The organism is Jingyaoa shaoxingensis (assembly GCF_014385005.1).
Lineage (GTDB): Bacteria > Bacillota > Clostridia > Lachnospirales > Lachnospiraceae > Marvinbryantia > Marvinbryantia shaoxingensis.
Window position 1 is genome coordinate 57,672 of record NZ_JACRSZ010000004.1, and the last position, 114,332, is coordinate 172,003.

Below are 114,332 nucleotides of genomic sequence, written 5' to 3' on the forward strand. Positions count from 1 at the left end.
AATATTTCTCTGTTTTACAGAAGAAAAGGGCAGCGCACTTCTGCCCTTACCAAACAAGGTGAACTTTTTATTCCTATTGCGAAACAATGGCAGGAATTGTACAAAAATACAGAAGAAATTCAACACTATCCAAACCAGCTTCTTGATGTTGCAGCTATTTCAAGTGTCAGTGCCAGTGTTCTTGGAGATGTATATGAAACTGTAACATCTGATGCAATAAAAATGTGTCTTCATATACAAACTGCTTATTCCAATGTTATTTATAATCTTGTGGAAAAAAATAAAGTCGATATCGGTTTTGTCGCTGAACCAGAAAACAGAAGAAATGTCCTGACTATACCAGTGTTTTCTGAAAAATACTATGTTGTACGAAAAACCCGTTATCCAAAGGCAATGGGTACTGTATATCTGGAAGATCTCCAACCTGATAAAGAGATCTTTATGGACTGGAATAAAGAATATGAAAATTGGCATAAAGAAAAATGGGGGAACATTGCCAGTTATCATGTATGGGTTGATCATTTTCCTTTACTACAGCGCTTTTTGCGAGATGAACAGTTCTGGGCAATCATTCCAGGCAGTCTTCTACCAAGAATTTATGAAAATATGCAAACTGTTCAAGTGGACAATTTAGAGGGGGATATTCCTACTGACCGAACTATCTATATGATTAAAAATATCAATCCGAGGGAAAATAGACTGTCAACAATTGTAAATTTTGAGAAAACATTAAAAGACTGTCTCATCAGAATTCCAGATGTAAATGTATTATTATGAAAACAATTTCATAATTTTTTTAATAGGTCCTAACAAAATTCTAAATTTTATTAGGGCTTATTTTTATGCTATAGTTGAAACACAAAAGAGAAAGAGATTGGCCAGTCTGTAAGTCTTTGAGTAAGAAAAATATAGTAAGGAGGTTATTATGACATTCACCATTGAAGAAGGGTTATTTACAGTAAATTTAACAGCAATATCCACTGTAGCCCTTGCACTTTTAATGTTGCTTGTCGGACAGGCTATAAAGAATCGAAGTAATTTTTTAAAAAAATACTGTATTCCAGCGCCTGTTATTGGTGGCATTATTTTTTCATTGTTAAACCTTATTGTCCACGAATTTCATATTATGCAATTTACAATGGACACATCTTATCAATCAGATATGCAGAATCTGTTTTTCACCTGTGTAGGATTTGGCATCACATTTGGCTTAATGAAAAAAGGTGGATCCCGGCTGATTAAATACTTTATTATGGCTGCAATTCTTGCTGTATTACAAGGCGGTGTGGGGGTTCTTACTGCAACTGCTGTTGGTGCACAAAAATGGCTTGGACTTATGTGCGGACCAGCTGCACTCTCTGGTGGACATGGAAATGCTGCTGCATATGGCAGTATTCTTGACGGTATGGGATATAACGCATCTATTGTCGGGCTGGCAGCTGCTACCTTTGGTCTTGTAAGCGGAGGATTTTTTGGTGGTCCACTTGCTGAAAGACTGATCCGAAAAAAAGGTCTTGTTAAAAAACTGAATACTAACGAGGAATTACTTGCCGAAAAATATGGCAACGAAGCTTCTGGTACTTCTAATCATCCAGTTACTGCACACGAATTGTTTAAACATGTCACACTACTTGCTACATTACTGGCGCTTGGCATCTTTATTAAAAGTTTGTTTAAGGATTATTTAAATATCTCTATCCCTGCATATGCAGGTTCTGCACTACTTGCATGTATTGTAGCTAATGTGAATACTAAAACCGGATGGATTAAAACAGATGAACGTATTATGACAACTATCCAGGATTTTACATTAGGAATCTTTCTTTCCATTGCAATGATCTCTCTCCAGTTATGGCAGCTCGTTGATCTTGCAATTCCAATGATTATTATTCTTTGTGTAAATCTGATAGTCACTTTGCTGTACCTGTACTTTATTACTTTCCGTGTATGTGGAAAAGATTTCGATGCTGCAATTATGTGTGCCGGAATGGCAGGACACGGACTGGGGGCATCACCTACCGGTTTCGCAAATATGGACAGTGTAACCCAAAAATATGGAGAAAGTAAAATTTCTTATCTTTGCGTTACTGTTGTCGGTGGTATTTTAATGGATTGGGTTCTGTTAGTACTGAATACCTTTATGGTATCCATGTTTGGTTAGGGAGGTATACAACATGAATAAATATAAAATTGCCATACCAGAAATGCCCATCGAGAGATCAGAATTACCAGAACGTATTTTGGAAAAATGTGACGTAATAGAAGGGATCAAAGGGCAGCGAGGTGATAATGATGTTCTTCTATCCATGATCCCAGATGCAGATGCTATTATTTTCAACTCCAGTAATTCCATTACGGCTGAATTAATGCAACAGGGGAAAAAATTAAAAGTAGCTTTTAAATCCGGCGCATGGCCAGAAAATATTGATTTTGATTATGCGAAAAATCACAATATTGCAGTTGGATGGACACCTGCCGCCAATGCGCAGTCTGTTGCTGAATATACCGTATTAATGATACTGGTTTCGCAGAAAAAATACATACATGCCATAAATTCTATGACTAGCGGTGCCTGGAGAAATCAGTCTCATATTGGCAGAGATATATTTGGTCAAACTGTAGGTATTGTGGGTATTGGTGGAATTGGTCTCAGAGTTGCAAAAATATTACAGGCAATGGGGGCAGACATCATAGCTTTTGATCCATTTGCAAAAGAAGAGGTATTTCGTGATAATCACATTTCAAATGTATCTTTTGACAATCTGTTAATGCAGTCCGACATCATCAGCATTCATTGCCTTTTAACAGATGAAACTAAGAAAATGTTTAACGAACAAACATTTAAAAAAATGAAACCATCCGCAATACTGGTAAATAGTGCCCGAGGCGGAATGATTGATGAAGAAGCTTTATATCACGCTCTTACAACAGATGAATTACAAATGGCTGTCTTGGATGTCTATGGAGAAGAACCGCTTCCAATGAATCATCCATTAAGAACACTTGATAATGTTCTGCTCACCCCTCATGTAGCTGCCAGAACTAAAGAAGCTGCCTATCGAGAATGTGTCTGGGCCATTGAAGGATGTCTCGATTACTTAGAAGGAAATAAAATAAATAATGCAGTAATTGTATTACCAGAAAAAAACTGATTGGAGGAAATATCTATGTACTATCCTGAAGGAATTTTATCATCTATGGTAACTTGTTTTGATGAAAAAGGAAATGTAAATCTTGAACGTCTGGGAGAAACAATTGAATTTCAGAAAAAAGCCAGTGTAAAATCTCTTTGTGTTCTTGGTGGTACCGGTGAAGCAGCTTCCATGACTCCCGAAGAGCGTCATGCAGTTATGGAAGAAACCATGAAACATAGCAATGGACTTCATATTGTTTTTGGTGCTCTTGCAGGAAAAGTATCCGATGTAAAAGCCGATATAGAAAAAGCCAAGGAATTAGGTGCCGATGCTGCAATGGTTATGGCTATGCCGTTTGTAAGACCATCTGAATATGATGTGGAAGTTCTTGTAAAGGAATATGCATCTATTGGTTTACCAATTGTAGTATTCAACACACCTAGCAGATCTGCTTTCAGTATGTCCGCCTCACTCGTAAAGCGCCTTTCTGAAATACCAGGCGTCGTAGGCATTAAGGAATCTTCAGGCAACATGACTTTTGCACAGGATATTCGTGTAGCATGCCCTCATCCTTTTTCACTTTTAACCGGTAGCGATGATTTATATTTTGAAACACGCATTATTGGAGGTGATGGTGGCATTCTTGCAGCCGCAGCTGTTATACCAGAGGTTTGTATGGCTTTGGATACTGCTATTAAGCGCAACGACATTGAAACAGCCAGAAAATGCCATTATGCTGTAAAAATTATCAATGATGTCCTTTATACTGCTTCGCATCCGGTTCCATTAAAACTGGCTATGGAAGCACGCGGATTAAAAGTTGGAAAATGCAGACCTCCATTCAGTATCATCTCCAAAGAGCATGAAGAACAAGTTTATGCCGCATTAAAAGAAATCAGAGAAACCATGAATGGAATCGTTACTTTTGTTGAAGAATATCCTATGCCTTAAAAGGAGATGATTTGCATATGTTAAAAATTTATACCGAAAAAGCACCTGCTGCCATAGGTCCTTACTCTCAGGGGTATGCAGTAAATAACTTTATTTTCACTTCCGGTCAGATACCTGTAAATCCTGAAACTAACCAGATTCCAGATGATATTTCTGCACAAGCTGAAAACAGTTGTAAAAATGTAGGTGCCATTCTTGATGCCGCAGGAAGCTGTTTTGAAAAGGTAATAAAGACAACATGTTATCTTGCTGATATGAATGATTTTGCTGCTTTTAACAAAGTATATGAAACATATTTTGTTTCTAATCCTGCCAGGAGTTGTGTTGCAGTAAAAGAATTACCAAAAGGTGTATTGTGTGAAATCGAAGCGATTGCCATAAAATGATTGTACGATACTCACTTTCCTTTATTCGATAAAGTATCGTCATTGAGGATCCTGCCACGGCATTGGGCGTGGCATACAAGGCAAGTGTATTTCATGTAAATCATGGAATACAAATACTTTACAATGCGTGAATGTCTATGGTTTATGACAAGCAGATCTTTTGCAGTTTTGCGTTAAGCGAGCCTTGAGAAAATGCCCGCCCGCGAGCGTCTTGTCTGAGCGAAGCGAGTTAAAGCGAAGGGCGGTAACAGGCATTCGAAAGGCGAGTAGCAAAACAAATATGAGCTGCGGTCATAACCATAGACAGTACGCATGCAAAAAGGCAGCATTCCATGATTACATGAAACCACTGCCTTGGGGAGTAAATTAGAATGGATTATAGAACCTGCTTCCATTCCGGAAGGTGAGTATCAGTGCCCCCACACTGAATACCACCAGGAAGACCATGACTGCATAATCTGCAGCTTTCAACGGTCTTTCGGAATACCAGGTTCTTTTTTTGTGCAGTCCAAACCGTCTCAGTTCCATGGCATTGCTGATGGTATCGATTCGCTCCATACCGGTAAAAATCAACGGCAGCAAAATAGTTGCTGTATTTTTGATTCTGGAAAACAAGGATGCCTTACTGGACATCTCGATTCCTCTGGCTGCCTGTGCGTTCTTGATTCTGGTAAAATCTTCCTGCACATCCGGAATGTAGCGCAGTGCAATTGCCACAGAATATCCTACATGATACGGTATTCCAATCCTGTTTAATGAGGCTGCAAACTCACTTGGGTTCGTCGTACAGATAAACATCAGCACTGCAGGAGCCACTGTGAAATACTTGATCATGATATTGAATTCATAAAATAACTGTTCCTTTGTCATTGCGTAGCTGCCAAACAAATGGCAAATCTCCGTTCTTGTTCCATAGATCTTACTACCCTGATACGGTGAAAAAAAGAAGATCACAATCAGATTCAGGCACAAAAACAATAAAATGAATTTGAATACAGTTCCCACCTGTTTCCAGCTGATCTCTGACATCTTAAAAATCACAACGCTAAACAGCAGCATGACCAGAAGTACTCTGGTATCATACGTAATCATACTGACTATGGACCACAGCAGAAAGAACAGCAGCTTTGTGACACCTGTCAGTTCGTCAATCCAGGTGTTTTTCTGTTCATATTTCAGAATTCTGGACATGTTCTCTCTCCTTCCTGTCATACTGAATAAAACGCTCTACGAATCCTGACGCATCTGTTATTCCACATTTTACGGCAAGATCATACAGGGATGTTTTTTTCAGATTCGCCTGCTCTGCCAGATGCTCATCCGTCAGGATCGCAGCCGGAGTGTCATCTGTCAGAATCTGACCATCTGCCAGCACAATGGCACGGTCTGTGTACTCCAGCATCAGATGCATATCATGAGTAATCATCATAATCGTAATACCGGATTCCTGATTTAATTTTTTCAGGAATTCCATAATCTCTGTGTAATGACGGTAATCCTGTCCTGCCGTCGGCTCATCGAGAATGATCATCTCCGGTTCCATTACCAGAATGGAAGCTATGGTCACTCTCTTTTTTTGTCCGAAGCTTAAAGCAGACACCGGCCAGTTCCGCATCTCATACAGTCCACAGATCTTCAGTGCATGATGTACCCTTTCTTTTATCTCCTCTTCCGGTACCTGACGGATCACCAGTCCCAGAGCTACCTCATCAAAAATCATAGCTTTGGAAATCATCTGATTCGGACTCTGCATCACGAATCCGATCTTTTCGCCCCGTTCTTTGATGCTCCAGTTCTTCATATCGAAGCCTCGATAACAGATGCTGCCATCCGCCGTCTGCAGGAATCCGCAGATCAGACTGGACAGGGTAGATTTTCCTGCGCCGTTCTTTCCGACAATACTCAGCATTTCTCCCTTTTTTACCTTCAAACTGACATTTCGCAGTACTTGTTGTCCTTCGGTATACCCGAAAGATACATTTTTCACTTCCAGAAGTTCTTCTGTATCTGTCTGACGCGGTACCCATGCGGTCTTCTGATACCACTGCCGCGCCTTTTCTTCCATACCGGCAAGATCAAAGCTTTCCACATGCTGTGGTTTGCGCTCTTCTGTTACAGGTATTCCCATATATTTACATGCAGTCAAATACAACGGCTCCCGGATTCCTTCCTGTTCCAGCACAGAAGCTGCCAGAAGTGCATCCGGTGTCATATCTGCCACAATTTTTCCATCTCCAACTACTACAATCCGGTCTACATCCCGGTAGAGCACATCTTCCAGACGATGCTCAATGATAACGATTGTTGTATGATCATTTTTCTGAATACGGTCAATCAGACCTATCGTGCGTTTTCCACTGGCAGGATCCAGATTCGCCAGCGGCTCGTCAAATAACAGAATCTCCACCCGGTCAATCATCACTCCTGCCATGGAGACTCTCTGCTTCTGTCCTCCTGACAGTTCTCCCGGGGCATGATCCAGAAGCTTTTCCAGATCCAGTTCTCTTGCGGTCTCATTTACCCGCTGCACCATCTCTTTCTGATCTGTACACTCATTTTCCAGTGAGAACGCAATATCTTCTGCAACTGTCAGCCCAATAAACTGTCCATCTGTATCCTGTAATACCGTTCCCACCAGCTTGGACATTCCGAAAATGCCCTCTTCTTTCGGATCTTTTCCTTTAATCTTCAGTGATCCGCTGCTTTCTCCCGGATACGAAAAAGGCACCAGCCCATTGAGACAATGAGCCAGTGTCGATTTCCCGGAACCGGACGGACCTACAATGAGAACCTTTTCACCTGGATAGATCTTCAGATTGATTTCCTTTAAGGTAGGCTCCTTCTGAGCCCTGTATTTAAATGAATAATCGCAAAATTCTATAATCGGTTCCATATTTTATATTCCTAATCTTCTTTTGACAGGCTGGATGACTTGCCGCCAATCTTTGCATAACCCAATGCCAGCAGGGTTCCCAGAATTCCCACTACAATGATATTGCCGAGGAATGCGAAAAATCCCTGAACAAACACTTTCTTTGCCGGCTCTGCATAGATTAAAATATCCAGCAATGGTGCTACAACGATCCATGCAAGGGCATTGCCAATGATCTGAATGACATTAAAACGGATGGCTTCTTTCTTTGCAAATCCACCTTCTTTGATGGAGAAATAAGATGAAAATAAGCCCACAATGATGCCAAACAGTGCATCTGGGAATACCCAGCTCCACCATACGCTTCCATAAAACAAAGCATCACCAAGAGCATGTCCCAGGAGCCCCATGATGCCACCAACTACCGGTCCAAATACTGCCGCAAAAAATGCCAGAAGTGCGGCTCTTGGCTGCAGTGCAGTGTTCGGAATAAATCCCAGCGGAATCTGCACAGTGGTCAGTACCACAAACAACGCAGTTCCAATACCTGTTGCAACTACCTCTTTGATGCCAAACTTTGATTTCATAACAACGATCTCCTCCTTTTTATACTTTAAATCAATGCTACTATAGCAAATTTTTATTCAAAATACAACCTTACCTGTGGTATTCTTGAATTGACTTCTGCCTTTTTCCGGTAGTATACTGTTGAGGTAATTTCTCCTGTTTTAGCGGGATATTTTTTTAGAAAGTGTGATAAGATATGACTGAGACAAAAAATGATAATTATGTAAAAGGCATCCTGTTTATTCTGCTGGCTGCCCTTGGATTCGGATTTATGAGCTTTTTCGTCCGTCTCTCCGGTGATCTGCCTTCTGTGGAAAAGAGCTTTTTCCGGAATCTGGTTGCCGCCATCTTCGCTGCCGGAGTGCTGATCCGTGATAAAGTACCGCTTACTGTCAAAAAAGAATGCCGTTTTCCATTGTTTATCCGCTGTGCATGCGGAACAACCGGTATTCTGTGTAACTTTTATGCGATTGATCATCTGCTGCTTGCCAATGCAAATATCTTAAACAAACTGTCTCCGTTTTTTGCCATTATCTTTTCCTACTTTATTTTAAAAGAAAAGATTAAACCGATTCAGTTCTTCTGCCTGATCCTTGCCTTTTTCGGATGTCTGTGTATTGTAAAGCCGGGATTTCAGAATGTAGAACTGTTTCCTGCCCTGATGGGCGTCCTGGGTGGCTTAGGTGCCGGTATTGCCTATACTATGGTACGCAAAATGGGTATGTATGATATGAAGGGACCTGTGATTGTATTTTATTTTTCCGCCTTCTCCACCCTGATCGTCATTCCGTGGATCGCCACTCATTTTGTAATGCCTACACCGAAACAAATTTTGATCCTGATCGGGGCAGGACTGGGCGCTGCCTGTGGTCAGTTCTCCATTACTGCAGCATACAAATGTGCTCCGGCAAGGGAGATCTCCATCTACGACTACAGCCAGATCATCTTCACAGCAATCCTTGGATTTCTGTTCTTTGGAGAGATCCCGGATGTACTCAGTTTCCTGGGCTATGTTCTGATTATCGGAGCATCCCTGTTCATGTTCCTGTATAACAAACGGCATACCACACAAGAATAGACGTATATATCAACTTTTAAAAGCCTGCCGTTTTTCTGCCGACAGGCTTTTCTGTTATGCTTCTTTGATATCTTCCTGCATTTCCCGCATCAGTTTTCTGAAGCTTTTGTATTAAACATTCACCAGTATCACACTTGCAATTGCCATGACAAGTGCGATTACTGTATTTTTGTTTACCTCTTCCTTAAACATCACTTTTCCGATGACAGCCGCAAAAATCATATTTCCTGCTGCTGTGGTTGGTGCTACAATATTGGCGCTGACTGCCGTATAGCTTTTCAGCATAAACAGTGTAGTGAAAATATTCGATAATCCGATAAATATTCCCACAGAAAAATCATTTTTTCCGCATTTCCATGGTATTTTTCCTTTTGCCAGGAGCACCACTGCCGCCAATACTGCAGCCAGAAAGAAAACTGCCGTTAAGAACAATACTTCCGTTTCTCCTGAAAAATATTTTCCGTATACAATATTCAGTAAAGATACCATTCCACTGGTGAAAGTCAGACTAAACAGCATCCAGAGATTCTCACTCTTTACATGCTTCATGTCTTTTAACATAAACATCAGGCTTCCAACGAGAATCACCATTCCAATAATCTGCCATATATCCGGAAGATCTTTCCAGATTACTGCTGACAGCAGTATACACGGCAAAAAACCAATTCTGCCAAAGAATGTGGTACTGTTAATACCGTTCTTATCTGTGCTGGCATTATTTTCTGAAAGGTTGCTGAACATAAAAAGCATCAATGCTATGGCAAGCAGGATCATCGAACCATTTTTCAGGTCTGTTATTCTGCCTTTCTGACCAAGTAACCAGTATAACGCCATGCCCAGCAATGCGGTCAGGTAATTGAAAAACACAATATAATCCTGATCTGTCTTCTTGATGCTGGCCAGTTTAAAACCATAAGAAATTCCACAACTGCCAAGTAAAGTTAATAATAAATAGATCATCTGCTTAACATTTCTTTCATCATATCAAAGAATATTTCTTTATTTGCTTTCATGGCAAACCGTACGGGAAATTCTGCTTCTGCATTCATACGATCATCTATGATAAGCGCACCATCCCCGGCACCTCCGTTAATATCAATATCAAATGCTTTTGTTTCCCACGTTTCTATTACTTTATCATCCAGTAAACTTGCCACTGCCAATGCATCATGAATCGCATCTGAATATCCATTTCCTGCTTTCATTTTCTCTAAAGCATCAATTCTCTGACGTATCAGACTTGCTGCAAACACTGCCGCTGCTTTTCCAGTTGCTTCCAGCTCTGCAGCATCATCCAGTGATATTTCAGCTGAATGGGTCGCATTCAATGGTATTACATCACATGGTATTCCACTTTCCAACACAATTTTTGCAGCTTCCGGATCATGATAAAAATTGGCTTCTGCACAAGGTGTAATATTTCCTTTATGCACTCCTCCACCCATGATTACAATCTTTTCAATATGATCTTTCATTTCTGGACACATTCTCAGTGCCATTCCCAGATTCGTTAACGGTCCAACCGAAATCAGCGTTATTTTTTCTTTGCTCTCTTTTACTGTATTCACAAGAAATGAGCAGGCATGTTCATCCTGTTCTTTTTCCCGTGGTTCCGGTAATGGAAAACTGGATGGATGAACTGTATATTCTTCCCCATCCAGTGTAATGCTAATTCCATCTTTATCCAATGCTGCATTTCTCTGCCTGGTAAGATATCTCACCATCGCTTGAGGACATCCACGGTATACCGGAATTCTCTTTCCAAGAAGTTCCAATACTTTTAGTGTATTTTCTACACAATCCTCTACTGGTCTGTTTCCCCATGTTACGGTAATTCCAAGAATATCCAGTTTTCCGGATAATACAGCCATCATAATTGCTATGGCATCATCTGATCCGGTATCCACATCAAGAATTACTTTTTTCATACTTTTCTCCTTTCTGCTGTCACAATTCCTGCCTATACGGAATGGATGGTACCGCTCCCTGCCTGGTTACGGCAACTGCTGCCGCTCTTGTTGCCAGAGCCAGCGCTTCTTCCACCGTTTTTCCTTCGCTGACTGCTGCAATATAATATCCGGTAAAGGTATCACCTGCTGCTGTGGTATCCACTGTCTTTACTTTCTCTGCCGGACGGAATACCTGCTGATTCTGATCCGCATACAGTGCCCCTTTACTTCCCAGCGTCAAGACAATATGTGCCTGTGGAAATATTTCCTTCAGCGCATCCAGAATGGCCTCTTTTTTTCCGGTAATCTGTTCCCCTTCCACTTCATTTAACAGAAAGGTATCTACCAGCTCCAGAGGCAGGTTTTTGATCTTTTCATCACACGGAGAAGGATTCAGGAAAATACGAAGTCCTTTTTTTCCTGCCTGTTCCATAATATATGCTAACTCATTGATCTCATTTTGCAGCAGAATAATATCACCTTTTTCAAAATAGCTCAGTGTATCATCCACCTGCTCTCTGGTAATGCTCTGGTTGGCTCCTCCATATAAAATAATACAATTCTGACCATTTTCATCCACCTGAATGATAGCATGACCGGTTCCGACCTCTTCCCGAATCTGTAAACAGGTAACATCTGCGCCATCCTTTTCCAGCTGTTCTTTCAGTATCAGTCCATCCTGTCCGATGGCTCCCGCATGAGAAACACAGGCTCCGGCTCTTGCCAGGGCAATGGACTGATTCAGCCCCTTACCGCCGCAGAAATGCTGCAGGCTGCCAGAAGAGATCGTCTCTCCCGGCATTACAAAATGATTTACCTGATATACATGATCCATATTCAATGATCCAAAATTCAATACTCTTGTTCTCACAGTGCACTCTTCTTTCTTGCTTCACTGGTTGTTTTTCTCCACATGGCAAGTACCAATACGGTAATTGTGAAAATATAAGGAAGCATCAATATAAATTGTGAAGGGATACCATAAGACTGCAGTCTTGCTCCAATGGAGTCAATGCATCCGAAAATTAATGTTCCACCCCATACCAGAATCGGGTTCTGTGCTCCAAAGTTCATGGCTGCAATACCCATGAACCCGCGTCCATTCGTGATATTTTCCGCAAACATCTTGGAATATCCCAGCGTCAGGTGTGCGCCTGCCAGACCGCCCATCACACCAGAGATGATCATAACCTGATATTTTAATCTCCGAACATTAATACCTGCTGTCTCTGCAGCCATTGGGAATCTTCCAACGCATCTGACACGAAGTCCCCAGGCGGTGCGGAATAACAGGAACCACATTACAATAACCATGATAATTCCTAACACTTCCGTAATACACCAGTTATTGAATACCTCGTTTAAAAAGACATTGTTATCAAATGCCGCAACATGGATTCGTGGAATCCCCACAATATCCGGTCCGGAATAGGTACCGGATGTTCCAAGGAAACGCTTGATTCCAAATTTGGTAATCGCCAGTGCAAACATATTAATTGCCATACCGATTGCACAGATGTTAGCAGAATATTTAATATTCGCTACTGCCATAATCAAGGCCATCACTACACCGCTTACAATTGCCATAAGGATGGCGATCATCCAGCTTCCTGTCAGAACACTGGTCAGAACTGCTACAAAAGATGATGTCAGCATAATACCTTCGGTACCGATATTTAAGATATCTGCCTGCTGTGTAATGGTACAGCAAAGTGCTGCAAACAAAATCGGTGTTGCTGAACGAATGGTTGCATAAATCAGTGTCAAATCAAATATTTTACTCATATCGATTTTCCCCCTTCAGATTTGCTGTTTCCCTGTTTTTTCTGTTTCCATCCTGCAAATCTGCCTTTTGAAACCTGAAATAAGGTTTCCATTGTTGCAAAAATGATAAATACCGCCGTAATCGTATCTACGATAGATCTTGGCACTCCTGCAAAACGTTCCATAGAAAGTGCACCGGCCTTTAATGCTGCTACGAACAGTGACATAACCGGAACCAGTAAAATATCATTCCATACAATAAGAGATGCCAGCATACCATCATTGGCAATGTTCAGTGAGAAATTGTCCAGGAAATATCCATAAGCACCCATTACCTCGATTGCACCTGCAATTCCACCAAGCGCTCCCGAAACCATCATACCCTGAATCACTACTTTTTTCACATTAATTCCCAGATATTCTGCATTCTTCTTATTCAGTCCAACCATCTGAAACTTCATGCCAACCGCAGATTTGTAAATCATCCAACCAATGAAAAAGATAATCGCAATAGCAATAAACAATCCAAAATTCGCCTGGCTCGGTGCCAAAATCTTAGGAAGAACTGCATCATCAGTAATATTTGGTGTCTGTGGGATTCCACTTCCTGCTGTCAGCGGTCCGTTACATAACCAGGAACAGAAGTACTTTGCCACATAAGTGGAAAGAATACATACACAGATTTCATTGACATTCCATTTTACTTTTAAGATAGCAGGGATAGCAGCCCATAATGCTCCGACCACCATTGCCACCAGAAAACAAAACAGGATATGTAAAATTCCCGGTAAAAATGTGACATAATGTCCTGCCCAGGCTGCTGCCATGGCACCCAGGTACAATTCGCCCTCAATTCCGGCATTAAAGCAGTCTACCTTTGCTGCGACTGCAAATCCAAGACCTGTCAGGAGAATCGGCACAAATTTTTGAAGTGTGGTTCCCAGATTTACCTTTCCGATAAACGCACCTTTAAAAAGCTGTACATAAGCATCCAGTGGATGATATCCTACCAGCCACATAAAAATAGCTCCTACAACCATAGATAAAATTAGAGTTAATAATAACGTAACATAACGATTGGATTTTTCTTTTTCCATTTTATCTACGACTCCTTTCTGTCTTGCTCTGCCTGACCCAGCATATACAGACCGACTTCTTCTTTTGTCGCATCTTTCGCATTCAAAATTCCGGTAATTTTTCCCTCGTACATTACTACGATACGGTCTGACATATCCATGACTTCATCCAGATCTGCCGAGACCAGAAGTATAGCTTTTCCGTCTTTTTTTACATTTTCCAGTGTGGTCCGGATAGATTCAATGGCTCCAATATCCACACCTCTGGTTGGCTGTGCCGCAATCAGCAAGTCCCCACCGGCATCTACTTCCCTGGCAATAACAATTTTCTGTGCGTTTCCACCAGATAAGGACTGGGTAATGACATCCGCCTTCTTTGGTCGAATATCAAATTTCTCAATCAGATCCTCTGCGAACTTCCGTACCTCTTTTTTATTTCTGGTATAATGTTTTGTAAATGGCTCCAGATCAAACTTTAATGCCACCAGATTATCTTCAATAGACATAGAACGGTTCAGTCCGCGCACATTACGTTCTTCCGGAATGTGGCTTAACCCGGCTTCTCTTGCTTTTTTCGGAGCAAAATTTGTGATATCCTTACCACTTAATGTTACCGTTCCTTTTTCCACTTTCCGAAGTCCGGTAATAGCTTCAATCAGCTCACTTTGTCCATTTCCATCTACTCCGGCGATTCCAACGGTCTCTCCTGCACGTACCTCAAAGGATATACCTCGTATCTTGGAGATTTCCTTTTCTCCGGAGGTCCAGAGATTGTCTACTTTTAATACAACTTCTCCCGGTTTTACTGCATTTCCTGATTTTATATGCAGATTCACGTCTCTTCCCACCATCAGCTTGGCCAGATCTGTTGGATTCGTATCCTTTTTATCTACGGTAGTGATGTATTTTCCGGCTCTCATCACACTGACCCTGTCAGAGATCTCCATTACTTCGTTTAATTTATGCGAAATAAAAATAATCGATTTACCGTCTTTTCGCAATTCCTGAAGGATCTCAAAGAATTTTACACATTCCTGTGGCGTCAGTACCGCAGTCGGTTCATCCATGATGAGAACATTTGCTCCACGGTACAGCGTTTTGATAATCTCCACACGCTGTGCTTCTCCTACGGAGATCTGATTAATCCGTTTGTCCGGCTGGATTTCCATATGATAGTCATCTATGTAAGTCTGAATTTTTTTCCTTGCTTCATCAAAATCAATGGTGACACCCTTTTTTGGTTCAAATCCAAGAATTACATTTTCCAGAACCGTCAGTTCATTTACCAGCATAAACTCCTGATGTACCATTCCTATTCCTTTTTCAATTGCTTTTCCCGGTGTCAGATCACGCATTTCTTCCCCGTTAATCTTTATCACACCGGCATCTGGCTGATACAAACCATACAACATCTTCATCATGGTCGATTTTCCAGCCCCATTTTCACCGATTAGAGAATGAATTTCTCCCTTTTTCAAATTAAAAAAACTATGATCTACTGCTTTTACAGTTGCAAAGTTTTTTTCAATATCTACCATCTCTACAACATAATTTTCTGCACTCATGGTAATCCTGCCCTCTTTTCACTTTTTCCGGGAGATGTTGCTCTCCCGGAAAAAATGCTTTCAAACTGCTCATTTGTTTTACTGCTGCGGTTTTCCATATCCTTCATAAGAATCTACCACGATTTCACCACTGACAATTTTTTCTTTCAGTTCTTCCACTTTGTCTGCAATATCCTGCGGAAACTGATCTCCCAGGGATTCTTTGATCACAGCAAAGTCTGTCAGCCCAACACCATCATGTGCCAGATCCATATAGCTAGATGTGCCGCCTTCAAATGTTCCATCTATAACAGACTGAATAATCTGATAGGTACAGTTGTCTACCTTCTTGGTCATGGAAGTAAAGACGGATCCCGGATACAGATCATCCTGATTGGTATCTACCCCAATGGCATAGACGCCCTGTTCACTTGCCGCTTCCATTACTCCCATGCCGGTAATATTTGCTACATTCATAACCACATCAGCACCCTGATTAATCTGAGCTGTTGCCAGTTCTTTTCCTTTCAGTGCATCTGTAAATGTTCCTGCAAAGGACTGCAGAATTTCAATATCAGGATCGACATATTTTGCACCTTGTTCATATCCAACATAAAAATCATGCAATACCGGAATATCCATTCCGCCAACCCATCCGATAATCTTCTGATCATTAATTCCAGGGATATCTGTCTTGGTGGTCAGCATAGCTGCTGCTGCACCAGCCAGGAAGGAACCTTCATTCTGCGCAAACAGTGTAGAAACGACATTGTCGCCTGCATCACAAACGCCGTCAATCATGGCAAATTTGGTATCCGGATAATCTGGGCAGTGTTTTTTCATAATCTCAAGGAACTGTGTAGATACGCCAATAACAAGGTCATATCCTGCATCTGCCATTGCCACAAAGTTTGCTTCCCAGTCTGCTGCTTCTCCGGATTCCAGTTCCTGAAATTCAATACCAAAATCTTCTGCTGCCTTCTGTGCACCGTCATGTGCCAGGTCATTAAAAGATTTATCACCCAAGAATCCTGAATAAACCAATGCTACTTTTAATGGTTCTTTATCACTGGCCTGTGCCATCACGCCTGTTCCCATTACACCCATTGTCAGTGCCATCACTGCTGCCAATACTCTTCTCTTCATTTTGAATTTCCTCCCATACATTATAGATTTTATAAACTATCGTAACGTTTCAGGTTATCTTCTACGATATCCCAGAATTTTTCTACATCCAGCTTCATTGCAACTTTCGAATTCATCGGCTTGTCTGATAAATGAAATACATCACAGTTGGTACGTCCATGGCTGCATCCGCCGGAAATATCGATTTCCGTATACATTTCTTTTACTTCCATACAGGTTGGATCAATCAGATAAGCAATGGTTGTCGGATCATGAAGTGGTCCTCCTTCCCATCCAAAGGTACGTTTCTGGGTCATACAGAAGAACTTCATCAGATCTACGAATAACTTTCCACCGGTTGTCTTTACATGAGACATCCTTTCTACGATTTCCGGATAGCACAGTGCCTGTCTGGTCAAATCCAGTCCCATCATGACAACCGGTCTGCCACAGTGAAATACAACATAGGCAGCTTCTGCATCAGCCATAATATTAAATTCTGCTGCCGGAGTTACATTTCCATGCTGATAAGAGCCTCCCATCAAAACAATTTCATCAATTTTTTCCAAAATTCTCGGTTCTCTCTTAATTGCCATTGCAATATTACTCAAAGGACCTGTCGGTACCAGTGTTACGTTATCATCGGAATTCAGTACGGTTTCAATAATAAAATCCACCGCATGTCTCGAATCCAGTTCTTTAGTCAGTGGCGGAAATATCGGACCATCCAATCCTGAGTCTCCATGTACTCTCTCTTCTGTTGGAAGGGACGGGCGGACAATCGCGTCTGCCAGGCCTTTGCAGACTGGAACATCAATATTCAGATATTGGCAGATATTTAACGCATTTCTGGTTACTTTTTCCAGTGTCTGATTGCCTCTTACCGTTGTTATACCAAGAAGTTCCAGCTTTGGGTTTCTTGCTGCCAGCATAATAGCTACCGCATCATCGTGTCCTGGATCACAGTCAATAATAATTTTTCTTCTCTTATCCATCTTAGTTTCCTCTTACTTTCTATTCTATGCCAAACTTTTGATAAAACGTTTTATCTTTTTGTATTTTCACAATATCATTGATAAAATAAAAAGTCAAGCATTACCATGTTGTTTTTTGTTATTTTATCGCATATTACAAATTATTTTTCAATTTTTTGTTCACCTTGCACAATTGATCTTTCTATCATTTTTGATTTGCTTTTTGGTAAAATATGTGTTAAACTTTTGGTAAACATTATTTTATGAGGTAAATATATGAAAGTTACAATCAAAGATATTGCTGCTGCTGCCGGTGTTTCTCCGGCAACCGTCTCACTGGTTCTGAATAACCGCCCATCGAGAATAGCAGAAGAAACAAGGGAACGCATTAAAAAAACAGCAGAAGAACTGGGCTATACACCAAATTCTGCTGCTGTTCTGTTAAAAACAAACCGGAGTTATACACTTGGTTTACTGATTCCTGACATACGAAATGACTATTATGGAAAATATGCCAAAGGCATGGAAGATGCCTGTCAGGCAAAAGGATGGTCTGCCTTTTTTTGTACAACAAATAATAACCCGTTAAAAGAACGCCAATATATCGAAACTCTGCATGCGAAAAATGTGGACGGTATTTCCATTATCACTACTCCATCTAATCAATCTGCCCTTTTTCTCGAAAACCGTGATCTGATTCTGTCCTATGGCATCCCGATGGTGCAAATGGATATGACAGGGTATCGAAAACCTGCAAATGCCGTTATTTCTGATCATTTTAAAGGTGGGTACATGGCTGCCAGACATTTAATTTCTCTGGGACATACAGAAATTGCCTTTATTACAGGTCCAAAGTTTCTGGAAGGTTCTGCAAGCCGAATTCTTGGATGTAAAAAAGCATTTGAGGATGCCGGTCTTAACTGGAATCCGTCACTGGTTTTTGAAGGAAATTATAGCTATGAATCCGGATATGTTGCTATCGATAATTTGATCAGTCAAAAATTTACTGCTGTTTTTGCTTTTAACGATTTGATGGCTTATGGTGTGTATAACAGTCTGGATAAATATAATCTAAAAATCCCAGATGACATTTCTGTGGTTGGTTACGACGATAATTTCACTTCATCTATTATTAACCCACCACTCACCACCGTTTATCAGCCAATTTATGAAATGGGTCAAACCACTGCTGAAATCCTCATTCATGCAGCTGAACATCCCGACCATGAACCAGTGGTAAAAGAATTTGACCTGCAGTTAATCGTAAGAAAAAGTACCAGGGATATTCGTAATGATATTTGATAAAAACACCCTCTCCCAGCCAGAAAGAGAATGAAACTTCTAAAATATGATTGGGAAGCTATAAATTTTTTTATCAACTTCTAAAAGCCTGCCGTTTTTCTGCCGACAGGCTTTTCTGTTATTCTTCTTTGATATCCTCCTGCATTTCCCGCATCAGTTTCCTGCGGTATTCTGTATCACTGGCAATCCGTTTCAGATCATCGATGCGATCCTCATCCACCAATTTTTTTACCAGATTTGTCACCACCGCTTCGCCACGTTCTAATCCAATCTGCTCTCCCTTTTTTATCAGTCTGTCTGATTCCAGTTCCAGAACCTGTCCATCCATAATCTCACCCAGCTCCTTTCTGACATTTTCTCTTTTATGGTCTGAAAAACATCATCAAATATCGTACTGTTTGCCATGAGATCTCTCCTTCTTTATTTTTTTACTATCTCATGTCTGTCATGATACAGTACGCCATCCACGCGTCCATAGTTATCAAATATCTTCTGACAGGATTCAATCTTATAGTCTGCCATTTTCTGGATCTTCTCACCATCTGTCTTGAAATCAACTACTGAAAGATCTGGTCATTCTACCCTTCTTTCCAGTTGGGAAAGTCAGAAATAGTACGTGTTCCCGGCTTGGTAATCATACCTCCGACAGATTCCACCATACCCCAGTTGACACCCCACCAGTCATATCCATCTACTTCCGGTACCGGATGTTCTTCCATGGCGTCCAGCCAGACGATATTGCTCTCTATCATATAAACCGGCATCCACTACTGTGCAGATCCTGCAGGTTTTCTGACATGCTGCCAGCAGATTATCCATCGTATCCCTCACTGACTGACATATTTCTTCTTCTGTCACATCTGGTGCCAGCAGTCTGTCACGTGCATCCCATCCTCCTGTAATTACAAGACTATTGCCAAATTTAGCCTGCTATACGCATCGGAACACCGTGCTGTACCGTATTCGAAAGATTCAGGATATGCTTGATCACGATTTATCTGATCCCTATACACGGGAATACGCGTTACTGTCTATCAAGGTTTTGTATCTGTATCACTGGAAAAAGAAACAAACATTATCGTAAAACACAAAAAATCAGGCATGAACAATAACTTAAAATATGTTATAATAATCACACAGATCATCACATCTGGTATATGTATCTGTGAGGGTACTGAACAGCTACGATCTGTAACAAAAAACGCAGTATTGGAGGGATGTATATGGCAAACAGAATCATCACGATCAGTCGTCAGTTTGGAAGCGGCGGAAGAACCATCGGAAGAAATGTAGCAGATAAACTTGGTATTAAATGCTATGATCAGGAACTGATTATTAAGATGGCAGAGCAAAGCGGATTCTGCCATGATTATATTAAAGAAGGCAGTGAATATGCGGTGCCTGGAGGCTGGCTTGCCAATGCCTTTGTTGCCCGTTATGCTAATGGAATGAGCAATCAGGACAGGCTGTGGATCATTCAGACTAATATTATCCGGGAGATTGCACAAAAAGAAAGCTGTGTTATCGTAGGTCGCTGTGCCGATGCAATTCTGGAAAAAGAAGAATATGCCGACAGTCTAAAAGTCTTCATTCATGCAAACTTTGAAAAACGTGCTGAACGTATCGTAAAAGTATACGGAGAAACCGACGTTCCTTCAGAAAAACGTCTGAAAGATAAAGACAAACGAAGAGCCGCTTACTATCAGTTTTACACAGACCGCAAATGGGGTGATGCAGCACATTACGATGTATGTTTGGACAGCGGCACACTGGGAATTGATAAATGCGTGGATATTATTTCTCAGCTGTATTAATAGTAGGGAAACAGAATTTTTAAACCTAGATATATCGAGGGGGAGCATAAATGCTCCCCCTCAAAATTATTACATATAATCTTTAATTACATTGTGATCTCTTAAAACTTTTTCTATTACTGTTCCTTTCACTGCTTTCAGCAATGGTTTTTTCACTAAATTCAATGGACCCGGCAATGGGATTTCAAGTGGTGACACTCCATCCATCAGTTTCACACTGGCATCTAATAGTTCTCTGACATCGTATACGCTGCCCCATACTTCCGGCACGCCTCGGTCTACACCCAGCAGTCCATATACGGCTTCCATTGCGGTACGTACAGAATATTCTGTAGTGAAGATGGTATCTCTCGGTGTCTCAGCGAACTGTCCCAGGAATGCAAAGTTCACACATCCATCCGGAATCACGTCAGGTCTGTCACCTTTTGCTCTTGGCATGAAGAATGCTGTAATGTATGGCATCATGGTTGGTACACAAACTGCACTGTGTTCTGCCAGTTCTTCGATCTGATCAGTCGGAACTCCCAGATGATACAGCCATTCTTCTGTGATTTCTTTACCGGTACAGTCCTTCATCGGTTTCTTGATATAATCACCTGGCACATCGGTAAACAGACTGTATACCCATACGCATACTTTATCTTTATCCTGATCCTTGAACTGTCCCTGACGGTTAATGGTCCAGCTCAGCAGCCATCTGGAATCCTGGCAGCTGACAATACCGCCGGTCACTACCTTTCCGCTCTTCGGATCGCGTTTACAGATATTGGTAATATATGGAATAATCTTATCATCCAGCGTGGTAATGGTTGCAGATTCCCAGTTTGTCTTCTGAATATCGGAACAGAATTTCTCAGGATGTCCGAAGGAAGGATCCTGCTTCGCAATGTTTTTCCACAGGCTCCAGCATCCACTGGTACGTACCTCTGCATCTCCGTTTGGTGCATGGTTCTGATCACCGTAAATGGTACCTTCGGTACAGCTTCCGTTGGTGACAAATACCAGATCGTTCTCTGTCAGCATGATTCTTTCTTCCTGACCTTTCACCTTGCACTCAATCTCAGTTGCCACCTTTTTGTCATTCCTGATATCAAACAGTACATTCGTTACTTCCGTATTGAAACGGAATTCCACGCCGGCATCTTCCAGATAGTTCTTCATCGGAAGAATCAGGGATTCATACTGGTTGTATTTTGTAAACTTCAGTGCACTGAAATCCGGAAGTCCACCGATATGATGGATGAAGCGCTGGATATACAGCTTCATCTCCAGAGCACTGTGCCAGTTCTCAAAAGCAAACATGGTACGCCAGTATAACCAGAATGTGGAATTCAGCACTTCTTCATCAAATACATCTTCAATCGTCTTGTCGTACAGGTCTTCATCTTTGGTGAAGAATAACTTCATGATTTCCATGCAGCCCTTCTGACTTAAGTTAAACTTTCCATCGGTATGTGCATCCTGTCCCTGTTTTACGGTGGCACGGCACAGAGAGTAGTTCGGATCATGCTTATTCAGCCAGTAATATTCATCCAGTACGGATGCACCTGGTTTTTCCAGAGACGGAATACTGTGGAACAGATCCCACAGACATTCAAAATGGTTCTCCATCTCACGGCCGCCTCTCATAATGTAACCTCTGGTCGGATCAAAAATACCGTCACAGGCACCGCCTGCGATATCCATTGCTTCCAGAATGTGAATATGATCACCCGGCATCTGTGCATCCCTTACCAGGAAACAGGCTGCTGCCAGAGAAGCCAGTCCACTTCCTACCAGATAAGCATGCTTGTCATCCACGCCTTCCGGCTTTTCCGGACGGGCAAATGCCTCATAATTTCCGTTTGTATAATAAATACCCTTGCTGTTTTTCTCCTGTTTACCACGTTCTGTATTGCGGTAATTCGGATCCACATGAGACTTTACAGTTTCTTTTTCCTTACGATTCTTCGATGCAAGAACGGCTGCACCTGCTGCCGCTGCTACTGCTACGCCTAATGCAGAATGTTTTTTCTTTACCATAATATTGTCCACCTTTCCTGTGAATCGTATCTGTTCAGTACCTTCACTTCGCGGGACAGCAGGTTCTGAACAGTTACTTCATTTCTACTATTCCCGATTTATGTCTATATCTTACCTGCTATTTTTTCTTTTCACAATGCACAAAACCGGAAGGATGTTCGATTTTCGAACACACTCCCGGTTTTGTCTGAAAAATTACATTCTATACGCCCTATTGTAGAATTACGCACTGACCTCCACGCTCGGCAAAGATCTTTTCAAACTGATCCCTGCTGACAGTGATGCGGTTGTAGATAGGATCTGCTACTGTTACCGTATCTTCATCATATCCGATCAGCACAGCTCCATGATCATTGGTACTCCATTCCATGTAGGTACCATCTTCCCGGTACCATCCGTCTGTCTCTGCACGGTCTTCCATATTAATCGTGCACCAGATCACCACCGGCGCTCCCTGATCAATCAGATCATAGAGTTTTTCCGGCTGCGCATTTTTCATGGCAGCTGCTGTCAGATCACTTCCCACATCTGCCAGATACCTGTTGGCTGCTGTGACAATTGCCCCGGTTCCGCAGATACATCCCGTCTCTTCCGTTGGATCTCCCACGAAAAAGTTCTCCAGATCCGGTCCCATCAGCCGGCCATCCTCACTGCGGTAAAATTCTGCCTGCACTTTTGGCATATAGTCCAGCGCCATAGTTACTTTATTCACCTGATATCCGTAATAATTCAGTACCATGGTCATAGCTGTGATCTCACATCCGGTAGGCAGCTCCGGATATTGTTCGATAATATCAAAATCCGTCAACTGGGTTCCACTGTCGCTTTTCTTCACTTCTGCGAAAATCTGCGCGCTCTCCAATCCCACAGCCACCGTTTCCGACTGTGTTTCTGTTTCCATATCATCCTGCACCAAAGTTTCTTCCGAATCCTCCGTTTCCGTTTCTTTCTGACTGACCGTTTCTGCCTTACAAATTGAACGATATATATTTCCGGCACCAAATCCACCGATAAACACCACCACTGCTAAAGTAATTGCTGTAATCTTCTTCATTCCCACTCCTCATATTGTTTCCGTTCAAACTGATACCCTGTTATGCTACCATGCCACCCTAAAAACAGCCTAAATCAAATCTGAAGATTTTGTGAAAGTTCCCTTTTTGCTTTATTCCCACTTTTATTCCATGTTATACTGTAGCCGATAAATTTTATTTGGCGGATACGCCACACCGACGAAATGCGCAGCATTTTGGAGGTTGGCTCTGAACCGTTACGAAACAGATACGAAGAGGAGATTTTTATGCGACTGTTAATTGCAGAAGATGATAATGATATTCGCAGAGCTCTGGTGGCTTTGCTTCAGAAGAATAATTATACCTTAGATGAGACGGATAATGGCACGGATGCTTATACCTTTGCGTCCAGAGGTCAGTACGATGGCATCATTCTGGATATTATGATGCCGGGAATGGACGGACTGGAAGTCCTTGGCAAACTGCGTTCAGAAAAAAACAATATTCCGATCCTGCTTCTGACCGCCAAGTCTGAAGTGGAAGACCGTGTAAAAGGACTGGATGCAGGTGCCGATGATTACCTGCCAAAACCTTTTTCCGTCAGTGAACTACTGGCCCGTGTCCGCGCTATACTGCGAAGACGAGAGCAATATCAGGCAGAAGTGCTTTCTTATGGAGATCTTTCCCTGAACAGCGCTTCTTTTGAACTGGTATGCAAGGATCAGAAGCTGCCTCTGTCCAGCCGGGAATATCAGATCATGGAAATGCTCATGCGTACCCCGACAGCCATCGTCACATCCGATACTCTGATGGAACAGGTATGGGGCTGGGACAGTGAAGTATCTGTCAATAATATCTGGGTCTACATCTCTAATCTGCGCAAAAAGCTGCAGCAGCTGAATACTTCCGTCTCCATCCGTGCTGTCCGCGGTGTGGGATACTGCATGGAAGAATCCAGATAGAGGGAATATTGCTATGATCAAAAAATTACAGAGAAATTTTATTCGTATTGCAGCACTGGCACTTCTGTCCGTCATTCTGATTGTGATTGCTTCGATTAACGGTGTCTTTCTTTACCAGTGCAATCAGCTCCTGGATAACAAACTGGAAGACATGCTGATTCGTCATACCGGCAAGCAGGATGATACTAAGAATAAACCGAAACATGAGAATGCTCCTGCCGCAAAAGATCCTGGAAAAAAACGTACCACCTCACCTTTTGACATTTTCCCGCTGCTGCACCAGAATATGCAGAGTTCTTCTGCCTGCTGTGTCGTAATTCTGGACAGTGACTATACCATTCAGACTGTGCGTCAGAATATCGAGGATTCCTTTTCTGATGAAGATCTGGAAAACTATATTTCTGTCATCCGGCAAAGAAAAAAAGACCATGGATGGAATCAGTTTATAAAGTATCGTGTCATCACTAATAAAGATACCGATGGAAATGAACAGATTTGTATTGCATTTATCAATGCATCACCGGATGACCTATGGAAACAGTGAATGGTTTGACGGCATCGACCGACAGGTACAGCGTATGAACAAGCTGGTACGGGAACTGATTGCACTGGCAAAAATGGATGAACAGCAGAAGATTGATTTTGAACCTTTTAGCCTCTCTGATGCACTGTATGATGTGATGCTGCCTTTCGAACAGGTACTGACCCGCCAGAAGAAACAGCTAACTTACAACATCACATTAAAGGGAAATGAATCCTCTATCCGGGAACTGATCTCAATTCTGATCGATAATGCTGCCAAGTATTGTGAAGAATCGGGTACAGTCCATGTGGAATTGCATACTGTAAACAGCAAGATTCGTCTGGCCATCACGAACGATTTCCCGGATGCAGAAAACTGCGACTTTTCTTCTATCTTCGACTGCTTCTACCTGGCTGACAAATCACGGAAATCCGATGGCAGCTATGGTCTGGGACTGTCCATTGCCAAAAATATCGTAGAAATACATCATGGCACCATCACAGCCAAAGCCGCAGGTGCCACGAAGGTAGTATTTGAAGTGATTTTTAAAAATTAATATTCCTTACCCAGTAGAAAGTCTGCCACGAATCCAGATGGACGTCCTAATGCCAGTCCGTCTGCACGAGTCAGTCCTGACAGACCTATTGTGTACGGTACATAAGATATGCCGAAGTGATGAATTGCGTTCGCAATATAATCTTTATTTTTTTCGATATTCAGTCGGTGTAAGATGATAATGCTTTTTAAATAATTTGCAAAAATAATCAACATTATTAAACCCGGTTTCATTTGAAACTGTAATAATTTTCTTTTCTGTTTTCCTGAGCAGTACTGCTGCCTCATTTAGTCGATAGTTTATCAAATAATTTATCGGCGTCGTATGTAAATATTTCCGAAAATAATTCAGGACTGTACTTTTGCTCAACATTGCATAATCTGCAATATTATCTAATGAAATATTACTACGATAATTTTGTTGAATATACTGCATCATCAATTGTAATCTTGCCTGCGAAGAAGCCGACGCGTATGAATAATTATCCTCATTTTTGATATTTACATGTTTGCATAAATTCAGCCATATTTCTTGCATCAGAGCCGATGTTGCCAGTTCACGAACATTCTTCTCATCTTGAACAGAAATAATTTTTTTTATAATTTCCAATATCTCTGCCTGCCAGACAATTTCTTTATAAAAAACTTGAAAAGTGAGTGAAGACGAAATAACCGGTTGGATATATTTGGAATAAATCAGACTGTCTTCAGGAGAAATGAAACAAGGCATGCATAAAAAATTGGGAATAATTGCCCCATCAGGAGAATGAAATCGATGCAAAATTTTCGAGTTAATGAACACTCCATTTCCTTCTGAAAGGACAAAGTGTTTCTCTCCACTCCAAAAAGTTACAGTTCCAGATTCAACATATACAAACTCCAATTCTGTGTGCCAGTGCCATTCAATACAATTAAAATCAAATAATGCCAGATCATCATAGAAAAAATCAAATGGATATCTGTTTGTGCCGTGAGTAATCGATTCCATCAGATTTTCATCTGTCAGGATCTTGTTATAGGCTTGCTCTATTGTTTCCATTCTTGACTCCTTTGTATGTAATTTACGATATTATACAATAAAAATCAGATATAAAGCAATGAAAATACATTATTTATACTTTATAATTCAATAAAAGTTACAGATCATCATCTTTTTGTATGATGACAAAAATGTAATAACGATCTGTTACAAATCCCAGGAAAGGACTTTTGAATCATCATGACAACGCCAAACTATCAAAAAACAAAAATTGCATGTTATCTTGGGTTTATCACTCAGGCTATTGCAGCTAATTTTGCCCCCCCTGTTATTTTTAAAATTTCATCATGATTATCAGATTTCGCTGGGAAATATTGCGTGGATATCTACCTGTTTCTTTTTTACCCAGCTTCTGATCGATCTGTTCTGTGCTAAATTTGTTGACAAAATCGGATACCGTGTCTGTGTTGTAGCTTCTGAAGTGTGTTCTGCTGCAGGATTAATCGGACTGGCATTTTTGCCGGAGATTCTCCCGAATCCTTTTGCAGGAATCCTGTGCAGCGTTATTTTATATGCAATGGGGAGCGGATTGATTGAAGTGCTTTGCAGTCCTATTATAGAAGCATGCCCATTTGATAACAAAGAAGCAACCATGAGCCTTCTTCATTCTTTTTATTGCTGGGGAGCTGTAGGAACCATATTGATCTCAACCATATTTTTCCTAATATTGGGAATCGAAAATTGGAAATGGCTCGCTGTATTATGGGCACTTATTCCAATTGTCAATATCTATAATTTTGCGACCTGTCCTATTGAATATCTGGTAGATGAAGAAAATGGAATGAAAGTAACTGAACTATTTAAAAAACCTTTATTCTGGCTTGCTATTTGCCTGATGATCTGTTCCGGTGCATCAGAACTCGCAATGGCACAATGGGCTTCTGCCTATGCCGAAGCAGCACTTGGATTATCAAAAACAATAGGTGATCTGGCTGGTCCATGCATGTTTGCTATTGCAATGGGCATAAGTCGTGTAATTTTCGGGAAATATGGAGAACAAATAGATTTAATGAAATTTATGGCAAGTTCCGGAATCTTATGTGTAATCTGTTACTTGCTTACTGCATTATCATTGAATCCAATACTTGGTTTGATTGGTTGTATTGTATGTGGGTTTTCTGTAGGAATTATGTGGCCTGGAACAATAAGCATCTCATCTAAAGAATTTCCTATGGGAGGAACAGCAATGTTTGCATTGCTTGCTATGGCTGGAGATTTGGGCGGTAGTATTGGACCAGGTATTGTAGGTCATATCACTCAGAGTGCTGGTAATAATATTCAGGTCGGAATGGGAATTGGTCTTATTTTTCCAGCTATTTTATTAATTATGTTATTCATTTTACATACAAAGAAAAAATATTAGGAAGACTATTTTTATTTTAAAGGAAACTGTGAATACAACATTCAGGATGCAGAGTCACAGGCTCTGCATCCGATTGAAAATTCATTTGGGAATCCCAAAGCACTGCGGGCTTTCCTCAGTACCAATGTATCCTTATCAACTTTATGAAACACGTAACATCGTTTTTTGTAATTTTTCAAATTTGCTCATTTATAGTTACCTGACTGAGTTTACTTACACATAATACATTCCTGTGCATTATGTTTTATTTCATTGTCTTCACTGACCAGTTTGTTATAGTCTGGTCTGGAGAAGCGGTGATAAGTAATACCGAAATCATCCTGCTCTATGCAGTATACATATGGATCTGTTTCTTCGGATGTGTAGTAAAATACCAGTCCCAGGCCTTCGCTTTCATGGTCTTCTTCTACACAGGTTCCCTGATGTTCTGTGGCATAGTCTTCAAAGACCCTGCGTACCTGATCCATATTGTTCTCCCGCCTGTTCAGAACGACCAGAAGATTCTTTAATAACTCAGAATCCGGCACTTTTTCTGAAATGTACTTACAGCCCTCTGCCGGGACATTCAGACAGTAGCGTTCTCCCACATTGGAGATCTCTATCTGGCCGAGTCGTTCACTGACGATCTCTGCAAAAACAGCCAGATTCTTTTTCAGTTCTTTTTCGGTTGTACCATCCGGCAGCTCCAGCATTCCGATCAGGGATACATCCGGATAATACAGACGCATGTTCTCTTCCTGATATCCTATCTTCATCTGCCATTCTTTGATGGTATCAATGATATGACGTTCCAGTTGTTCTATATGCATAAAAATTAACCTCACTTTCCGTCGTGTTAGTTTTTGCTAACTATTATACCATTTTCTATCTACAGGTCAACGCATCCTTATAGAAGGATGTCATCTGTTTTTCTGTGGGAAATGTTGCAATATATACACGATTTCCCATAGCTCCGGAAAGTGCATCTGGCATACGGTCTTCCATACAGATCTGTTTGGCATATTTTCCGCTGAGCGCTGCATCAGCCATTACGTAATCTTTTCCATCACGGCGTCCCACAAAAGCACAGAACGCACTGGTACCTGTCGGCATCGTTGTCTCATCAAAAGCAATCATGTCTGCCCAGATTTTGTATACATCAGTGCTGTGAGCAAAGTTAATCATATCCGGGGTGAAGCCTCCACTTGGACGCATATTGACTTCCAGTGCTACCAGATCACCTGTTTTTCCAAGACCTTCCTGATCTCTCTGGAGACGGAAAAACTCAAAATGAACAAAACGGCTCTTTACACCAAAGGCCTTCACCACAGCCCGTCCTGCTTTCCTGGTATCTGCCGGCAGTTTTTTTAGAATATAGAATAATGAACTCTGCTGCTCGTTCACAATATCCATAATGGAAACCGGGGAAACATTGCCGGTTTCAAACATCGGCTTTCCATTAGAATCGATGATAGCATCGTAAGAATTTACCTCGCCCCAGATATATTCTTCCATAATGTATATCGTATCTGGCTGTTTTTCTTCAAAGAAGGTCTTCATCTCTTCATCAGACGTGATCTTACAGGTATTGGAAGCTCCAACCCCATTATCTGGCTTGGCAACTACCGGATAACCCACTTCTTTTGCAAAATTCAGACAATTTTCTTCCGTGTCTACCATGTGGAAACGGGCGGTCGGAATACCTGCTTTTTTATAGTAATCTTTCATTTTCGATTTGAACTTAATACGCGAAATATCACTTTCCTGAAATCCGCTGGTAATGTGGAATTCCGTACGCAGTCTGGCATCTCTCTCCAACCAGTATTCATTGTTAGACTCCAGCCAGTCAATGCGACCATGTTTAAAAATCAAAAATGCTACTGCGCGGTACACTTCCTCATAATTCTCCAGAGTGCTGACCTTATAATACTCATTCAGGTTCTCTTTCACATTATAATCCAGTTCATCATAAGGCTGGTCCCCGATTCCAAGGACATTCAGCCCGTTTTTCTTCAGTTCCCGGCAAAACATCCAATAATTTGTCGGGAAGTTTGGTGAGATAAAAATAAAGTTTTTCATAATATCATTCTCCTCTTAAACATTTAACAGATATGGTACAAAGTAGGTAACCTGTTTGTACCACCATGGCCAGTCGTGGGAGCAGTCGTATCCCCAGTAATCTACCCAGACGTTGATGCCTTTTGCATGTAGGATACGATCAAGCTGTCTGGTATATTCCGGTTGTTCCCATGGTCCCTGTCCGGTACAGATAATAGCTTTTTTCTTATTGTAAAGCTGTATATACGGATGGTCGTATGGCATGTTAGACAGGTAATGTACTGGTGAATTCTGGTACACCAGATCGTTCATGAAGGTTCCAAACCCGTATTCTGCGCTGTATACACCACTCAATGCCAGCAGTCCGTCAAACAGATCCGGTCTGCGGAAATACAGATTTGCCGCATGGGCTGCACCCAAGCTGCATCCGAATGCAATGATGTCCGGATAACCTGTCCAGCCGTTCATCTCATTAACCATCTTACGTATAAACGGTACCATCTCATCTGTAATATAGCGGATCCAGTTTTCATACAACTGACTGCGGTACTCTGCATTGCCCCAGGTATCGGACCAGGTTTCACGATCAATAGTATCAATGGAAAATACACATACCTGACCCGCATCAATCCACGGTGCCCATACATCCGTCATATGAAAATCCTCAAAGTCAAAAAATCTGCCATCCTGACATGGAATATACAACACCGGTCGACCGCCGTGCCCATAGACCTTCCATTCCATCTCCCGTCCAAGGGCGGGACTATATTCTTTAAAATACTGTGTTCTCATACTTATATTCTTCTTTCTGTTATCTGGTCTCAGGATAAAACAGGGCATCCATAAAATATGGAATCTGCTTTTCCCAGCAGGCTTCGCAGTGATCCCCATTTGGCACAATCCGGCTGGTGAGCAGAACGTCTCTGGAAAGTAACAGATCTGTTACCTTGCGGAACTGTTTTCGCATCACTGCATGAAAATTGATCTCATTAGCGCCATAATCCATATAGACCGTTGTATCCGGTACAATTTCTGCTTCCCGAATCAGCTTATTAATCTGAGTCATGTTCGTCCAGATAGACGGTGACAGCGCTGCTGCCTTCGAAAAAACGTCATTATAAGCAAGCACTGCGTAGAGACTCATCAGTCCTCCCATGGAGCTTCCTGCAATAAATGTATGCTCCCGATCTGGAAGTGTACGGTAATCTCGGTCGATCTGTGCTTTCAGTGTATGAATCATCCATTCCATGGTCTGCTTGCCCCATGCCGGGATTTTTCCAATATTCGGTGCAGTAAACGGGAACGGAGAATACTCCTTCAGACGCCCATTATCCGGATCATGACTGCATTCCACAGCAACAATGATTAACTGTCTGCCGGTACGATCCATATACTCCTTCATGCCCCAGCATTTTCCGTAGGTTGCATCTGAATCAAAAAATACATTATGTCCATCAAACATATATAATACCGGATATCGTTTTTCCTGTTCGTATGAATAAGACTCCGGAAGATAAAGATAGACGTTGCGTTTTTCTTCACCGGACAGCTCCGGAATCGTAATCTGCCATTTATTTATCATAATATCAGTCTCCTTTTCAACAGGTTTATTATAAAACCTGAATTTTAAATTGTAAATTGAAAAAGACTGCAGTTCAAAATAAGCTGCAGCCTCTTTCTCAATACGATTCATTTTTTACATTTGTTAAAGTTTCTTCTTATCTTCCACCTGCAATTCTTGGCGGTGAAGATTGAATATGAAAATAATCTGATGCCATATATCCCCAGTCACCATTTTTTATATCCTTAACATAAGACCAATAATACCCATTATTATATGCAATGTTCATCCCACTAACATTCATCCACAGTCTGTGTCCCGTGTATAATGTCCGAATAATATTATTGCTTAATAAGTACGGAGATGATCTGAAATTTACAGCATCACCAGATACATAACAATTATACCCCGTTTCACCTCTGGTTGCGACCAATGGTCCCATCTCTATCTTATTCGCCTCAATTTTTTCAAGTTCTGCCGCATTAACAGTAACCGTAAATATTGCTGTCAAAATAAAACAAAAACATAACATTGCCGTAATTTTTTTCTTCATCCTTTTCCCCTTTCTTTTGTACGGTACCTACTCCTTCCTATTACTGGCTCAATGGAATCACCTCGCCTTCTTCCTTTTATGAATAACTGTATTCAAAATGACCTTTAGAATTCTTCTGATTGTCAAAAATGTCTTCTCTAATAACTTGATTTTTATCATTATAATGATATTCCGTTACTTCAATGTCATCCTCAGCATAACAAATACTTTTTATTAATCTGTTTTTCTGATCATAAATATTCTCTGTTTTTTCGTCCAAGAACACATTCTCTCCCTCAGAAAATTTTCGATATATTACATTTCCCTGGTCATCGTATTCATATAGCATAATCTGTTTTGCATCACCCGTATCAGTAATAATTTTTGTCAAATTATCATTATCATCATATTCATATGTCATTATCACGCCCAATGGCGTTCCATTTTCCTGATAAGCTATCCCCTCCGTCACTCTTCCATATTCATCCGTTTCATATTCTATGTATTCTCCCTCTGGAATTCCCTCTTCAGAGTATACATGTTCTGTCAGAATTTTACCCTCTTCATCATATGTTCTGTCTATACCAGAAATTGCATTTCCTAAAGTATCATAATATACTTTCTTAATCCATGCATTTGTATATACATCACTTGCCTTTACCTGCGATAGCATAACTACTAATTCAGCTAATATTAAAAACGTAATTTTCTTTCCCATCATATATTCACCCCCAATATTTTATATTTTTATTAAATCTTATTTGTTTTGTTTTGTCAATACAATTCTATATATTTTAGAATTTTAAATATTTTAGTTTTTTATTGACTCATATTTGTTTTTACATTATTATGAATATATAAACTCAAACTGCAAAGGACTATTGATTATGCACTCATATTATGGATTAACTGAAACAGAATACGAATTAATGACTCTTTTTTGGAAAAAACAGAAACCTTTAACACTTGCTGAAATTGTTCATTATTGTAATGAAGAATTTCATCATGACTGGGCTACCACCACTGTATGCACTTACCTCAGCCATCTTGTTATGAAAGGATTCTTAACTACTAATCAAAAACGTTACCGTAAGTCTTACACTGCTCTCGTAAGCCAAAAGGATCTTTCGCAATCCTACGCACATCAACTCTTACAGGATTCCTTTGATGGCTCACTCAAAAATTTTCTTGTTTCATTTACAGATGGTGTTTCTTTATCATCTGAAGAAGTGAACGAATTAATTGATATCCTTCATTCCAGCATATCGGATAATGAATCATAACCTATCGCATAATGAGGTATTTATACTATGAAGCTCTTTTTTATTACTTTGCTTTTGACTATGACTCTATCTGGCTCCCTGGCTTTTATCCTATATCTGCTTATAATGTTTATCCTACATGAAAAAGTACCTGCCAGTTTTCGTTATACAATTTTAAAATTTTGTTTTTTTCTCTTTATTGTTCCTGTACCATTAGTCAAACATATATTTGTTATTTGGTTTTTATCTCCCCCAAAACATGCGATTATTTCCGATTTTATTATCAATACAGCACAGACTTTTAATTTAACTGACAGGGGAATTCTATTTCCTTCTTTTACGCATTTTGAAAAATTATTTTGTATCATATGGTTTTTTGTTTTTATTGTTATTTTTTGTTCACAATGTATTCGTTTTATCCACTTTCGGAAATACCTTATTAAAAACCTTGTACCTGTCCTCGATTATTCTGAAAATCTTGAACAGCTAAAACTTGAGTTTCATATCAAACGTTCTATAAAAGTTTTATATAGTCAGGAGTATATTTCTCCGTTTACATTCGGGATTTTAAACCCTATTATTGTTTTAACTGCTTCTGCAACAGATACCTCTAATCTATACATATTACGACATGAATTACAACACATAAAAACACACGATTTCTTTTATCGTTTACTGGCCATGCTTATACTCTTACTACATTGTTTTAATCCACTTTCCTATTTATTATTTAAAGAACTAAAGGAGGTCCAAGAAATGAATTGCGATGAAAAAGTTATTAAGTCATTATCGAAGCAGGATTCTTATGCTTATGGTGCTTCTATTATTCACACTGCTTCTATCTCCAGACCACTGATTGCACCAGCTATTTTCTTTTCCAAAAGTGATAAAGAGTTTTTAAAAAAGAGAGTAAAAGCTATCTCTACACCATATTCCATCAAATTTTCTACAATGCTTCTTTGCTTTTTTATTATATGTACACTATCTTGTATTCCAGTATTTGCTTATTCACCTTCTACCTATGACTGGCGTGGTGAATCTTCGGAAATTCAAGATTTTGACAATGTTACCTGGTGTGAAATGTCTTTTTCAAATGATAGCAATGATGCCTTAGAAATTCCAAAAGATGAACACTATTTTAACATTTACAACAATATTTTCGTGTTTTCAGACGGCACAATTATGCCTGTTGATAATGGTTCTATTTCGTTTTATTCTTCATGTAACCATGTATTCAAATCTGGCACATTTAAAAAACATTATTTGAACGGAAAGAATTGTACTATAAAGATTTATAGCGCTAAGATATGTACAAAATGCAGCCACATTTCAAATGCTGTTTTAACCAATACTGTAACCTATTCTCCGTGTCCACATAAATAAATTTAAAACCAGCAGGGACAAAGCTTCATAACATTAAACTCTGTTCCTGCTGGTTTTCTCATATACCGGAAGTTTTATGGTGATCCGGCTTCCCACGCCTTTAAAACTGACCACATCAATCACTGCATGATGACGGTCTGCGATCCATTTGGCAATGGACAGTCCCAGTCCGCTTCCCTGTGTGGTTCCCCGAACTGCATCTCCACGGAAAAAACGTTCAAACATATGGGCTGCCTCTTCTGCCTTCAGTCCGATTCCTTCATCCTGTACACCAAGACCTGCCCTGCCATCCTCACATAACTCCAGGCGCAGGGTGATTTTTCCTCCTTCCGGAGTATATTTGGCTGCATTGTCCACCAGTATCCGGATTGCCTGTTTGATCATTGCCACATCTGCCTGAATGTATCCGTCCCATTTCTGTACCAATATATACTGATGTCGGTGATCGATCATCTCTGATTCCTCACAGATCTCCTTCATCAGCTCTTCTGCCTGAATCGGCTCCGGATGGAACTGCTGCCGTCCTCCGTCTCCTCTCGCCAGGAAAAGAAGTTGATCCACCAGTTCTTTCATATGAGCAGATTCTTCGCTGATAGCATGTACCGCTTCTTCCAGTGTGGCACGGTCATCCATTCCCCAGCGTTCCAGCATAGATGCATACCCTTGAATCACTGCAATCGGAGTACGCAGTTCATGGCTGGCATCATCCACAAAACGGGTCTGCTCCCGGTAACTTGCCTGAAGACGTTTTAATAGGTTGTTGATTGCATTCTCGATGCCCTTTAGGTCTGAATCCCCTGTACTGATATTATTTTCTGATGCAGTTAATTGGTCAATGGCTTCTTCCAGATTCTGAATTCGTTCCTCATCAATGCCCTGCACCGACAATTTTTCCGCCGTCATTGCCAGTTCATCGATAGGACGCATATATTCTCTCAGTCGGTGGTTCTGGGAGGACCAGTCTATCAGCCAGCTTAAAAACTGTACACAAAATACCACACCAATCACTGCACAGGCGACCACTGCCATCTGGCCGATTTCCACCGTAACATCCTGGTTTTTGATCTTGCACACATACTGCCAGCTTGCCAGTCTCTGCCAGAATGGAAGATATCCTTTCCATGTGGCGCTGCGCTCTCTTGCCAGCTCCAGTGCACCATACCTGCTCTCTGCTACTGCACATGCACTCAGAATGGCTCCGATTCCAAACAGTATGTCCCATAAAATATAGGTTTTCAGTCTTTTCCACTGAATGGAACGGTTGATTTTCCAGATTACCGATGATGTCTTTGGTTTCTGTTCCATACCGTTCCTCCGTTAGTCTTCCTTGATCACATAGCCGATTCCTCTGACTGTACTGATCAAATGAATCTGAAACCGGTCATCAATCTTATGACGCAAATACCGGATATACACATCTACAATATTGGTTTCCACATAATAATCATAGCCCCATACCTGATCAATCAGCGTATCTCTGGATAATACAATATTCTTGTGCTCCAACAATGTCTGCAGTAAAGTAAACTCCCGGATAGTCAGTTCTACTTTTTCTCCGCACACCGTCACTTCATGGGCATCAGGGCGCAGTTCCACACCCTTACAGGAAAGCACAGTTTCCGCTGCTCTGTCCTTCTGTTTTGCTGATTTTCTCAGGGCAACACGGATTCTTGCCAATAGTTCTTCTATGGCAAACGGCTTCGTCATATAGTCATCCGCTCCCATTTCCAGACCACTTACTTTATCCATCACGGCATCTCTGGCAGTCAGCAGGATCACCGGCATGTCTGATGTTTTCCGGAGACGCCGCAGCACTTCCAGCCCGTTAATGCCCGGAAGCATAATATCCAGAATCATCAGATCATACTTTCCGCTTTCCGCAAGAGAAAGGCCACTGAGCCCGTCAGTTGCCTTCCCTGTTTCATATCCTTCATGCTGTAGTTCCAATTCCACAAAACGTGCAATTTTCTCTTCATCTTCTACAATTAAAATTGCAGCCATATCTTCTCCCCGCTGTTTCTTATTGTTGCGTCAAGCTATTCGACCGATACAACCATTGCTTTTTATTCTTTGATCTCATCCACAATATTCTGTGCAAAATCACTTGCCTTTTCCATTGTATCATTAATGGTGTCTTTTCCAAGCTCTTTTCCTTCAAAAGAATATTTCAGTCCGAAAATCAATCCTACAAATAACACAATTGCTGTGATCCAGAAGGATGCTACCGCACATGCAATCGGTATAATCACCGGCACCCGAATCAGTACTTCCTCATTTCGCTTTACTACGAAACTGTTATCAATGCTCATGCGAAAGATCTGTTTCAGCGTACGTTTGATTTTACCTCTGTTCTTTTTCTCCGCTGTACTTCCCTCTGCTTCCTCTTCAAATGCCTGTCCGGTTACAGTCGGGCTGACTGTCTCATATGCTGCACTGTTCTGATTTTCTGTAGACATCTTCACTCCATCTGTGATTTTTCCCTGACGCTCCAGTTCAATCAGCGCATCCAGCATATCCCAGTTATTCTTTTCCAGAACTGCTTTTGCTTCCTCAATACTGATATTCGCTTTTTCTCTTAATTTTTCAACCATTTCCATATGTTCCATCATCTTATCTCCTCTGTCTTTCCCGTTATTACGGATGATTTCGGATTCACAGTTTTCTCTCTTTTTTGTCCTGTTCTCCGTTTCGATGATGTCAGTATATTCTGTCAATATGAAAGCTTCCGTGGAGAAAGATTAAAATTCCATGAGAAAAAAGTAAAAATAACCGGTGACCGGAGTCCTAAACTCCCTCCCCGACTGGCTGGCGTGCCCGGCTGACAAACGCTCTGATCTTCTCAGGATCTTTTCCGGTACGATCCTTTCCATACTCTACACCAGATGAAACATCCACTCCATCCGGATGTATACAGGAAATCGCTTCTGCCACATTTCCCAGATTCAGGCCGCCTGCAAGGAAAAACAGCTTGTCGTCCTGCGGAATCTCTTTTATCAGATTCCAGTCAAATACTTGACCACTTCCCGGTTCTGCAGCATCAAATACATAGCCTGCTACAGCCGGATTTGCCGAATATTGTGGGAAGTCTCTCATATCCCGGATATTAAATGCTTTTAATACAGGCAAATGACAGCTTTCTGAATATCCGGATGGAATCTCACCATGGATCTGAATATAATCAAATCCCGCCTGCTCGATACTCTGCACCTGCCCCAGTGTCGGTGTCACCACAACAGCCACTTTCTGAATATCTGGATCCAGACATTTCATAATCTCTCTTGCCCGATCCAGCGTGATATTCCGCTTACTCTTCGGGAAAAATAATACCATTCCAATAAAGTCCACCCGCTGCTCATTGACATATCCTGCTTCTTTGGGGTCTGTCAGCCCGCAAATCTTAATCTTCATATTTCATACTCCTCTGCCGTGAACCGTTTGGGACGGAGTTTTATGACACCGAAGTGCCATTAAACTCCGTCCCCATTGGTCTTCCGCTACCTCTTCTTCTTTCCATAGACCAGAAACATCGATGTCGGATTGTAAAATTCATCTTTTTCTTTATATAACCGATTGCTCAGCTCTGTATCCGCCTGCACATCTTCCATATCAAAATATTTCAGTGCCTGTACATCCCACGCAGGTCTCCGGCATTCGCTGATCGGCATCAGCTGCTTGATCGTCTCACACTCTTCCATCAGTTCGTTTCCAACCATATTGTGTACATGGCTCTTTGGAAGGGAAGAAGTGTCCGCAAAATTGTCTGCACCATAGTCCGCATCTGCATTGATCAGACAGCCACCCTTTTTCAGCACACGGATCCATTGCTCATAAGCACGGTCTGCATGTGGCAGTGTCCAGGTCAGATTCCTGGAAATCACCACATCAAAGCTTTCATCTGCAAATTCCGGATTCTCCGCATCCATGACCATAAAACGACAGCTTCCCTCTGCGATATCCTCACTGATTCCTTCTTCCAGTGCCAGGAACCTTGCTCTCTCTACCATGTCCGGAGTCAAATCCATACCTGTTACCTGATGACCTTCTTTTGCTAGCAGAATGCTGAAAAATCCGGCGCCACATCCGACATCCAGAATTTTCAGTGATTTGCCCGCCGGCAGAAACTTATGAATCTCATTCATCCACCGTTCTGCCTGCACACTGTGCAGTTCTGCACGTTTATGTTTCATAAAGTCATCACTTCGCCTGCTCCAGTAACTGGTCACCCGTTTTTTGGTCTCTATTTCCGGCTTCACTGCTTCGATCATAAACATCGGCGTAGAACCATAATTCAGTTTTTCTTCTTCGCTCCACACAGTTTTCCAGATTTCCTGATCAATGGCAATATCCACAAATCCGATACTGCGCAGCACCTTGGCATCCCATACCGGTCGGTGGATGGCCGACAGCGGCATCTGCAGGGCAATCTGCTCCATGCGGTCAATATCCGTACAGGTATAATGATCATCCAGAGCTGCATTTTCCACATTTTTACGATCAGCCTCGTAAGCCTCTCTCTTATCATCATCATACAGATAACCATACCAGTTGGCATCAAAATTCAGGATCTTTCCGCCCGGCTTTAACACTCTCATCCACTCTGCATAAGCTCTTGCAGGTTCTTCCAGATTCCAGGTCAGGTTTCTGGATATAATAACATCAAAAGTCTCATTTTCAAAATCCAGATTCTGCGCATCCTCTCTCCAAAAACGGACACGATCCGCATATTTTCCCACATTTTCTTTTGCTTTCTCCAGCATGCCAGGGGTATAATCCGCCGCATCAATTTCATACCCTGCTTCAGACAGAATCGTCGGGAAGAATCCCGGACCTGTACCAATATCCAGAATCCGTAAGTCTTTCTTCTCTTTTTTCGGGAAATGTTCTGTCAACACCTCCAGCCATGCTGCCTTCTGCATTCCCGCAAGCTCCTTCTGGTTTACCTCAGAATATCCGTCTGTCCGAGTGGTCCAGTAGGACTCTATTTCCTGTAATAACTCCATATCATACCTCTTTCGTATCTGTTCAGTACCTTCACAGTTACTCTCTTTCATTTTATTCCGCACCAGCCCAGACTTTTCGCTTCTGCACTGAGCCAACTTGTTAATATCTTATCAGAACCTGTATTCCCCCGCAAGCCCCGATGGGGGATGCATTTTGTACACAAAAAATAACATTTTATGTTATACTTGATAGATAAAACACTGAAAACGAGGACCTATTATGCTTGGAATTGGAATTGATACTGGTGGCACCTGCACGGATGCTATCGTTTATGATCTGGATACAAAAGAAATTCTCGGTGCAGGAAAAGCACTGACCACCAAATCTCATCTGGAGACAGGAATTGCCAATGCTCTGGATCGTCTGCCACAGGATCTGGTGCAAAAGGCAGAGTTTCTGGCTCTGTCTACCACACTGGCTACCAATGCCTGTGTGGAAAACAGGGGAGCGCGCGCCAGGCTTCTGATGATCGGATTTGATACCAATATGATGGAGCACCTGAAGGAGATCTATGCTTCCTATGGCTTCGATGATCTGACTCAGTTCATCATCCTGGATGCCAAGGTGGAGAACCTCTTCCCGGATGCTTTTGATCCGGACTGGGATGACCTGCGTCAGAAAGCACCGCAATACTTTGCAGACTGCGACAGTATCGGTATCGTGCAGAAGCATCCCCGCGCCAATGGCGGACGTTTTGAGCTGACTGCAAGGCAGATTCTGCAGGATACTCTGACCCTTCCGATTACCATTGCCTATGATATCTCCAATGAAGTAGATATTCTGAAAACCTGCGCCGGAACCATGTTAAATGCCAGGCTGATTCCGCTGATCTCTGAATTCATGGGAGCGGTTCACCATGTCATGGAATCCCGGCACCTTCATATTCCTCTGTCGATCGTGCGCAGTGACGGCACACTGATGTCTGAAGAAATGGCCAAGACTTACCCGGTAGAGACTCTGCTCTGCGGACCTGCTGCCAGTGTAGTGGGTGGAAGTGAACTTTCCCACACAGACAGCGGTATTATCGTCGATATGGGCGGAACCACCACGGATATTGCCCTGATTCATAAAAAAGAGCCGGTTCTGGCAAATGGCGGTATCCATATTGGCCAGTGGAAAACCATGGTACAGGGACTCTATGTGGATACCTTTGGACTGGGTGGTGATACTGCTGTCCGCTTTAAAAATAATCAGCTATTTCTGGATACCGTCAGAGTGATTCCCATCTCTGTCCTGGCTTCCCAGTATGATGATGTACTTCCTGCGCTTCAGGAGCTGGCATCCAGACGCCGTCTCCATTCCCGCTGGATTCATGAATTCTATGTTCTGCAAAAGGACATTTCTGATAAAACCGGATATACAGAGGACGAACAGCGTCTGTGTGCTTTCTTAAAGGAAAAACCGCTGATTACTCTGGATCTTGCTGAAAAGATGGGAAGGGATCCACATTTTCTGCCGGATTCCAGACTGGAACGTGACGGCATTCTGATGAAAAGCGGATTGACACCAACCGATATGATGGTTCTGAAAGGAGACTTCCGTCAGTATGATTCTTCCGCTGCCAGTGCCGCGCTGCAATGTCTGTGTGCGAATATCAGGGAAACACCTGAGCAGATCCCGGATCTGGTCTACGAACTGGTTATCCGCCGTATGTATGAAAATCTTGGACGCATTATCTTACAGCAACAATACCCGAAGCAGAAGTTCTTCTTCCAGAAAGACGCTTTGGCACCGATGCTGGGATGCTTTTATGAACAGGCTAAAGAGTCTGTCGATCACCCGGATATCGTTCTCGATAACGCACAGCTTACCCTGTCCACACCACTGCCACTGATCGGAGTAGGCGCACCGATCCATGTATTTCTGCCAAGAGTTGCCGTCCTGTTACATACCACTGCCATTGTACCGGAATACGCCGGTGTTGCCAATGCTCTGGGGGCTGCTGCCAGCCGAAAAGTTACCCACTGCGACCTGACTGTTAAGGCAGAATACGAAGGTGGTTCCTGCACCGGTTATACATTTTTTGATAATGGGGAGAAATACATCTTTGAAGAACCGAAAGAAGCGGTTGCTTCCGGAAAAGAAGTGCTTACACGAACAATTAAAAAACGGGCACGTCTTCAGGGACTGGGAGATGCTCCTCATATAGAGATCACCATGGAAGAAAACCGGATCGGACATACGAAAGACGGACTGCTGACTGAGATCTTTCTCCACGCCACAGCAATCGAACTGTAACCATACAAAAGCAGGACATCTTTCACTTCGGACAGTTCAAATTCAACATCCACTGGACGTTGTAAGTCGATCATTGACTGAAAAAGCGGCTGAACAGAGGTAGTTTTCTCCGTTCAGCCGCTTTTCTGTAATCAGATCTTTATTAAATAATCTCTATACTCCAGTGATTCTCATATACCTTTCCTGCATCCAGACGAACCAGATCTGACTGCTGTGCGAAGTCTTCCACTACGCCTGATCTGGACGGAAGAGAACTCCAAGGCTCCACACATACATATGGTGCGGCCATCTTTGGCATATGCCAGAAACCGAGATGATCATAATCCGGAAGCGTTATTTTTACTGCACGTTTTCCTTTATCGGAACGAATGGTAATGCATCGATCCATGTTTTTCAGCACAATAGCGTCCTGATCAAACAGGTCATGATGCAGAGAAATTCTGCGATCCTCTTCCAGCTGATATAACGGATCCTGTCCGTTCAGATGACAGTCATCCGTAAAGCCGATACGATTTGGGTGTGCAGGACTGGAGAATTCCAGTACATAATCTTCAAACTGCAGTCCCTCTTCCAGCGGTACATTGAAACCAGGATGTCCTCCGATTCCGAAGAACATTCTCTTACTGTCATGGTTTTCCACGCGGTTGGTAATGTGAAGCTCACTGCCTTCCAGACGGTAAGTAATAAAGTAAGAAAACTCAAACGGGTACTGTGCTCTGGATTCTTCATTACTGTCATAACGGAATGTAATGCATTCTTCAGAAACACTGTCCACAGCCAGTTCACTGGTTTTGATAAATCCATGAATCTTCATGTGATATTCTTTGCCATCCAGCGTATAAGTCTCATTGGTCAGTCTTGCAATATACGGGAACAGATTCGGGGCCTGTCCGTTCCAGACTGCCGGATCTCCCTGCCATAGATATTCGCATCCATCCAGAGTCTGAATGGAATGTAATTCTGCCCCATAAGAATTGATCTCTGTTTTTAACTTTTTATTTTTGATGGTGTAAATCATGCTCTTAACCCTCCCATATCTCTTCTAGAGAATCTGGTCGATCTCTACTCTTTCTTTGTTCGGTCCTTCGATAATGAAGAAACGGATTCCTTTTGTCCAGAATGGAAGTGCCTCAATCTCATTGCTGACTACTTTGTAGCCTTTTTCCAGAGCCAGTTTATAAGCTGCATCGATATCGGTACAGTTAATTGCGAAATGGTCAATGGCTCCTGCATGCCCTACAGGGTTTGCTTCATCATAGCATTCCAATACCAGATTCTGGTATTTCAGGAAACAGACATGCTGTGGTCCTTCGCCAAACTCTGCCTGATGTACATTTTCAAATCCCAATTCTTCATAGAACTTGCAGGTTGCCGCCAGATCTCCTGCCGGAATTCCGATATGCTGTACTCCATCACAATAATCCATTAATTTTGCCATTTTCTTATCCTCCCGTTTTCATTACTTTTCAATAAATAATACACCCAGTGTTCCCGGTCCGCAGTGGCTGGAGATCACTCCTCCTGCCCTGGTTACCAGAATCTCATCAAAAATACCAAGACCTTCCAGATAGGCCTTCACTTTTTCTATGATCTCCATGCTGCATCCGGAATGCGTGATAAATACCCTCTCTTTTCGTGCTCCCGCCATCTGTGTATTCAAATCTTTTACATAATCCAGAATGGCTTTTGATAATTTTCCACGATATTTTTTCGTACTCTTCATTTTACCGTTTTCTACTACAATCATCGGATGTAACTGCAGTGCGCTTCCGAACATGGCAGCCAGACCGCCGCATCTGCCGCCCCGGTACAGGTAAACCAGTGTATCCACCACAAAGCTTGCCCTTACCTTTGGCTTCAGTTCCTCGATCTCCTCCTGAATCTCTTCCGGCGTTTTTCCTGCCTGTGCCATCTCTGCGGCATGGACCACCAACAGACCGATTCCGGTGGACAGGCTTGCAGAATCGATAACTGTTACCAGATCTTCTGCTTCCAGCTCCCGTGCCGCCATCCGCATCACATTGGCTGATGTAGACATATCTTCCGAAATTGCAAAACAAACTACTGGTCTGTTCTGCTTCACATGCAGACCTATCACTTCTATCGCCATGTCCAGTGCCGGTGCAGATGTCTTTGGTGTTGTATGGTGTTCATCTGACCATTCATAAATCTCATCCGGTGTAATATTGACACCGTCACAATATTCTCTGTCATCCAGGAGAATATGCAGCGGCAAAACTGATATATCATACCTTTCCAGCAATTCCGGTGACAGGTCACAGGTGCTGTCTGCAATGATCTTAACCATAAAACCACTCCTATTCTTTTATCAGGACCTTTTCAACTTCTGCGATATACATGGTATGGTAATCCTTCTGCGGATACCATTTTTCTTCTGCTTTTTTGTCAATGAATTTCTCTGGCTTAATCTCATCGGCATACATCTTGCGGCATACCAGAATCACTTCCGCCTCTTCGAATGCTACTGTTCCGTCTGTAAAATACGGTGTAAAACCGGCCTCTTTGATCTTGTCACGGTCTTTTCCGGACACGGTTCCGAACAGGTTCAGTGCCTTGCGGTATTCCTCTCCGTAAAAAGACAGGGTAAAAGTCCCTTCTCTGTCTACGAATTCTTTGGTATATCTCTGTGGACGGATATACGCGGTCACAGATGGTTTACCCCACATCACACCGGCACCGCCCCAGCTTGCTGTCATTGTATTGTAGCCACTCTCATTTCCCGCTGTAATCAGCATCCACTGTTTTCCAATTCTCTGAAATGGATTAAAATTCAGTTCTTCCGGTTTGATTTCTCGAAATGCCATATTCGATTTCCTCCTGTCATTTTCTTCCATTATCATAGCACAGAACCGATCGAAGGGCTAGGGAGGAATTCGTTTGGAAAGCATTCTTTTAAGCAAAGCTTAACCCTGACAACACAATGGTGCCTGGTTCATAACCAGGCACCAACTTTGTCTACAATCTGGCAACCGGAGCTTATCCTCCTGCTGTTCTAATAAATTATTTAACGTTTTCCCCGTTTCTTTAACTGGTCAACTACAATTGCGATTACGATAACACATCCTGTAATCACCTGCATTACAAATGCTCCAATACCGAACTGAGTACCAACATTGTCAATCAGTATAATCAGAATTGTTCCAAGTACAGTACCAAAAACAGATCCACAGCCTCCTGCCAGTGATGCACCTCCTAACACGCTTGCAGCAATTGCATTGGTTTCATACGCTTCGCCTGCGGTTGGGATTGCTGAATTGATACGTGCGCACAACAGAATACCGGCAATTCCATAAAGCAGTCCTGCAAAAGCATATGTGGAATAAATTGTTTTTCTGATGGATATACCATTCAGTTTTGCCACTTCTTCTCCTGAACCAAGTACAAATAAGTTTCTTCCAAAGATCGTATATTTCAAAATCAGGAAACAGATTACTGCAATCACAAACCATACAATCGCAAGATTCGGAATAAATCCAACAGAAGCTGATGCAAATCCTGCAAAGGATTTGTTAATGCCCGCTACAGTACCACCATTGGAAATTACTTTGATCAAACCTCGAAGAATTGTCTGTGATCCAAGGGTTGCTACAAACGCCGGAACACGGAATTCATATACTAATGCTGCATTAAATACACCTGAAATAATCGCTACTAAAATACCAAGTAACAAAGACACCGGTACACTTAATCCCCATTTTGCCTGAGACATTGCTACAATCAGGGTACTCATACCGACAATTGCTCCACAACTGATATCAATACCTGCTGTGATGATAACATAAGTTTCTGCAATGGAAATGATGCCGATAATTGCGCACTGTTTTAAAATATTTGTCAAATTATAGGCTGTCAGGAAGTTCTGCGTTCCAAGACTTGCCGCAATAAAGATAATTGCAATGATTGCCACCATAGACACTTCGGTCTTCATAAGAATGGACATAATTTTATTCTTTTTCTGCTGTTCTGTATTCATGATGAATAAACCTCCTCTGCTGCTTCTCTTGCTAATCAAAATTTACAGTTGACGCCAGTCTTAATACGTCTTCTTCCTGAAGAGAACGTAACTCCTGACTGTCAAGACTTCCTGCCACATGCCCTTCTGACATGACAATCATCCGATCTGACAATCCCATTGCCTCTGGCAGATAGGACGATACAATGATGACACCTTTTCCCTGGGCAGTCAGTTTTTCGATAATCTTAAATATCTCGTCTTTCGCACCGACATCTACGCCAACGGTCGGTTCATCAAAGATCAGAATATCCGGATTTCTGCAAAGCAGTTTTGCTATAACTACTTTCTGCTGATTTCCACCTGAAAGATTATTTACAATCTGATTCACAGAAGGTGTTTTTACAGCCACTTTCTTTCGATATTCCTCGGCACGATCCGTTTCTTTTTTCAGATTAATAATTCCATTTTTACTGATCATATCGTAAGAATACATATTTGTATTCAGTTTTACACTTTGCTGAAGTGCCAGCCCATCTTTTCGTCTGTCTTCTGTCAGGAAACCTATACCTTTTAAAATTGCCTGTTTTGGACTGTTAATACTGACTTCTTCACCTTTTACAAATATCTTCCCCGAATGTATTTTATCTACACCAAAAATTGCCCGCATGACTTCACTTCGTCCAGCACCTACCAGACCGAAGAAGCCAAGAATCTCTCCTTCTCTGAGCGTAAAACTTACATCTGTAAATTTATCACCGCTTAAATGTTCCACACGAAGAAGCTCTTTTCCAGGCTTCTGGCGTTCAATATTATAAATGTCAACCATGGATCTTCCAACCATCTTCGAAATCAAATAGTCCTTATCCACCTCTTTAATATCCTTCGTTTCCACATAGCTTCCATCTTTCATAATGGTTACGCTGTCACAGATCTCCATAATTTCTTCCAGTCTGTGGGAAACATAGATTACGCTGACACCACTTTCTTTCAATTCTCTGATATATTTAAATAATGTTTCTACTTTATCATTTTCCAGTAACGCTGTCGGTTCATCAAAAATAACCAATCTGATATTATCATTTACAGATATTTTACTGATGGTAATCATAGCCTGCATCGCTACCGGCAAGGATACTATGGTATCTCTTGGATTTACATTTAACTGGAACTTGTCAATAACCTTCTGGCTTTCTGTATACATGGTGTTCCAATCCACAAATTTTCCTTTTAATGGAACTCTTCCAAGGAAATAATTTTCTGCAATACTTAAGTTCTTTGCAATATTTACATTTTGATAATTGGCATGCATGCCATAATCTTTTGCTTCGATCGCATTTTTCGGACTCTTCCATGTCCCGTCTACATTGATTTCTACTTTTCCTTCAGTTGGAGATTCTACACCCATGATGCATTTAATCAATGTTGATTTTCCTGCACCATTCTCACCTACGAGTGCCCTGACTTCCCCCTTTTTGATAGTTGTCGTAATTCCCTTTAAAGCTTGAACGCCAGGATAGGTTTTTACAACATTTTCGATTTTTAACAGTACTTCCTGTTCCATGCTATAACCTCCTACTGTCTTTGAGCTTACCTTTTATGTGACTGGCGGAAATGATATTCCGCCAGCTCACATCCTCACATAATATACATCTTATTCTGCTTTTCTAAGAGTAGGATCCAACATAGCTGCATATTCATCTTCATGCATATTATCTGTGGTAACTGCTACAGGTGCCATTGCTACTTTCTGTTCTGTTTCAGGATTTGCACCTTCCATAATCGTTTCTACTGCATTTTCCAATGCTGCATATCCCTGTCCATAAGCATCCTGAACGATAATACAATCGATGGTTCCTGCTTCCAGTGCTGCAATTTCAGTAGGATCAGAGTCAACACCAATTGTAATGACCTTATCTTTGATGCCTGCATTTTCTACTGCCAGAGAAATTGCGTCACCAGATGTATTGTTTGCTCCATAAATACCAACTAAGTCATCACCATATGTAGCGATTTCATTTTCAATATCTGCCTGTCCCTGATTCAGGTCGTTGTTGTTGTACAGTGTATCCAAAACGGTTAATTCTGAATTAGCCTCAAGATAAGCTTTGAAGTTGTCCATACGTGGCTGAAGTGCAGGATTTACATTTGAAAATTCCATAGCTACGGTTCCCTTTGCTTCGATTCCGGCTTTTTCCATTAATTCCAGCATAACTTTTCCGGCCATATCACCGATGTCTGCACTGACTGTGGTATAGAACTGATTGTAGCAGTCTGAATATTCATCAGAATCCATTGGTTCCAGTCCACAGTTTGTGAAGTTTACTACAATACCCTGATCCATTGCTTCTTTGGATACTGCAATTGTAGAATCCGGAACCTGTGTTGCTGAAATAATTGCATTTGGTTTAGATGCTACTGCATTTTCAAATGCACGGATATAAGCTTCTGTTTCTGCTTCGGTTGCAGGTCCTACGGTCGTAAAATTAATTTCAATACCGTATTTTTCTGCCATGTCTTTTACTGCATTTTCCATACCAATCTGCTGATACTGCCAGAATTCTGATTCTGTTGAGCAGGTTACCCACACAATGTCCAGTGAGTCCGGAGTCTCTTCAGCAAATACAGTTCCCCCACAAACCATCATTGCTGCTGCCATTGTTCCCGCCAGTGTTGACAAATACCTTCTTTTCATTTTTTGTTTCTCCTTTACTTTTTATTTTTTAGTATCACTAACGATACTTTATTTCATAAATATTTAAATTACTGCTGTTCGAATGTTTTTCTGAGATACTGCACGGATTGAGCTGCTTCCTGATCCAAAATTGCTTCGCTACAATCATCTTTCAGATCTCGCCAAATTCGTATATCTTTCCCCACCTGTCCTCCGCAGATGACAAACGGTTCCATAACCACTGCTCCCTGATATTCGATTTTTCTTAATGCGTCTCCGATTTGATTCCACGGAATAATGTGACCCTGACCAGGCAATTTTCGGTTGTTTTCTCCTACATGAAAATGTCCCAGTTTTTTTCCTGCAGTAAGGATTGCTTCTGCAAAATCATCTTCTTCCATATTCATGTGATAGGTATCCAGCATTACTTTCACATTTTCTGCTCCTACCGCATCTACATATGTAACACCTTCTTTTGCTGTATTAATCAAGTATCCTTCGTGTCGGTTCAAGACTTCCATTCCCAGGATCAGTTCATATTCCTGTGCCATTTTTGCAAGTTCTTTCATATTTCGAATACTTCGATCCAGATCTCCCTCTTTATCCGGCACCTTAGAATAGTCTGCCGGCCAGCTGGAGTAGAGTCCACCTCCCACAATATGTACATCCAGTTCTTTTAATATCGGAAATGTCTCTTTCCAAAACTGAAATGCATTTTTTACAATTTCCGGATCGGATGAAGAAATATCTTCTGTTGGCTTTGGTCCATATCCTGCTGTTAATTCAATACCAAGTTCATCTTTATATGCTTTAAGTTTCTCTATTTCTTCTTTCGGCATATCTTTTAATCCGGCACAGGATATTTCCAGGATATCAAATCCCTGATCTTTTACTTTTTTTACATATTTCAGATAATCTGCACCCCACTGCTTTTCCCAGTAAGCATAATAGATTCCGTATTTCATCAAATTATCTGTCTCCTATTTTTCTGCCATCCTGGCTCTGCATTCATCTACAATTTTAACTCCTGCGCTGGTTCCGATTCTGCTCGCACCGGCTTCAATCATTGCCATTGCAGTGTCATAATCTCGAATGCCTCCTGCCGCTTTGATCTTCACTGCATCTCCTACACAGGACTTCATCAGTTTTACGTCTTCTACGGTTGCTCCGCCTGTACCGAAACCTGTAGAGGTTTTTATAAAGGTAGGTTTTACTTTCAAAGCGATCTCACAAAGTTTCTTCTTCTCATCATCTGTAAGATAACAGTTCTCAAAGATCACTTTACTGGTAACACCTTTTTCATTGCAGGCTTCTACAATTCGTCTCATTTCTTCTTCAACATAATCCCAGTTACCGCTCTTCAATTCTACAATATTCACTACATAATCTACTTCGCCGGCACCTTTTTCGATAACATCCTTTGCTTCAAACACTTTCGTATCAATCGTGCACTGACCCAGCGGGAAGCTTACCGCTGCATCACAGAGCACATCAGAACCTTCCAACACTTTTTTACAAAATGGAACTGGTGCATTATTGATCGCAACGGTTTTAAAATTGTATTCTTTTGCTTTTTCACAGTGCTCTCTCAGATCGTCCAGTGTTACATAAGGTTTCAGTAACGTCTGATCAATCATTTTTGCAAGTTTCTCCGGTGTAATTTCATTTTTGTTCATATTCATGCTCCTTTCTTATTTCCACTGTGCCAAATTATCATAAGTTTTCAGCAATCCAGTGTAACATTCGTCAAAATATTGTTTTAGTTCATTATAGCGTTTATGGTGTTCCATATCTGGTTCAAGCACATCATCTACTTTGATGAAACGATGAATTGCTCCAAAATCTTCCAATACTCCTGCACCTACTCCGGCACAAACAGCTGCTCCCATGGAAGTTGCCTCATCCAGCCAGTTTAATCTCTTTGCTCGAACTCCATAGATGTCTGCCAATGCCCTTCTTACCACATCGCCTTTTGCTAATCCGCCAATTACGTTTAACTCTGTGATGTCCATGTCCTTTCGGAAAACATCCAGTATAATACAAAGATTCATCAAAATTCCTTCAATTGTGGCACGGAGCATATCACCTCTGGTATGTTCCATTTTCAAGCCTACAAAAGCGCCCCTTGCATTCGTATTCCATCTTGGACTTCGCTCTCCCAGAATGTATGGCAGATACAATAATCCATTTGCTCCAACCGGTGATTTCTCTATTTCCCGGTTCATCAGTTCGTATGCACTGATACCGTTTTCTGCTGCCTCTTTTTCCAGATCTTTGCATATTGTTTTCTTGATAAACTGATAGGAATTACCTGCTGCCTGCATAGTTCCATTCGGCGAATACATTCCCGGAACCATATGTGCCCAGTTATATGTTCGAAGCTGTGGATCAAAAATCGGTTTTGCACTGGTCATTGCTACCCAGGAGGAGGAGCCAAGATAATTAAAAGTATCTCCTTCTCTGACACTTCCTGCTCCTACTGCCGCACATACTCCATCTCCACCACCGATGATGATCGGTGTTCCCGGTGCCAATCCGCATTCTGCTGCAACACTGCCTGTCACCTCGCCCGCCACATGCGTAGATGGATACAAATCCGGTAATTTTTCTTCTCCGATTTCTGCCGCTGCCAAAATTCTTTCTGACCATTTGAGTTCATTCAAATCCAAACAGTTTGTACCAGATGCATCCGTATAATCTGTCAGAAATTTTCCTGTCAGTTTATAAATCACATAATCCTTTGGCTGAAGCATCTTATAGGTATTCTGAAATACTTCCGGTTCGTGATCTCTTATCCACATCAATTTTTCAATGCTATAAGAAGCACTTATTTTGTGTCCTACAATCCGGTAAAATTCCTGTTCATCAATTTTATCTTTGATCTGCTTCTCCTGATCCTGACTTCTCTGATCTGCCCAGATAATTGCCGGTCTCAAGGCTCTTCCATTTTTATCAACCGGAACACATCCCATCATCTGACCACTGAAAGCCATGCCGGCTACCTGTTTCCTATCTATTTCTTTCAGCAGTTCCTCATTATTTTCACAAATTGCTTTCCACCAGTCATCTGGATTCTGTTCTGCCCAGGTACTGTTAAAAAAATGTGTATCATACACATATGTAATACTTTTTACCAGTTCTCCATCTGTGGTAAATAACGTTGCCTTATCTCCCGAAGTCCCCAGGTCATGTGCAATTAAAAACTTTGTCATTTCATTCCCCCATTACATCAATAAAACTTTAATCCATATTTTCAAATGGTACTAAAATTTCATTAATCTTTGCAATTTCTTCATCTGTCAGATTCCATTCTGTACAATGAATATTGTGCTTCAGCTGTTCCAGAGAAGATGCACCTCCAATAATGGATGTCACTTCTTCACGCTGTCTTGTCCAGTTCAGCGTCATTTCATTCATCGGTTTTCCAATCTCATCTGCAAATGCCTTTAATTTTCTGGCACCTTCCTGATATACTTTAAAAGTTTCTCCTGAAAATTTAGGGTTTTCATTACGGATATCATGCTTTGAAATTGTCATTCCATCCAGGAACTTTCCTGCCAAAAGCCCCTGCATCAATGGGCTGTAAGGTAAAAATGCCTGACCATACTTCTTTACTACCGGAAATACTTCTTTCTCTGTTCGATAATCCAGTGGAATTCCATGATAGGTTGCCGGATTTCTCTCAAGCATATTATATAGACTCTGCTGACAGTCAACAGAAATATATTCCATCATTTTTTCTACATCTTTCTGTGCGAAATTACTCAATCCTACGTAACGAATTTTTCCCGCTTTTTTCATAATATTCAATGCTTCTGCCGTTTCTTCCAATGGCACGTTCGGATCTGGCCAGTGCATCTGATAAATATCTATATGATCTGTCTGAAGACGCATCAGTGAATCATCGATTTCTTTTAACAGACTTTCTTTTGATAGATTGTTGGCAGTATGATGCGGTTTATCCCATGTCAACCCGGCTTTTGATGCAATCAGGACTTTATTTCTCAGGCCATCCTGTTTTAATGCCTTTCCAAGAACTTTTTCTGAATTTCCCCATCCATATACAGGCGCGACATCAAATAAATTCACTCCCATATCGATAGCTGCATGTATTACGCCAATAGACTTACTTTCCTCTGATGAATCCCAGTCACCACCCATGTTCCAGCATCCAATACCGATTGCTGATATTTCTTCGTTTATCTTTGCGACTTTTTTGTAAATCATATTTTTCTTCCTTTCTATATTCTATCTGTTGGTGTAACCGGTTTCATATTTTAGAAAATATATAACAGGGGATTTTGTCCCTGTATAGTGTAACCGGTTTCATATTTTAGAAAAAAGAAAAATTACTTTTTCTTTTTTTCTGATCCGTTCAACTCAACCTGATATGGTATCATACACAGACTTCTTGGTTTATCTGGATGCTCAAATCTTTCCTGCAGAAGCTGCATCGCAGTGTAACCCATATTATATGTATCTCTGTAAATCCAGCTGATATTCATTCCAAGAATATCTACAATATCAATACGGTCATTTCCTATAAGAGCAATATCTACTCCCGCTTTTCTTTTTACTTCTTTGGCTGCCTTCAAAAATCCAAGTGTTGTAGCATTATTACAAGTATAAAGTGCATCCGGAAGTTCTTCTCTTGTCAATAATTTCTTCGCCAGTTGATAACTGTCTTCCATTGAAAAATTCCCGTAAAATATATCTTCTTCTTTTAATTCCAATCCACAATCCTGAGCACCTTTTCGGAATCCATCTAAACGATCTCGTCCAATTTTAAGATTCATATCGCCGGCAATCATTGCCGCGGTACGATTCCCCGCTCTATATAACTCCTGCGCTGCGCGATAAGAACTCTGATAATTCTCATAGATTACCGCATCCCATGGCATCTGCTCAAAGTCTCGGTCAATAATTACAATTGGAAGATGCATATCTGTCAGCTGCTTTAGCAACTTCTTTCCGCGCTTGCTCTCTGCATAATCAATGGAGGGTCCCAAAATGATTCCTTTTACACGCTGCTGCTGCAACACTCGAATCGCTTTTTCTTCTCGCTCCATGTTATTTCCTGTATCAAACAAGACCAATGAAAGATCTAACTCATCTGCCTTGCGGGTAATTCCCTGAACAATATCTGCATAAAAAAGATTTCCTATCTCAGGCACAACCACTCCGATTGTGGTTGTCTCCTGCTTTGATAAATTTACCGCAGATGCTGAAGGAAGATAATGATACTTCTCAATAATCTCATCTATCTTCTTCTTTGTCTCTGGTGACACATAGCCACTATTATTTAATGCTCTTGATACTGTCGCTTTCGAAACTCCTGCAAGTTCTGCTACATCTTTGATCGTTATCATAATTGTGAAACCGTTTCCTTTTCTTGTTATTTAAAGCATATATCAGTTTTGAACTTCTGTCAATATATTATTTGTTTTTCGTATATTTACAATAGTTTTACATTTGTTTTATTGTAAATAATGTACAATAAAAATGTGATTTTCAAATATGTAACCGTTTCCTTTGCGTGTAATAACTATTTGCAGATACCATATACAGTTTCTTCTAACATAATCTGTTTATCCTGCCTTCTTTATTGACATCTATTACACTCGTCCTATAATAGTAGACAGATAAACGCTTTGCAGAGCACAAGGTTACACACATATTTGACTCAAGCAGGAGGTTTTCCATGAATACAACAACTATTACCATCCGCACCGCCACCCCGGCTGATGCCCCTGCATTACTTGCCATTTATGCCCCTTATATTACGGATACCGCAGTGTCTTTTGAATATGATGTCCCGTCTGTTGAAAAATTCGCGGACCGCATCCGGGGGACTTTAAAAAAATATCCTTATCTGGTTGCCGAAGTAAATGGACAGATCGTCGGCTACTGCTATGTAGGGATTCTGCATGACCGTCAGGCCTATGACTGGTCGGTGGAGACTTCCATCTATATAGATCAGAATTGTAAGAGAATGGGCATTGGACGTAAGCTCCATGATGCTCTGGAGCAGGCATTATCTGCTATGGGTATATTGAATCTATACGCCTGTATTGCTTTTCCGATTGGTAAAGATCCTTACCTGACGGAAGACAGCGTACATTTTCATGAGCATCTGGGATATACATATACCGCTCATTTTCATAAATGCGGATACAAATTTAACCGCTGGTATGATATCGTCTGGATGGAAAAAACGATTGGGGAACATAAAGAAAATCAACCGGAGGTAAAAGCATTTTCAGAAATAGAAGAAGCTTTGAATCTGTAATTTTGATTCCCGGCGCACATTTAAAAATCATGCTCAACAGAATGGAATTCCTGTAAAGCATGATTTTTTTAGCTGTTCAGTATCTTCACAGATACGATTTTCATATTTTACTGTACCTTCACTTCTCCAGCCAGCACTTTCTTGTAATCTTCATAATTTTTCTTTAACAGCTCTGGAGTGTTCAGCTCATATGGACACTTCTTTTTGCATTTGCCGCAATGCAGACATCCTTCGATCTTGCGCATCTCTTCCTGCATGGCAGGTGTCAGCCAGCTCTCAGATGGTGCACGGCGAAGCATCAGAGACATCCTTGCACAGGTATTGATCTGAATACCGGCAGGACATGGCATGCAATATCCACAGCCACGGCAAAAATCTCCGCTCAGCTCTTTCTGTTCTTTTTCGATATATGCAGTCAGTTCCGGCGTCATGGATGGTGTTTGATCCATATAACTCAGCCATTCTTCCAGCTCTGTCTCTTTCTGAATGCCCCAGATCGGAAGTGCATTGTCATACTGGGTCATGAATGCCATTGCTGCTTCTGAACGGTTAATCAGACCGCCTGCCAGTCCCTTCATGGCAATGAATCCCATATTTTTTTCTTTGCAGGCTCTTACCAGTGCCTTTTCTCTCTCAGATGACAGATAGCTGAACGGATACTGTAATGTCTCATACAGACCGCTTTCTACGATCTCTTCTGCCACGCCAAGCTTGTGAGCGGTGATACCGATATGACGGATTTTTCCTTCTTCTTTGGCTTTTACCAGACATTCATACATTCCGGTTCCATCCCCCGGTCTGTAGCACTGTGGCACACAGTGCAGCTGATAAATATCAATATAATCAGTACGCAGATTCTTCAGGGAAGTCTCCAGATCCTTCCAGAATTCTTCCGGCGTCTTTGCCGCAGTCTTGGTAGCAATATATACTTTATCCCGCATGCCATCAAAAGCTTCTCCCACCTTGATTTCACTGTCGCTGTAGGCCCTCGCAGTGTCGAAGAAACGCATACCTCCTTCGTAGGCTCTGCGCAGCAGTTTCACTGCATAGTCCTGACAGACACGCTGTACCGGAAGGGCACCAAACGCATTCTGCGGAACGGTAATCCCTGTTTTTCCTAATGTAACCTGATTCATAGTCTCTCCTCCTGTTCGTATTGTCGAATCTATTTTTGTTCATTCCCCATTGGTTCAGTGGGTCCTGAACAGTTACATTAATTCTAATATAATTGATCGGAAGTGTCAAAATATGCTTTACTATTTTCCCATCGCAATTATAAAAAACTGTACTTAAAAAGAAGTTGCTGCTTCACAGATGATCTCTCATCTATTTTACAACAACTTCTCTTATCTGGCTGAATAATTGCACTAACCCTTCAAGCCTCTTGCCTGTCTGTCCATATCCTCTACCACAATATCATAGATCTCTCCGAGACTTGCACAATATTCCAATACCTGCCAAGGCTCATTGGTGTGGAAATGAATCTTGATCAGTTCCTCGTCTCCAACTGCCAACAGGCAGTCTCCTTTAAAATGTTCTGTGAAATATTCACTGATCTCATCTTCATCTAGGTTCTCACCTTCAATCAAAAGCTGTGTATCATAACGAAATTCAATTGGTTCCATCTGTGTATCCTCCTGCAAAAATTCATCTTCAGTTATTATACACTAACTTCCAGATACTGTACAGAGCAGAGTAAACTGATTTTAACAAAACACAGGAATCTGTTATTGCTGGTCATGGAATGAACAGTAAAATTCAGACAGTGCGATGCACTTTGAATTGAAATATATGCTTTGATTTTCTTTTGTACTTTGATTCTGTCTGTAATTATATAGAGCAGATATATTTTTCATCTAACGTATCTTTGTCTCATGGTTTATTGAGATCTCATCTTTACTATATCAGCCTATTATCTTTTTGTCAATTGTATTTTTATTATGTTTGTTATAATCATCTTATTGGTTATAAATACTCTTCTGAGTTTAAATTTTACACACTATACAGCATCGATTTTATCTGTTAAAATATAGCCGAACTTCTACAGAAAGCGAGGCACATATCATGAAACTTACTATTCTAGGTACCGGCAATGCCATGGTCACGAAATGCTACAACACCTGTTTTGCCATTGAAAATGACGGTCATTATTTCCTTGTTGACGGTGGCGGTGGCAATACGATTATGAAGCAGCTGAAAAATGCGGATATTGACTGGAAAGAGATCACCGATGTCTTCATTACACACAAGCATGTGGATCATATCATGGGAATTATCTGGATCATGCGTCTGTTTGGACAGAATATTGCAGAAAAGGGTCTGGACCGAGAACTGAATATCTACGGACATGAGGAAGTGATTCATATTCTGCATTCCATGGCAGAACTGCTTCTTCAGAAAAAGCACTGTGCCGCTATCGGCAGGCAGATTCATATGATTAAAGTAAAAGACGGAGAAGAGAAGGACATTCTCGGACATAAAGTGACATTTTTTGATATCCAGTCCACCAAGGCAAAGCAATTCGGCTTTTCCATGGATCTGGGAAATGAAGAAAAACTCACCTGCTGCGGTGACGAACCATTTAACCCTTGCGAAGAAACTTACGCCAGAGACAGCAAATGGCTCCTTCACGAAGCATTCTGTCTCTATGGTCAGGCTGACAAATATCAGCCATATAAGAAGCATCATTCCACAGTAAAAGATGCATGTGAACTGGCAGAAAATCTGCATGTCAAAAACCTGATCCTGTATCACACCGAAGATGCTACACTGGAGCACCGCAAAGAACTGTATACAGAAGAAGGCTCCATGTATTACCATGGAACCCTCTATGTCCCGGATGACCTGGACGAATTTGAGCTATAAGAAACACGCTTTGCGCGTTCTCATAGCAATCCGTATAGCATTATAATCTCACTACATGATATAATCTACTCCAGTAATCTCCTTTCAGCGGTGGAATCAGTATGCCAGCCTGCATCAGCATTTCACCGCTGTATACCTTTCCCGTTTCTTCCAGCACATACTGTGCTTCCGAAATCAGATTCTTAAACCGGATTCTACGGCTCTTTACATTCGCTCTTGCAAGTACCTGCACATAAGTCAGCAGAGCTTCGCTCTTTTCCTTATCTGTTACCTGCCAGCAGTCATAATAATGATTCTCTCTCCAGGAAGCGATTCTGTCATAATCACCTTCCCGCATCAGTTCATTGTATCTGTGATACAGGTTTACCTGCTCTGGAATCTGTGCACGGTCTGCTTCCGGAATTCTGGTGATATCCAGCTCATATCCAAAGGTTCCTGCCAGCGCAATATGTCCTCTGGTCTGGAATGGCACTGTTCTTCCGGTAATGTGGTTTGGACAGTCACTGACATGTGCTCCGATTGCAGATAATGGATACAGCAGCGCTGTTCCTTCCTGAATGGACAGACGCTCTATGGCATCCGTATCATCCGAACACCAGATCTGTGGGCTGTAATACAGCATACCGGGATCGAATCTCGCTCCTCCGGAGGAACAGTTCTCCAGAAGCAGCTTCGGAAACTCGCTCACCAGACGCTCTTGCATATGATAAACAGCCAGTGTATACCGGTGCATCAGTTCTCCCTGTCGGTCAGAAGCAAGACCGTAGCTTCCGATATCGGTAAGCTGCCGGTTCATGTCCCATTTCACATAGTCAATTCCTGTTTCCCGCAGGATAGAAGCCACGCATTCATAAGCATAGTCTGTCACTTCCTGTCTGGTCAGATCCAGTACATACTGCTCTCGGCTCATCAGTGGTTCCCTTCCCGGAATCTGGATTGCCCAGTCCGGATGTTCCCGAAACAGCTTCGAATCCGGAGAAACCATCTCCGGTTCAAACCAGATACCGAACTTCATGCCAAGAGCTTTTACTTCATCTACCAGCTTCTTCAGCCCGCCTTTTAATTTTTCTTCATTGACCGTCCAGTCTCCCAGAGAACTGTTATCCCCGTTTCGTTTTCCAAACCAGCCATCATCCATAACCAGCATCTCAATGCCGGATTTTTTTGCTTCTCTGGCTATATCCAGAAGCTTATCGGAGTCAAAATCAAAATACGTTGCCTCCCAGTTATTAATCAGAACCGGACGACTTTTATGAAGATAACTGCTGCGAATCAGATGACTGCGGTACAGATCATGGAAGGTCTTCGTCATCTTCCCAAGTCCGGCATCAGAATAAACCATTACTACTTCCGGTGTCTGGAACGCCTTGCCTGCTTCCAGTTTCCATTCAAATCCTTCCGGATGTATTCCCATCACCATGCGAACCGCATCAAATTCCGTTATTTCTGCCTGCGCCATAAAATTACCGGAATACACAAAATGCATAGCATAGACTTCACCCATATCCTGATTGGTTCCCGGTGTCACCAGTGCCAGAAACGGATGCTCCTGATGGCTGCTTTCCCCTCTCCAGGATCCCACCTGATGTTTTCCGCGGGTCAGCGGATAACGCACAATCTGCCGCTCTCTCGCCCATGCTCCGGTCAGCGTCAGCATTTCAAAATTCTCGTAGTCCATATCCAGGCAGGCACTTAATACCTTTTCCAGATAAACGGGATTCTCACCATGATTCACAATTCGGACGTTTCTTGTGATGGCATCCACATCTTCAAAAACTGAATATTCCAGAATCACTTCCAGATTCAGTACTTCATCCCACAAATGAATATCCAATGTCTGGCAGATATCTGCATCACCAAATGTAGCCGGAAGCCCCTCTAATTCTGGTTTTCCTTCTCGTATTTCATATTTCTCATAATGTAATTCACAGGCACGATATCCACTCTCCGTCCGGACTGCCAGTGCCGTTTCCCGGTAGTCTCCAAGCCCTGCTGCCGGATATTCCTGTGGAAAACATCCCATAAAAGAAGCTTTTTCTCTCAGATTCATTTCTGGTGTAAAAGGCGGTTCATCCGTACGCAGCAGATAAGATGCTGCCAGGTCTTTCATCCTTTTTCCATAGTAAATATGTCCAAGGTAATTCCCGTCCTCTGTCAGTCCACAGAGATACGTGGTACTCTTTGTGCACAGTCCAAATACTTTCTGTTCCTCATCATACACAATTCCCATTTTCTCTTGCCTCCTTCTCCAGCAGTCTGTTCCTCTCATTCATCGGACCGTATTCCTGAACACAACAAATCACTTTCTTGCAACTGTTCATGATCTTTCTTGCTTTTTCATACGCCTCTGTACTGATCTCACAAAATGCTTTTTCAGTGACAACCTCTGCCGCCAGTGCCTTTGCCACCTGGCAGTCCACATCATTCTCATGGAGCACTCCTGCTGCAAAAGGAATGCCCTTTCTCTGCAGCTTGCGAAAGACCGGAATACCACTTCCGTTCCCGGCTATAACAAATACCTCCGGTGTGCCTGACGGCGGCTCCAGTTCCAGACATCCAAAGTCTGCATTATAACTGCCCTTGGTCACACCATACAGCTTTTTAATATATTCTGACGTAAAAATATCTTCCGGTTCTCCGTACCGCTCAATGGCACTTCCATGCACACAGATCACCTGATCAGATATCTTCTGTGCCAGATCCAGTTCATGTAATGACATTATTACCGCCACATTTTTTTTGCTGACCATATCCTTCAGAATCGTCAACAATTCCAGCTTATGGCGGATATCCAGAAAAGATGTAGGTTCATCCAGTATAATAATCTCCGGTTCCTGACAGATTGCCCTGGCCAACAGTACTCTCTGTCTCTGTCCGTCACTGATTGCTGAGAAATCACAGTCTGCCAGTTCTGACGCGTGTACCAGTTTCATAGCTTCACGCACCTTCTGATGATCTTCTTCACTTAAGATTCCCAGTCTTCCAGTGTATGGATATCTTCCGGTATTCACCACGTCCTCACAGGTCATCAATTCCGGACGGATCCGCTCTGTCAGAACCACAGCCATCTTCTTTGCCGTATCTTTTTCCGTCATTTCTTTTATAGATTTCTGATCAATATATACCGTTCCTGCAATCAGAGACAACTGTCTGGTAATACTTTTCAGAATCGTGGATTTTCCGGCTCCGTTCGGTCCGATCAGCGTCAGGATCTCGCCCTTTTTCAGCCGGATCTCAATATCCTTTATCAGTGGCACACCATTATAGCCTACTGTCATCTTATCTGTGTATACAAAATATTCACTCATCGCTGTTTCCTCACCATCATGTAAATGACTATCGGGGCACCGAATACTGCTGTTACCGAGCTGATAGACAGTTCCGTGGGTGCAAATACCGTCCTGGCAATGAGATCACAGAACAGGCAGAATACCGCACCTCCCAGGAAACATCCCGGAATCACCAGAATCGGTTTTGCCGTTTTCATCAGGGACTTGATCAGATGGGGAACTGCAATTCCTACAAAGGAGATCGGTCCTGCGAAAGCAGTAACGGTTGCAGACAGAATACTGGATAACAGGATCAGGCTCACACGGAATGCCTTGATATTTACACCCATATTCTGTGCATAATTTTCTCCTAATTGATAGGCACTGATCGGCTTAGACATGAGAAATGCCAGTACCAGCGAGATCAAGACCACAACTGTGCAGACCTGCACATTTCCCCATGAGGTTCCGGAAAAGCTTCCCATAGACCAGTTATGCAGATTCACAATATTGGAGTCATCTGCAAATGTCACTACAAAATCTGTAATTGCTGAGCAGATATATCCGATCATAACTCCACAGATAACCAGCATGGACATCCGTTTTACTTTTCTGGAAACCAGAAGAATAAATCCCATGGAAATCATGGCTCCTGCAAAAGCCGCCAGAATCATCACTGCTGAACTGGATGCAATTCCCTTGCTTAATAGAAAAATCATCACAAGAGAAACCACCAGCTTAGCTCCTGATGAAATTCCCAGTACAAAAGGTCCTGCAATTGGGTTCCCAAAAAAGGTCTGAAGAAGGAAACCGGATACCGATAGCGCTCCTCCCAGCAATATAGCTGCCAGAATACGTGGAAGCCTGATCTGCCACACAATATTGTAAGCGGTCTGCTCTCCTGTTTTCTTTACAATAATATCAAAGATTTCCTTTACCGACAGATGTACGCTTCCCGCATTAATATTCCAGATGAACAGCAGTAACAGCAGCACTGCCAGTATCAGAAACGACACCGTGTATCGAATTTGTGCTTTCTTCTTCATTTTCTTTGTTCCTCATATTTATGATAAACGGTACATATAGGTTAACTGTGACAGATCCGGCCCCTCACTGGTCAGCATAGTATGCATATCGGAAATCATCGTAGCAATACCGGTTGTTTCCTGAAACAGGCTTTTCTGGGTACACCAGACATTGCCATCCTTTACTGCCTTAAAATCTGCCAGCAGACTGCTCTTTGCCAGAAGCTCATCCAGAGAATGGAGTTCTGTCTCTATGGCACTGTTATAGATAATATAATCTGCATCTTTGGCCCCTGCGTAGAATTCTTCCATCTGCATGTTCATGGTAGATAACGCATTGTCATCTCCCAGATCCTGGAATATATACTTTCCGCCTGCAAGTTCAATCATCTTGGATATATAATCTCCGCTCTTTCGTACGGTCACATACCCATTGGAATTAATGGAGAAAAATGCCACTGTTTTTCCGGTATTTTCCGCTCCCAGTACATCGGCCAGCAGATCCGTCTGGCTGTTAAAATATTCTTCTGCTTCTGTCTCTTTATTCAGGAGCGCCGCGTATAGCTTCAGCCATTCCATTCTTCCCAGGGGATCACTCTCATAACTGGAATGTTCCACCAGAACCGGAATGCCGAATTCTTCCAGTTTTTCCCTTACTTCCGGGGAATGATAGATCATTGTAGATTCTATTGCCAGATCACAGCCGCTGGATACAATCAGTTCGTAATCCGGAGCACTGTATTTTCCGGCATAAGTGATACTGCCATTCTCCAGGGCTTCTTTTGCTTCTTCCACATACCATCCGTCTGCATTCGTGCCGGACAGCGTAATGTAGTCAATCCCGTCTATTGCCCGAAACAGATCCATGGCAGAAGTGGCCACCAGATAAATATGATCCAGTGGCTGCTGCAAAATGGTAATCTCACTGTCCAGTCCTTCTGGCACCTCTGCACCTTCCGGTACTACCAGATATTCACCCTCCTGGGCAATGGTCACCAGTTTATATCCGTCGTTATAATAATCCACAGCAAACTGCGTCGCATATTCCAGATCCATGCTGTGATCATAAGTCAGTCCCGCTATCTCAGGGATCTCATGTTCCAGTTTTTCATCCTGTGAAACGGGTTCTTCCACTGCATCTGTCTGTTCGGAAGATGATGCTTCCACATTGTCAGTATCCGTTTCTGCTGCCTTGCTTCCGGCATCCGCCTCTCCCGCTTCTTTTACGGTAGCTGCATCCAGGGTAATTGTATACTCAATCTCATGGGGTTCACTCATGGCAACCGTATCTGCCGTCACCGGAATTGCTGTGTCAAATCCGGCAACCGGAATCTCAAATGTAGAATTGCCATCTGTATTCACCGGTTCATATTTTTCACCGTCCACGATCATATAGTCGTAATAAGGACTGCTGAATTCTATAGATGCTGTTATTTTCCCTTCTTTTATGGTAAGGGAAACCGGCGATGTGATCGATGCTCTTCCGCTTCCGCCTTCCAGACTGCCTTCTGCGGCGTAATTTCCATCAGACAGTCCCAGCTGCTGCGCTGTTACTGCTCCCTTCTCCTGCTGTTCCGTGGTCACTTCAGTCTGCACACTCTCAGCGGCAAACCCTGTGATCTGCATGGCACCCGCCATACAAAGTGTGGCAGCAATTACAATACTGCGATATTTTTTCATATTCCCCACTGTCCTTTTCCGTTCTTTTTTATACTTCTTTTTCTTCCATTTCCAGAAGCCTCAGAGATAGATTCAGATAGAATATCTCATCCGGGTCTTCCAGAGTGGACTGTAATACAGATTTAATCTTCTCCAGTCGATATAAGAATGTACTTCTGTGAATAAACAGTTCATTGGCTGTCTGCGTTGCATTCAGGTTCTGTTCCAGATACGTCCGAAGCGTCAACATGTATTCAGAATGATGGTTCTCATCCAGCTTCTTTAATTCCAGCAGATTCTCATGGCACACCATGGTCGCCGGAAGTTCTTTCGTTGTCTGCTCCATCAGATATGGCAGCACCATCTGGTCAAATCTGTGGATCCATACATATGGTTTTTTCCTGCTGCCCACTTCCAGTGCAATCTTCGCCTGCAGATATTGTCTGCGCAGATTCATATGGCCGGTCATACTCCGGCTGTATCCAGCCTTCAGATAACTGTCCCGGATAAAATAGATCAGTTCTGTCTCGATCTCCTCCACCGTCTGTCCGGTCTTCGACAAATTGAAAAAGCAGATGATCTCCTGACGAACCTGAAAGCTGCTGGAATGTGGAAACTGCTTCTTCAGATACTTGCAGATTGTACCTGTGGTATGTTCTTTGTCCCCGCCTGCTGTCTGAAGAACCAGACACAGATAATCCTGTCTCGGACTCCATCCCAGAGCAGCAAGACGATTGCTCATGGTCAGGTAATCTGCAGTCCTGTCCGTTACAATCAGCCTGCATACATCATCCAGATCATCTTTTTCCTGGAATGAAGGTTCATGCAGAATGATATATTCCAGATAAGACGCCAGCTGCGCCACCAGGCATTTATCACCTTCCGTCAGCTTTTTCTGCGTCTCCAGTACTACCACTCGGTGAGTCGGTTCTCCTTTTGTCCACAGGTTCATGCTGATCATCCGGCATCCGTTAATAAAGGCAGGCAAAAGCATCGGCACCTCTGACTCAAGAGACTTCTTATACGTCTCATCCTGAATATAGGCATTCATATATTCCAGATTAACCATCTCATCATTGAACAGCCGAACGCCCTGATTCGGGTTGTTCCCCTTACTCTCTGCTGTCAGAGTAAAATCAATTCCCATGACTACCAGCGGGTTGCCTACCATATCTGCAGACAATTTCAGTGCCCTCTGTATGGATCCGCTGCGCAGGACCAGCGCATTCAACTGTTCCACCCAGTCATCGCACCGGTCAAAAATCCTCTGCACCGTATTGATCACATCGGAAGCCGATATGTTGGGATTGAGCATAATATAAGGTCCGCTTAGTTCCTTGCGAAATTCTTCTGTCTGATCTGACTCTGTCAGGATCACCAGCACATCATCCCAGTTATACTTTGCTTTCTGTACTTGTATGGTACTCTGTCTCTGCTTCAGATAAGTTCCTGTAACAATACAAACGCGCCCCCTTGCCGGTGCCACATCTCTTGTCTGCAGAAAAGGTCTGAAATACGCATCTTCTCCGGATATATTTTCACATGTCAGGACATCATACCGTTCCCGCAGACGTTCTGCCAGATATGCACTTGACAGCTTCACTTTTTCGCCTCCTCTGTACTTTCTTCTACCAGTTTCTTTGCCAGCATTGCACAGTCTGCAGCCGTTTCTGTATAGGCATCTGCACCCATTTTCTCGGCAAGTTCTCTGGTTACTGCACCGCCTCCTACCAGAATCTTGTAGGTTCGGTTCGGATTCCTTCGCAGCTTTTTTACCACCTGCGCCATTTCCTGTACAGATGTATTTAAAAGAGAGGACAGACATACAATCGAAACATCCGGATTCTCTTTGATGGCTTTCAGAAACTGCTTCTCTGAGATATCCACTCCCAGATCCACTACCTCAAACCCGGAACTGCGAAACATCAGACCTACCAGATTCTTCCCCAGATCATGAAGATCTCCTTCTACAGTTCCCAGGATCACCTTGCCGATCTTTTTCTGCCGGTAACCTTCGCTTTCCTGCTCTATAATGTCAAATCCTTTGCGGATACACCGCGCTGTAGTCAGGATCCTGGGAATATCTCCGTCCCCATTCTTATATCCTTCTGTCATGACTTTCATGGCAGGAAACATACCTTCTTCCACAATCTCTTTCGCTGTTACGCCGTCTCTGATTGCGGATCTGACCAGCTCAATGGTCTCCTGAGAGTGCCCCTGTTCAATTGCCTTCTGTATCTGCTCCAAAATTGCGTTCATCTATGCTGCGTATCTCCTTGCTTTTCTTATTCCAGTAAAAAACAGCTTGTATAAGCTATGGTACATGGACCATAGTAATATTCCATATGATTCGCCTTACAGACCTGTGTCACCAGCATTCCGTATGCTTCCATGGATGCAAATGCCTCGTCCGGAAAACGGCACGGGGCATCCGGATAAGTACAGACCTTGCACTTCACACAGCTTCCCGCACTGATTGGTCGCATCTTCGGATATTTCTTTCGCAGTTCTTTTTCCAGTTCCAGAAAATGCTTTTTGTGGAGTGCCTCTGTCTCCATCATGGTCTCTCCGTCCAGTTCATCCTCCAGTTCTCCCACTGTCTGTACAATAATTCCATGCTGATACTGGTCGATGATCTTCTGACATTCTTCCAGACTTCCGCATCCCGGCGGGCAGCTCCAGCATTTTCCATATCTGTGACAGGTATTCTGCTCACACATTGCCCTCACTTCCGGCATCAGTTCAACCGTTTTACAGTCAAGGGGTGCAACATGCGTAAATCCATGCTGCATACCTTCTATTTCCAGTTCTTCATAATCAATCATGTTTAGTCCTCCTCCGGAAATGCCAGTTCATCTACAAATGTATCCTGAAATTCTGCGGATGCCGCCAGCTCCAGGAAACAGATGCCTTTTACCATACTATCTGTTGCTTCCAGTTCATCTACATTCAGCAAGGCAATCTTAGCGCCTTCTCCTGCTGCATTCCCTACCGGTTCTACCCGTTGTTCCAGTTCCGGCGGCAACAGTCCGATAGCACATGCACTTGCCGGATTCATATAGTTGCCAAATGCTCCTGCTATGTAGACCTTCTGAATGTCCTTCTCCCGGATTCCCAGTTCCTTCATCAAAAGCTGTATGCCTGCTGCAATAGCTGCCTTGGCAAGCTGCACTTCCCGCACATCTTTCTGTGTCAGGTATACGCCTCTGTCATCCCCTGCTTTTTCCGGTGGAACCAGTACAAAGATATCTGACCTTTCCTGACCACTCTCCAGATGTCCCATCTCATCGATCAGACCTGCCTTATACAACTGTGCCACCAGATCAATCAGACCGGAGCCGCACAGTCCCACTGCCGGCACATTGCCGACTGTCGTATACTTCCATTCACCATCTTCAAATGCCACATGATCCACAGCTCCTGCTGCTCCGCGCATGCCACATTCGATCTTGGCACCTTCAAACGCCGGACCTGCCGCTGTGGAGCAGGTTGCCAGCTTATCCTTATTGCCCAGAACCATCTCTCCGTTGGTTCCGATATCAATCATCAGAGAAATCTCGCTTTTCAGATCCTGACGCAGTGCCAGCAGACAGCCACAGGTATCCGCACCTACATATCCGGCAATATCCGGCAGCATCAGAAGCTGTGCCTGTGGGTGAATGTGCAGTCCATAATCTGCAGCCCGCAGAGTCAGTCTTTCGCTGCATGCAGGATTATACGGCGCATGTACCAGTGATCCCGGTGAAATACCAAGAAACAGGTGATGCATACAGGTATTTCCTACAATGCTAACCTGACAGATCGCATCCGGCTGTGCCTTTACCCTGGCAGCCAGCTTCTGCAGAAGCTCATTAACTGCCCCCTGTATACAGTTACTGAGTACTTCCGTTCCATGCTCCAGCGCATAATTAGCCCGCATAATCACATCTGCACCGTACTGTGCCTGTGGATTCATACTGCTCTCTATTGCGCATACTTTTCCATTCTCCGCACTAAGCAGATATCCGACCACTGTGGTGGTTCCAATATCAAAAGCTGCCATATAGACATCTGGTTTTGCCTTTTTCAGATCCAGAACTGCATCTCTGGTATGGATGGCATACCAGAATTCTTCTTCTTTTCGCCTTTCATACAGAGAACCTGCAAGTGGTATATTCACCTTCACTTCCGGCATCTCCAGTCCGGATGCTTCCCTTATTTCTGTTACCAGACGTTCCCAGTCAGAACGGTTATCTCCCGGCTCTGCCTTTTCCAGCCGGATCTTATGTACAAAAAGTCCGGGTTTAAACGCCACCGGACGATTCAGTCCTTCCGTCAGAATCGCATGCTTCTGATCTGAAATCAGGGTGTCTACTTCGATCTCACCCTGCACCTTCATCTGGCATGCCTTCACAATCTGATGTCCCATCTTTACCAGGCATTTTCCGCATTTTCCCTGGCCTCCGCATGGCGCATCCGGGCAAAACCCAGCCTGTATCTCTGCTTCCAGTATGGTGGTTCCATCCGGCACCTCAATACATTTTTTCTCTCTGATAAACGTAATTACTCCCATATTGTACCTCCTGTCAGACCTACTGTGTTACTCTTCATTCGCAACTGACGGCACAGTCCCCAATTATTTTTATTATAGCAAAAATATGCCTTTTCTACAATGTGATTAAGATAAGAAAACAAAAAGACGGGACATCGGACCATCTCTGATCCGGTGTCCCGTCCCTTGGTTATGGCAGACAGCATACAGTCAAAAAGTTCTTCTGTCCGTATGGCATTTCCTTATGTAGTAATCGATTATGCTACCAGGCTCTTAGCAAGTGCTGCTGCTGAAGCTGCATCTTCTGAGTATCCGTCAGCACCGATTTCATCAGCGAATTCCTGTGTAATAGGAGCTCCGCCAACCATGATTTTAACATCTTTTCTGAAGTCTTCTGCTGCGATTGCTGCTACAGTATCTTTCAGAGATGGCATTGTTGTTGTCAACAGTGCAGAAAGTGCGATGATCTTTGTATCTGGATTTTCTCTGTAGCATTCGATAATCTTAGCTGCAGGAACATCTACGCCAAGGTCGATTACTTCGAAACCGGCAGATTCGATCATCATACCTACCAGGTTCTTTCCGATATCGTGAAGGTCACCTGCTACAGTAGCAAGGATCAGTTTACCGTTAGATCCTGTTGCTCCTGAGGAAAGGTGTGGTTTCAGAACTTCTACGCCTTTTTTCATTGCACGTGCTGCAACCAGCATTTCCGGAACGAAGATTTCTCCGTTTTTGAATTTTTCACCGACAACTGCCATTGCATCGATCATGCCTTTGTTCAGAATCTCTGTAGGATCACATCCGGAATCCAGAGCGTCCTGTACTGCTGCACCTACCAGTTTTGCTTTACCTTTTTCTACTAATTCAGCTACTTCGTTAATTGATCCCATGATTCATACCTCCTAATATAGTTTTCGGGTGTGTTATTGTTGTTTTTATTTTATGAAAAGTTTCCGCAAACTTTTTCATTCGTAAGTTTTATTTTTTAACCGGTCCGATACGGCCTTCTCTGTAAGCTGTAATGTATTCCATGCAGTAATCATCTTGTCCAAGCAGTGCTTCTGTTGCGTAGATCAGACCCATCATGTCTCTGTTACACGGATCCAGAATTCCACTGTCCAGTCCATAATTCATAGCCAGTACTGTAAATCCATAGTTTACCAGTTTACGAACCGGTAAGTTGAAGGAAATATTACTTACTGCTGCTGTAATATGAATCGTTGGATACTGCTTACGGATTGTGGAAATAACTTCAATATTCATGGCAATTCCATCTTCGGATGTGCAAAGCATCTCAACCAGTGGATCAATGTGAATACGGTTCGGTGCAATGCCATATTCTTTTGCTTTTGCCATAATCTTATCAAATACCTTCAGACGGTCTGCTGCACACTTAGGAATACCTGTGTCATCACTAAGCAGTGCGATTACCTGCCATTTTTCATTGCCAGGTTTTACCATCTCAGGGAAAATCTTGTCAATCTTGTCACCTTCACCTGATACAGAGTTGAAAATACCAGGTTTGTTACAGAACTTATATGCTTCTACCAGTACATCCGGGCTAGGGCTGTCTACAGAAATTGGAAGATCTGTCACTTCCTGAATGCAGTCGATCATCCATTTTAATGTTTCAACTTCTTCAGCTTCCGGTACAGATGCACAGCAGTCAATAAATGTTGCTCCTGCTTCTGTCTGAGCGATTGCTCTCTGTTTAATGAAATCCGCATCTCTTTTTGCAATTGCTTCTGCTACAGATGGGATAGAACCATTAATCTTCTCACCAATTACGATCATTTTGCTCTCCTCCAATACAACCTCTTGATTTGTTATATTGTCATTTTAGCAAAATAAATTTTGTTTTCAAGCCACGTTTTCTGTCATATTTTTCCACATTTTCATACACTTTGTAGGATGTCAATAATACCTAATGAATGATAAATATTTAACAGCCGGAATATCGCGTATTCCGGCTGTTTCTCATTCTGCAATCCTGTCGGAGACTATATCAGATGGGGGATTGACTCCCACCACTGATACTGATTTGTTGCTCTCCACCTACAGAGGTGGGAGTCATTTCACATCTGATATATTTTACCTGCGCAGTTTTGGTCCCAGGTTTCCTGCCTTGTAATGTCTCCGACAGAGTGCCACGTAATCATCATTGGCTCCCAGGAATACCTGCGCGCCTTCCCGGATGATCTCTCCCTTCTCATTAAATCGGGTGTTGCAGCTTGCCCCGTCTCCACACCAGCAGACTGTCTTCAGTTCTTCAATCACATCTGCCCATGCCAGAAGCCACATACTTCCCTCAAACGGTTCCCTCCGGAAGTCTGTGCGTAATCCATAGCAAATCACAGGAATGCTCAGATCATCCACAATATGTTCAAAGAATTCAATATCTGATTTCTTACAGAACTGTGCCTCATCCACAACTACACAGTCATACCTGCGCAATTCTTCATCTGTCATCTTCACCAAATCTTCCACATACTTACACTTCTGCTCCAGCCCCATACGACTGCGCACCACACCTTCATCCCTGGTATCCAGCTGAGGCTTCACCAGAAGAGCGTTTTTTCCTCTTTCATAATAATTGTATACTACCATCAGGGCATTGGCTGTCTTGGAACTTCCCATAGCACCATGCCGAAAATATAATTTCGCCATAACATTCTCCATCTCTTTTATTTACTTGTTCTATCATAGCACAGAGTCAGTCAGATTGTAATCCCATATTACCGCTCTTATTATAATCTTTTTGTTGCTATCATTTAATATTATGTTGTATAATCATTAAAATACTATATTTAACCGGGCAGCCGGGGGACGTGCTCTTACTCTATCTGAGTCTCACAGAAAGGGTGATTATTATGAGTACTTACGAAGAATTGCAAATTATACTTACTACTACATTGCTTATCGTTGCAATTTTAACTTATACACATAAGAAATAGCCGTCCTGTTCATCTCAAAGTAAAGGACGGCTATTCTTAGCTAAATTTATCGCCAGGTCGGGTGAGTCACAATCACCTTCCGGCTGTCTCGTTAAGTATATTATAAATTTGACTTCTCATTTTGTCAATGATAATTTCACCATACCAATCGGTACATTGACAAACCATATCTCCTGAGCGTATATTTTTAACATAAAAAGTTTCGATTTTAAAAGTTTTGAGGAGAATATGTAATTATGAATCCATTGAAAAAAGCCTATTGCAGGTCATTTCAGGCTGTCCTGAAAGCAGCCCTTCCTTTTCTGCCTTACCGCAAACCTGAGATTATCCACTCTGTTTACGGTATTCCACAGATTCTGGAAAAGAAGAAATGTGACCATGTTCTGATTATCACGGATACCGGTATTATCAGTCATGGTCTGATTACACGTCTGGAAGATACTCTGGACCAGCATTTTATTCCTTATGTGATCTACGATGGCACAGTGGCAAACCCTACCACAACGAATGTAAATGAAGCCCTTGCCCTTTACTACGAATATGACTGCAACGCAATCATTGGCTTTGGCGGTGGTTCCAGCATCGACTGTGCAAAAGCGGTAGGCGCAAGAGTCGCCAAACCGCACCAGTCTCTGGAAAAAATGAAGGGCATTTTGAAGGTACATAAAAAACTGCCTCTTCTTATTGCCATTCCTACCACTGCCGGTACCGGAAGCGAAACTACACTGGCCGCTGTCATTACAGATGCCGAGTCACGGCACAAGTACCCAATTAATGATTTTCCACTGATTCCGCGGGTTGCTGTGCTGGATCCAAAGGTAACTGCCAGCCTGCCGCCATCTCTGACTGCCACTACCGGCATGGATGCTCTGACCCATGCAGTGGAAGCCTATATTGGTAACTCCACCACTGCCGGCACCAGAGCGGATGCTCTTTTTGCTGTAAAAATGATTTTTGAAAATATTGACCGTGCCTATACGGATGGTTCTGATCTGGAAGCCCGGAAAAATATGCTGCTGGCTGCATTTTCCGCAGGATGCGCTTTTTCTAAATCTTATGTGGGATATGTGCATGCCGTAGCACATTCTCTGGGCGGAGAATACAATGTGCCCCACGGACTGGCCAACGCCGTTCTGCTTCCGTTTGTGCTGGAAGCATATGGACATACTATTGATAACAAGCTTCATCAACTGGCCATCGCCGCCGGTGTTGCCGACGAAGATACACCGGATAATCAGGCTGCTACGCAGTTTATTCAGGCCATCAAAAATATGAAAAAACGGTTCGCCATCGGTGATACTATCCCTCAGATCAGGGAAGAAGATATTCCAAAACTGGCTGCCTATGCGGAAAAGGAGGGAAATCCACTTTATCCGGTGCCTGTCCTCATGGATGCAAAACAACTGGAACAGTTCTATTATCTTTTAATGGAAAAACACGAAGATACCGCAACAAATCAGGAGGTATGATGTATGACTGAACAGGAAATTCGCTGTATTGTTGATGGACAGCGTAACTTTTTTCTTACCGGCAATACGCTGGATGTGGAATTTCGCATCCAGTCCCTGCAAAAATTAAAATCTTTCATTTTAAAATATGAATCCGAGATCCACGCTGCCATTCAGAAAGATCTGGGAAAAAGTGAGTTTGAAAGCTACATGTGTGAGACTGGTCTGACTTTAAGTGAAATCACCTATATGTTAAAGCATATACGCTCATTTGCAAAAGAAAAAAGAGTTCACACACCTCTGGCCCAATTCCATTCCAGAAGTTATCGCAAGCCTTCCCCTCATGGTGTAGTGCTGATCATGAGTCCGTGGAACTATCCGTTTCTGCTGACCATCGAGCCACTGGTGGACGCCATTGCTGCAGGTAATACGGCTGTCATCAAGCCAAGTGCTTATTCTCCGCATACCAGCGCAGTGATTTACCGTATGATCAGCGAATGCTTTGCCCCGGAATATGTCTCTGTCATCACCGGCGGACGGGCTGAAAATACCTGTCTTCTTGGTGAAAAATTTGATTATATTTTCTTTACCGGAAGCCAGTCCGTCGGAAAAGAAGTGATGCGAAAAGCTGCTGAACATCTGACACCGGTTACGCTGGAACTGGGTGGGAAGAGCCCTTGTATTGTGGAAAAAAGCGCCAATCTGAAGCTGGCCGCCAGAAGAATTGTATTTGGGAAATATCTGAACTGTGGACAAACCTGTGTAGCACCGGATTATATCTACTGTGATGCATCCATTAAAGATGCTCTGCTAAAAGAAATCAGCCGCCAGATTCGGAAGCAGTTCGGAAAAGATCCTCTGCATAACAAAAATTATGGAAAAATCATCAACGAAAAACATTTTCAGCGTATCTGCAGTCTGATCGATCCTGCCAAAATTATAGTTGGCGGGGAAACCAGCCCGGAACGTCTGCAGATTACGCCGACTGTCATGGATCAGGTAACTTTCCAGGATGCCATTATGGGACAGGAGATCTTCGGTCCGGTTCTTCCGGTTCTGACTTACCGGACACTGGACGAAGCTGTCAGCCAGATCCAATCCATGCCTCATCCTCTGGCTCTGTACCTGTTCACCTCTGACCAGACAGTTGCCCAAAAAGTCACTTCCCGCTGTGGATTCGGCGGTGGATGCATCAACGATACCATTATCCATCTTGCCACCAGTGAAATGGGATTTGGCGGATTCGGAGAAAGCGGTATGGGGGCTTATCATGGTAAAGACGGATTTGACACATTCAGCCATTATAAGAGCATCGTAGACAAAAAAACATGGCTGGATCTGCCAATGAGATACCAGCCATACCGTTCTGTTCATAATAAACTTATCCACATTTTCCTAAAATGATACACCATTTATGGGGATTGCTTTTTTCGGCAATTCCCATATATATGTTAGGGTCAAAAGCCCACAACTATGATACCTGCGGATTGTTTCGTGCCGTGCACTCCCACAATCCTACCCATTATTAATTTCCTGACTGCGTTCTTCTATTTTATCCATTGTTTCTTTGGCTTCTTCCCCCGCCAGTGGTGTTGGCTGATAATTATTGTAAGTGGTTTCAGACGATACCCGGCATGGGATGACTTTATATTCGCTGCCCGTGATATTTCTTTTTCCATCCAGAATAAACTTCTGCTGAAAAATAAAGGTGTCCATCTCTGTAGGATGTGTATTGCCTCCAAAACAGAAGTTTCCCAGACTATAGGCAATCATTTTCCCTTTATATTCATCAATGCCCTGTACCACATGTGGGTGATGTCCCACTACTACATCTGCGCCTTCATCAATGGCCAGATGTGCCAGTGTCACCTGATTCTCATCCGGTACTGTCACCAGTTCATTGCTCCAGTGAAATACCGCAACAATGATATCCACATTCTGATCTTTTAGTTTTGCAATATCCTGTTTGACCTGCGGGATCCGCTCCAGATGATCATCCAGTTCATAAATTCCAAACATCCCCACGCGTATACCTTTTACTTCCAGAACTGCCACATCATCATATCCAAAAGTTTTGATTCCGTTTTCTTCCAGCGTCTGCGCCGTATCCTGAAAGCTTTTTTCCCCATAATCGTGACTGTGATTATTCGCTACATTTGCTGCTTCTACAGATGAAGACGTCAGGATTTTAACATATTCCGGATCTCCTTTAAATGCAAACTGCTTGTCCACACGGGTGGTTTCTTCTGTTAATGTTCCTTCCATATTTACAATGGTCAGATCATCTTCTTCAAATATACTCCTCACATTTTTCAGGAAATACTCTGGACCGTACAAGTTATAATAAGCCGGAAGCCCAGTATCCCAGGCAAAAAATTCATCTGTACCAAGAATACAATCACCGGTAAATGACAACAGAATCTCTGCAGGTTCGCCCGCTGTATCCGTTTCAGACTCTATGACAGATTCCATTCCGTCATTTGGCTTTTTCTTCTGACTCTCTGTATTGCCGATAAATGCTTCCATCCCCAATTTTACCGTTCCTGCCGTCAATAATATGATCCCCGCCACTGCCATCATTCTGCACCTAGTCTGTATACGATGTCTCTGCCGCCGTATTTTTTTCCTGCGTTGGTTTAGTTTCTCCCACTGTTTCTCATTCTCACATTTCAGCATCTTTTTCTGCAGGCTGCGCTCCATGCGATACAGGTGCTCCTGTCCTGTAAGTTTTTTCCAAATATTATGTATCATAATTTTCACTTCTCCCCAAAGTCATTCACTCCATCCCCATTGACTCCCCGTTACCCCAACGCAAAAAGACGCAGAGTTCAAAACTGAACTCTGCGTCTGCGCGTCTTTGTATCTCTTATCGTATCATATCAAATACAGATGTCAAGACCCTTATTCTGTTTTCTCCGGATTGGAAATGCTGACTACATGATCATACCAGGTACCCTTTGTTCCAAGAAGTGCCAGATCGAATTCTTCATCTACACCTGGGACAGGAATATCAAAGCCATATACTTCTTCTGTTGTACCGTCGCTGTAGGTAACCTCATCTGTAGTCGGCTCAAGAAGCTGTGCACCGTCTTTCTGTGCATCTTCAGCAGTTCCTACAAACAGATTAACAATGTTCTTGGATGCCAGACTTACATGGAAAGTCATTTCACCGTCTTTTACCGTTAATGTACCTTTTCCGTCGCACGCTTCATTAGCATGGAACATGCTGCTGTCTGTATCAAAATCTGCTGTGTAGGTACCATCTTCTAACTCTACTGCTGCTGAATCAGTTTTTTTTTCCGTTGCTGCTTCTGTGGTTTCTTCCTCAGATGTTGCTTCGGTAACAGCCTCTGTAGTTTCTTCTTCAGATGCTGCCTCGGTAACAGCCTCTGTGGTTTCTTCTTCAGATGCTGCTTCGGTAACAGCCTCTGTGGTTTCTTCTTCGCTTGCTGCCTCGGTAGCTTCCTCTGATTCGGCTTCTTCTGTTCCACCGATCTCATCAATGGCTGCTGCGGTATGGTCTACATAGATCTGCTGGATATCTGCGATCTCTCCCAGTCCTGCGATCTGGCAGTCTATGCTGTCAAATGCTCCGCTTGCTTCAAACTGACTCTTCCAGGAATCTTCATCATCCCCTGCCATATCGTTGTTCGCATGATCACCTGCCACTACCATCAGTGGACGAAGGACTACTTTCTTGTAGCCTGCTTCTTTTACTGCTTCAATAACTGCTTCGCATGCGGTCTCTTCCGGTTCGCCTTCTACGGTTCCGATAAAGACATTGTCATATCCAAGGTCATTCATCTGGGTCTGCATCTGGCTGTAGCTTATCTTTGCAGTGTGGGATGTTCCGTGGCCCATGAATACGAATGCGGTTCCGTCTTCCTTGGCTGCTTCCAGGTCATCATAGCCTGCTTCTGCTACGGCTGCTGCTGTGATGGATTCTGCTACTTTTTCCTTATCATCGTTGACTGCTTCTGCGTCAGCTCCCACTTCGCCCAGAAGTGGCTCTGCGATCTCTACAGAATCAAACTTGTCTGCGTATTCGTCTACTGCTTCTTTTAATTCATCGTATTCTGCGCCATGCATCAGGTGAGTCGGCTGTACAACCAGGTTCTTCACTCCGTTTTCTACTGCACGGTCCAGTGCCTGCTGCATGTTGTCGATGTATTCATCATCCCTTGCTTCCACATGGTTAATGATAATCTGTGCTGTGAAAGCTCTTCTTACTGACCAGTCTGGGTATGCTGCTGCGAGAGCCTTTTCAATTCCTCCGATATCTGCTGTACGGCTGTCATTGAAGGATGTACCGAAGCTGACTACCAGCAGTTCGTTTTCACCGATCTCGTCTCCGTTCAGAGGATCATCCTTGCTGGCATCCCCGGTATCTCTTCCGAAATAGTCAGGATCTGCATTCTCACCTTCTACCAGTTCCTTCTGCTCATCTGTCAGGGCATCCCATGCTTCCTTGGCTGCCTTGCACTGTTCGTCTGTATTATCTGTTCTTTCCTGAACATAAATGGCATCAATCAGGTCTGCCACTTCGTCAGCCTTCGCCTGATCGTCATCTGCTGCTTCACTGGCTGCTTCTGTGGTTTCTTCTTCGGATGCTGCCTCGCTGGCTTCCTCTGTCACTTCTGTTGCTTCTTCGGAAACAGCTTCTGTAGTCTCTTCTTCAGATGCTGCTTCTGTCGTTTCTTCTTCAGATGCTGCTTCTGTAGTCTCCTCTTCGGATGCTGCTTCTGATTCAGCTTCTTCTCCACCGATCTCATCAATGGCTGCTGCGGTATGGTCTACATAGATCTGCTGGATATCTGCGATCTCTCCCAGTCCTGCGATCTGGCAGTCTATGCTGTCAAATGCTCCGCTTGCTTCAAACTGACTCTTCCAGGAATCTTCATCATCCCCTGCCATATCGTTGTTCGCATGATCACCTGCCACTACCATCAGTGGACGAAGAACTACTTTCTTGTAGCCTGCTTCTTTTACTGCTTCAATAACTGCTTCGCATGCGGTCTCTTCCGGCTCGCCTTCTACGGTTCCGATAAAGACATTGTCATATCCAAGGTCATTCATCTGGGTCTGCATCTGGCTGTAGCTTATCTTTGCAGTATGGGATGTTCCGTGGCCCATGAATACGAATGCGGTTCCGTCTTCCTTGGCTGCTTCCAGGTCATCATAGCCTGCTTCTGCTACGGCTGCTGCTGTAATGGATTCTGCTACTTTTTCCTTATCATCGTTGACTGCTTCTGCATCAGCTCCCACTTCGCCCAGAAGTGGCTCTGCGATCTCTACAGAATCAAACTTGTCTGCGTATTCGTCTACTGCTTCTTTTAATTCATCGTATTCTGCGCCATGCATCAGGTGAGTCGGCTGTACAACCAGGTTCTTCACTCCGTTTTCTACTGCACGGTCCAGTGCCTGCTGCATATTGTCGATGTATTCATCATCCCTTGCTTCCACATGGTTGATGATAATCTGTGCTGTGAAAGCTCTTCTTACTGACCAGTCTGGGTATGCTGCTGCAAGAGCCTTTTCAATTCCTCCGATATCTGCTGTACGGCTGTCATTGAAGGATGTACCGAAGCTGACTACCAGCAGTTCGTTTTCACCGATCTCGTCTCCGTTCAGAGGATCATCCTTGCTGGCATCCCCGGTATCTCTTCCGAAATAGTCAGGATCTGCATTCTCACCTTCTACCAGTTCCTTCTGCTCATCTGTCAGGGCATCCCATGCTTCCTTGGCTACCTTGCACTGTTCGTCTGTATCATCTGTTCTTTCCTGAACATAAATGGCATCAATCAGGTCTGCCACTTCGTCAGCCTTCGCCTGATCGTCATCTGCTGCTTCACTGGCTGCTTCTGTGGTTTCTTCTTCGGATGCAGTACTTGCAGCCACTGCAACTGCTTTTTCTGTTGCCTCTTCACTGGCTACCTCTGTTGTCTCTGCCTCAGATGCTGCTTCCGTGGTTGCTTCTTCGCTGGCTGCCTCTGTTGTCTCTGCTTCAGATGCTGCTTCTGTGGTTGCTTCCTCGCTGGCTGCCTCTGTTGTCTCTGCTTCGGATGCTGCTTCTGTGGTTGCCTCCTCGCTGGCTGCCTCTGTTGTCTCTGCTTCCGTCTTCGCCTCTGTGGTTGCTTCCGTTGCAGCCTTTGTCTCAGCCTCTGTAGTCTTTGTTGTGCTGCCGCCGCATCCAGTCAGTAATGACGCTACCATTGCTGCAGAAAGTACCACTGCCATTTTTCTCTTCATAAGAATCTTCCTCCTTGCGTATATAACGCATAAAATTAAAACAGAGAGTATCCACCACGAGGTGAACACTCTCTGAAAATACAACTTCTCTGTTTCTCATCCTGTTCATATGTACTGCCAATTCCTCGTGACATGGAACATATTGTTCCCGTACAACAAAAGGCAGTTCTCCCGACTTATTGATCCGACGCTCCGGCCCCTTCCCAGTTTCCCAGTGGTTATCAGCTTTTGCTCTCAAAATACGGTGACGAGTTCGCACAGGATTCACACCTGTTTCTCTTTTCAGCAGACTGATTTGTCTGACACCTTTTGTTTTACTTATGTAATTGTATTGCTCTCTTGCATCTAAGGTTGAGTATAGCACACTCATTTTTGCTATGCAAGAGCTATTGACTATGAAATAACTATCTTATTTCTTTTTACCAATCTTTCCAACAATTACACATATCGCTGAGGTGATCACCATATCTGGCAGGGTATTTCCCACCGGAAGATCGATGTGCATCAATGCACGATACAGAATAAATCCTGCTGCCCAGATAATCAGATTTCTCCAGTCAAAGCTGTCTTCTCTTTTATCTCTGTGAAGAATGAAAAAGTCTGCAATCTGTATCGCAATCATCGGTGCAAATACAGAACCGATCAGATACAGAAAGTCTGTAATGTCATCCATCGGGAACAAAATTGCTCCCAGTGTTCCGATTACCGTTACTGCAATGGCTGCATATTTTCCTTTTATGGTAGATACAATGGATTCACTGGAAATTCCTGCAGAATATGCATCCAGGAATGTGGTAGTTACTGTAGAAAATACAATAATCAACAGACCCACAATGCTTAAGCCTGCCTTCAGCAGAATCTGTGCAATATCCGATTCTCCTGTAAAGATTGCTGCACCCATTCCGATTACATACATCCAACAGCTTACCAGTCCATATACAATGGCACTGACTGCCGTCGCTTTTACCGGTTCTTTTGCCTCTCTGGTATAATCACTGATCAGTGGAAGCCAGGAAAGAGGCATTGCTACAGCCAGCTCTACTGCTGCACCAAAAGACATACTGTCATCCGCTGCGGCTGTCATCACATTTCCGTCAAAAAAGATTACTTTACAAAGAACCAGAGTCAGCAGGAAGAGAAGTCCCATGGCAATGGTATTGATCTTACCAAGGTTGGTAATTCCGATCACAATCCACAGGATAATCAGTGCGCCAATTACCAGGCACCAGATCCATCTGCCTGCGGAAAAGATGCCGTCTGCCGCCAGTGCTCCATCATAGATCATAATGGCAGTCCAGCCTACCAGCTGCAACACATTTAAAAAAGCAAATACCAGACCACCCAGATTTCCAAAACTACTTTTAACTGTCTCCATGGCACTTAATCGGCTCTTTCCACCGATCACACCTGCCAGAAACAGCATCAGGCATCCGATCACATGACCGATCAGAATGGCCGCAAGTCCCCTTCCAAATCCAAGAGAAGAAAAATAAGTTCCGGTTAAGATTTCTGCTATAGACACTCCGGCCCCAAACCAGATCAGTCCGTTTTCCACTAAAGAGGTACGCCGTTCCATCTGCTAGTCCTCCTCTTCCTGTGTGTACTTATTTATAATGGCAAATCCATGATCCATCGGACCGCTTCCGGCTCCCAGATCCAACATGGCTGCCAGTGCGCCGGAAATATAATCTTTGGCACGTTCTACCGATGTCTCCAGATTATACCCTTTTGCCAGATTGGAAGCAATGGCAGAAGACAGGGTACATCCTGTTCCGTGCGTATTCGGATTATTAATGCGTTTTCCACAGAACCACTGGTAGTGGTCATCAAAGTACAACAGGTCATTGGCATCATTTAACTGATGTCCGCCTTTACAGAGTACGGCGCAGTGATACTGTTCTGCGATCTTTTTTGCCGCAGCAATCATATCATCTGCATGTTCAATGTGCATACCGGTCAGTTCTTCTGCCTCCGGAATATTTGGTGTCAGTACGGCTGCCAGCGGAAAAAGTTCCTGTTTCAGTGTGTCAATTGCATCTTCGCTGATCAGTCTGGCACCACTGGTGGCTACCATTACCGGATCCACAACGATATTTTTCGCCTGATATTGTTTTAATTTTTCTGCAATTACACAAATCAGTTCACGTTCTGATACCATACCGATTTTTACTGCATCCGGGAAGATGTCTGTAAAGACACTGTCCAGCTCCTGTCCTAAAAATTCTGGTGTTGCATTCAAAATTGCTGTCACGCCGGTCGTATTCTGAGCAGTCAGAGCCGTGATTGCGCTCATGGCATACACGCCATTTGCCATCATTGTCTTGATATCTGCCTGGATACCGGCGCCTCCGCTGGAATCACTTCCGGCGATCGTTAATGCGGTTCTTCTCATAATTCTTCTCCTTTTCGCATACGTTTTCTATTGCGACAGAAGGTGGTGCCCCCAATCTGCCGCTGATTTCCACGTGTTTTATTAGGAAGTAAAGCGGACATTCGCAATCCGCTTCGCTACTTGCTCATGAACGCAGTCGCTTCGCGATCTGTCAGTGGGAGCTTTCAACTCCCACTGACATAAGCATCCCCCCTCACCCACTGCTTAGTGCTCCGCGCACTTGAAGCGGGGGAATGCTTATCTGCGTTCAATTTTTCAAAATACGCAGGAAATTCCATTAAGTTTTTCAGATACACTTCTCCGGTCTCCTTTACGCCTGCCTGGTTGGTTTCTCCTTCACTGTCGTATACTCCTACAGCCCGGAAACCAGCCTGCCTGGCAGTCCGAAGTGCATACAGGGAATCTTCAAAAACCAGAGTTTCTTCCGGTTTGGTTCCCATAGATTCTGACGCCAGTCTGTAGATCAGCGGTGAATGCTTACTTTCTCCCACTTCGCTTGTGGTATCAACCTTTTTCAGGAAATCATAAAGCCCGTTTCTCTTCAAGGCACGTGTTACATGCTCTCTTGGGCTGGAGGTTGCTGCCGTCATGGGAATTCCCTTTTCATGTAAAAAATTCAGTAACTCTTTTGCTCCCTCTTTTGCCCGGACCTCATAAAAATAAAAGTCCTGCAGCATCTCCTGAATACCATCCAGTATCTCTTTTGACGTTTTGTTCAGAAGGTACTGTTCTTTCATGTATTCTGCACCCTGTTCCATACTCATGGAAAACAGAATGTCACGCAGCCCTGACTGTGGCTGTATGCCTTGTTTTAACAGATACCTTGCTCCCAGGTCATTCCAGACAGCCATGGAGTCCAGCAAAACACCATCCAGATCAAAGACAGCCCCCCGGATCATGCTTCCACCATCCTCTTTGTTGCTTCCTTCAAATCTTCCGCAGCCTTTTTGATATTTTTCTGTGCATAGACAGCACTGATCACTGCAATGCCACAGATGCCGCTTCCGGCAAGCTCTTTTACATTTTCCTGCGTAATCCCTCCGATTGCAATGACCGGAATTGATACTGCTTCACAGATGGCTTTCACCGTCTCATGTGGAACTTCTACTGCATCTGCTTTTGATCCGGTTGGAAATACTGCGCCGACCCCAAGATAATCTGCCCCGTGCTTTTCTGCCAGAAGTGCCTGTTCCACAGTCTGTGCAGATACGCCGATGATCTTATCCGGTCCCAGTTTTTCCCGGACATCTCCGGCCTCCATATCACTCTGTCCTACATGAACCCCGTCTGCATTCATGGCAAGTGCAATGTCCACATTATCGTTAATAATAAAAGGAACCTTGTATTCCTTACATAACTTCTGCAGTTCCTTTGCTTCCTCCAGGAAATGTGCCTCATCCAGTTCTTTTTCTCTGAGCTGCAAAAATGTCACTCCACCGTCCAGACTTTCTTTTACTACAGAATACAGTGTACGTCCATTTAACCAGTGGCGGTCTGTGACTGCATATAATAACAAATCTTTTTTATCGACGTTCATATTTTGCCCCCTCATCCAGAATTGCTTCATCCATCTGATAAATAGCATCAATAATACGATTACGATAGGTAGAATTGCCTTCCCATTCCTGCATATGACTCCATCCAATCTCTCCGGCAAGCCCCATCACACAGACTGCTGCAGCGGCGGCTTCCAGACGCTTATCCGGATTTGCTGTAATATATGCCGTCATCATGCCAGACAACTGACATCCGGTTCCGGTGATTTTCCCCATCTCCGCTCTTCCATTGCGGATAACAAAGCATGTTTCTCCATCACTGACCAGGTCGATTGCCCCGGTAATAGCAACAATAGAGCCGCTTTTTTTAGCAAACGTTTTCACAAAATCCACCGCGGATTCCAGATTCTCCTCGGTTACTGCATCTGCCACATCTGCATCTACCCCTTTTGTGGTGCCACTTCCAGATGCCAGTGTCTTGATCTCAGAGATATTGCCACGGATTACCGTCGGATGCAGTTCTTTCATCAGTTTCAGTGCTGTTTCTGTACGAAGCTTTGATGCACCGGCTCCTACCGGATCCAGAAGAATCGGATGTCCCAGTTCTTTTGCACGCCTTCCTGCAAGAAACATTCCTTCTATGCTACGTTCATTTAAGGTACCAATATTAATATTCAATCCCCCGCAGATGGTAGTAATATCTTCCACATCCTTTGGTTCATCTGACATAATCGGACTTCCTCCACATGCCAGAAGCACATTGGCCACATCATTAACGGTTACATAATTTGTGATATTATGCACCAGCGGCACCTGTTTTCTGACGTTTTTTAAACATTCTCCTAACATTGTATTCCTCCTTTTTTGATCCCTGCATCTTCAAGTCGAACGTCCGTGAGACTTGGCACGCGATTCTGGTCAGCAAAGCTGACATATTCCTATCAGAATCACTGCGCATCCTCGACTGAGATAAAAAACGGATACGCCCGAAGACATATCCGCTGTAATTACACATAAATACATGTATTCGATATATCCCTACGTTGGCATTATCCAAATCAGGTTATGGGTCCAGACCAAATATTCTGTTCTCAGCCTGCTTCCGGCAGGCTCCCCTTCTATCTCATACATTATAGCTCTGATACCTGTGAAATGCAATTCCATCTGGACTTTTTTTTCGGATATTTTTATAATAATATGTAACTGTTCAGAGCCAAGCAAAATTTCACAAAACAGGTATAAAATGCTTGCATTTTTAAACCTGTTTTTGAAATTTTATTTGGCGGATACGCCATACCGATGAAATGCGCAGCATTTTGGAGGTTGGCTCTGAACAGTTACAATAATATTTAAGTTGATTACTTCATGGGGGGAGTTTCTATGAGTTTACTAAATTCGACCGAGATCCGGGACATTCTTCGTTCTTCCAGAATAGGAACGTGGCGCGTAGAATTTGGCGCACATATACAGCCACGTTTCTACGCTGATGCCGTTATGGATGAATTGCTTGGTATTTCCGGAGACATCAGTCCGCAGGAACGATTTATTTTTCACCGCACACGTATTCATCCTGATGATATGGAACTGTTTAAAGAATATTCTGACAAATTATCAGAAATACGCTCTGAAATCGTTTATCGTTATATTCACCCTGTCCTGGGAGAAATGATGATACGCTGTGGCGGTGTCTGTATCTCGTCTGATACAGATATTGTCATTATTACCGGTACACATCAGGATATCTCTGATACCATCCGGCTGGAAAAAACTAAATTTGCAGAAATGCGGTTGGCAGAGCTGAACCAGACACTCCGCAGGGAACAGCTTATACAGGAAAATTATTATCAGGAACTGCTAGATATCCAGAGCTGTGGTGTCATGGCCTATACACTCCCAGATCACAAGATGATTCATATGAATGCAGAAGCCCTTCGTATGTATGGTCTTAAAAATATAGATGATGCACAGCATCATCTGGGCAGCGTCCTGGCCAAGGTCTATTATCCTGACGCCCGAACTGTTGACCGGCTGAAAAATCTGCGTAATAATGACGATTTTGTAGATTATGAATGTATCTTATACAAAGATTCTCCTGAAGAATGCCACATTATGGCCAAAACGAAGATCTTTTGGATTCCAAGTGGTGAACGCGCTGTTGTGACCACGTTTTTGGATGTTTCTGACATGATTGTACTGCGCAATGCATTGAAAAAAGCAGAAGAAGGTAGCCGTGCCAAGTCTTCTTTTCTATTCGCCATGTCCCATGACCTGCGCACACCAATGAATGCCATTATTGGTTATGCACAGTTAATGGAGGCTCACTGGGGTGAAAAGGAACCCACCACTGGTTATCTCCGGAAATTAAAAGACGCCAGTCAGTTTCTTCTGTCATTGATTGGAAATATTCTGGAAATGGCACGTATTGAAAATGGGAAGGAGACTCTGCATGAAGAGCCATGGGATCTTTCCCAGCTTCAAAACACACTGGATATTCTTCTGGATAACGAGATTTCCAAGAAACATCTTACTATACAGAAAGACCTCCATCTTCCGCATCCTGACGTGATCTGCGATGTCATGAAGGTACGGGAAATCATTATGAATCTGCTCAGTAACGCAGTGAAATACACCCCGGATAATGGAACAATTGCTCTGTCTGTCGATGAACTTCCTTCTGATCGGGATGCATTTACGACGCTGCGTATTATCGTAACGGACAGCGGCATTGGTATCAGTAAAGAATACCAGCCCCATCTGTTTGAAGCCTTTTCCAGAGAACATGATTCTTCTGAAAGCGGTATTATTGGCAGTGGGCTGGGTCTTAAGATTGTAAAGTCTTTTGTTGATCTTATGAACGGCCAGATCCAGGTAGACAGTGAGCCCGGAAAAGGCACTCAGTTCACCGTCACGATTCCGCTTCGTATTGCCAGACCGGAAGACCGACAGACTTTGCAAAAACAGGCTCCTTCTGATCTGCATATTCTGAAAGATATCCGTGTTCTTCTGGCAGAAGATAATCCGCTAAATGCCGAGATCGCACAGACTGTTCTGGAAGATGCACAGATGAAGACAGAACTGGCCACTGATGGTGCATCTGCCCTGTCTATGCTGAAAAACGCCCCTGCCGGATATTATGATCTGGTTCTCATGGATATCCAGATGCCACACATGAACGGTTATCAGGCAGCCAGAGCCATACGCGCACTCCCGGATGAACGCAGCAGCATTCCAATTATTGCCATGACCGCCAATGCTTTTAAAGAAGACAAAGAAGCTGCTTTTGCTGCCGGCATGAATGATTATATTATCAAACCGGTGGACATCGCCAGCCTGCTGCAGAAGCTTGCAAAGGTTCTTTCTTCTGGTCTATAAATGGAAGAAAAAAGCCGGATGGAACTTTTATTCCACCCGGCTTTCTTATCTTTTTCAGAAATACTTTTTCTGTATCTTATTTGATGTTTCCAAGGTCGTTTACTGTAACAGCAACTTCCGGCATAGCTTCGATACTGTTATCAACTGTAATCTTTCCTGCTAACATATCCGCTACCAGAGTTTTGTAATCATCTTCTGTGAATCCATCATTCCACTGTGTGCTTTCAAGCGGAAGCTGTACGTAGTTTTCTTCTACGTTGTCAGATACCAGACCAAGATTATCAATCTTTCCAACATAATCTGACCATGTGTCATCCAGAACAATTGCGGAAAGCAGAGTGTTTACAGTAGGAGCAAGACCCTTCATTGCGGAAGTAACAGTCATACCTTCTCCATATGCATCAATAATAGGAGCCTGGTCAGAGTCAACACCGATGACTTTTCCGTCAACCTTAGCTGCTGCTTCTGCTGCAGATGTGTAGATACCGCCGCCACATGCGAAGACAACTTCTACACCGTTGGTAGAATACCATGTATCCATAGCTGCTGTGATATCTGCATCACCGTAGAACTGTCCGCCGTAAGCGTATTCTACTGTTACATCATCTGTCACACCCAGTTCTTCTGCTGCTGCATTGATTCCCTGTACATAACCGAAACCATAACGGATAACTGCAGGTACGGACATTCCGCCCAGGAATCCAAGGTGTCTGTAACCCATTTTTACTGCTGCATATCCTGCCATGTATCCAGGAATCTCTTCCTGATAGATTGCACAGTAGGTATTCTCTGTGTTATATGCCTGTGTGACATCATCTACACCGGCCGCACCTGTCAGATCACCTTCAGACATATCCAGTGCTATGAATTTCACATCCGGGTATACCGGAGATTCTTCTACAACAGATGCTGCAAACAAATATCCCGGAAGTACCAGAATGTTGTATCCGTCTGCAATCGCCTGGTCACAGCTTGCGATACGTGCTTCGTCAGAGTCTCCGTCTGGTTTATAGTAGTTGAAGTCAAGACCATTTTCCTCACAGAATGCCTTGCATGCTTCATAAGTGGTCTGGTTAAAAGACTGGTCTGTGATATCACCTGAGTCTGTAACCATTGCTACTTTGTAGTCTCCCTCTGCCATTGCAGGTGCTGCCATGGAAAGTGTAGCTGCACCTAACACTGCTGCTGCAAGAATTGTTTTCTTCATGAAAATATCCTCCTTTTTCTTCTTTTTACGTTTCTTTTAAAGCTACTTGTATCTTAACATTTTTTCCTGAGTCAGGCAAGGAAAAGAACTGGAAAAAGCTCCGTATCTTTCCTTATTCTTCTTTCAGTAACTGGTCAATTTTGGTTTTTACCAGGTCGAAAGCCACTTCATTCTGTCCGCTGTTGATCACAATATCAGCCAGCGCTTTGGTTGGCTCTACATAAATATAATGCATCGGTTTTACTGTTGTCAGATACTGTTCAATAATACCTTCCAGATCACGTCCACGCTCTTTTACATCACGCACCACTCTTCGCAAAATACGCTCGTCTGCATCTGCTTCCACAAAAATCTTGATATCAAACATATTGCGCAGTTCTTCGTTCTGAAGTGCCAGAATGCCTTCCAGAAGAATGATTCTGTTTGGATGAATCTCCACAGTCTCTTCCTTCCGGTTATGCAGTGAATAGTCATAGGTCGGACACTGAATCGTTTTTCCTTCTTTTAACTGCTTCAGGTGTTCTACCAGAAGATCTGTCTCCAGTGCTGCCGGATCATCATAGTTAATATGCTTCCGTTCCTCCAGTGACAGTTCATCATGTCTGCGATAATAGTTATCATGATAAAGAACTGTAATCTTATCTCCGTACAGTGCTTTTAACTTGTTGGTAAATGTAGACTTACCAGAACCGGATCCCCCGGCACTTCCGATGATTACACATCCCATGTTATTTTCCCCTCTGTCCTTTATTTCATAGTCCTCAGACCGATGCTCAGAATATTTTTCACACAATGCTGCAGATCTGCCAGTATCATTTCTGTTCCTTCTTCCGTACCCTGAATCAGATCTTCCACATTTAATGCACATCCCGGCATCAGCATATCATTGCCTGCATGGATTGCCTGCTTTGCACTGGCCCAGGTATATTTATCCGGTGCCTGTCCCATAATGGAGGTATCCTGGGTGGCATACCAGTCTGTCATGACAAATCCGTCAAATCCCCATTCTTCTCTTGCTGCCACCTGAAGCATATCATGGCGGTTAGCTGAATGAATGCCATTAATCAGATTGTAAGAAGTCATGATGGAATATGGATGTGCCTCTTTTACGGCAATCTCAAATCCTCTTAAGTAGATCTCCCTCAGTGCTCGTTCACTGATATGCGCATTGGTATAATTACGGTTGTCTTCCTGATTGTTGGCTGCAAAATGCTTAATAGTGGTACCCTGTCCATCTATGGACTGTACTCCCAGTGTGTCTGCGGCTGCGCAGCGTCCGGTCAGATATGGATCCTCAGAATAATATTCAAAGTTTCTTCCACAAAGTGGATTACGATGAATATTCATACCGGGAGCCAGCCAGAGGTGCACACCAAACTGCTGCATCTCTTCACCTACGATCTCTCCCATCTGTCTGACCAGATCCATATCCCAGGACTGTGCCAGTGTGCTCGCAATCGGAATCGCGGTACAATACTGATAATAGTCTAATGTACCTTCCGGAAGATTTTCCGGGAACGGACGGAATGACATTCCGAATATTTCTCCACCTGAGATCTTCTCTCCTTCTGCCGTGGTCTTAAAATGTGGCTGAAGACGTAAGCCTGCAGGTCCGTCTGCCAGAATCAGTACCGGGATCTTCCGGCTCTCTTCCAGCCCGGACCAGGTCTCTCCTGCTGCACCGATGACTCTGTCTGATGCACAGCCAACCACATTGGCATCATCATCCAGACGCTCCGTTCCGACACATAAGTTTGCCAGTTCTTCCACACTGAGCTGTGCTACCAGATCCTCCAGATACACATCTCCGTTTTTTACATCTGTCATTGTCAGTCTTCTTCCGGCGAAATGATCTTCGAAAACTTTTCTTTCCCCTGTATGATATTCCGGTTCCTCACAGTCAATTTTCTGTGGATCCACGGTTATTACCGGCACAGTTTCCAGTGCTTCTTCTGTCTCACTCTTGACTCTGGCATTTCTCTGTGCCAGTGCTTCTCTTCCTGCTTCTGTATCAGACAGCTTTGGAAGATCGCTTTCCTCGTCAAACAGATTCTTTAACTGTGCGGTCTTTTTCATCTGTTCCATACGGACAACTGCCACAGGAATCGTATTTGCGCAGCTGTTACCCACACGGATCAGATAATCTCCGGCTTCCAGCTTCCATGCGGCTTCTTCGCTGCTGTAAGAGGCAAGGGCTGCCAGTGGGAAACGAATCATCAGAAATTCATTTTCACCTGGCTGAAGCAGACCTGTTTTCTGGAATGCTGCCAGTTCCTGATATGGTTTTTCCAGTTGTCCTTCCGGTGCGGACGCATAGACCTGTACTACTTCTTTTCCCGCATATTCAGATCCGGTATTTTTCACATCCACCCAGAATCTTAAGTAAGCTCCGTCCTGTTCCACACTGTCTGCCTTCAGCTCAAATGTCGTGTAGGATCTGCCATAACCGAAACAGTAAGCAGGTTCCACGCCAAAGGTATCAAAATAGCGATAGCCTACAAAAATATCTTCTTTGTAATATTCATCATTTACATTGCCATTATTGTGGCTGTACTCTGCAGAAGACGGATAATCTGCATAACTTTTTGCCCAGGTATCTGTCAGTTTTCCGGAAGGAATGATCTTTCCGGTCAGTACATCCGCCACAATGTGACCGCCTTCACTTCCGGTCTGTCCGATAATCACCAGCGCATTTAAGTTATCCATACCACGTAAGAATGCAGTATCTATGATCCCACCTGTATTGAGCAACACCATGCTCTTCTCATAATGCTCTGTTACAAAACGAATATTTGCTTCTTCCCTGTCAGTCAGCAGATAATCCCCCTTACGACAGTAACGGTCCTTTCCTTCTCCGGAATTTCTGGAAAGTACATAGATGGCAAGCTCTGCATCTTCTTTTTCTGTAATCTCCGGCGCATCCGGATCTTCATAAGGATAATCAAATGCTACATTGATCTCCGGCTTATGCAGTTCGGCAGCAATCTTTTTGATCTTTTTCTGGTGTGCTGCTTTTTCTTCTCTGATCTGTTCATCGTATGCATTCAGCCAGTTTTCTGTCATAACCGTAAATCCGGCATCTTTTAAGCCCTGTTCGATCGTAACCACATTTCTGGCATTCACATCTCCTGATCCGGTACCGCCTTTGATGGTGTGTCTGGCCCCATTTCCGTACAATGCTACTTTTCCGTTTTCTTTTAACGGCAGTACTCCGTCATTTTCCAGAATGACCATACACTCACCGGCAAGTTCGCGTACTCTTTTCTGATGGTTCAATTCGGACTGTGTCATTTCTGAGGTTCTGTTCGCTCTGTACTCTTTCATAGTTCTTTTCCCCCGCTTTTTATAAAATGTCTAGCTTCAACAGATATGAGCATCTGTCTGTTATCATCCTGCGAACTGGCTCTCATACAGGTCCTTATAGAATCCACCCTGATTCAGAAGTTCCTGATGAGTTCCCTGTTCAATGATATTGCCATCTTTCATAACCAGAATCACATCTGCCTCGCGGATGGTGGAAAGTCTGTGTGCTACAATGAAACTGGTTCTTCCTTCCATCAGGGAAGCAAATGCTTTCTGAATTTTAATCTCGGTTCTCGTATCAATGGATGAGGTTGCTTCATCCAGAATCAACATTGGCGGACGACACAGCATGACTCTGGTAATACACAGCAGCTGCTTCTGTCCCTGGGATAAGTTGCCGCCATCCTCTGTAATCCAGGTATCATAGCCTTTCGGCAGACGACGGATAAAACTGTGTGCATGAGAAGCCTTTGCCGCCGCAATGATCTCTTCCTCTGTTGCATCCGGTTTCCCCATAATGATATTGTCACGGATCGTGCCGGTTCTCAGCCAGGTCTCCTGAAGTACCATGCCAAATCCTGCACGCAGACTGCTTCTGGTCAGATCACGGACATCCGTTCCCTCTACTGCTATAGATCCTCCGGTCACATCATAAAAACGCATGAGCAGGTTGATCAGCGTGGTCTTTCCACATCCGGTCGGACCTACAATTGCCACTCTCTGTCCCGGTTTTACTTTCAGGTTCAGATCCCGGATCAGTTTCTGTTCCGGTACATAGGAGAACTTCACGTCTTTTAATTCGATATTTCCTTTTACATCTGTCAACGTTACTGCATGTTCCGCTTCCGGAATCTGCGGTTCCTCTTCAATCAAATCAAAAATTCTTCCCGCACAGGCAATGGCATTCTGCAGTTCTGTTACCACGCCGGAGATCTCGTTAAATGGCTTGGTATACTGGTTCGCATAACTCAGGAAACAGGTAAGCTGTCCAACTGACAGTCTGCCCTGGATAGCGGAAAATGCGCCGGTAATTCCCACACCTGCATATACCAGACTGTTGACAAAACGAGTAGATGGATTCGTAATAGACGAGAAGAAAATGGCTCTTAAGGAACATTTCTGCAATCGGTCATTGATTTCATCAAAACGTTCCAGAACGTGTCTGCCCTGCCCGAACGCCTGTACCACTTTCTGATTACCGATCATTTCATCAATCAGTCCTGTCTGTTCTGCTCTTGTCTCGGACTGAAGCTTAAACATGGTATAGGTTCTCTTTGCGATAAATCCAGCCACAAAGAAGGATACCGGAGTGATGATTACTACTACCAGTGTAATTTTTACGTTTACAGAAAGCATGAATCCCAGTGTTCCAATGATGGTTGCCACACCGGTAAATAACTGGGTAAATCCCATGAGAAGTCCGTCGGCGAACTGGTCTACATCTGCGATGACACGGCTGACGATCTCCCCGTAAGGATGTCCGTCAATGTATTTCAACGGCAGAATCTCGATCTTTTTGAACGCTTCATTTCGCACATCCTGCACGATCTGGTAAGTCATCTTATTATTGCAGATATTCATCAGCCACTGGGCAAATGCAGTGATTGCAATACTGACACCGATTTTCACAAGGATCTGTATCACACCACTAAAATTCACCTGTCCCGGTCCTACAATATCATCCACTGCTGCTCCTGTCAGCTTCGGTACATATAAAGTCAAAGCCACGGTCAGAGCTGCCAGTAAAATTGTGAATACCAGATAAATCCGGTACTTTCCAAGGTAACGGAGCACTTTTTTTAATGTCTCACTCTGTTTCTCATTTTTCTTATTTGTCTGTGCCATGATCCATCACCCCTTTCTCAGTCTCTGCACCAGCTACATTCTGATTCTTTTTTGTCTCGAACTGTGATTCATAGATCTCACGATAGATCTCACAGCTTTCCATCAATTCGGCATGAGTTCCGAGACCTGCCATTTCACCGTCTTCCAGTACCAGAATCTGGTCTGCATACTGAATGGAAGAGGCACGCTGTGACACGATAAATACTACCGGGTGGCTGTCCATCTGACGGATTGCCTTACGAAGCTTCGCATCTGTGGCAAAATCCAGTGCAGATGCACTGTCATCCAGGATCAGAATCTCAGGATTTCTCACCAGTGCTCTGGCGATGGTCAGACGCTGACGCTGACCGCCGGACAAGTTCTTTCCGTTCTGCTCAATCTGGTAATTCAGACGATCCTCTTTTCCATCCACGAATTCCTTCGCCTGAGAGATCTCAATGGCTTTTTCCAGTTCTGCATCTGTGGCCGTTTCTTTTCCCCAGCGCAGGTTCTGCGCAATGGTTCCCTTAAACAGCACGGCCTTCTGCGGTACTACACCGATATGGGTACGCAGTTCTTCTACTTTATAGTCCTTTACATCCTTTCCATTGATACGTACCGCACCTGCTGCCGCATCGTAGAATCTCGGGATCAGGTTCACCAAAGAAGATTTTCCGGATCCGGTACCGCCGATGATACCAATGGTCTGTCCCGGCATGGCCCGGAAACTGATGTCAGTCAGAGAATCCTCTCCGGCGCCTTCATAACGTAAATTCACATGGTCGAATTCTACCACCGGAGTCTCTGATTTTTCTATGTCTGTCCACAGCAGATCTCCTTCCGGCATACCGCTTTCTTCTTCAAATACACTTTGAATACGGTTACCACAGGCAAATGCCTTGGTTACAGTAATGATCAGGTTTGCCAGCTTCACCAGTTCTACCAGAATCTGTGACATATAGTTTACCAGTGCCACAACCTGTCCCTGGGTAATAATGCCCGCATCCACACGAAGTGCTCCGGTATAGATCAGCACTATTAATGCTCCATTTACAATGATGTAGGTAACTGGATTCATCAGCCCGGAGATCTTTCCTACGAACTTCTGTGCATCTGTCAGCATCTGGTTCTGCTGTTCAAAACGTTCTTTTTCATCTGCCTCTTTATTAAATGCACGGATGACACGCACACCGGTCAGATTCTCTCTGGTCACACCAAGTACTGCATCCAGATTGGTCTGTACTTTACGGTATAATGGCATAGTAATCAGCATAATACCAAATACCACCAGCGATAACAGTGGAATAGCTACTACAAAAACCAGTGCTGCCTTCACATCTACGGTAAATGCCATAATCATAGCACCGAATACGATAAACGGGGAACGAAGGAATAATCTCAGCACCAGATTGACCCCCGATTGTACCTGATTGATATCACTGGTCATACGGGTGATCAGTGTGGAAGTTCCTATCTTGTCCATCCTGGTATAAGACAGATTCTGAATATGTTCAAATAATTCATGCCGCAGTTCTGTGGAAAATCCCGTTGCTGCCTTTGCTGCAAAATACTGGGCAGTAATAGAACATACCAGACCGATAATGCCCAGGGCAATCAGGACTCCGCCCATCTTCAGGACATATGCCCCGTCTGATTTGCCGATACCATGGTCAATGATTGCCGCCATGACAAGCGGTACAAACAGTTCAAAAGACGCTTCCAGCAGTTTGAACAGCGGTGCCAGAACCGTCTCTTTTTTGTAATTCTTTAAGTATTTCAAAAGTGATCTCAAACTCATTTCCCCTTTAAGTTTTCTTTTTATTATACTCGGTCATGAGGGGTTTTTCAAACGGTTCAGGAAATATAAATTGCTTTTTATCTGAAACTTTTTTATACTGGTTGTATGAAAATGACGAGATTATTTTATACAAAGAAATTATTTTTTATATTAAGCATTGTTCTGTCTGTATTCTGGTTTTTTTCCGGCTTAGCAGTGCATGCAGAGGAAGAAGCAGCTGTGTCTTTTGATCCGCAGCTTTACATTTATTTTGCCCAGTTATCTGAAGACGAACAGGCTGTCTATGCTCAGGCTGTGGAGGAATTTTCTGCAGGGAATGCTTCTTTTTCGCCGAATCGTGCAATTTCTCTTGACTCTGCCAATCGCATTATGCGGGCAGTATGTAAGGATCAGCCTCAGTTGTTCTGGCTGAATGAGAGTTTTCAATATGAGTACCGACAACATCTGACCGGCACGGAAGAAGTAACCCGCATTACCGCCGGTTTCTATGATCTTGCTGACAATCTGGACGAGAACCGTATTGCCCTGGAAATACAACGTGATACCATGATTGGTGATCTCTATGATCTTCCAACATGGCAACAGGAAAAATATGTTCACGACCGTCTGGCTTCCATGATTACCTACTCCGGTGAGAGCAGTTATAATCAGACACTATACAGTGCGCTCTGTCAACAGAACACGGTCTGTGCAGGATATGCCAAAGCATTTCAGTATCTGATGACTTGTCTCGGCATTCCCTGCTACTACTGTGAAGGTTCTGCCCTTGGCAGTTCTTCTGATGATACCGACTGGTCAGCACATGCATGGAATATCATCTGTCTGGACGGAAGGTATTATAATGTAGATCTTACCTGGGACGATACCAGTCTGGCAAGTGCCGGACTGATCAGTTATGCACAGTACAACCGTTCCGATTCCACTCCTGCTTTTGCAGATACGCATATAAGAGATGATAATTGCCTGTTTCTCCCTGTATGTGACGGTGATGCATATACTTATGAGGCATTATACGGAATGCCTGCAGAACTGGGCGCCCTCACCTGGCTGGATGATTATGACTCTGTCTGGCATGTTTCAGACATCTACGAGTATGATTACGCTATGCAGGATCTGATGATACAATACGGCACCGGAGAGCACACCTTCCGTTTTGCAGTCTACAATCAAGAATGCAACGATGCCATCCTTCATGATGAAAATTACCGTGACGGCTACCTGTCTACGGTAGCGGATGCCCTGTATCTGGGAAGTTATAATTTTTCCATCCAGACCAGTTCCCTCAGTCTGACCGGTGGGTACTATCTGGTTACTGTAACTGTTGATCTGTCATAAATCCAGCAAAATTTTTCCTACTCAAAAAGCCATAGATCACTCGATATTTTACTGATCTATGGCTTTTCATTTTATCATTCAGAAAGAACTTCTGTTTATTTGTTAATCGACAAATACCCATTTTGTCAGACGTTCAAATGCCTCTTCTACCAGCTGTTTTGGCAATGCCAGATTCATGCGGATACCGTATTCCCCGTGAAATGGTCTGCCATCCTGCCAGATGACACCGACTTTCACACCTTTTTTCTGCAGCTCGTCAATGGTAACATTGTGTGTCTCGCACCATTTCTGACAGTCTAAAAACAACATATACGTTCCCTGCGGTCTGGATACTTCCACTCCTTCAAAGTGTTCTCTGATGTATTTGTACGCAAAATCCACATTTTCTGTCAGTACCTGACACAGTTCATCTACCCACTGCATTCCGGCTTCACTGTACCCGCCAGTCAGTGCATACATGGACAGTACATTCATGGTGTTATAATGGGACAGTGAGGATTCCTTACGAATTCTTTCTCTCAGATACGGATTGTAGATAATATGATAGCTTCCCACCAGACCTGCCAGATTGAAGGTCTTGGACGGTGCATACATGGCAATGGTACGCATCTTCGCATCCTCAGAAATCATCTGCGTCGGAATATGCCGGTAACCGGTCAGGGTCAGATCGGACCAGATCTCATCTGATACCACATACACATCGTATTTGCGATACAGCTCCATGGCTTTTTCCAGCTCCCATCTCTCCCAGACTCTTCCGCATGGATTGTGCGGTGAGCAGAGTACCGCTGCATGAATATGCTCTTCCTTTATTTTCTTTTCCATATCTTCATAATCCATGCGCCAGATGCCATCCGCATCCTGCTTCAGACTGCTCAGCACCAGATGATAGCCGTTATTTTCCAGAGAATGGGTAAATCCGATATAGGTCGGTGCATGTACAAGGATCTTGTCGCCCTTAGAGCAAAGCACATTCATAGCACTGACTACACCGCCCAGCACACCATTCTCATAACCGATGGCTTCCTTTGTCAGACCTTCCACACCGTTTCTGACATGCTGCCAGTTGACAATAGAATCATAATATTCTGCCCTTGGCTCAAAATATCCATACGCTGCATGTTCTGTCCTCTTAATGATTGCTTCCGGAATCGTCGGTACCGTCTGGAAGTTCATATCCGCAACCCACATGGGAATCACAGAAAATCCTTCCTTCACCTGTACATCGCTGTATGGAATATTATCCACCGCAATAGCATCCATGCCTCTGCGGTCCATAATGGTTGTAAAATCGTATTTCATTGAGTCTCTCCTGCTGTTTTTTATGCTACTTTAATCTTTAATACAATCTTGCGAAATGTTCCGGTTCCTTCAATATCAATGCTTGGCATATGTGCATCATGAGGCATTACAGCATAAAACATACCTTCTGTCACTTTCGCCGGCTGACCGCCCTGTCCGTAAAATACAATATCTGCGTCTTCTTTGTATGGAACAGTTACTTCCAGTCCGTCAATATCTGCATAGTAAACTACTTCTCCGCCTTTTAGAAAAATCTGTACATCCATATATCTGCGGTGTGCTTCCAGCTTGCCCTCTTTATATGGTCTGGTATGACCTTCCTGTACCAGTGCAAATGCAGTTCCTGCCGGAAGGGATTCACACTCATATCTTCCCGGATCGGCATCCTTCAGACTCAGTGCAAAATCAAATGCTTCTTTCCAGTTTGGTACAAAATTATTATATACATCTCTTCTGTCAATACGGTCTACAATCATCTCCGTGCCCTCTCTTTTTCTTATTTTCAGGTAATTCTCTGTATACCTGCTATATTAACTATATGCTTTTTCCAAATATGATGCAAGTCAGGATTTCTGCATCAAAAAGCATTTTCCGGTTGTTTTTTCCTGTCATAACAGGTAAGATAAATGTAAACATACTGTATCTGTAATTCCATAGAACAGATACAGTAAATTCATCTTTAGGGGGATTTTTATTATGGTTATTTATCGTGCTGCAGATTACGCTTCCATGAGCCGTAAAGCTGCTAACATTATCTCTGCTCAGGTTATTATGAAGCCTGACTGTGTACTTGGGCTTGCAACCGGTTCTACACCGATCGGTACTTATAAGCAGCTCATCGAATGGTACAACAAAGGGGATCTGGATTTTTCCAGAGTAACCTCTGTGAATCTGGACGAATACAAGGGACTGTCCGGTGACAATGACCAGAGCTATCGTTACTTTATGAACCACAATTTCTTTGATCATATCAATATCGACAAGGCAAGAACTTTTGTTCCTGACGGTACCGATCCTGACAGTGAACATGCCTGCGCAAGATACAATGAGATTATCCGCGAGGCAGGCGGCATTGATCTTCAGCTTCTTGGACTGGGCCATAACGGACATATCGGATTCAACGAACCGGGTTCTGCATTTGAAAAAGAGACACACTGTGTAGACCTGACAGAACGCACGATCGAAGCCAACAAGCGTTTCTTCGAAAAAGAAGAAGATGTACCACGCCAGGCTTACACTATGGGTATCAAGACTATCATGCAGGCAAAGAAGATTCTTCTGGTTGTTTCCGGAGAAGACAAAGCAGAGATCGTAAAGACTGCTTTCCAGGGTCCTGTCACACCTGCTGTTCCGGCTTCTATTCTTCAGCTTCACAATGATGTAACCATCGTAGCAGATGAAGCCGCTTTGAGTAAGATGGAATAGCCAGTTGGGGACGGAGTTTCCTGGCTCTAACGAGCCAGGAAACTCCGTCCCCATTGGTCATGCCCATTAGTCTGTTCATGACGAAAGGAGTTATCGCATGATTTTACAGAGTAAACGTGTCTGGATTGCCGGTCAGTTTGTTCCGGCACAGATTGAGATGAAAGATCAGAAAATTGTGAATATTCTGCCATGGAGCACCGTCAAATGTGACGAAGACTGGGGAAACAACCGCATTCTTCCTGGTTTTATTGATATTCACACCCATGGTGCCTATGGATTTGACACCAATGATGCTGATCCGGAAGGACTGGCTTACTGGACTTCCCACATCCCGGAGGAAGGAGTTACTTCTTTCCTTCCGACTACCGTTACACAGATGCCGGATGTCCTGACCAAAGCTGCTGCCAATGTGGCCTCTGTCATTGAGAATGGATATGAGGGTGCTGAGATCCTCGGCATCCATTTTGAAGGCCCGTTTCTGGATATGAATTATAAAGGGGCGCAGCCGCCGGAAGCTATTGCCATTCCGACCGTAGAACAATTTTGCATCTATCAGGAAGCTGCAAAAGGATGGATCCGGTACATTACCTTAAGTCCTGAGCATGATGAAAATTTTACACTGACAAAGTACTGTGCAAGTCACGGTGTGGTCGTCAGCATGGGGCATTCTTCTTCTGATTACGAAACTGCTCTGATGGCTGTGGCCAATGGTGCCTCTTCCATGACACATGTATACAATGGTATGACCTCCCTTCATCACCGCAAACCGGGACTGGTCGGCGCTGCTCTCCGTATTCATGATCTGTACGGTGAGATCATCTGTGACGGTCATCATTCTCATCCTGCTGCCCTTGGCATCTTTTTCCAGGCAAAAGGATCAGAGCGCAGCATTATGATCTCTGATTCTCTCCGGGTAAAACATGCCCCTGCCGGTGGTCATTATCAGTTAGGTGGTCATGATATTGAAGTAGGAGAAGATGGTCTTGCCCGTCTGACCGGTACTGATACCATTGCCGGAAGCACCATGGCAATGAATCAGGGTCTGCGTGTTCTGATTGAAGAGGCCGGAGTTCCGGTACTTATTGCCATTCATGCCTGCACACTGAATCCTGCACGCATCCTGAAAGTAGACAACCGCAAGGGACAGATCTGCGCCGGATACGATGCTGACTTGGTTATTCTGAAAGACGATTATTCCGTGGCTGCAACCTACTGCTGTGGAATTAAAGCATACAGCAAATAGAAAGCAAAATAACCTCCGGCAGAATTGCAGAGATACGCGTCATGCAAAGCATGACGCGCATCTCGCAGCAAGAATGCCGAGGCATTCTTGAATATTTCTGAGAACCAGTTCATCCCTGTGGATTCTGAATTCCCAGATACTTCTGAATTTTCTCAATATACAGATTTCCCATATTGCTTAGTGCCATGTTTTTCCGCACAATATAACCAATCTCCATCGTGGTATTACGGTTGTATTCATCGTCGGAAAATGGTACTGCAATATAATCTGTACCGTTTAATTCTTCGCAGATGATACCGGAGCAAAGGGTATATCCGTTCAGTCCCACCATCAGATTCAACATGGTGGCACGGTCATTTGCCCTGATGATTCTGGAATATTCGTTGGTGGACAGAATCTCTTCTGCGAAATAGAAGGAACCGTTGTCTCCCTGTTCAAAAGACAGACAGGGATACGGATCTAACTGTTCAAAGCAAATGGATGTTTCCTTTGCCAGCGGATGATTTTTCCAGAGATACACATATGCCTGACAGTCAATCAGATGATGAAACTCCAGCCCTGCCGAACTGAACAGTTTCTGAATGGCTTTCCGGTTAAAATCACAGAGATACATCACGCCGATCTCACTTCGCATAGTGCTGACATCGTTGATGACATCTCTGGTTTTTGTTTCACGGATGGCAAATTCGTACTGGGACATATCATAGCTCTTTACCATATCTACAAACGCTTTCACTGCAAAAGAATAATGCTGTGTGGATACTCCGAATTTCTTTTTATAAGATCCGCCTTTTCCGTATTTTTCCATGACACTCTGATACTGTCCATAGATTTCCTTGGCGTGTAAAAGGAACTCTGCTCCGTCATTGGTCAGGGTTACCCCTTTTCCACTGCGGTTAAAAATCGTAATTCCCAGTTCTTTTTCCAGTTCTTTTACTGCACTGGTCAGAGACGGCTGTGACACATACAGCAGCTCCGATGCTTTATTCAAAGAACCTGTCTCCGAAATGGTAATAATATAATTTAACTGCATTAATGTCATGATCGTTTCCCTCAGTCTTCCTGGAATCTGGATTCGCTTAGCTTTGTTCTCAGTGCCTGCATGCGGGTATCTACAGATGACAATATCTGCGCACATTCCGCCAGTTCATTGCTGATAGATTCTTCCTCATCTTCCGGGATACTTTTTTTATAGCGTAATTTATGTTCCTGGCTCGCCCACAGATCCATGGCCAGTGTACGGATCTGCACCTCCACCTTCATCTGACGTTTTTCATTCTGCAGGAAAATCGGCACCTGAACAATCAGGTGAAGACTACGGTATCCGCTGTCTTTAGGATAACGAATATAATCCTTCTTTTCCAGCAGAGTAATATCATCTTGCTGAAGGAGACAGTCCGCCAGCATATAGACATCCTCCACAAAGGAACAGATAACACGCACTCCTGCAATATCATCAATCTCACGCTCCATATTTTCCAGCGTAACCGGTATTCCCTTGCGGCCCATTTTTTTCAGAATGCTGTCCTGGGATTTCAGTCTGCTTTTGATCGTCTCTATGGGATTACGGTCATATTTTAAGGAAAACTGTTCACTGAGCACCTTAAATTTGGTCTCGATCTCCATAATGGCACATCGATAATAAGCATTCATCTGCTCAATTGGTTCCAGATGTCTGGATATCCGGTCCAGAATCTTTTCATTTGCTAGGAAATTGTCCATCAGCCTGCTGTCTTTCATTCGTTCCGTAATCTTATCTTCCATAGTCTCCCGTATTCTTTCGTCCAGTTGTTCTCTTATTTTATGAATATTACCCATTTTTTCTTATCCAATACGTTATATGCCGCATTCTGCTCCTTTTCATACTATTTAGCCTGTAAAACCGGAAAAACTCTGGCATATTCTGCCAGAGTTCTTCCTTCGACTTTCATCTCAGAGCAGAAATGCTCAGTTATTTTTTCTTTCTGGAACCTCTTCTTCCGGCTCTCTTAGCAGGCGCTTCCTTCTTCGGCTCCTCTACCTTTACAGGTTCTTCTGCCTTGGCTGGTTCCTCAGTCTTTACAGGTTCTTCTGCCTTCGCCGGTTCCTCTGCTTTTACAGGCTCTTCTGCCTTCACCGGTTCCTCTGTCTTTACAGGTTCTTCCACTTTCATCGGTTCCTCTGCCTTTACAGGTTCTTCCGCTTTCACTGGTTCCTCTGCTTTTACAGGCTCTTCTGCCTTCACCGGTTCCTCTGTCTTTACAGGTTCTTCCACTTTCACCGGTTCCTCTGCCTTTACAGGTTCTTCCGCTTTCACTGGTTCCTCAACCTTTTTCGGCTCTTCTGTCTTCACCGGTTCTTCCACTTTCTTGGCAGTGGTCTTTCTGGTACGTCTCTTTGCAGGGGCTTTTTCTGCTGCCGGTGCTGCAGGCTTCTCCTCTGCTTTTGCAGGTTCTTCAGTTTTTACTGCTTCTGCTGTTTCCTCTTCTGCTTTCTTCTTAGCTGTGGTTCTTCTGGTGGTAGTCTTTTTTGCAGTTGCAGTTTTCTTTTCAGTCGTAGTTTTCTTTGTTGATGCTTTTCTGGTCGTTGCTTTCTTTGCAGGAGCTTTTTCTTCTACAACTTCTTTTTCCTCAGCAGCCTTTACTTCTACAGCTTCTTTTTCAGGTGTTTTTTCTTCCACCTGTACCGGAGCTGCTTCTACTGCTGCCTCTTCTGCTTTTTTTTCTCCTCTTGGCCAGTACCATCCAAGAAGATGATCGTACAGAATCTCGTATTTTTCGGCAGATGCATTCCATGAGAAGTCTGCTTCCATCGCACGTTTTACCAGATTATTCCACTGTTCCTTCTGATCATAGAAGATCCTCTCTGCATAACGTACAGTTGCCATCATCTCATGTGCATTGTAATTGCGGAAGCTGAAACCTGTTCCACTGTTCTCGAATTCATTAAATGGAATAACGGTATCCTTTAATCCACCTGTCTCACGTACAATTGGAATGGTACCATATCTCAGGCTCATGATCTGGCTCAGTCCACACGGCTCAAACAGAGACGGCATCAGGAATGCGTCACAGGAACCGTAGATCTTGTGGGACAGTTCATCAGAATAATAAATATTGGCAGATACTTTGCCTGCATACTTCCATGCATAGTAACGGAACATATTCTCGTAACGTTCCTCACCGGTACCCAGTACCACAATCTGCACTTCATCCTGGCAGATCTCATCCAGCACGCATTCGATCAGGTCAAATCCTTTCTGGTCTGTCAGTCTGGATACAATACCGATCATCATTACATTCGGATCTTCGCGCAGACCAAGCTGTCTCTGAAGTTCTACCTTATTCTTTGCTTTCTCTGTTGTTACATTCTGTGTATTGAACTTGTATGGCAGATGGATATCTGTCTCAGGGTTGAAAATATTGTAATCAATACCATTGACAATACCGGAGAGCACATTCGAGCGTGCCTGAAGAAGCTGATTCAGCTTCTCTCCGTAAAATTCTGTCTTAATCTCTTCTGCATAAGTGTCACTGACAGTAGTTACACGGTCTGCATATACGATGCCGCCCTTGAGCAGGTTCACATCTCCGTAAGCTTCCAGCTTGTCCGGTGTGAAGTAGCTGTCAGAAATACCGATAATATCCCGAATAATATTTTTGTCATAGATTCCCTGGAATCTCAGATTATGAATGGTCATAACTGTCTTAATATTCTGATAGAACGGATTGGACTGGAACGCATCATTCAGATATACCGGAACCAGTGCAGCCTGCCAGTCATGACAGTGAATGATATCAGGACGGAAATCAATGGATGGGAGCGCGCTCAAGACAGCTCTTGAGAAAAATGCAAATTTTTCAATGTCCCAGCGAATGTCTTCGTATGGCCATCCACCACTGAAATAGTACTCATTATCGATAAAATAGAACGGAATTCCGTCAATCTCTGTCTCCAGTATTCCTACATACATATTTCTCCATGCCAGCTGCATCTCAAAATGCGTTCTGTACTGAAGCTTATCCTTCCATTCGCCCTTCATACATGCATACTTCGGTAAAATTACACGAACATCATATTTTTCTCTGTCAAAGTATTTTGGCAGTGTGCCTGCAACATCGGCAAGACCTCCGGTCTTAATAAACGGCACTGCTTCTGAAGTCACAAATAATATTTTCTCTCTAGCCATTCCCCTTGCTGCTCCTTTCTTTTTCTTATTCTATATTTTTATAATTCTGTCTGCCGGACTCTCTATTCCTGTAAAGCAAACATCTTCATTGCCGACATGACATTTTTCTTCATGCCCTCTCTTGCTCTGGTTGCCATCTCTGTGAAGAAATATGGCTTACCTTCTGTAGTTGCTTTTACCGCTTCTGCTGCGGCAGCTCCGCCTGCCACATCCATGTAAGTAAAGTAGTTGATCTTACGTACACCAGACTTGATTGCTGTGTGATAATCATCATGGCTGACACCGGATCCACCGTGCATAACTACCGGAATATTGCCGGTCTGTTCACGTACATTCTTAACAACGTCAAAATCCAGCTTCGGCTCCGTCAGATAGATTCCGTGAGTGGTTCCAAATGAGCAGGCAAGTGCATCAATACCTGTCTGTGCCACAAAATCTTTTGCCAGTACCGGATCGGTGTAAATCTTAGTCTCATCATTGGCACCTGTTCCCTCACCGCTTCCTGTCTCGGTTCTTCCCATGGATCCCAGCTCTGCTTCTACAGAAGCACCTGCTGCATGAGCCATCTCTACTACTTTTTTGCTGAGTGCTACATTTTCCTCATATGGAAGGGTAGAACCGTCAATCATAACACCGGTAAATCCCATATCCAGTGCCTGCTGTACACGTTCTACCGTATCACCGTGATCCAGATGTACGCATACCGGAACAGATACACGCTTCGCATATTCCATCATCAACGGTCCCATATCTGCCAGAAGGTTAAATGTCTCATGAACCGGTGCAAACTGGATAATCACTGGGAGCTGTACTTCCTCTGCTGCACTCATCACAGCCTGCAGAGACTCCAGATTCGGAGCATTGAATGCGCCTACAGCGATGTTTTTTTCTTCAGCAATTTTCAGTATCTCTTTTAATGTCACTAACATATCCCATTCTCCTTATCTGTTTATTTCAGTCCTTTGCCGGTGGATATTCGTTGCAGAGCAGACGATATGGTGCCTCATCCTCTTCGATCTCCGGGAAACGTCCTGCCGGTGGATTGAAGCGGTTATCATTCGCATCGTCGTTACACTGGCTGACTTCTCCAATCAGCACTTCACCTGTACCCGGCTCTACTTCAAAATCATGATACATCCCCTGTGTAATCGTCAGGCTCTCACCTGGTGTCAGTCTGATCTGTGTTCCGGCCGGAACCACGCGGGTCAGTCCGTCTGTATGTACGGTCACATCTCCTGTTTTATCAATGGACTCATCCGGAAGTGAATTATACACACGAATCAGAATGTTTCCACCACCTCTGTTGATAATATCTTCCATCTTATACCAGTGGAAATGATTCATGGCATACTGTCCTTCATCCAGATACAGAAGCTTTTCTGCGTAAGGCTTCTTATATACGTCCTGCATTTTCTGATTACCGTTACGGATCGTAATCAGTGAAAATCCTGTCTTCTGAAAATCCCCCTGACCAAAGTCAGTGATATCCCATCCAAGCATATTGTCACGGACTTCATCATATTCATGTCCCTTATTCTGCCATTCTTCCGGTGTGAAATGACAAAATGGCGGAAGATAATAATTCAGTCTGTTGATCATATCTTCCATCTTCTTCAGTGCTATGTTGATTTCCGATCTCTTCATGTCTCTCATCCTTTCATAGAAAAAATCTATATCTTAGTTATCATACCATTTTTTTCCCTGTTCTTCCACCTCTGTTTCGAAAAAAAATTCGTTCAGATTAAAATCTGATTAATTTTCTTTTAGCATTTCTTTAGGATTAAGGGAATTCTCTGGCTTTTCTACACAGCTTATGATAAACTGTAACTACCATATCAGATACGGAGGAAAACTGCCATTGAACACAAATGATCCATCCACAACTTCATCGTTTCGCAATAAAGTTCTTTGTTTTCTGGCGGCACTTTTGCTGGCGATACTGACAATCTTCGCTGTATTCAAAGGCGGCGGGATCTCTGTCGGTGAACTGGCGTCCAGTATCCGGGACGCTTCACCACCCTGCCTGATTCTGTCAGTATCCGGTATGTTTGGTTTTATCTTTTTTGAAGGAGCGGCACTGACCGTAATTGTCCGCAGTTTGGGTTATCCGACAAAACATCAGCGTGGTTTTGTTTATTCAGCAGCAGACATTTATTTTTCTGCTATCACCCCATCTGCATCCGGCGGACAACCGGCCAGCGCTTTTTTTATGATCCGGGACGGGATCCCTGCCACAGCAGTCATGGCTGCACTGTTGCTGAACCTGATTATGTATACCATGGCAGTGATTACATTTGGACTCTTTGCACTTATACTGTATCCGGAGATTTTTCTCCACTTCAGTCCGCTCTGCAAAGTATTTATCCTCATCGGCATCATAACTCTGACTGCCCTGGCGCTGGGCTTCTATCTCCTTATGAGAAAGCAGCAGTTACTGCAGAAGCTGGCACTGGGTATGGCATCTCTGTTGGACCGGCTGCACTGCCACCGGCTTGCCAGACGCATACGGCACAAGCTGGATGACGCTCTGGAAGAATACAGGCAGTGTGTGGATCTGATCTTTGGAAAGCGCAAGATGCTTCTTCAGGTTTATCTGCTGAACCTCTTACAGCGCCTTTCCCAGCTTCTTGTTACGGTATTTACGTTTCTGGCAATGCACGGTAATCCGGCACGGCTGATAAAACTATTTGCCACGCAGATCTATGTTGTTCTTGGTTCAAACAGCATGCCGGTACCTGGCGCAATGGGAGTTGCCGATTATCTGATGATAAACGGCTATATGGAACTGATGACAAAAGAACAGGCTTACCGCCTGGAGATTTTAAGCAGAGGCTTATCCTTTTATACCTGCATGATTCTGAGCATGATTGTGACAGGCATCGGATATCTTCTGCTGAAGAAAAACACACGGGGGAATAATAAAACATGATCGGGGTTTATGATTACACAGTAATTTTAACGTATTTGTCACTTTTATCCGGAGCTTCCGGAATCATTGTCTGTTTAAAGGGAATCGGCCATCCTTACCTTGGCATGTTTTTCCTGTTGTTTTCCGGACTTTGTGACACCTTTGACGGCAAAGTTGCCCGCAGCAAAAAAAACCGTACGGAACGTGAAAAGCGTTTTGGTATCCAGATTGACTCTCTGTCTGATCTGGTTGCCTTCGGTGTTCTTCCTGCATGTATCGGAATTGCCATGCTTCGCTGCAGTCTGGAATATACCACATTGCCGAATATCTATATGATTCGTCTTCAGGAAAGGCCATTATTCACTCAGGTGATTCTGACGGTCATTGCCGCACTCTATGTTCTCGCAGCCATGATCCGTCTGGCTTACTTCAATGTTTTGGAAGAGGAAGATGAGAACCGGGATGAAAACGGTCAGAAGATCTATCTTGGTCTTCCGGTTACCAGCGCAGCTCTGATTTTCCCTGCAGTGCTGCTTTTACATGTATTCAGCAATGTAGATCTGACTTTACTGTATTTTGTTGTTCTGGTTGTAGTAGGATTCTTATTCTTGTCTAAAATACATATTAAAAAGCCACAGAATAAAGAGATTGCACTGATGATCGGATTTGGTGCACTGGAATTTATCGTTCTGGCTGTTATCCTGGCCTTTATGCATATGGGAGGTAAGTGATGACCGTTCTGGAATTTCTCTATCATACAGTGCCGGGACGTCTGTGTCTGAAGGTACTGACCGCACCTGCCATTTCCAGATCCTGTGGCCGTTTTCTGGACAGTCCGGTATCCAGTCGTCTGATTTCTCCTTTTGCAAAAAAGAATCAGATCCATCTGGATGACTATCTGCTGGATGATGTCCACAGCTTTAATGATTTCTTTTCCAGAAAAATCCGCCCGGAGCTGCGTCCGGTGGATATGGATCCTTCGCATCTGGCTGCACCCTGTGACGGACTGCTGTCTGTATGGAAGATTCAGAGAGATACGGTTCTTCCTGTTAAGCAGAGTCATTATACCATCTCTTCCCTGCTGCGGGATTCGCGTCTGGCTGCCCGGTATGAGGGAGGTTATTGCTTTGTCTTTCGCCTCTGTGTGAATCACTATCACCGTTACAGCTACGTAGATTCTGGAAGAAAAAGCGCCACCCGGCGCATTGAAGGCGTCTTACACACAGTACGTCCGGTAGCACTTCGTGAATTTCCTGTATTTACGGAAAACAGCCGGGAATATACACTCATTCAGTCTCCGGCTCTTGGCACTCTTCTGCAAATGGAAGTCGGTGCTATGCTGGTAGGCCGGATCGTAAATCATGATGATGCCTGTCTGGTACACCGTGGACAGGAAAAAGGATTCTTCCAGTATGGCGGATCTACTATTATCGTACTGGCTGAAAAAGATGCTGTATCTGTCCGTCATGATCTTCTGAAGCATTCGAAAATGGGTGTGGAAACACCGGTAAAGATGGGAGAATATATTGCCTTTGAAAAACTGGATAAAAAAACTCATTCCTGATTATGCTGTCAGGCCTCTGCTCCTTGCAGTTGCAGCAAATTTTATTATTTACGTTGGGGTATCCCAGATTCGCGGATATCTGACTTTCCGTTCTCTGGCATTGCCGGTAGATGACCGGATTCCTTTTTTTGCACCATTTATTATTTTCTATATTCTGGCCTACGTGCAGTGGATTGCCAACTATCTGCTGATTGCCAGAGAAGGAAAAGACTTCTGTTATCATTTTGTATATGGAGACGTAATATCCAAGCTGTTCTGCCTGGTGTTCTTCCTGTTTCTGCCAACCACTCTGGTTCGCCCGGAAGTTATCGGAAACGGTATCTGCGAGCGGCTAGTGCGGCTGATCTATCAGATGGATGCACCGGTGAACCTCTTCCCGTCCATACACTGTCTGGAGAGCTGGTGCTGTATTCACGCAGCTTTTTGCATGAAAAAAACACCACGCTGGTATCTGCCACTTACCATTATAATGTCTCTGTGTGTCTTTGCTTCCACTCTTCTGGTGAAGCAGCATGTCTTCATAGATATCTTTGGCGGCATCCTGATATTTGAAATCGGATATTTTCTTGCCGGGAAAAAAAAGTTCCGTGGGCGATAAAGCTCACGGAACTTTTTTATCAGTAAATCTTCCACCTGGTCCTGCTCAACACAATAGCAAAGGTCACGGTGGTGCAGGTCCAGGTAATCGGATATGCCCAGCAGATCACCCGGAAGTCCGGAATAAAATGCAGTGCAATGGTTACATACAGGATACGTCCCACACACCAGAAGCCAAACATTCCAATCATCGGAATCACCGACTTGCCAAGTCCCCTCAGAATACCGATTGCTTCATGGGTAAAGGTCAGAAACAAATAAAATATGGTGACGGTTCTCATGAATACCACACCATATTCCACCGACTGTGGCTCGGATGTGAAGATTCCGATCAGATACGGCGCCAGGATATACATCCCGATTCCCATGAATACTGTAATTACCATACTGGCTGCCATTCCTATAAATGCACCTTTTTTTGCCCGGTCTACTTTGCCGGCACCCAGATTCTGACTGACCAGTGTAGACAATGCATTGGATACACTGATAATCGGAATAAATACAAAACCCTCAATCTTAGAATGTGCGCCAAGACCGGACATGGCAAATTCTCCGAAAGAATTAATATTAGACTGTACCACAATATTTCCCAGACTCAGTGCAGAATTCTGGATACCTGCCGGGAGCCCCTGATACAGTACCTGTTTCATCATCGGTCCGTCATACTTAAGCTGACTCAGATGAATCCGCATATAGCCCCCAGTTTTCTGCATACGGATCAGACACAGAATAGCTGACAGTCCCTGGGACACTACTGTGGCAATGGCAGCTCCTGCTACTCCTTTATGCATACCAGCTACCAGCACCAGATCAAGGATCACATTTACTACGGAAGACACACACAGATAATACAGCGGATGTATGCTGTCTCCCACTGCCCGCATGACTGCCATAAAGATATTATACAGAATAATCATGGAGACTCCGGCAAAATAAATCCTGAAATAAGTAATTGAATACGGAATAACATTTTCCGGTGTCTGCATCCAGACCAGCATCTGCGGTGTCAGCCAGACCGTCAGCACCGTTGCCAGAATACTTGCAATTAACCCAAACAGTACATTGGTGTGAATGGCTTTTGATACATTTTTGTGATCCTTTGCCCCGAAATATCTGGAAATTACCACACCACCGCCGATAGAGATTCCGTTAAAAAATCCTACTACCAGAAATGTCAGGCTTCCTCCTGCGCTCACCGCTGCAAAGGATGCATTATCCGCATAATTCCCGATCACCCAGGCATCTGCCACATTATAAAGCTGCTGCAAAAGCTGTCCCAGCATCAGTGGTAGTGTGAATTCCCACAGTCCTTTCGCCACAGATCCTTCCGTCAAATTGATCATTTTCTCTTTTTGTCCCATATCCCTGTCTCCCATCATACCCAAAAGGTATAGTATATCCTTCAAACTAAATATTTTACAAACATATTTTTTCATGTTATCCTCTATTTAGTTGAAAATTTTTGCTTAAATGTTTCACACGTAATTAGAAAATACACTCTCCGAGACCGCCGCAAGGCGGTTTCACTCTTTTCTGGAATCCTGTAAAAAGACCAGCACTTGATATGCTGGTCCTTTTTACAGGATTCTTCTGTTCATTTCTAATAAAACATCTGACGGTGCTTATACTGAGTCAGCTTGATCACTCCGATCAGTGGAATCCAACCTGACAGATAGCCCAGAACCTTTACCTCATCCGGACTGCGATTCTCAAACTTACTGTAAACTGTGGTAAAACTGGTTCCCAGACACAGGATAGTCAATAACAGTTCCAGAATACCGCCCACTCCGTTAATTCTGGATACTACCAGCGTCAGGATCGGCCAAAAGCGGAATACATCTGTGGAAATATCGGTATTGATCAGATATAGCCTGGTCTGTCCCATACCATCTCCTGTCACTTCTGACAATGCGTAATAGCGTAAAATCGGAATCCACGCCATCCATGCATTGTTGTAGCTGCATATCTTAAACAGCCAGTAGAACTCCAGTGACTGCCAGATATAATAGGCAATACCGAGTATACTAATGCAGGATGCGATTACCAGCGAAGTAATGCCCGCAAATAAAGTTACCAAAAATGTAATCATATCATTTACTCCTCGTTTGTTTTTTACATAATTCGTATCTGTTCAGTACCTTTACAGATACTATAATTTTATTTTAACACAGCTCCTCTCAAAAGCACAGTATCTTTGCAGAAAAATGATTACAACAAAAAAGATATTGCTCCGCCGCCCGCAGGCGGCTTTGCAATATCTTTTTTGTTTAAGGTTTATTTGTGAGTTACTTTGTTCTGATTACTGGTTTTTCTTTTTCTTTCTGTAAACAACTGCTGTGCATCCTGCCAGAGCTGCCATGCCAAGAAGTATCCAGTATACCATCATATTGGTATCATCTCCCGTCTTCGCTGCGGTCGATGATTTTGCCGATCCAGAGGTATTTGAACCACCAGAAGGTTTTGTGGTAGAAGAAGTTTCTTTCTCTGTTTCTTCAGTCTCCTCTGTCTCATCCTGATTATCATCCGCTGCCAGTGGATTCACAATCGTTGCGCCGGTATCCGTTGCTGTTGTCGGATTGATACCATTCTTGCAATTTTCAGAATAGCTTGGTACACCATAGCCATCCAGATGTGCGGATGCTCCGATGATTGGATTGTTATTTGCATCTAATTCTGCTACATAGTAGGTGGTGTTAGATGTATTATCCAGTTCGTCAAATACCGTGCTTCCGGATGTTGCCTTGGAAATTGTAATCGTATTGACTGCAATCGGTGTTCCGCTGAAAGATGCGTTATCATACAGACCAACCTTGATCACTGCATCCACTCCGTTTTTAGGAGTCTTGTTTGCACTTGTGGTGATCATCTTGGTAACTGTAATGGATCCCTGCATCTCCGCATGTCCGTCCGGTTCTGGCTCAATCGGTACCGGATCAGTCTTACTGCTGTCACCCGGCTGTGGGTTGTTCGGATCTTCACTGGTACCTGTTGCAAATACTGCATTGGACAGTTCATTTCCATTCAGAGTTCCGTCGCCTGCTATTACCAGGTAAGATGCCTTGATATCCACAGATGCTTTCGGTTCCAGTGTTGCGATGGTTGCTGTACTTTCATTTACAGTATATCCGTCTCCTGCCTGAATTGTGATCTTGCCATTTGGTGAACCAGCACTCAGGGTAGGTACATCATTTACTACGATGTTGTTCACCGTTATGTTACCGATGTTTTCCACATGAATGTTAAATTCAATGGTATCACCCACACGGTAACCGGTTGTTTCCTTGCCATCAACGGTAATTGTGCTGCCCTGAGAAGTCACAGTCTTGGTCACCTGGATTGCAGAGGATTTTTCATCTGTCGGCACTTCCTTCTCATCTTTTCCAGACGGCTTCGGAGTATCTTCCGGATCTTCCGGTACATCTCCTGTTGCTGTTGCCACGTTCACGATGGTAGATCCCAGATCTGCTTCTTTTACTGTGTAAGTATAAGTTACTTTCTTCTCTTCTCCAACGTCCAGTGTTCCGATATCAAAGCTGTCATTCTCTGCCAGTACAATACCTTCCAGACTATCAGCAAGTTTAACATTCATAAGCCTAATATTACCAGCATTCTTTACCGTTACCTGATAAGTAATCATATCATGCAGAGATGCCTTTCCCGTTACATCTTTTACTGTACCATCTTGTGCAACAATAGATGTCACGTTCTTGGTTACTTCCAGCTTCGGATCTTCCACAGTATTTTCTGTTCCGCCACCTTCGCCTGGTTTTTCAGGATCTTCCGGATCCCTTCCAATAATTGCATTACTGATAACATTTCCTTTATCTGCTTCCTGTACCAGATAATCATATTCAATTACCACCGATTCTACTTTTTCAGCATTATAAGCTTTTGCCGGTAATTCTGTAATGGTAAAGATCGCAGTTGTACCATTCTGGATACAGGTCACTCCGTCTGCAGTAATATTAGAAATCGTTCCGGATGCCTTTAAGGTATCTTCGATCTGAAGATTTTTAATCGTCTGATTTCCGGTATTTACAGCTGTGATCGTGTAGTGGATGGTTTCTCCAACTTTGAACATACCGCTTTCATGAGTACTTTCTCTGGCTGTCTTATTCAGAGAATAGCTTCTGTCTGCTTCTTCCGTATCAACAGTCTTTTCATTTTCGAAAGTCTTGCCTCCGTCAAATGCGGCTTTTACTATATTGTGGAAGAATCCATTTGCAATATCCTCTTCTGTAATAGTGTAAGATGCTGTCGCTGTCACGGCTTCACCAGGAGCCACATTCGTTTTCACCAATACATTCGGTGTACCTGCGTCAGCTCCTTCGATGATCACACCTGCCAACTCTGTGATTGTCACATCTTTTGCTTCATCATAGATGTTCGTTACACTGATAACAAAACTTACTGTTTCACCCAGCTTATACTGGTATCCATCTGCCTGTTCATCATTTTTCTTCACTACCAGATTCGGCTCTACCGGTTCCTCCTCTGCTCCATCTGTCACAGTCAAAGTACCGATCGTCTCACTTACTGTGTAGTTACTCCTCTTAGCAGTGTATGGTGCGGATTCTTCATCAAAAGCCTGCTCTTCCACTTCTTCCTGTGCCCAGGTGATTTCATAGGTATTATCACTGGAGCCAACATAAGTCTGAGATCCTGTGGTTACAAAACCTACAGTTTCACCTTCTGCGAGACCATTTACTTCACCATTAGCTGTTAACGCTTTACCATCATATACTTTACTGTCTGTATATGTGAGAATGGTAACTGCTTTCGGTGTAATCTCATAAGTCTTAATAACAGTTCCACTGTAGCTGCCTTCTCCCGTAATCGTTACGGTGATGGTCTTTACGTCTACAAAGTTGTCTGTGTCATAGCTTACCTTATAGTCGGTTCCTTCTGTCAGCGTATTTCCCTCTTTGTCTGTGACAGTCGGTGTCCATTTATGCTCCTGGGCATCATATTCATGGTCTCTCGGATCATCTACGGTTACTCCCCTGTAAGACGGGTCTTCCGGCACGATGCTCTGGGCTGTAATGGTCAGCGTTCCCGGATAATAGGTTACTGTGTAGTTGCCCTGTGCTTCTTCTCCGGATGGGGTAATGGCATATGTTCCTTCTTTCTCTCCGGCTTCACGGCCAAGTGTGTACGTTACCTTATCCGTTCCGAGAAGTCCACTGTCTGTGGCTGTCAGTTCAGGGTCTGCGTCCCCGTATACCTTACTCTTATCATCTGCAGTTACGGTTACATCTTTTGGATTTACAGTTAACGTATACGTAGCTTCTGCTGTCACATAGTTCGGATTCTCTGCCTTTACCGTTACTTCCCTGCTTCCTACGTCTTTGATAGTCGGGGCGGTTGCTGTCCAGTCTCCATCTCCTACTTTATAGGAAATCACTGTTCCCTCTGTTACATTTGCGGATCTG

The 114,332-nt window shown here is 43.2% G+C and carries 100 protein-coding genes, 2 pseudogenes and 2 riboswitches (1 of these 104 only partly in view); of the genes and pseudogenes, 28 read left to right on the forward strand and 74 right to left on the reverse strand.

Going from position 1 to position 114,332, the window contains the following annotated elements:
- The 5 genes from H8716_RS05720 to H8716_RS05740 form a co-directional block, all read left to right on the forward strand.
- Positions 1–777, forward strand: the 3' portion of a protein-coding gene (locus H8716_RS05720) for a LysR family transcriptional regulator (RefSeq protein ID WP_249307616.1). The gene continues 129 nt to the left of window position 1, outside the view; the window shows 777 of its 906 coding nt (coding positions 130–906); its start codon lies off the left edge, out of view; the stop codon is at positions 775–777.
- 148 nt (positions 778–925) lie between these two features.
- Complete coding sequence (locus tag H8716_RS05725) at positions 926–2,161, forward strand: sodium/glutamate symporter (RefSeq protein WP_249307617.1); 1,236 nt, start codon at positions 926–928, stop codon at positions 2,159–2,161.
- Between the two features lie 13 nt (positions 2,162–2,174).
- Entirely contained in the window at positions 2,175–3,152 is a 978-nt protein-coding gene (locus H8716_RS05730; protein WP_249307618.1) for an NAD(P)-dependent oxidoreductase, read from the forward strand.
- Between the two features lie 15 nt (positions 3,153–3,167).
- Positions 3,168–4,085 (forward strand): dihydrodipicolinate synthase family protein, encoded by a 918-nt coding sequence (locus tag H8716_RS05735; RefSeq protein ID WP_249307619.1) that lies wholly within the window; start codon positions 3,168–3,170, stop codon positions 4,083–4,085.
- 17 nt (positions 4,086–4,102) lie between these two features.
- Positions 4,103–4,471, forward strand: a complete 369-nt coding sequence (locus H8716_RS05740) for a RidA family protein (protein ID WP_249307620.1) — start codon at positions 4,103–4,105, stop codon at positions 4,469–4,471.
- A 366-nt stretch (positions 4,472–4,837) separates the two neighbouring features.
- Here the strand turns inward: H8716_RS05740 and H8716_RS05745 are convergent, their stop codons facing one another.
- From H8716_RS05745 to H8716_RS05755, 3 genes are read right to left on the reverse strand one after another with little or no spacing between them, the layout of a single operon-like run.
- Positions 4,838–5,662 carry an energy-coupling factor transporter transmembrane component T family protein gene (locus tag H8716_RS05745; protein WP_249307621.1) on the reverse strand — a complete coding sequence of 275 codons (825 nt, stop codon included), beginning with the start codon at positions 5,660–5,662 and terminating at the stop codon, positions 4,838–4,840.
- Positions 5,640–7,364 carry an ABC transporter ATP-binding protein gene (locus tag H8716_RS05750; RefSeq protein WP_249307622.1) on the reverse strand — a complete coding sequence of 575 codons (1,725 nt, stop codon included), beginning with the start codon at positions 7,362–7,364 and terminating at the stop codon, positions 5,640–5,642. Before H8716_RS05750 ends, H8716_RS05745 begins: the two co-directional genes overlap by 23 nt.
- Before the next feature lie 11 nt (positions 7,365–7,375).
- Positions 7,376–7,930, reverse strand: coding sequence for an ECF-type riboflavin transporter substrate-binding protein (locus H8716_RS05755; protein ID WP_249307623.1), 555 nt, complete (start codon positions 7,928–7,930; stop codon positions 7,376–7,378).
- Between the two features lie 176 nt (positions 7,931–8,106).
- Between H8716_RS05755 and H8716_RS05760 the strand changes: the two genes are divergently transcribed.
- A complete protein-coding gene (locus H8716_RS05760; RefSeq protein ID WP_249307624.1) occupies positions 8,107–8,988 on the forward strand; it encodes a DMT family transporter in 882 nt (293 codons plus the stop codon).
- Between the two features lie 111 nt (positions 8,989–9,099).
- Here H8716_RS05760 and H8716_RS05765 read toward each other — a convergent pair whose 3' ends face one another.
- The 8 genes from H8716_RS05765 to H8716_RS05800 form a co-directional block, all read right to left on the reverse strand.
- Positions 9,100–9,948: a DMT family transporter gene (locus tag H8716_RS05765; protein WP_249307625.1), complete on the reverse strand. Its 849-nt coding sequence runs from the start codon at positions 9,946–9,948 to the stop codon at positions 9,100–9,102.
- The gene (locus H8716_RS05770) at positions 9,945–10,916 is read right to left on the reverse strand and encodes a nucleoside hydrolase (RefSeq protein WP_249307626.1); all 972 of its coding nucleotides are present in this window, start codon (positions 10,914–10,916) and stop codon (positions 9,945–9,947) included. Before H8716_RS05770 ends, H8716_RS05765 begins: the two co-directional genes overlap by 4 nt.
- A 19-nt stretch (positions 10,917–10,935) precedes the next feature.
- A complete protein-coding gene (locus tag H8716_RS05775; protein WP_330606478.1) occupies positions 10,936–11,808 on the reverse strand; it encodes a ribokinase in 873 nt (290 codons plus the stop codon).
- Positions 11,805–12,728 carry an ABC transporter permease gene (locus H8716_RS05780; RefSeq protein ID WP_249307709.1) on the reverse strand — a complete coding sequence of 308 codons (924 nt, stop codon included), beginning with the start codon at positions 12,726–12,728 and terminating at the stop codon, positions 11,805–11,807. The genes H8716_RS05775 and H8716_RS05780 overlap by 4 nt, the downstream gene beginning before the upstream one ends.
- Positions 12,719–13,798 carry an ABC transporter permease gene (locus H8716_RS05785; RefSeq protein ID WP_249307627.1) on the reverse strand — a complete coding sequence of 360 codons (1,080 nt, stop codon included), beginning with the start codon at positions 13,796–13,798 and terminating at the stop codon, positions 12,719–12,721. The genes H8716_RS05780 and H8716_RS05785 overlap by 10 nt, the downstream gene beginning before the upstream one ends.
- A gap of 5 nt (positions 13,799–13,803) precedes the next feature.
- Positions 13,804–15,342, reverse strand: coding sequence for an ABC transporter ATP-binding protein (locus H8716_RS05790; RefSeq protein ID WP_249307628.1), 1,539 nt, complete (start codon positions 15,340–15,342; stop codon positions 13,804–13,806).
- Between the two features lie 78 nt (positions 15,343–15,420).
- Positions 15,421–16,467, reverse strand: a complete 1,047-nt coding sequence (locus H8716_RS05795) for a BMP family lipoprotein (RefSeq protein WP_249307629.1) — start codon at positions 16,465–16,467, stop codon at positions 15,421–15,423.
- Between the two features lie 29 nt (positions 16,468–16,496).
- A complete protein-coding gene (locus H8716_RS05800) occupies positions 16,497–17,441 on the reverse strand; it encodes a nucleoside hydrolase (protein WP_249307630.1) in 945 nt (314 codons plus the stop codon).
- 255 nt (positions 17,442–17,696) lie between these two features.
- Here H8716_RS05800 and H8716_RS05805 point away from each other — a divergent pair, with 255 nt between their 5' ends.
- Positions 17,697–18,722 (forward strand): LacI family DNA-binding transcriptional regulator, encoded by a 1,026-nt coding sequence (locus H8716_RS05805; protein ID WP_249307631.1) that lies wholly within the window; start codon positions 17,697–17,699, stop codon positions 18,720–18,722.
- A gap of 118 nt (positions 18,723–18,840) precedes the next feature.
- On the opposite strand, the gene H8716_RS05810 is transcribed toward H8716_RS05805, so the two are convergent.
- On the reverse strand, positions 18,841–19,050 hold the full coding sequence (locus H8716_RS05810) for a hypothetical protein (RefSeq protein WP_249307632.1): 210 nt from the start codon (positions 19,048–19,050) through the stop codon (positions 18,841–18,843).
- A gap of 250 nt (positions 19,051–19,300) precedes the next feature.
- Entirely contained in the window at positions 19,301–19,474 is a 174-nt protein-coding gene (locus H8716_RS05815) for a hypothetical protein (protein ID WP_249307633.1), read from the reverse strand.
- Positions 19,475–19,635: 161 nt separating this feature from the next.
- Between H8716_RS05815 and H8716_RS18045 the strand changes: the two genes are divergently transcribed.
- Complete coding sequence (locus H8716_RS18045) at positions 19,636–19,806, forward strand: helix-turn-helix domain-containing protein (RefSeq protein ID WP_408610884.1); 171 nt, start codon at positions 19,636–19,638, stop codon at positions 19,804–19,806.
- Positions 19,807–19,945: 139 nt separating this feature from the next.
- Positions 19,946–20,536, forward strand: coding sequence for a cytidylate kinase-like family protein (locus tag H8716_RS05820; protein WP_249307634.1), 591 nt, complete (start codon positions 19,946–19,948; stop codon positions 20,534–20,536).
- Between the two features lie 69 nt (positions 20,537–20,605).
- Here the strand turns inward: H8716_RS05820 and H8716_RS05825 are convergent, their stop codons facing one another.
- Positions 20,606–22,558 carry an oleate hydratase gene (locus H8716_RS05825; RefSeq protein WP_249307635.1) on the reverse strand — a complete coding sequence of 651 codons (1,953 nt, stop codon included), beginning with the start codon at positions 22,556–22,558 and terminating at the stop codon, positions 20,606–20,608.
- Between the two features lie 211 nt (positions 22,559–22,769).
- Entirely contained in the window at positions 22,770–23,612 is an 843-nt protein-coding gene (locus H8716_RS05830) for a C39 family peptidase (RefSeq protein WP_249307636.1), read from the reverse strand.
- A 246-nt stretch (positions 23,613–23,858) separates the two neighbouring features.
- Between H8716_RS05830 and H8716_RS05835 the strand changes: the two genes are divergently transcribed.
- The 3 genes from H8716_RS05835 to H8716_RS05845 are packed head-to-tail and all read left to right on the forward strand — an operon-like array spanning position 23,859 to position 25,612.
- A complete protein-coding gene (locus H8716_RS05835) occupies positions 23,859–24,533 on the forward strand; it encodes a response regulator transcription factor (RefSeq protein WP_249307637.1) in 675 nt (224 codons plus the stop codon).
- A 13-nt stretch (positions 24,534–24,546) separates the two neighbouring features.
- Positions 24,547–25,077 (forward strand): hypothetical protein, encoded by a 531-nt coding sequence (locus tag H8716_RS05840; protein ID WP_249307638.1) that lies wholly within the window; start codon positions 24,547–24,549, stop codon positions 25,075–25,077.
- Positions 25,019–25,612, forward strand: a complete 594-nt coding sequence (locus tag H8716_RS05845) for a sensor histidine kinase (RefSeq protein WP_249307639.1) — start codon at positions 25,019–25,021, stop codon at positions 25,610–25,612. Before H8716_RS05840 ends, H8716_RS05845 begins: the two co-directional genes overlap by 59 nt.
- Before the next feature lie 144 nt (positions 25,613–25,756).
- On the opposite strand, the gene H8716_RS05850 is transcribed toward H8716_RS05845, so the two are convergent.
- On the reverse strand, positions 25,757–26,650 hold the full coding sequence (locus H8716_RS05850) for an AraC family transcriptional regulator (protein WP_117449464.1): 894 nt from the start codon (positions 26,648–26,650) through the stop codon (positions 25,757–25,759).
- 180 nt (positions 26,651–26,830) lie between these two features.
- On the opposite strand from H8716_RS05850, the pseudogene H8716_RS05855 reads away from it, so the two are divergent.
- A pseudogene (locus H8716_RS05855) lies at positions 26,831–28,013 on the forward strand (MFS transporter).
- Positions 28,014–28,222: 209 nt separating this feature from the next.
- Here the strand turns inward: H8716_RS05855 and H8716_RS05860 are convergent.
- The 6 genes from H8716_RS05860 to H8716_RS05885 all read right to left on the reverse strand — a co-directional run bounded on the left by H8716_RS05860 (position 28,223) and on the right by H8716_RS05885 (position 32,864).
- Entirely contained in the window at positions 28,223–28,822 is a 600-nt protein-coding gene (locus tag H8716_RS05860; RefSeq protein ID WP_249307640.1) for a DUF3877 family protein, read from the reverse strand.
- Between the two features lie 55 nt (positions 28,823–28,877).
- Positions 28,878–30,071 (reverse strand): ATP-grasp domain-containing protein, encoded by a 1,194-nt coding sequence (locus H8716_RS05865; RefSeq protein WP_249307641.1) that lies wholly within the window; start codon positions 30,069–30,071, stop codon positions 28,878–28,880.
- Positions 30,072–30,086: 15 nt separating this feature from the next.
- Positions 30,087–30,842, reverse strand: a complete 756-nt coding sequence (locus H8716_RS05870) for an esterase family protein (RefSeq protein WP_249307642.1) — start codon at positions 30,840–30,842, stop codon at positions 30,087–30,089.
- A 19-nt stretch (positions 30,843–30,861) separates the two neighbouring features.
- Positions 30,862–31,632 carry an alpha/beta hydrolase gene (locus H8716_RS05875; protein ID WP_249307643.1) on the reverse strand — a complete coding sequence of 257 codons (771 nt, stop codon included), beginning with the start codon at positions 31,630–31,632 and terminating at the stop codon, positions 30,862–30,864.
- Between the two features lie 136 nt (positions 31,633–31,768).
- The gene (locus H8716_RS05880; RefSeq protein WP_249307644.1) at positions 31,769–32,164 is read right to left on the reverse strand and encodes a hypothetical protein; all 396 of its coding nucleotides are present in this window, start codon (positions 32,162–32,164) and stop codon (positions 31,769–31,771) included.
- A gap of 76 nt (positions 32,165–32,240) precedes the next feature.
- The gene (locus H8716_RS05885; protein ID WP_249307645.1) at positions 32,241–32,864 is read right to left on the reverse strand and encodes an RHS repeat domain-containing protein; all 624 of its coding nucleotides are present in this window, start codon (positions 32,862–32,864) and stop codon (positions 32,241–32,243) included.
- A gap of 166 nt (positions 32,865–33,030) precedes the next feature.
- On the opposite strand from H8716_RS05885, the gene H8716_RS05890 reads away from it, so the two are divergent.
- Entirely contained in the window at positions 33,031–33,426 is a 396-nt protein-coding gene (locus H8716_RS05890) for a BlaI/MecI/CopY family transcriptional regulator (protein ID WP_249307646.1), read from the forward strand.
- 27 nt (positions 33,427–33,453) lie between these two features.
- Positions 33,454–34,788, forward strand: coding sequence for a M56 family metallopeptidase (locus tag H8716_RS05895; protein ID WP_249307647.1), 1,335 nt, complete (start codon positions 33,454–33,456; stop codon positions 34,786–34,788).
- A gap of 33 nt (positions 34,789–34,821) precedes the next feature.
- On the opposite strand, the gene H8716_RS05900 is transcribed toward H8716_RS05895, so the two are convergent.
- The 5 genes from H8716_RS05900 to H8716_RS05920 form a co-directional block, all read right to left on the reverse strand.
- The gene (locus tag H8716_RS05900) at positions 34,822–36,093 is read right to left on the reverse strand and encodes a sensor histidine kinase (RefSeq protein WP_249307648.1); all 1,272 of its coding nucleotides are present in this window, start codon (positions 36,091–36,093) and stop codon (positions 34,822–34,824) included.
- Between the two features lie 12 nt (positions 36,094–36,105).
- Positions 36,106–36,789: a response regulator transcription factor gene (locus H8716_RS05905; RefSeq protein ID WP_249307649.1), complete on the reverse strand. Its 684-nt coding sequence runs from the start codon at positions 36,787–36,789 to the stop codon at positions 36,106–36,108.
- 62 nt (positions 36,790–36,851) lie between these two features.
- Positions 36,852–37,502, reverse strand: coding sequence for a UBA domain-containing protein (locus H8716_RS05910; RefSeq protein WP_249307650.1), 651 nt, complete (start codon positions 37,500–37,502; stop codon positions 36,852–36,854).
- A gap of 70 nt (positions 37,503–37,572) precedes the next feature.
- Positions 37,573–38,196 carry a phosphoribosylanthranilate isomerase gene (locus H8716_RS05915; RefSeq protein WP_249307651.1) on the reverse strand — a complete coding sequence of 208 codons (624 nt, stop codon included), beginning with the start codon at positions 38,194–38,196 and terminating at the stop codon, positions 37,573–37,575.
- Between the two features lie 86 nt (positions 38,197–38,282).
- Positions 38,283–39,788, reverse strand: a complete 1,506-nt coding sequence (locus H8716_RS05920) for a class I SAM-dependent methyltransferase (RefSeq protein ID WP_249307652.1) — start codon at positions 39,786–39,788, stop codon at positions 38,283–38,285.
- A 220-nt stretch (positions 39,789–40,008) separates the two neighbouring features.
- On the opposite strand from H8716_RS05920, the gene H8716_RS05925 reads away from it, so the two are divergent.
- Entirely contained in the window at positions 40,009–42,027 is a 2,019-nt protein-coding gene (locus tag H8716_RS05925) for a hydantoinase/oxoprolinase family protein (protein WP_249307653.1), read from the forward strand.
- A gap of 142 nt (positions 42,028–42,169) precedes the next feature.
- On the opposite strand, the gene H8716_RS05930 is transcribed toward H8716_RS05925, so the two are convergent.
- The 12 genes from H8716_RS05930 to H8716_RS05985 all read right to left on the reverse strand — a co-directional run bounded on the left by H8716_RS05930 (position 42,170) and on the right by H8716_RS05985 (position 54,043).
- Entirely contained in the window at positions 42,170–43,045 is an 876-nt protein-coding gene (locus tag H8716_RS05930; protein ID WP_249307654.1) for an aldose 1-epimerase family protein, read from the reverse strand.
- 24 nt (positions 43,046–43,069) lie between these two features.
- Positions 43,070–43,465, reverse strand: a complete 396-nt coding sequence (locus H8716_RS05935) for a VOC family protein (RefSeq protein ID WP_249307655.1) — start codon at positions 43,463–43,465, stop codon at positions 43,070–43,072.
- A 21-nt stretch (positions 43,466–43,486) separates the two neighbouring features.
- A complete protein-coding gene (locus tag H8716_RS05940) occupies positions 43,487–44,335 on the reverse strand; it encodes a DegV family protein (protein ID WP_249307656.1) in 849 nt (282 codons plus the stop codon).
- A gap of 10 nt (positions 44,336–44,345) precedes the next feature.
- Entirely contained in the window at positions 44,346–44,852 is a 507-nt protein-coding gene (locus H8716_RS05945; protein ID WP_249307657.1) for a flavin reductase family protein, read from the reverse strand.
- 200 nt (positions 44,853–45,052) lie between these two features.
- Positions 45,053–46,021 (reverse strand): ABC transporter permease, encoded by a 969-nt coding sequence (locus tag H8716_RS05950; protein WP_249307658.1) that lies wholly within the window; start codon positions 46,019–46,021, stop codon positions 45,053–45,055.
- Between the two features lie 31 nt (positions 46,022–46,052).
- On the reverse strand, positions 46,053–47,564 hold the full coding sequence (locus tag H8716_RS05955; protein WP_249307659.1) for a sugar ABC transporter ATP-binding protein: 1,512 nt from the start codon (positions 47,562–47,564) through the stop codon (positions 46,053–46,055).
- Between the two features lie 90 nt (positions 47,565–47,654).
- A complete protein-coding gene (locus H8716_RS05960) occupies positions 47,655–48,695 on the reverse strand; it encodes a substrate-binding domain-containing protein (protein WP_249307660.1) in 1,041 nt (346 codons plus the stop codon).
- Between the two features lie 68 nt (positions 48,696–48,763).
- Positions 48,764–49,639, reverse strand: a complete 876-nt coding sequence (locus tag H8716_RS05965; RefSeq protein WP_249307661.1) for a D-psicose 3-epimerase — start codon at positions 49,637–49,639, stop codon at positions 48,764–48,766.
- Between the two features lie 15 nt (positions 49,640–49,654).
- Positions 49,655–50,350, reverse strand: coding sequence for a deoxyribose-phosphate aldolase (gene deoC, locus H8716_RS05970; protein ID WP_330606482.1), 696 nt, complete (start codon positions 50,348–50,350; stop codon positions 49,655–49,657).
- Positions 50,351–50,365: 15 nt separating this feature from the next.
- A complete protein-coding gene (gene xylB / locus H8716_RS05975; RefSeq protein ID WP_249307662.1) occupies positions 50,366–51,886 on the reverse strand; it encodes a xylulokinase in 1,521 nt (506 codons plus the stop codon).
- A 28-nt stretch (positions 51,887–51,914) separates the two neighbouring features.
- The gene (locus H8716_RS05980) at positions 51,915–52,901 is read right to left on the reverse strand and encodes an aldo/keto reductase (RefSeq protein ID WP_249307663.1); all 987 of its coding nucleotides are present in this window, start codon (positions 52,899–52,901) and stop codon (positions 51,915–51,917) included.
- 122 nt (positions 52,902–53,023) lie between these two features.
- Positions 53,024–54,043, reverse strand: a complete 1,020-nt coding sequence (locus H8716_RS05985) for a LacI family DNA-binding transcriptional regulator (RefSeq protein ID WP_249307664.1) — start codon at positions 54,041–54,043, stop codon at positions 53,024–53,026.
- Between the two features lie 332 nt (positions 54,044–54,375).
- On the opposite strand from H8716_RS05985, the gene H8716_RS05990 reads away from it, so the two are divergent.
- Positions 54,376–54,963, forward strand: coding sequence for a GNAT family N-acetyltransferase (locus H8716_RS05990; protein WP_249307665.1), 588 nt, complete (start codon positions 54,376–54,378; stop codon positions 54,961–54,963).
- Between the two features lie 107 nt (positions 54,964–55,070).
- On the opposite strand, the gene H8716_RS05995 is transcribed toward H8716_RS05990, so the two are convergent.
- A complete protein-coding gene (locus tag H8716_RS05995; RefSeq protein ID WP_249307666.1) occupies positions 55,071–56,099 on the reverse strand; it encodes an aldo/keto reductase in 1,029 nt (342 codons plus the stop codon).
- 231 nt (positions 56,100–56,330) lie between these two features.
- On the reverse strand, positions 56,331–56,588 hold the full coding sequence (locus tag H8716_RS06000; RefSeq protein WP_249307667.1) for a kinase to dihydroxyacetone kinase: 258 nt from the start codon (positions 56,586–56,588) through the stop codon (positions 56,331–56,333).
- Between the two features lie 439 nt (positions 56,589–57,027).
- Between H8716_RS06000 and H8716_RS06005 the strand changes: the two genes are divergently transcribed.
- Positions 57,028–57,828, forward strand: a complete 801-nt coding sequence (locus H8716_RS06005) for an MBL fold metallo-hydrolase (RefSeq protein WP_249307668.1) — start codon at positions 57,028–57,030, stop codon at positions 57,826–57,828.
- 40 nt (positions 57,829–57,868) lie between these two features.
- Here H8716_RS06005 and H8716_RS06010 read toward each other — a convergent pair whose 3' ends face one another.
- The 11 genes from H8716_RS06010 to H8716_RS06060 all read right to left on the reverse strand — a co-directional run bounded on the left by H8716_RS06010 (position 57,869) and on the right by H8716_RS06060 (position 70,982).
- Complete coding sequence (locus tag H8716_RS06010) at positions 57,869–60,058, reverse strand: alpha-galactosidase (protein WP_249307669.1); 2,190 nt, start codon at positions 60,056–60,058, stop codon at positions 57,869–57,871.
- Positions 60,042–61,136, reverse strand: a complete 1,095-nt coding sequence (locus H8716_RS06015) for an ABC transporter ATP-binding protein (protein ID WP_249307670.1) — start codon at positions 61,134–61,136, stop codon at positions 60,042–60,044. Before H8716_RS06015 ends, H8716_RS06010 begins: the two co-directional genes overlap by 17 nt.
- Positions 61,133–62,143, reverse strand: a complete 1,011-nt coding sequence (locus H8716_RS06020; RefSeq protein WP_249307671.1) for a FecCD family ABC transporter permease — start codon at positions 62,141–62,143, stop codon at positions 61,133–61,135. The genes H8716_RS06015 and H8716_RS06020 overlap by 4 nt, the downstream gene beginning before the upstream one ends.
- A gap of 18 nt (positions 62,144–62,161) precedes the next feature.
- Entirely contained in the window at positions 62,162–63,400 is a 1,239-nt protein-coding gene (locus H8716_RS17825; protein ID WP_408610885.1) for an ABC transporter substrate-binding protein, read from the reverse strand.
- Positions 63,401–63,830: 430 nt separating this feature from the next.
- Positions 63,831–65,384, reverse strand: coding sequence for a PucR family transcriptional regulator (locus H8716_RS06030; RefSeq protein WP_249307672.1), 1,554 nt, complete (start codon positions 65,382–65,384; stop codon positions 63,831–63,833).
- Entirely contained in the window at positions 65,381–66,040 is a 660-nt protein-coding gene (locus H8716_RS06035) for a cobalamin B12-binding domain-containing protein (protein ID WP_249307673.1), read from the reverse strand. Before H8716_RS06035 ends, H8716_RS06030 begins: the two co-directional genes overlap by 4 nt.
- A 26-nt stretch (positions 66,041–66,066) precedes the next feature.
- On the reverse strand, positions 66,067–66,606 hold the full coding sequence (locus tag H8716_RS06040) for a DUF2284 domain-containing protein (protein ID WP_249307674.1): 540 nt from the start codon (positions 66,604–66,606) through the stop codon (positions 66,067–66,069).
- A gap of 2 nt (positions 66,607–66,608) precedes the next feature.
- Positions 66,609–68,333: an ASKHA domain-containing protein gene (locus H8716_RS06045; protein WP_249307675.1), complete on the reverse strand. Its 1,725-nt coding sequence runs from the start codon at positions 68,331–68,333 to the stop codon at positions 66,609–66,611.
- 236 nt (positions 68,334–68,569) lie between these two features.
- Positions 68,570–69,205 carry a corrinoid protein gene (locus H8716_RS06050; RefSeq protein ID WP_249307676.1) on the reverse strand — a complete coding sequence of 212 codons (636 nt, stop codon included), beginning with the start codon at positions 69,203–69,205 and terminating at the stop codon, positions 68,570–68,572.
- A gap of 88 nt (positions 69,206–69,293) precedes the next feature.
- Positions 69,294–70,109: a methyltetrahydrofolate cobalamin methyltransferase gene (locus tag H8716_RS06055; protein WP_249307677.1), complete on the reverse strand. Its 816-nt coding sequence runs from the start codon at positions 70,107–70,109 to the stop codon at positions 69,294–69,296.
- Positions 70,110–70,406: 297 nt separating this feature from the next.
- Positions 70,407–70,982, reverse strand: a complete 576-nt coding sequence (locus H8716_RS06060) for a thymidine kinase (RefSeq protein ID WP_249307678.1) — start codon at positions 70,980–70,982, stop codon at positions 70,407–70,409.
- Between the two features lie 523 nt (positions 70,983–71,505).
- Between H8716_RS06060 and H8716_RS06065 the strand changes: the two genes are divergently transcribed.
- Positions 71,506–72,738, forward strand: coding sequence for an iron-containing alcohol dehydrogenase (locus H8716_RS06065; RefSeq protein ID WP_249307679.1), 1,233 nt, complete (start codon positions 71,506–71,508; stop codon positions 72,736–72,738).
- Between the two features lie 3 nt (positions 72,739–72,741).
- The gene (locus tag H8716_RS06070; RefSeq protein WP_249307680.1) at positions 72,742–74,121 is read left to right on the forward strand and encodes an aldehyde dehydrogenase; all 1,380 of its coding nucleotides are present in this window, start codon (positions 72,742–72,744) and stop codon (positions 74,119–74,121) included.
- 111 nt (positions 74,122–74,232) lie between these two features.
- On the opposite strand, the gene H8716_RS06075 is transcribed toward H8716_RS06070, so the two are convergent.
- The 7 genes from H8716_RS06075 to thiM all read right to left on the reverse strand — a co-directional run bounded on the left by H8716_RS06075 (position 74,233) and on the right by thiM (position 83,703).
- Positions 74,233–75,468: a CapA family protein gene (locus H8716_RS06075; protein WP_249307681.1), complete on the reverse strand. Its 1,236-nt coding sequence runs from the start codon at positions 75,466–75,468 to the stop codon at positions 74,233–74,235.
- A gap of 150 nt (positions 75,469–75,618) precedes the next feature.
- A complete protein-coding gene (locus H8716_RS06080) occupies positions 75,619–78,966 on the reverse strand; it encodes a sirohydrochlorin cobaltochelatase (RefSeq protein WP_249307682.1) in 3,348 nt (1,115 codons plus the stop codon).
- A gap of 144 nt (positions 78,967–79,110) precedes the next feature.
- A riboswitch (cobalamin riboswitch) is annotated at positions 79,111–79,291 on the reverse strand.
- An 84-nt stretch (positions 79,292–79,375) separates the two neighbouring features.
- Positions 79,376–80,542, reverse strand: a complete 1,167-nt coding sequence (gene cytX, locus H8716_RS06085) for a putative hydroxymethylpyrimidine transporter CytX (protein WP_249307683.1) — start codon at positions 80,540–80,542, stop codon at positions 79,376–79,378.
- Positions 80,543–80,545: 3 nt separating this feature from the next.
- Entirely contained in the window at positions 80,546–81,358 is an 813-nt protein-coding gene (thiD, locus tag H8716_RS06090) for a bifunctional hydroxymethylpyrimidine kinase/phosphomethylpyrimidine kinase (protein ID WP_249307684.1), read from the reverse strand.
- Between the two features lie 164 nt (positions 81,359–81,522).
- The gene (locus H8716_RS06095) at positions 81,523–82,257 is read right to left on the reverse strand and encodes an HAD family hydrolase (protein ID WP_249307685.1); all 735 of its coding nucleotides are present in this window, start codon (positions 82,255–82,257) and stop codon (positions 81,523–81,525) included.
- The gene (gene thiE, locus H8716_RS06100) at positions 82,254–82,895 is read right to left on the reverse strand and encodes a thiamine phosphate synthase (RefSeq protein ID WP_249307686.1); all 642 of its coding nucleotides are present in this window, start codon (positions 82,893–82,895) and stop codon (positions 82,254–82,256) included. The genes H8716_RS06095 and thiE overlap by 4 nt, the downstream gene beginning before the upstream one ends.
- The gene (thiM, locus tag H8716_RS06105; protein ID WP_249307687.1) at positions 82,882–83,703 is read right to left on the reverse strand and encodes a hydroxyethylthiazole kinase; all 822 of its coding nucleotides are present in this window, start codon (positions 83,701–83,703) and stop codon (positions 82,882–82,884) included. The genes thiE and thiM overlap by 14 nt, the downstream gene beginning before the upstream one ends.
- Positions 83,704–83,872: 169 nt before the next feature.
- Positions 83,873–83,981: riboswitch (TPP riboswitch) on the reverse strand.
- Between the two features lie 253 nt (positions 83,982–84,234).
- On the opposite strand from thiM, the gene H8716_RS06110 reads away from it, so the two are divergent.
- Positions 84,235–86,226, forward strand: a complete 1,992-nt coding sequence (locus tag H8716_RS06110; protein ID WP_249307688.1) for a hybrid sensor histidine kinase/response regulator — start codon at positions 84,235–84,237, stop codon at positions 86,224–86,226.
- Positions 86,227–86,302: 76 nt separating this feature from the next.
- Here H8716_RS06110 and H8716_RS06115 read toward each other — a convergent pair whose 3' ends face one another.
- The 5 genes from H8716_RS06115 to H8716_RS06135 all read right to left on the reverse strand — a co-directional run bounded on the left by H8716_RS06115 (position 86,303) and on the right by H8716_RS06135 (position 94,352).
- On the reverse strand, positions 86,303–87,433 hold the full coding sequence (locus H8716_RS06115; RefSeq protein WP_249307689.1) for a BMP family lipoprotein: 1,131 nt from the start codon (positions 87,431–87,433) through the stop codon (positions 86,303–86,305).
- Positions 87,434–87,545: 112 nt separating this feature from the next.
- Positions 87,546–88,160, reverse strand: a complete 615-nt coding sequence (udk, locus tag H8716_RS06120) for a uridine kinase (RefSeq protein WP_249307690.1) — start codon at positions 88,158–88,160, stop codon at positions 87,546–87,548.
- A gap of 20 nt (positions 88,161–88,180) precedes the next feature.
- A complete protein-coding gene (locus H8716_RS06125; protein WP_249307691.1) occupies positions 88,181–90,757 on the reverse strand; it encodes a glycoside hydrolase family 3 protein in 2,577 nt (858 codons plus the stop codon).
- A gap of 63 nt (positions 90,758–90,820) precedes the next feature.
- Positions 90,821–92,581, reverse strand: coding sequence for an ABC transporter ATP-binding protein (locus tag H8716_RS06130; RefSeq protein WP_249307692.1), 1,761 nt, complete (start codon positions 92,579–92,581; stop codon positions 90,821–90,823).
- Positions 92,565–94,352 (reverse strand): ABC transporter ATP-binding protein, encoded by a 1,788-nt coding sequence (locus H8716_RS06135; protein WP_249307711.1) that lies wholly within the window; start codon positions 94,350–94,352, stop codon positions 92,565–92,567. The genes H8716_RS06130 and H8716_RS06135 overlap by 17 nt, the downstream gene beginning before the upstream one ends.
- Positions 94,353–94,577: 225 nt before the next feature.
- Here H8716_RS06135 and H8716_RS06140 point away from each other — a divergent pair, with 225 nt between their 5' ends.
- The gene (locus tag H8716_RS06140) at positions 94,578–95,693 is read left to right on the forward strand and encodes a transglutaminase domain-containing protein (RefSeq protein ID WP_249307693.1); all 1,116 of its coding nucleotides are present in this window, start codon (positions 94,578–94,580) and stop codon (positions 95,691–95,693) included.
- A 102-nt stretch (positions 95,694–95,795) separates the two neighbouring features.
- Here H8716_RS06140 and H8716_RS06145 read toward each other — a convergent pair whose 3' ends face one another.
- Positions 95,796–96,995, reverse strand: coding sequence for a MalY/PatB family protein (locus tag H8716_RS06145; RefSeq protein ID WP_249307694.1), 1,200 nt, complete (start codon positions 96,993–96,995; stop codon positions 95,796–95,798).
- A gap of 20 nt (positions 96,996–97,015) precedes the next feature.
- Positions 97,016–97,471: a YhcH/YjgK/YiaL family protein gene (locus tag H8716_RS06150; RefSeq protein WP_249307695.1), complete on the reverse strand. Its 456-nt coding sequence runs from the start codon at positions 97,469–97,471 to the stop codon at positions 97,016–97,018.
- A 220-nt stretch (positions 97,472–97,691) separates the two neighbouring features.
- Between H8716_RS06150 and nagB the strand changes: the two genes are divergently transcribed.
- Positions 97,692–98,420: a glucosamine-6-phosphate deaminase gene (nagB, locus tag H8716_RS06155; protein WP_249307696.1), complete on the forward strand. Its 729-nt coding sequence runs from the start codon at positions 97,692–97,694 to the stop codon at positions 98,418–98,420.
- A gap of 97 nt (positions 98,421–98,517) precedes the next feature.
- A complete protein-coding gene (gene nagA, locus H8716_RS06160; protein ID WP_249307697.1) occupies positions 98,518–99,663 on the forward strand; it encodes an N-acetylglucosamine-6-phosphate deacetylase in 1,146 nt (381 codons plus the stop codon).
- A 109-nt stretch (positions 99,664–99,772) separates the two neighbouring features.
- On the opposite strand, the gene H8716_RS06165 is transcribed toward nagA, so the two are convergent.
- From H8716_RS06165 to H8716_RS06185, 5 genes and pseudogenes are all read right to left on the reverse strand, one after another.
- On the reverse strand, positions 99,773–100,705 hold the full coding sequence (locus tag H8716_RS06165; protein WP_249307698.1) for a LysR family transcriptional regulator: 933 nt from the start codon (positions 100,703–100,705) through the stop codon (positions 99,773–99,775).
- A gap of 11 nt (positions 100,706–100,716) precedes the next feature.
- Positions 100,717–101,481, reverse strand: coding sequence for a GTP pyrophosphokinase (locus tag H8716_RS06170; protein WP_330606488.1), 765 nt, complete (start codon positions 101,479–101,481; stop codon positions 100,717–100,719).
- A 904-nt stretch (positions 101,482–102,385) separates the two neighbouring features.
- A pseudogene (gene glgA, locus H8716_RS06175) lies at positions 102,386–103,831 on the reverse strand (glycogen synthase GlgA); the annotation flags it as partial.
- Between the two features lie 62 nt (positions 103,832–103,893).
- A complete protein-coding gene (locus H8716_RS06180; protein ID WP_249307699.1) occupies positions 103,894–104,760 on the reverse strand; it encodes a class II fructose-bisphosphate aldolase in 867 nt (288 codons plus the stop codon).
- A 25-nt stretch (positions 104,761–104,785) separates the two neighbouring features.
- Positions 104,786–105,475 carry a D-lyxose/D-mannose family sugar isomerase gene (locus H8716_RS06185; protein WP_249307700.1) on the reverse strand — a complete coding sequence of 230 codons (690 nt, stop codon included), beginning with the start codon at positions 105,473–105,475 and terminating at the stop codon, positions 104,786–104,788.
- 214 nt (positions 105,476–105,689) lie between these two features.
- Here H8716_RS06185 and H8716_RS06190 point away from each other — a divergent pair, with 214 nt between their 5' ends.
- Genes H8716_RS06190 through H8716_RS06205 form a run of 4 tightly spaced genes read left to right on the forward strand, consistent with a single transcriptional unit; the run spans position 105,690 to position 108,901 of the window.
- Positions 105,690–106,760 (forward strand): lysylphosphatidylglycerol synthase transmembrane domain-containing protein, encoded by a 1,071-nt coding sequence (locus H8716_RS06190; protein WP_249307701.1) that lies wholly within the window; start codon positions 105,690–105,692, stop codon positions 106,758–106,760.
- Positions 106,757–107,470: a CDP-alcohol phosphatidyltransferase family protein gene (locus H8716_RS06195; protein ID WP_249307702.1), complete on the forward strand. Its 714-nt coding sequence runs from the start codon at positions 106,757–106,759 to the stop codon at positions 107,468–107,470. Before H8716_RS06190 ends, H8716_RS06195 begins: the two co-directional genes overlap by 4 nt.
- A complete protein-coding gene (locus H8716_RS06200; RefSeq protein ID WP_249307703.1) occupies positions 107,470–108,303 on the forward strand; it encodes a phosphatidylserine decarboxylase in 834 nt (277 codons plus the stop codon). Before H8716_RS06195 ends, H8716_RS06200 begins: the two co-directional genes overlap by 1 nt.
- A complete protein-coding gene (locus H8716_RS06205) occupies positions 108,272–108,901 on the forward strand; it encodes a phosphatase PAP2 family protein (protein ID WP_249307704.1) in 630 nt (209 codons plus the stop codon). The genes H8716_RS06200 and H8716_RS06205 overlap by 32 nt, the downstream gene beginning before the upstream one ends.
- A 19-nt stretch (positions 108,902–108,920) precedes the next feature.
- Here H8716_RS06205 and H8716_RS06210 read toward each other — a convergent pair whose 3' ends face one another.
- The 3 genes from H8716_RS06210 to H8716_RS06220 all read right to left on the reverse strand — a co-directional run.
- A complete protein-coding gene (locus tag H8716_RS06210) occupies positions 108,921–110,261 on the reverse strand; it encodes an MATE family efflux transporter (RefSeq protein WP_249307705.1) in 1,341 nt (446 codons plus the stop codon).
- 239 nt (positions 110,262–110,500) lie between these two features.
- Entirely contained in the window at positions 110,501–110,989 is a 489-nt protein-coding gene (locus tag H8716_RS06215; RefSeq protein WP_249307706.1) for a hypothetical protein, read from the reverse strand.
- A gap of 210 nt (positions 110,990–111,199) precedes the next feature.
- On the reverse strand, positions 111,200–114,332 hold a 3,133-nt coding region (locus tag H8716_RS06220; protein ID WP_249307707.1), incomplete at its 5' end, for a DUF7507 domain-containing protein.

What these genes read in the sequence shown, in the direction of transcription:
- H8716_RS05725 (WP_249307617.1), top strand. Translation starts at nt 926, where the DNA reads ATGACATTCACCATTGAAGAAGGGTTATTTACAGTAAATTTAACAGCA.
- H8716_RS05730 (WP_249307618.1), top strand. Translation starts at nt 2,175, where the DNA reads ATGAATAAATATAAAATTGCCATACCAGAAATGCCCATCGAGAGATCA.
- H8716_RS05735 (WP_249307619.1), top strand. Translation starts at nt 3,168, where the DNA reads ATGTACTATCCTGAAGGAATTTTATCATCTATGGTAACTTGTTTTGAT.
- H8716_RS05740 (WP_249307620.1), top strand. Translation starts at nt 4,103, where the DNA reads ATGTTAAAAATTTATACCGAAAAAGCACCTGCTGCCATAGGTCCTTAC.
- H8716_RS05745 (WP_249307621.1), bottom strand. Translation starts at nt 5,662, where the DNA reads ATGTCCAGAATTCTGAAATATGAACAGAAAAACACCTGGATTGACGAA.
- H8716_RS05750 (WP_249307622.1), bottom strand. Translation starts at nt 7,364, where the DNA reads ATGGAACCGATTATAGAATTTTGCGATTATTCATTTAAATACAGGGCT.
- H8716_RS05755 (WP_249307623.1), bottom strand. Translation starts at nt 7,930, where the DNA reads ATGAAATCAAAGTTTGGCATCAAAGAGGTAGTTGCAACAGGTATTGGA.
- H8716_RS05760 (WP_249307624.1), top strand. Translation starts at nt 8,107, where the DNA reads ATGACTGAGACAAAAAATGATAATTATGTAAAAGGCATCCTGTTTATT.
- H8716_RS05765 (WP_249307625.1), bottom strand. Translation starts at nt 9,948, where the DNA reads ATGATCTATTTATTATTAACTTTACTTGGCAGTTGTGGAATTTCTTAT.
- H8716_RS05770 (WP_249307626.1), bottom strand. Translation starts at nt 10,916, where the DNA reads ATGAAAAAAGTAATTCTTGATGTGGATACCGGATCAGATGATGCCATA.
- H8716_RS05785 (WP_249307627.1), bottom strand. Translation starts at nt 13,798, where the DNA reads ATGGAAAAAGAAAAATCCAATCGTTATGTTACGTTATTATTAACTCTA.
- H8716_RS05790 (WP_249307628.1), bottom strand. Translation starts at nt 15,342, where the DNA reads ATGAGTGCAGAAAATTATGTTGTAGAGATGGTAGATATTGAAAAAAAC.
- H8716_RS05795 (WP_249307629.1), bottom strand. Translation starts at nt 16,467, where the DNA reads ATGAAGAGAAGAGTATTGGCAGCAGTGATGGCACTGACAATGGGTGTA.
- H8716_RS05800 (WP_249307630.1), bottom strand. Translation starts at nt 17,441, where the DNA reads ATGGATAAGAGAAGAAAAATTATTATTGACTGTGATCCAGGACACGAT.
- H8716_RS05805 (WP_249307631.1), top strand. Translation starts at nt 17,697, where the DNA reads ATGAAAGTTACAATCAAAGATATTGCTGCTGCTGCCGGTGTTTCTCCG.
- H8716_RS05810 (WP_249307632.1), bottom strand. Translation starts at nt 19,050, where the DNA reads ATGGATGGACAGGTTCTGGAACTGGAATCAGACAGACTGATAAAAAAG.
- H8716_RS05815 (WP_249307633.1), bottom strand. Translation starts at nt 19,474, where the DNA reads ATGATAGAGAGCAATATCGTCTGGCTGGACGCCATGGAAGAACATCCG.
- H8716_RS05820 (WP_249307634.1), top strand. Translation starts at nt 19,946, where the DNA reads ATGGCAAACAGAATCATCACGATCAGTCGTCAGTTTGGAAGCGGCGGA.
- H8716_RS05825 (WP_249307635.1), bottom strand. Translation starts at nt 22,558, where the DNA reads ATGGTAAAGAAAAAACATTCTGCATTAGGCGTAGCAGTAGCAGCGGCA.
- H8716_RS05830 (WP_249307636.1), bottom strand. Translation starts at nt 23,612, where the DNA reads ATGAAGAAGATTACAGCAATTACTTTAGCAGTGGTGGTGTTTATCGGT.
- H8716_RS05835 (WP_249307637.1), top strand. Translation starts at nt 23,859, where the DNA reads ATGCGACTGTTAATTGCAGAAGATGATAATGATATTCGCAGAGCTCTG.
- H8716_RS05840 (WP_249307638.1), top strand. Translation starts at nt 24,547, where the DNA reads ATGATCAAAAAATTACAGAGAAATTTTATTCGTATTGCAGCACTGGCA.
- H8716_RS05845 (WP_249307639.1), top strand. Translation starts at nt 25,019, where the DNA reads ATGAACAGATTTGTATTGCATTTATCAATGCATCACCGGATGACCTAT.
- H8716_RS05850 (WP_117449464.1), bottom strand. Translation starts at nt 26,650, where the DNA reads ATGGAAACAATAGAGCAAGCCTATAACAAGATCCTGACAGATGAAAAT.
- H8716_RS05860 (WP_249307640.1), bottom strand. Translation starts at nt 28,822, where the DNA reads ATGCATATAGAACAACTGGAACGTCATATCATTGATACCATCAAAGAA.
- H8716_RS05865 (WP_249307641.1), bottom strand. Translation starts at nt 30,071, where the DNA reads ATGAAAAACTTTATTTTTATCTCACCAAACTTCCCGACAAATTATTGG.
- H8716_RS05870 (WP_249307642.1), bottom strand. Translation starts at nt 30,842, where the DNA reads ATGAGAACACAGTATTTTAAAGAATATAGTCCCGCCCTTGGACGGGAG.
- H8716_RS05875 (WP_249307643.1), bottom strand. Translation starts at nt 31,632, where the DNA reads ATGATAAATAAATGGCAGATTACGATTCCGGAGCTGTCCGGTGAAGAA.
- H8716_RS05880 (WP_249307644.1), bottom strand. Translation starts at nt 32,164, where the DNA reads ATGAAGAAAAAAATTACGGCAATGTTATGTTTTTGTTTTATTTTGACA.
- H8716_RS05885 (WP_249307645.1), bottom strand. Translation starts at nt 32,864, where the DNA reads ATGATGGGAAAGAAAATTACGTTTTTAATATTAGCTGAATTAGTAGTT.
- H8716_RS05890 (WP_249307646.1), top strand. Translation starts at nt 33,031, where the DNA reads ATGCACTCATATTATGGATTAACTGAAACAGAATACGAATTAATGACT.
- H8716_RS05895 (WP_249307647.1), top strand. Translation starts at nt 33,454, where the DNA reads ATGAAGCTCTTTTTTATTACTTTGCTTTTGACTATGACTCTATCTGGC.
- H8716_RS05900 (WP_249307648.1), bottom strand. Translation starts at nt 36,093, where the DNA reads ATGGAACAGAAACCAAAGACATCATCGGTAATCTGGAAAATCAACCGT.
- H8716_RS05905 (WP_249307649.1), bottom strand. Translation starts at nt 36,789, where the DNA reads ATGGCTGCAATTTTAATTGTAGAAGATGAAGAGAAAATTGCACGTTTT.
- H8716_RS05915 (WP_249307651.1), bottom strand. Translation starts at nt 38,196, where the DNA reads ATGAAGATTAAGATTTGCGGGCTGACAGACCCCAAAGAAGCAGGATAT.
- H8716_RS05920 (WP_249307652.1), bottom strand. Translation starts at nt 39,788, where the DNA reads ATGGAGTTATTACAGGAAATAGAGTCCTACTGGACCACTCGGACAGAC.
- H8716_RS05925 (WP_249307653.1), top strand. Translation starts at nt 40,009, where the DNA reads ATGCTTGGAATTGGAATTGATACTGGTGGCACCTGCACGGATGCTATC.
- H8716_RS05930 (WP_249307654.1), bottom strand. Translation starts at nt 43,045, where the DNA reads ATGATTTACACCATCAAAAATAAAAAGTTAAAAACAGAGATCAATTCT.
- H8716_RS05935 (WP_249307655.1), bottom strand. Translation starts at nt 43,465, where the DNA reads ATGGCAAAATTAATGGATTATTGTGATGGAGTACAGCATATCGGAATT.
- H8716_RS05940 (WP_249307656.1), bottom strand. Translation starts at nt 44,335, where the DNA reads ATGGTTAAGATCATTGCAGACAGCACCTGTGACCTGTCACCGGAATTG.
- H8716_RS05945 (WP_249307657.1), bottom strand. Translation starts at nt 44,852, where the DNA reads ATGGCATTTCGAGAAATCAAACCGGAAGAACTGAATTTTAATCCATTT.
- H8716_RS05950 (WP_249307658.1), bottom strand. Translation starts at nt 46,021, where the DNA reads ATGAATACAGAACAGCAGAAAAAGAATAAAATTATGTCCATTCTTATG.
- H8716_RS05955 (WP_249307659.1), bottom strand. Translation starts at nt 47,564, where the DNA reads ATGGAACAGGAAGTACTGTTAAAAATCGAAAATGTTGTAAAAACCTAT.
- H8716_RS05960 (WP_249307660.1), bottom strand. Translation starts at nt 48,695, where the DNA reads ATGAAAAGAAGGTATTTGTCAACACTGGCGGGAACAATGGCAGCAGCA.
- H8716_RS05965 (WP_249307661.1), bottom strand. Translation starts at nt 49,639, where the DNA reads ATGAAATACGGAATCTATTATGCTTACTGGGAAAAGCAGTGGGGTGCA.
- deoC (WP_330606482.1), bottom strand. Translation starts at nt 50,350, where the DNA reads ATGAACAAAAATGAAATTACACCGGAGAAACTTGCAAAAATGATTGAT.
- xylB (WP_249307662.1), bottom strand. Translation starts at nt 51,886, where the DNA reads ATGACAAAGTTTTTAATTGCACATGACCTGGGGACTTCGGGAGATAAG.
- H8716_RS05980 (WP_249307663.1), bottom strand. Translation starts at nt 52,901, where the DNA reads ATGATTTACAAAAAAGTCGCAAAGATAAACGAAGAAATATCAGCAATC.
- H8716_RS05985 (WP_249307664.1), bottom strand. Translation starts at nt 54,043, where the DNA reads ATGATAACGATCAAAGATGTAGCAGAACTTGCAGGAGTTTCGAAAGCG.
- H8716_RS05990 (WP_249307665.1), top strand. Translation starts at nt 54,376, where the DNA reads ATGAATACAACAACTATTACCATCCGCACCGCCACCCCGGCTGATGCC.
- H8716_RS05995 (WP_249307666.1), bottom strand. Translation starts at nt 56,099, where the DNA reads ATGAATCAGGTTACATTAGGAAAAACAGGGATTACCGTTCCGCAGAAT.
- H8716_RS06000 (WP_249307667.1), bottom strand. Translation starts at nt 56,588, where the DNA reads ATGGAACCAATTGAATTTCGTTATGATACACAGCTTTTGATTGAAGGT.
- H8716_RS06005 (WP_249307668.1), top strand. Translation starts at nt 57,028, where the DNA reads ATGAAACTTACTATTCTAGGTACCGGCAATGCCATGGTCACGAAATGC.
- H8716_RS06010 (WP_249307669.1), bottom strand. Translation starts at nt 60,058, where the DNA reads ATGGGAATTGTGTATGATGAGGAACAGAAAGTATTTGGACTGTGCACA.
- H8716_RS06015 (WP_249307670.1), bottom strand. Translation starts at nt 61,136, where the DNA reads ATGAGTGAATATTTTGTATACACAGATAAGATGACAGTAGGCTATAAT.
- H8716_RS06020 (WP_249307671.1), bottom strand. Translation starts at nt 62,143, where the DNA reads ATGAAGAAGAAAGCACAAATTCGATACACGGTGTCGTTTCTGATACTG.
- H8716_RS17825 (WP_408610885.1), bottom strand. Translation starts at nt 63,400, where the DNA reads ATGAGTGAACCCCATGAGATTGAGTATACAATTACCCTGGATGCAGCT.
- H8716_RS06035 (WP_249307673.1), bottom strand. Translation starts at nt 66,040, where the DNA reads ATGAACGCAATTTTGGAGCAGATACAGAAGGCAATTGAACAGGGGCAC.
- H8716_RS06040 (WP_249307674.1), bottom strand. Translation starts at nt 66,606, where the DNA reads ATGATTGATTATGAAGAACTGGAAATAGAAGGTATGCAGCATGGATTT.
- H8716_RS06045 (WP_249307675.1), bottom strand. Translation starts at nt 68,333, where the DNA reads ATGGGAGTAATTACGTTTATCAGAGAGAAAAAATGTATTGAGGTGCCG.
- H8716_RS06050 (WP_249307676.1), bottom strand. Translation starts at nt 69,205, where the DNA reads ATGGGATCAATTAACGAAGTAGCTGAATTAGTAGAAAAAGGTAAAGCA.
- H8716_RS06055 (WP_249307677.1), bottom strand. Translation starts at nt 70,109, where the DNA reads ATGATCGTAATTGGTGAGAAGATTAATGGTTCTATCCCATCTGTAGCA.
- H8716_RS06060 (WP_249307678.1), bottom strand. Translation starts at nt 70,982, where the DNA reads ATGGCGAAATTATATTTTCGGCATGGTGCTATGGGAAGTTCCAAGACA.
- H8716_RS06065 (WP_249307679.1), top strand. Translation starts at nt 71,506, where the DNA reads ATGAATCCATTGAAAAAAGCCTATTGCAGGTCATTTCAGGCTGTCCTG.
- H8716_RS06070 (WP_249307680.1), top strand. Translation starts at nt 72,742, where the DNA reads ATGACTGAACAGGAAATTCGCTGTATTGTTGATGGACAGCGTAACTTT.
- H8716_RS06075 (WP_249307681.1), bottom strand. Translation starts at nt 75,468, where the DNA reads ATGATACATAATATTTGGAAAAAACTTACAGGACAGGAGCACCTGTAT.
- H8716_RS06080 (WP_249307682.1), bottom strand. Translation starts at nt 78,966, where the DNA reads ATGAAGAGAAAAATGGCAGTGGTACTTTCTGCAGCAATGGTAGCGTCA.
- cytX (WP_249307683.1), bottom strand. Translation starts at nt 80,542, where the DNA reads ATGGAACGGCGTACCTCTTTAGTGGAAAACGGACTGATCTGGTTTGGG.
- thiD (WP_249307684.1), bottom strand. Translation starts at nt 81,358, where the DNA reads ATGAGAAGAACCGCATTAACGATCGCCGGAAGTGATTCCAGCGGAGGC.
- H8716_RS06095 (WP_249307685.1), bottom strand. Translation starts at nt 82,257, where the DNA reads ATGATCCGGGGGGCTGTCTTTGATCTGGATGGTGTTTTGCTGGACTCC.
- thiE (WP_249307686.1), bottom strand. Translation starts at nt 82,895, where the DNA reads ATGAACGTCGATAAAAAAGATTTGTTATTATATGCAGTCACAGACCGC.
- thiM (WP_249307687.1), bottom strand. Translation starts at nt 83,703, where the DNA reads ATGTTAGGAGAATGTTTAAAAAACGTCAGAAAACAGGTGCCGCTGGTG.
- H8716_RS06110 (WP_249307688.1), top strand. Translation starts at nt 84,235, where the DNA reads ATGAGTTTACTAAATTCGACCGAGATCCGGGACATTCTTCGTTCTTCC.
- H8716_RS06115 (WP_249307689.1), bottom strand. Translation starts at nt 87,433, where the DNA reads ATGAAGAAAACAATTCTTGCAGCAGCAGTGTTAGGTGCAGCTACACTT.
- udk (WP_249307690.1), bottom strand. Translation starts at nt 88,160, where the DNA reads ATGGGATGTGTAATCATCGGAAGTGCCGGGGGATCCGGTTCTGGTAAG.
- H8716_RS06125 (WP_249307691.1), bottom strand. Translation starts at nt 90,757, where the DNA reads ATGAAAGAGTACAGAGCGAACAGAACCTCAGAAATGACACAGTCCGAA.
- H8716_RS06130 (WP_249307692.1), bottom strand. Translation starts at nt 92,581, where the DNA reads ATGGCACAGACAAATAAGAAAAATGAGAAACAGAGTGAGACATTAAAA.
- H8716_RS06145 (WP_249307694.1), bottom strand. Translation starts at nt 96,995, where the DNA reads ATGAAATACGATTTTACAACCATTATGGACCGCAGAGGCATGGATGCT.
- H8716_RS06150 (WP_249307695.1), bottom strand. Translation starts at nt 97,471, where the DNA reads ATGATTGTAGACCGTATTGACAGAAGAGATGTATATAATAATTTTGTA.
- nagB (WP_249307696.1), top strand. Translation starts at nt 97,692, where the DNA reads ATGGTTATTTATCGTGCTGCAGATTACGCTTCCATGAGCCGTAAAGCT.
- nagA (WP_249307697.1), top strand. Translation starts at nt 98,518, where the DNA reads ATGATTTTACAGAGTAAACGTGTCTGGATTGCCGGTCAGTTTGTTCCG.
- H8716_RS06165 (WP_249307698.1), bottom strand. Translation starts at nt 100,705, where the DNA reads ATGACATTAATGCAGTTAAATTATATTATTACCATTTCGGAGACAGGT.
- H8716_RS06170 (WP_330606488.1), bottom strand. Translation starts at nt 101,481, where the DNA reads ATGGGTAATATTCATAAAATAAGAGAACAACTGGACGAAAGAATACGG.
- H8716_RS06180 (WP_249307699.1), bottom strand. Translation starts at nt 104,760, where the DNA reads ATGTTAGTGACATTAAAAGAGATACTGAAAATTGCTGAAGAAAAAAAC.
- H8716_RS06185 (WP_249307700.1), bottom strand. Translation starts at nt 105,475, where the DNA reads ATGAAGAGATCGGAAATCAACATAGCACTGAAGAAGATGGAAGATATG.
- H8716_RS06195 (WP_249307702.1), top strand. Translation starts at nt 106,757, where the DNA reads ATGATCGGGGTTTATGATTACACAGTAATTTTAACGTATTTGTCACTT.
- H8716_RS06200 (WP_249307703.1), top strand. Translation starts at nt 107,470, where the DNA reads ATGACCGTTCTGGAATTTCTCTATCATACAGTGCCGGGACGTCTGTGT.
- H8716_RS06210 (WP_249307705.1), bottom strand. Translation starts at nt 110,261, where the DNA reads ATGGGACAAAAAGAGAAAATGATCAATTTGACGGAAGGATCTGTGGCG.
- H8716_RS06215 (WP_249307706.1), bottom strand. Translation starts at nt 110,989, where the DNA reads ATGATTACATTTTTGGTAACTTTATTTGCGGGCATTACTTCGCTGGTA.